Genomic DNA, 92,121 nt, shown 5'->3' on the forward strand with positions numbered 1-92,121 from the left:
GCTCAGAGATGTGTATAAGAGACAGACCCAGTCGTGGTAGAACCCGCGGTCGTCTTCCTCCAAGATCGTCACGCCGACCTCGGCGCCGTGGCCCGCGCACACCGCAGCCTGATGCGGTTTCTCCGCGAGCCGCCCGGCCGCGTACAACCCGTCGACGCCGGTCCGTCCGCGCTCGTCGGTGTCGACGTACGACTTCCCGCGGTCGAGGATCCCGACCCCGTCGATATCCGCGAGATACCCGACCTCGTTCTTCGTCGCGGCGACGACGTACCGGGCCCGAAGCGGGTCGCTGTTGTCACCGGGCGCGTCGGCGTCGTCGCGGTCGCCCCGGTCGTCCCGGTCGCCGTCGACCGCGACGACGAACCGGGCGGCGTCGGACGGGTCGGAGCCGTCCGCGTCATCGGAATCGACCGCCGAGACCCGCGTCACGCGGCCGTCGAACCGGTCTGCGCCCGCGGTCTCGGCCTGCTCGGCGAGGAGGTCGAGCAGTCGCCGGGCGTCCACGCCGAGCGGGAACCCGGGGAAGTTCTCCAGGTGCGCGTTCCGCCGGAGGATCGATTCGCCCGGGTCGACGACGAGCGTGTCGAGCCCCTGCCGGGCCGTGAACACGGCCGCCGAGAGGCCGGCGACGCCCCCGCCGACGACGACCACGTCGCGGGGATCGCCCGAGTCGCGGTCGCGGTCCGCGGGCGCCTCGTCACCGCTCATCGGTCGTCCCTCCGTTCGATCCGTCCGGGCCGCGAGTCGTCGCTGTCGATCGCCATACGCGTCGGCGCGCGCGAGTCGTCGTAGTCGCTTCGGTCCGGAGCGGTCCGGATTCCGGCCGCTCCCGCGACGCCGCGGGCGGGGCGAAGCGCGGTCATCGCCTCACTCGAACCGGGCGCTCCGCCGCGATGAACGGCTCGTCGCGGTCGGCCGCCGCGAACGCGAGGTCGCCGCCGTCGCCGCGCGACCACTCGCCCGTAACGCAACCGATTCGATATAGCCGACTACGGTTTACGCCTCGCCAAACGCTCGGATCGTTTTAAAAGAGCCGTCGACGATCGCGTCCGCGATCCCGCCGATGTCACCCTCGCGCGGCACCTCGTGGGGGTACTTCCGGCCGAAGTACCGCAGGAGGTTCTCCACGTCGCGTTCGAGGAACTCGCGGGCGTTCTCGTGGTCGACGGGGACCGCCTGCGGCCAGTCGAAGATCGTGACGCCGCTCTCCGCGACCGCGACGTTGTGTTCGGACATGTCCGCGTGGATCCACCCGAGGTCGTAGGCGGTCGCCAGCTCGCGGAGGACGAGGTCGAGAACGCCCACGGCCTGCTCGGGATCGAGTTTCGCGCGCGCGAGCTCGACGCCGTCGAACTTGTCCATCACGATGGCGTGGCGGTTGTGGTCGACCGGCCGCGGCACCGACACGTCGGGGTACAGCGCCTCCATCGCCTCGTACTCGCGCTCGGCCGCCTTCCGCGCGGTGTACAGCCACGAGACGTGGTCGCGGTCGGCGGTGTACTCGCGCCCGCGGTTCACCTCGCGGAAGTTGGTGTACCCCTCGCGGTGGTACTTCAACGCGAGCGGCTTGAACGACTGCGCCTCGTACACGTCTCCCTCCTTCCCGAACCCCAGGGGCGAGCCCACCCCGTCGATGGTCTCGCGCTCGGCGAAGGTGCGGAGCGCCAGGGCGTCGTACCCCTCGAAGGTGAGCTGGTACCCCTCGTACTGGATCGTCTTCCGTTCGATCAGCTCGCGGTCGAGGCACCGGTCGATCCGGTAGTCGACCTCCTCGCGCGTCAGGTCGGCGTAGTCGGGGATCTTGTCCCGGCGGACCCACTCGGAGAAGCGCATCCCCTGCTCGACGCCCGAGAGGAGATAGAAGTCCTCGGGGTCGAGCTCGGCCATGTCGCCGGCGACGTTTCGAACCATACGCGCCCCTACTCCGGCGATTCCTAAAAGGGACGCGCGTTCGGTAGGCGGCGGGATAAAGCGGATACCGCGATAGTAAATCGGTAGAAGGGCGGGACGGACGGTCGCGCGACGCCGAGCGCAACCGCTTTCGGACGGGACGCCCACGTGGGACGCATGCACGCGGACGGAGCGCACGGTGGAGCCGGTGGCCGATCGCGGGGCGCGGGTGGTGGACGGTGACCGCGCCGTCGGGCGACTGGCGGCTGATCCGGGAGGAGTCGCGGCCGGGACCGATGCAGATGGCCCTCGACGAGGTCGCGGCGGAGACGGCGGCCGCCGGCGGCCCGGCCACCGTCCGGACGTATCGGTGGGACCCGAGCTGTCTCACGCTCGGCTACCGACAGGACCCGGAGACGGTCGACTGGGCGTTCTGCGAGCGCGAGGGGATCGACGTGACTCGGCGCCAGACCGGCGGCGGCGGGATCTACCACGACGCGCGCGGCGACATCGCGTACTCGATCGCGGTCCCGGCCGCCGACGTGCCGGGGGAGCTGCTCGACTGCTACCACCTGCTCTGTGAGCCCGTCCTCGACGCGTTCGATCGGCTCGGGATCGACGCGGGCTACGTCGAGGAGTCGGTGCCGGAGATCTACCATCCGGCCTGTTACCTGCGGGAGCTGCATCCGGCACACGACGTGGTCGCCGGGAGTTCCGATGACAGCGACGAACGCCGGCGGAAGATCGCCGGCAACGCCCAGTACCGGAAGCGAGACGCCGTGATCCAGCACGGTTCGCTCACCTTCTCGGTCGAGGCGGAGCGCCACCTCGGGACGTTCGCGGACCCGCCGGTAACGCCCGCCGAGTTCCGCGACCGGGTCGTCGGGATGGACGAGCTGGCCGACGTCGATCGGGGGGACGCGGTCGCGGCGGTGGAGGCCGCGCTCGTTGCGTGGGTGGCGGGGGAAGACGACGGCCGCGAGGGCGTCGACAACGACAGCGAGGGCGTCGCCCTCGACCGCGACGGTTCGTGGACCGACGCGGAGCTGCGGCGCGCCGAGGAGCTCGTCGAGACGAAGTACCGGGACGAGGAGTGGGTCCGGACGCGTCCCGGGAACAAGAGGGCCGGAGCCGGAAGCGGGTAACGTCGCGGAACGGGGGTGAGTCCGCGCGAGACGGTGGCCGGCCGGTTCCGAAGGGGCTTTTTCCGACGCTCGCCTGGGAACGGTATGAGTCTCAAGGTCGGCGCGCACGTCTCCATCTCCAGTTCGAGAGCGTCCAGCGATCCGGAAACGCCGCCGTACGGAAACATCGCGAACGCGGTGTTCAGACAGACGCAGTTCGGCGGCAACTGCGGACAGATATTCACCCACTCGCCGCAGGTGTGGCAGGATCCGGACATCGGCGACGAGGAGGCAGAGCAGTTCCGGGAGGAGAGCGAGCGCGAGCTGGAGGGTCCGTGGGTGATCCACACCTCCTACCTCGTCAACCTCTGTACGCCCAAGGAGGGGCTCCGCGAGAAGTCGCTCGACTCGATGCAGAAGGAGGTCGACGCGGCCGACAAGCTCGGGATTCCGTACGTCAACGTCCACCTCGGCGCGCACACGGGGGCGGGCGTCGAGGGCGGGCTCGACAACGCCGCGTCGGTGATCGACGACCTCGACGTGCCCGAGGGCGTCACGATCCTGATCGAGAGCGACGCGGGCGCGGGCACGAAGCTCGGCGGCGAGTTCGAGCACCTCGCGGGAGTCATCGACCGGACCGAGACCGACATCGACGTCTGCGTCGACACCGCCCACGCGTTCGCGGCGGGCTACGACCTGTCGACGCCCGAGGCGGTCGACGAGACGGTCGCGGAGTTCGACGATGTGGTCGGGTTAGAACACCTCAGGTACGTCCACCTCAACGACTCGAAACACGCCTGCGGAACCAACAAAGACGAGCACGCCCACATCGGCGAGGGGCTCATCGGCGAGGACGGGATGAGGCGGTTCCTCAACCACCCGGATCTGGCGGACGTACCGCTGGCACTAGAGACCCCGACCGAGGACGGCAAGAGCTTCGCGTGGAACATCGATAGGGTCCGCGAGCTCCGGGCCGAGTGAGCCTCGGGGGACAGGGTCTCGGTCGAACTGGGTCTCGGTCGAACTAAGTCTCGGTCGAACTAAGTCTCGGCCGAACTGGGTCTCGGTCGAACTGGGTCTCGGTCGAACTGGGTGTCGACCGAAGCGAGCCCTCACGGGGGCGGAGCGGCGGGAATCAGTTGGATCTATTAAAAGCGTCCGACGCGGCTTTATATACCCGGAGCCGCGATCCACGGGCATGACCACCGCGAAGGCGCTGCTCCTCGGGGGACGGCGTCGGTTGGCCCTCACGATGGTCGGCGGGTTCGCCGGCGTCGTGGCGCTGGCGCTGGCGGTCGCGATCGTCGCCGACCTCGCCGACATCCGGACCGCGGCGGCGCTGACGGACCGGCTCGTCCCGCTGCTGGTGTTTTACGCGCCGGCGCCGATCGCGGCCGCCGGCGGGTACGCGCGCTGCGGCGGGCCGGCGTGTCTGACGGTGGGCGTCGTGCCCGCGCTCGTGTTCGCCACGCTCGTGGTCGTGGGCACCGTGTTCGGCGTCCCCGGCGTGGGCGGGGGCGACGCGCCGCTCGGCGGGGTGACGATGTCGTTCGCGCTCGTCGGCCTGAGCGGGGCGTTCGTCGGTTACTGCGCCGGCGTCACCGCGGCGCTCCTCGCGGACCTCGCGGGGATCGGCGGGGGCAGTGACGGCGACGGCGTCGACGACTGAGTTCCGTACGTTTATTTTACCCTGCGTCGAACCCGGGGGCGTGCGACGCTTCTCCGCGGAGTACCTCGAACACACCCGCCGCGGGATGTGGACCGACGACCGGGGTGCCCTCGCGGACCTCGACCTGCCGAGCCGCCGCCGCGTCCTCGACGCCGGCTGCGGCACCGGCGAGCTGACCCGCGTCCTCGACGCTGAGACGGGTCCCGACGCGACCGTGGTCGGCGTCGACGCGGACCCGGAGCTCCTGCGGGTCGCCCGCGAGGAGACCGGGCTCCCGTACGTCGTCGGCGACGCGACGCGACTCCCGATCCCGGACGACGCCGTCGACCTCGCGGTCTGTCAGGCCCTCCTCATCAACCTCCCCGACCCGGCCGCCGCGGTCCGGGAGCTCGCTCGGGTCTCCTCGGGGCTGGTCGCCGCGATCGAGCCCGATAACGCCGACGTGACGGTGACCTCCACCGTCGGCGTCGAGGAGCGGTTGGAGCGGGAAGCGCGAGAGGCGTACCTTCGGGGGGTCGACACCGACGTGGCGCTCGGCGACCGGGTCCGCGAGGCGTTCGCGGCGGCGGGGCTCACCGACGTTCGGACGCGTCGGTACGTCCACGAGAAGCGGGTCGCGCCGCCGTACGCGGAGCCGGCGCTGACGGCCGCGGCGCGGAAGGCCTCGGGCGCGGGACTGGACGACCACCGCGAGGAGCTGATCGCGGCGACCTCCGAGACCGCGTACGACGACCTCCGGCGGCGCTGGCGCGAGATGGGCCGAGCGGTGGTCAACGCGATCGGGGAGGGCGAGTACGAGCGCGCCGAACGCGTCCCGTTCGACGTGACCGTGGGGCGGGTCGACTGAACGCGAGGAGAGAACGGTTCTGATGACACCGGTCGCCGTCCGGCGGCCGACTCAGTCCGCGATCGCTTCCGACTCCGCGGTCATCGCCGACGGGTCCTTCACCCACAGGTCGCCGAACAGGTCGTCCTGCTGGAGCCGGACCGAGCCGCGGTGGGCCATGAACAGCAGCGCGAGGTACGTCATGAAGGGGCGACCGCCCGCCGTCTCGATCTCCGCGAACAGCACCTCGGTGCGCCCGCGGTCGAAGTGGGTCCGGAGGACGTTGTCGATCTCCACGATCACCTCCTCGATGTCCTCGTCGTGAGTGCGGTCGGTCGCCTCGCCCGCGGTCGGCTCGCCGTCGCGTCGGAACTCGTCGCCCGTGTGGTAGTCGAGCGTCTGGGTGCCGCGGGCGTGGCCGTGCGGCGACTCCGAGGTGTCGTACTCGCGTGAGTCCTTCCACCACGAGCCGCGCTCGGCCTCGCGGAGCTCCCGGACCAGCTCGTCGAGCGTCTCCGGGGAGCCCCGGGTGTTCTTCCGTTCGAGCCGGCGGTCCATCTCCGCCTCCAGCTCGTCGATCGGGTCGAAGTCGCCGTCGGCGGGGTCGGGCGCGCCGCCCTCCATCGCGACCTCCCACGGCTCGGGCTCCGGCTCCTCGTCCTCCCCGTCGTCGTCGGCCAGCATCCCGTCGCTCTTCATCCGGAGCAGGACGCTGGCGTAGAAGAGCGCGCGGCCGGTCGTCCGGAGGTCCGTCTCGTCGAGCTTCTCCAAGAACGCGTCGGTCACCTGCACGATGTCGATGTCCCACGGCTCGATCTCGCCCTCCTCGGCGAGCTGAACGAGGAGCTCGACGGGCTCGACCTCGTCGTCCTCGCGATCGGCGGCGGCGCCCTCGTCGCCGTCTCCGTCGCCCGCGCTGTCTCCGTCGCCCTCGCCGGCGTCCGTCGCGCCACCGACTCCGGGAGCGTCGCCGCCGTCGCGCTCGCTCGTCAGGTCGAGGTCCGGGACGCCGCCAGTCGACTCCGGCGGTTCAGTCATCCGCGGTCACCTCCTCGTCGCCGTCGTCGCCGAACTGCATCCCGGTGACCGCCGAGAGGTTGTCGCCCTGCATCGTGACGCCGATGGCGCGGTCGGAGCGCTCCAGCAGCGCCGAGCGGTGACCGACGACGACGAACTGGGCGTCCTCGGCCAGCTCCTCGATCATCTCGCCGACGCGCTCGGCGTTGACCGCGTCGAGGAACGCGTCGATCTCGTCGAGCGCGTAGAACGGCGCGGGGTTGTGCCGCTGGATCGCGAAGATGAAGGAGAGCGCGGTCAGCGACTTCTCGCCGCCGCTCATCGCGTCGAGCCGCTGGACCGGCTTGTCGGCGGGCTGGGCCTTCATCGTCAGCCCCTCCTCGAACGGGTCCTCGGGGTTCTCCAAGAGGAGCTCGCCGCTGCCGGCGGAGAGGCGCGCGAAGATGTCCTCGAACTGGTCGTTGATCGACTCGAACGTCTCCATGAACGTCCGCTTCTTCTCGGCCTCGTACCCCTCGATGCGCTCCTCGATCGCGTCGCGCTCCTCGACGAGCACGTCGCGGCGCTCCTGGAGCGTGTCCAGCGCCTCCTCGACCTCGTCGTACTCGTCGATCGCGAGCATGTTGACGGGTTCGAGCGCCTGCATCTCCGCCTCCAGCTCCTCGATCCGCGACTCCACCTCGTCGAGGTCCGGGATCTCGTCGGCGTCGTACTCGCCGACCTGCGACTCCAGCTCGTCGATCTCCCACGCGAGCCGGTCGCGGCGGTCGGTGAGGTCCTCCAGGTCCGACTCCGCCTCCGCGACGAGCGAGCGCTGCTCGTCGCGCTCACGGGTCGCCTCGGCGATCTCCTCGCGGAGGTCCTCGCGGTCGGCCTTCAGCTCCGTCAGCTCCTCCTCGAGCTCCGCGATCGCCTCGCGTTTCGCCTCCAGCGTCTCCTCTCTCTCGTCGATTTCGGCCTCGTGTTCCGCGATCGCCTCCTCGGCCTCGGCCTTCCGGTTCTGCGCCGTCTCGACGGTGTCGTGGAGGTCGTCGACCGCGTCCTCGGCGTACCCCTTCTCCAGTTCGAGCTCGTTGCGCCGCCCGTCGAGCGAACTCATCCGGTCTTCCAGGTCAGAGATCTCGCCGCGGATCTCGTCGGCGCGCTCGGAGAGCTCCGGGATCTTCGAGTCGGCCAGCTCCGTCTCGATCTCGTCGATTTCGGCGTCGAGGTCGTCGATCTCGGCGTTCAGCTCGTCGATCTCGGCGTCGAGCTCCCTCATCTCCGCGTCGACCGACTCGCGTTCCGCCTCCAGCTCGTCGAGCTCGGTCTCTAACTCGTCGATACGGCTCTCGGCGTCCGCCAGCTCGCCTTCGGCGCGCTCGACGTCGGCTTCCAGCGACCGGACGCGATCGGCCGCGTCGGCCTTCCGGTCGCGCGCGTCGTCGATGTCGTCTTCGAGCGCGTCGACCTCGTCCTGGAGCGCCTGCCGTTCGTCCTCCAGCTCCGAGATCTCGGTCGCGAGCCGTTCGAGCTTGCCGCCGCCGGACTTCGTGAACGCGTAGCGGGAGCCGCCGCCCGACCCGCCGGTCATCGCGCCGGACTTCTCGACGAGGTCCCCGTCGAGGGTGACCATCCGGTAGTCGCCCATCAGGTCGCGAGCGGTCGCCATGTCCTCGACGACCAGCGTCGACCCGAGCACGTACGAGAAGATCGACTCGTACTCGCCGTCGTAGTCGACGAGGTTGCGCGCGAAGTCGACGACGCCCGGCACCGAGGGTTTCCGCGGGAGGCTCCGGTCGTCCATCTTGGTGATGGGGAGGAACGTCGCCCGGCCCGCGTTGCGCCGCTTGAGGTAGTCGATGCACGTCGAGCCCACGCCGTCGTCGTCGACGACGACGTTCGCGAGCCGACCGCCGGCCGCCGTCTCGCAGGCCTCCGCGTACTCGGCCTCGACCGACCCGAGCTCGCCGACCGCGCCGTGGACCCCGTCGATCCCGCCGTTCTTCACCTCGGTCACCGCGCGCGGCCACGAGGCGTCGCCGCGCTGGTCGGCCGCGGCCTCCAGCTTCGCGTACTCGTTCTGCTTCTCGCGGAGGTCCTCCTCGACCGTCTCCAGTTTCTCGCTCGTCTCAGCCTTCTCCGCGAACAGGTCCGCGACCGCGTCCTCGATCGTCTCCTCGTTCTTCTCGGCCTTGTCGAGCTCGCTGTGTAGCTCGGAGATCCGCGCTTTGTGCTCGGGAAGCGACTCGCGGGCCTCCTCCAGGTCGGTCCGCGCCTCGCTCACCGCGTTCGAACGCCGGCGGGCCTCGTCGAGCAGGCGGTCCTTCTCGCGCTGGAGCTCGTTCTTCTCCTCGCGCAGCGACTCGATCGCCTCCTTCTTCTCCGAGAGCTCCGCCTTCAGCTCGTCGAACTCGGTGTCGGCGCCCTCGATCTCGGCCTCCACGTCGGCGAGTTCGGAGCGCTTCGTGGCGATCTCCGACTTGACCGAGGCCTTCTCGACTTTCACCTCGCGGATCTCGGAGTCGAGCTCCTCGATCGTCTCCTCCTTGCGGTCGATCTGGACGAACGCGTCGCGCCGCTCGGTCTCGGCCTCCGCGGCGCGCTCCTCGGCGGCCTCGATCCTGTCCTCCAGCCGCGAGATTTCGCCTTTCACCTCCTCGATCTCCGACCGGATCTCAATCTGCTCGTCCTCGCCTTTCGTCTCGATCTCGTGGTTGAGGTCGGCCAGGTCCTCCTCTAACCGCGTGAGCTTCCCCTGTCTGGCGTCGAGTTCGGCGCGAAGCTCCTCGAGTTCGGCCTCGGCGTCGTCGATGTCGTCCTCGACGCCCGCGAGCGTCTCCCGTTTCTCCTCCAGCTCGGAGGCCTTGAGGAAGCCGCGGTACTCCTCGAGCTCGTCGCGGAACTGCTGGTACTGGAGGGCGGTCTCGCGCTCGTCGGCCAGCTGATCGAGCCGGTCTTGCTTCTCGCCGATCCGGAGGTCGGCCTCCTCGATCCGGTCTTCGACAGTCTCCAGCTCCTCGTAGGCGGCCTCCTTCTTCTCGTCGAACTCGGCGACGCCCGCGATCTCGTCGATGATCCCCCGGCGCTGGTAGGGAGTCATGTTGATGATCTCGGTCACGTCGCCCTGCATCACGACGTTGTACCCCTCCGGCGTGACGCCGGCGGCCGCGAGCAGGTCCTGCACGTCCGAGAGGTTCACCGACCGGCCGTTGAGGTAGTAGTACGAGTAGTAGTTGTCCTCGGTCTCCTTGACGCGCCGCTTGATCGTGATCTCCGAGACGTCGCCGACGTTCTCCGTGCCGGCTGCGGAGACGACCTGCGAGCGGTCGAGCGTGCCGTCCTCGTTGGAGAGCACCACCGTCACCGACGCCTCGCTCGGGCCGTCGGACGACTCGCCGCCGTCGTGGCCGGGGTTGTAGATCAGGTCCGTGAGCTTCTTCGCTCTGATCCCGCGGGTGCGGGCCAGTCCGAGCGCGAAGAGGACCCCGTCGATGATGTTGGACTTCCCGGAGCCGTTCGGTCCGGTGACGACCGTGAAATCGTCGTAAAAGGGGATCCTCGTCGTCCGTCCGAAGCTCTTGAACCCGTCTAAAACCACTTCTGTGATGTGCATGTGTCGCGGGAGGGTGGGCGGCGGCGGTTACGCGACGATGATGTCGCTGTCGGACTCCTCGTCGCTCTCCCCCTCCGCGTCTGCCTCCGCCGCGGCGGCCTCGGCGTCGGGCGTCGTCGCCTCCTGCTCGGGGACGATCACGTCGCCCTCGGACGCGTCGTCGTCGGCTGCCTCGGTCTCCCCGGCCGCGGGACCGTCGTCGGTCCGCTCGACGACCTCGACGTGGTCGTCGGAGTGGGTCCGGCGCTCGCCGCCGGTCGCCTCGGGCTCCTCGGCCGCCTCGTCTCGCGTCGGCTCGGCCGGCTCGGCCGGCTCGGCGGCGTCGGCCGCGACGGATACCTCCTGGGCGTCCTCCACCTGTCGGACGCGCTCTTTCATCTCGACGAGCTCCTCGGTGAGCCCGTTGACCGCCGCCTGTAGCTCCGCGACCTGTCGTTCGAGATCCTCGACGCGGTTACTCATTATACACACGTATGCCCACGCGGGCCGTATAAATCTGCGTCAGACATGTGTGTCCGTACCACATGGTTTCCGAGCGGCGCCGAAGCGACTCGTTTCAGTGGAGTGAAACGTGTCTGTCGATCGTCGGACACGAGGAGAAGATACTTGTAGTGAGGGTTGATACCGGTTCGGTATGAGCAAGATCACCTTCCGGGCCGACGACGACCTCGTCGAGCGGCTGGAAGCGTGTGACGCCTCCAAAAGCGAGGTGATGCGTGAGGCCCTCCGGACCCACCTCGACGGCGCCGTCGACGACGACCCGGACGCGTCGGACGCGACGGTCGACGCCGCGCTGGCCGACCGGATCGACGACCTCATCGCCGATCGGCTCGACGCCGCGTTGGACGAGCGGCTCGGCGACCGAGCCGCGGCGCCTCCGGCGACGCCCCCCGCGGCGTATACGCCCGGAAACGCCGGTGAGATAAACGTAAACGTCACGCTCGACGCTCCGGGCGCCGACGAGGACGACACGAGCGTAACGCGTGAGACGGCGACGGACGCCGACACGGAGACGCGTAAGACGCCCGCGGATCAGGAGGTGCAAACGCGCGAAAATGCCTGTGGCGGATGCGGCGAAAACGTCCCGTCTGACCACGTATACTGCCCGAACTGCGGCGAGAAACAGTCCCACCGGGCGTTCTGCGAGTGCGGCGACGAGCTCCGGACCGACTGGGCGTTCTGCCCCGGCTGCGGGCGCCGAACCCCCGCGGCCGACGTTCTCAAGGACCGCTGATACCCCCATACACCCGCGTATACGCCGAATAACGGGCGTTTTCACGATCTGTCTTACACCCTCCGGTAGTTTTATAATGGTAGCCTCGGTGACTTCAACTGCGTAAGACGGTCGTCTTACAGTGGCCGTCCGAGTCGGGGTGACCCCTCGTCGTCGGGCGGTTTCGCGCTGTAAGACACACGCGTCGCGTGTTCGCCGTCTTACCGGGGGAATACCAATGGAGCGTGTGACACTACGAATCCCGAAACAGCAGATAGACGAGGTCGAACAGATGGTCGAGACGGGCGAGTTCCCGAACCGGAGCGAGGCGATCCGGTCGGCCGTCCGCGACATGTTGAACGAACAGGACGGCGAGCGCGACGAGCGCGGCCGCAACCGCAACTGGGCGAAGGTGTAAACTGATGCAAGATCTCGTTCAGGACGCTCTCGACAACGCGGAAGCGGAGAAGCGCGACATGGACGTCGACATGGACGACGACGAGTTCGGGGACCCCCGGATCGTCATCGTCGGTGCCGGCGGCGCCGGCAACAACACCGTCAACCGGCTGTACAACATCGGCGTCGACGGCGCCGACACCGTCGCGATCAACACGGACAAACAGCACCTCAAGATGATCGAGGCCGACACCAAGATCCTCGTGGGCAAGTCGCTCACGCAGGGGCTCGGCGCCGGCGGCGACCCCAAGATGGGCGAGCGCGCCACCGAGATGGCTCAGGGCACGATCAAAGAGGTGCTCGGCGACGCAGACCTCGTCTTCGTCACCGCCGGGATGGGCGGCGGCACCGGGACCGGCGCGGCGCCGGTCGTCTCGAAGATCGCCAAGGACCAGGGCGCCATCGTGGTCGGAATGGTCTCGACCCCGTTCAACGTCGAGCGCGCCCGCACGGTGAAAGCCGAGGAGGGGTTAGAGGACCTCCGCAACGAGGCCGACTCGATCATCGTCCTCGACAACAACCGCCTGCTCGACTACGTCCCGAACCTGCCGATCGGGAAGGCGTTCTCCGTGATGGACCAGATCATCGCGGAGACGGTGAAGGGGATCTCGGAGACGATCACCCAGCCGAGCCTCATCAACCTCGACTACGCGGACATGTCGACGATCATGAACCAGGGCGGGGTCGCGGTCATGCTCGTCGGCGAGACCCAGGACAAGAACAAGACCCAAGAGGTGGTCAACGACGCGATGAACCACCCGCTCTTGGACGTCGACTACCGCGGCGCCTCGGGCGGACTCGTCCACATCACGGGCGGCCCGGACCTCACGCTGAAGGAGGCCGAGGGGATCGCGAACAACATCACCGAGCGGCTGGAGGCGAGCGCCAACGTGATCTGGGGCGCCCGCATCCAGGACGAGTACAAGGGGAAGGTCCGCGTCATGGCGATCATGACGGGCGTCCAGAGCGCGCAGGTGCTCGGCCCCTCGACGCAGAAGCAGGCCGACAAGTCCCGCGCCGCGGTCGACGGCAAGGACCTCGGCGACTCGCGCTCGCGGGCGGCGGAGACGAACGGCACCGCCGGCGCGGCGGTCTCGGGCGGCACCGACCAGGGCGCGTGGGAGTCCGACGGCGGCAGCGAGCCGACCGAGAAGAACAACGGGCTCGACGTCATCCGCTAGGCGCCCCGCAGCGACCGACCGCCGACGCGGCGTTCCGGTTCCGATTCCGTTTTCGATTCCGTTTTCGATTCCGATTCCGATTCCGGTTCGATCGTTCCTACCGCTCTTCCCGTCCCTCCGCCGGGTTCGACCCGCCCTCCGAACGGCGCGAGGACTTAACATCGCACGGGCCGTGGAACGCTACGTGTCACGTCACCAGCCGAGCCGAGGCCCGCGGCGTCGCTCGGGCGTCGCCCGCGACCGGACCGGGTCCGTGATCCGATGACCGACGCCGCCCTCTACTTCACCGGACCCGAGACCGTCGAAGTGCGGGAGGCGGCGGTCGGCCCGCCGGCCGCCGACGAGCTGCTCGTCGACACCCGCGCGTCGGCGATAAGCGGCGGGACGGAGCTGCTCGTGTACCGCGACCAGACCCCGAGCGACCTCCCGGCCGACGAGACGCTCGACGCGCTCGACGGCGACCTCTCGTACCCGCTCCGGTACGGCTACGCCGCGAGCGGCGTCGTCCGCGAGGTCGGCGGCGAGGTCGACCCGGAGTGGGTCGGTCGGTCGGTGTTCTCGTTCGTCCCGCACCAGACGAGCTTCCGCGCGACGCCCGACTCGGTGGTCGCGCTCCCGCCGGAGACGACCTCGGCCGCCGGGTCGCTGCTCCCGTCGGTCGAGACCGCGACGAACCTCGTCCTCGACGCCGCCCCCCGACTCGGAGAGCGGGTCGTGGTGTTCGGCGCCGGAGTGATCGGGCTCTGCGTCACCCGGCTGCTGGCCGCGTTCCCGCTGGAGTCGCTCGTCGTGGTCGACCCGATCGAGCGCCGGCGGGCGCTGGCGGCCGAGCTCGGCGCCGACCGAACGACGACGCCGACCGAGATCGGAGGCGCCGATACCGCCGGTTCGGACCCCGCCGTCGACGACGCCGATCTCGCGGTCGAGCTGTCCGGGCAGCCGAGCGCGCTCGACGACGCGATCGGGGTCGTCGGCTACGACGCCCGGATCCTCGTCGGGTCGTGGTACGGGACCAAGCGCGATCCGATCGATCTCGGCGGGCGGTTCCACCGGGACCGCATCGACATCGTCTCCAGTCAGGTGTCGACGATCAGCCCCGAGCTGCGCGGCCGCTGGGACCGCGACCGACGCATGGACGCGGCGCTCGACCGGCTCGACTGGATCCCCGCGGACGAGTTGATCACTCACCGGATCCCGTTCGAGCGCGCGCCGGAGGCGTACGAGCTGCTCGACTCGGCCCCCGACGCGGCGGTGCAGGTGATCTTGGAGTACTCGTAGGTGTCGACCGCGCTCACCGACGACCGGGGAGTCGCCCGCTGACGGCGAGGTAGTCCCGCGCGAACACCGCCAGCGACGGGGCGAGGACGACGGGCGCGAGGGACCACACGAGGTCCGTCGGCACCGCCGGAACGAGCGCGACCGTCACGAAGACCATCTGGACGCCGGCGAGGTACTTGCCGAGGTCGCTGTCGGGGAGGTCGCCGACGGGGAGCCCGCGGAGTTCCCGCAGCCACACGGCCCCGCGGAAGACGTAGCGCGCGGCGGAGATCGAGAGGTACCAGACCGGCAGCAACCCCCACGCCACCGCCACCAGCGGCGCGGCGACGAAGCCGAACGTGTCGAACGCCATGTCGAGCCGGCGGCCGATCTCCGTCTCCCGACCGACCGTCCGGGCGACGGTCCCATCGAGGTTGTCGAGGGCGACGCCGACGCCGTAACACAGCGCTGGCACCCACGCGAGCGTCGTCTCCGGCGGGACGACGACGAACCCAGCGACGACGGCGTACAGCGCTCCTCGGACGAACGTGACCGCGTTCGCCAGCCCGAGCAGTCGGCGCCAGAACCCGCCGGTCAGCCGCCCCGGATCGAGCCCGTAGCCGACGTACCAGAGCTGTCCGGCCCAGCAGAGCCCGGCGACGACGGCGGGAGAGAGCCCCCATCGGCCCATCGCGTCCGCGGGGAACAGCCGCAACAGGAGGGCGGCGAGCGCGAGCGCGGCGACGAGCGGGAGCCCGACACCGAGCCCGACCCGAACGGACCGTCGCCGGCGGGCCTCGGCCATCTACTCGTCACCCCTCGCCTCGGCGATCGCGGCGGCGCGCTCGCGCCGCGGTCGGCGGTCGCGGGTCGACACGGCTATCGGCGCAGGAGGACGACCAGAACGGCGATCAGCGCGACCTGCGCGACCTTGTCGACGGCGCCGAGCGTCCCGACGTCGGCCGGGAACGACTTCGCTCCGCCCGCGAAGTTGACGACGTACCAGAGGACGATCTGGACGAGGGTGAAGGCGATCCCGACGGCGTACACCGCTCGCCGGCGGTAGTCGATCACGAGGAGGCCGACGCCGCCGACGAAGCCGAGTCCCGCGAGGATGAAACTTATTCCCATGGGGGACGGGAACATCCTGACGCCGAGGAGGAGGTGGACGGCGGCGGAGACCAGGGCCGCGACGATACCCACCCAGTGGAGGCCGTTCAACGAGCCGAGATCGACCGTCGGCTGTCGCGCTTCGGTTGTTGCCATATCCCATACACGGACTTCTGTCACATAGGAATACCGCCCCGACCGGCGGGGTCCGGTCAGTGACGGTCGCCCTATCGCTCGAAGTCCGGATCCCGGAGGGCGTCGATGCGCGCGAGCTCGGCGGCGGTCAGCCGCTCGCCCCCGGCGGCCAGGTTCGAGACGACGTGCGACTCGCTCGTGCTGGACGGGATCGGGACGATCCCCCGAGAGGCGTTCCACGCGATCACGACTTCGGCGGGCGAGATCCCCCGTTCCGTCCCGATCGCGTTCAGGACGGGCTCGTCGAGGAGGCCGGGCGCCGACAGCGGCGAGTGGGCGACGACGCGGATCCCGCGCTCGTGACAGCGCTCGACGAGGTCGGTCCGGGGCCGGTAGGGATGGCGTTCGACCTGGACGATCGCCGGGTCGACCGACCCCGTCGCCAGCACCGTCTCCAGCTGCGCCCGCGAGACGTTACAGACCCCCAGCGTCCGGGCCCATCCCCGCTCGCTGACCGCCTCCAGGTTCCGCCACGCCGTCGCGAGCGACACGTCGGCGGTCGCGAGTTCGCCGTCCTCGCGCTCGGGAAAGGTGAGCGCCTCCTGCCGCTCGACCGGCTTCTCGGCGAGCCGGGTCAGCTCCCCTCGGTGTTCGAGCGCGGAGGGCCAGTGGAGCGCGTAGCAGTCGAACGCGTCGATCCCCAGCTCCTCGCGGCTGCTCTCGCAGGCCGCGAGCAGGTGCTCGTGACGGTGGTTTGTGCGCCACGCCTTGCCGAGGAGGAACACGCGCTCGCGGTCCGGCGCGCCCGGCGCGGCGAGCAGCTCCCCGATCCGGTGCTCGTTGCCGTAGAGCTCGGCCGAGTCGAGGAGGCGGTAGCCGGCGTCGAGCGCGGTCGCGATCGAGTCGGCGCGCTCGACGTACTCTCCGTCGCGGTAGCGCGAGCAGCCGAAGCCGACCGCGGGGAGGCGGACCGCGGACGCGCGCCGATCGCTCGTTCCCGGCCTGACGACCGGCGCCGGCGGGGGGTCGGCTGTCGCCCCGCAGTCGTCCACGGCGACCGACCCCTCGCCCTCGGCGGCCGTCTCGATCGCGTTGCAGACGGCGACGACGTGCGCGCCCCGGCGCCCCCCGGCCCGCGAGGGAGAGCCCGCCTCGACCGTCGCGGCGAGGCGCTCGACGGCGTCGACGTACGCGTACGGCTCCTCGGGAGAGGTCGGCGGCGCGGTCACGTACTCCCGTCCGACGCGACCGAACCGGACGCCGTCGCGGGCGGTCCCCATCGCGCCGGTCCCCTTGAGGTACAGCGAGCCGTCGTCGCCGTGGAGCTCCAGCCCGTAGAACTCCCGGCTCCGGTGGGGCGCGTAGAAGCTCGCGGTCAGCCTGACCGTCGGCCCCGCGGTAAACGCCAGCGTCGCCTCGACGTGGCTCGGCGTCGACGGCCGCCGCGCCTCCCGCTCGGGCCAGACGTCGAGGGCGTCGGCGACGCGGACGCGCTCGACCGGACCGAACCACGAGACCAGCAGCGCGAGCGGGTACACCGCCCCGTCGTACAGGGGGCCGATCTCGAGGAAGGAGTCGGGCCGGTCGTGCCAGTCGGTCACGCGCCCGACGTGGGCGTGGGCGTACCCCAGCCCCACCGGGCCGAGCCGGCCGTCGGCGAGGAGACGGCCCGCGCGGCGCTGCGAGGGCGCCCGCGGCGTGCCGGGCGCGCAGCCGAGCGCGAGGTCGCGCTCACGGGCGAGCGCCACCAGCTCCGTCGCCTCGTCGGCGTCGAGCGCGAGCGGCTTCTGCGAGTAGACGTGGCGGTCGGCCTCCAGCGCGGTCCGCGTCACCGGCGCGTGGGCGGCGTGGCTCGTTAGGTTCACCACGAGCGGCGCGTCGACCGCCGAGAGCGCCGTCTCGAGGTCGGTGAAGGACGGGCAGTCGTGGGCCGGGGCGAGGGTCGCGGCGCGGTCGCCGTCGAGGTCGACGACGCCGGCGAGCGACAGCGAACTCCCCGGCAGGCCGGCGGCGTACTCCGGCGCGATCGCTCCGGCCCCGACGAACAGACAGTTCACGGTCGTACCGAGGCGGCGAGACGTATAGGTGTCCCGGCGGGACCGGTGTTACGCCGCGACGGTCCGTTCCGCCGGAGCGGTTTAGTCGCCGCGCGCCAACTGACGGTCGTGACGGAACCGGGAATGAGCCGCCTCGGGACCGCCTACCTGCGCGGGCTGCAGGCGGTCGGTCGGCGGCTCGACTACGGGACGAACGCCTTCGAGCGCGAGTGGGACGTGCTCGTCGTCCTCGACGCCTGCCGTGCCGACCTGCTGCGCGCGGTCGCGCCCGAGTTCGACTTCCTCGGCGAGGTCGAGACGGTCCGGTCGGTCGGAAGCTCCTCCTCCGAGTGGCTGGTGAACACCTTCCTCAACCACCCCGAGACGCCGCGGACGGTCATGGTCACCGGGAACACGTGGACCGACCGGTACCTCGACGCCGACGCGTTCGCCGCGCTCGACGAGGTGTGGAAGTACGCGTGGGACGACGCGATCGGCACCGTGCCGGCGGCGGCGGTCACCGAGCGCGCGGTCGGCCTCGCTCGCGGGCGCGATCCGGACCGACTGGTCGTCCACTACATGCAGCCGCACCACCCGTTCGTCCCGGACCCCCTCGACGGCGACGACGGGATGGCCCGGACCGGGAGCCACAGCAACGAGGGGAACCCGTGGGTGCTGCTCCGGCGCGGGGAGGTCTCCGTCGAGCGCGTCTGGCGGGCCTACGAGGCGAACCTCCGACACGTGCTCGGCGAGGTGGCGACGCTCGTCGACAACGTCGACGGCCGCGTCGCGGTCACCGCCGATCACGGCAACCTCTTCGGCGAGTGGGGGTTGTACGGCCACCCCATGCACACCCCCGTTCCCGCCCTCCTCGCCGTCCCGTGGGCGGAGGCGACGGGCGTCGACCGCGAGACCCTCGACCCCGACCTCGAGCCGCCCGAGTCGCTGCCGGTGAGTCGGGTACACGGGGAGACGAGCGAACGCGAGCGGCTCGAGGCGCTCGGCTACCTGTGAGCGCCCCGCCGACGGGACGCCGGGTCGGGCGGCGGCGACTCCCCGCCCCGCCTACCGCCACCCTCCGGATTTAGGTGCGTCGCGCCCCTGGGATCGGTCCATGTACGCGACGACGGTCCTGACGGACTTCGTGGCACAACACTACCTCACGGTCCCCGACCCCGGGCCCGAAGGCGTGCCGCACTCCCACCACTTCGAGGTGGAGCTGACCTTCCGCGGCCCGGAGCTGAACCAGTACGACTACCTCGTCGACATCGACGACGCCGAGGCGGCGCTCGCCGACCTCGCCGACCGCTACCGCGACGAGCTGCTCAACGACCTCCCCGAGTTCGAGGGTCGCAATCCGAGCGTCGAGCGTTTCGCCCGCGTGATATTCGAGCGCGTCACCGACGCGGTGACCGACGACACCGTGGCCGAGCTGGCCGTGACGGTCTGGGAGGACGACGCGGCCGCCGCGACCTACGACGCGCCGGTATGAGGGTCGGGCTCGCGCTGTACGGGAGCCTGGACGAGCAGTCCGGAGGGTTCCGCTACGACCGGAAGCTGGTCGAGGGGCTCCGCCGGGCCGGCGACGCCGTGGAGGTCGTCGAGCTCCCGTGGCGGGCGTACCCGCGCGGGCTGCTCGACAGCGCGCTCCCGGGATTTCGGGACCGCCTCCGCGTCGACGTCGACGTGATGCTCCAGGACGAGCTGGCGCACCCGTCCCTCGTCGGGCACAACCGCGACCTGCCGTACCCGGTCGTGGGGATCGTTCACCACCTCCGCGCGAGCGAGCCCCGGCGGCTCGCCCCGCTGTACCGAGCCGTCGAGCGCCGGTACCTCGAGACGCTCGACGGCGTCGTCTGCAACAGCGCGGCGACCCGTGACGCCGTCACCGCTCTCGGCGTCGATCCCGACGCGACCGCCGTCGCGCCGCCCGCGGGCGACCGGTTCGACCCCGCGATCGACGACGACGCGATCGCGGCGCGGGCCGGCGAGCGTCCCCTCCGGGTCGCCTTCGTGGGGAACCTCGCCCCCCGAAAGGGGCTCGACACGCTCGTCGAGGGACTGGCCCGGGCCGACGCCCGCGTCGAGCTCACGGTGGTCGGTCGAACGGTCGACGAGGGGCACGTCGCCGACGTCCGGCGACTGGTTCGAGAGCGCGGGCTCGGCGACCGCGTGCGCTTTTCCGGCCGGCTGTCGGACAACGAGCTGGCCGACGTCCTCCGCGAGGGCCACGTCCTCGCGGTCCCCTCCCGCTACGAGGGGTTCGGGATCGTCTACCTGGAGGGGATGAGCTTCGGCCTGCCGGCGATCGCCTCCCGGGCGGGCGGCGCGGTCGAGACGGTCGCGGACGGGGAGACGGGCGTCCTCGTCGACCCGGACGACCCCGACGCCGTCGCCCGCGCGCTCGACGGGTTCGCGGCCGACCCCGACCGGCTCGCCGAGATGGGTCGCGCGGCCAGACGACGGTACGAGCGCCACCCGAGCTGGGCGGAGTCGACGGTCCGGGTCAGGCGACTGCTCACCGATGTCGTCGACGCCGACGCCGCCTCCGAGCCGGAGGTGGCGACGTGACGGGCGACGGCGGCGGCCCTCCGGAGGCCGGCGGCGACGCCCTCGCCGCCGACACCGCCGCGTTCCGGCGCTACCTCCGAGCGAAGCGGTCCGTCGACGATCGGGCGCTCGACCGGCGACTCCTCGGAACCCTCCGCGAGCGGCTCGCCGACGGCGCCGCGGCGGGCGAGGGCCCACTCCGCGTGTTGGAGGGCGGGGCGGGCATCGGTACGATGGTCGCCCGCCTGATCGACTGGGAGGTGCTCCCGCCGGGCGAGACGCGGTACGTCGCCGTCGACCGCGACGCCGGGGCGCTCGCCGGGATCGGTCCGTTCCTCCGCGAGTGGGCGGCGGAACGGGGCGCGTCGGTCTCCGTCGACGAGGCCGACAATGGCGACGACGGCGACGCGCTCGTCGTCGAGACCGACGCGCGGGCGGTCACGGTCGAGCCGGTCGCCGCGGACGCGGTCGCGTTCGCCGAGGCGCACGCGAACGAGTTCGACGCCCTGATCGGGATGGCGCTGCTCGACGTGCTCGACCTCGACGGGCTCGGACCCCTGCTCGGCGCGCTCGCGCCCGGCGGGACGTACTACTTCCCGATCACGTTCGACGGGGGGACGCGGTTCCGCCCGGTTCACCCGGCCGACCGTGCGGTCGAGCGCCGCTACCACGCGCACATGGACGCTAAACCCGGCGGGAGCAGCCGCGCCGGCGGCGACGCCCTCGAGCGACTCCGGGCGATCGAGGGCGCGTCGCTCCTCGGCGTCGCCGGCTCGGACTGGGTGGTCCGGCCGGCCGAGGGCCCGGAGCAGCGGGTTCCCTCCGGATCTCCGTACCCCGGCGACGAGGCGTTCTTCCTCCGGCACATCCTCGACACCGTGGAGGCGGCGGTCGGCGAGGTGATCGACGGGAGCGTGGGGGGATCGTCGGCGGGGTCGCCGTCGGCGGGGTCACCGTCGGAGGACGACGAAGGCCCGGCCGTCGAACTCGACGACTGGCTCGCCCGCCGACGGCGACAGGTCGACGCCGGCGAGCTCGTCTACCTCACCCACCAGCTCGATCTGCTCGGGCGGGTCGATCCGGAGACGTAATTCGCGCCGACCGGCCGGCCCACACCACCCGACTCAGACCGCCTCGATCGACTCGAGCAGCCGGCACTTCCGGCAGACGTCGCGGCTCGTCTTCGAGCCGCAGCGCTCGCACTCGCCGAGGTCGGGCGAGTCGGCGGCGGCGTCGCCGCCCTCGCGGTACGTCTCTGCGGCGAGCGCGGAGAGCTCCTCGTACCCGGCCATGATCGAGTGGCGGGCGCCGGGGTGGTTCTCCTCTAACTCGTGGATCGTCGACTGGATCTCGCCGCGGTACGCCTCGGAGGAGTGGGGGCACTCGGCCATGTGCGTCGGGAGGTCGCGGACGTGACAGTAGAGGGCGATCTCCTTCTCGGGCACGTCCCGGAGCGGCTTCGCGCGCGGGACGAACGCGTCGGTCCCCTCGCGCTCGTCGAAGGGGCCGAGCGAGGCGTCGAAGTGTTTCGCCACCTGTCGCACGTCGCCCTCGAGGAAGTTCATCATCGCCGTCTGGGCCTCGTCGTCGAGGTTGTGGCCGGTGAGCAGCTTGTCGGCGTCGAACTCGGCGGCGTACTTCTCGAGGAGGTCCCGCCGGAACACGCCGCAGTACGCGCAGGCGGCCATGTTCTCCGGGTCGCTCTCGACCACGTCGTCCATCCGCACGTCGAACTCCTCCTCGTAGGAGACGACCTCGTGGCGGAGCGAGAGGTCCTCCGCGAGCTCGACGCAGGCGTCGAGGCTCTCGTCGCGGTACCCCTCGATCCCCTCGTGGATCGTCAGTGCGAGCATCTCGACGCGGGGGTCCTTTCCGAACACGTCGTCGAGGATCTGCGTCAGCGCGACGCTGTCTTTCCCGCCCGACAGCCCGATCACCCAGCGGTCGGGGTCGTTCGGCGTCGCGTCCGGATCGAGGAGGGAGTCCTCGCGGACGCGACGTTTCACGCGCTTCTCGACCGACTGGCGGAGGTGGTCGCCACAGAGGTGCGCCCCGGAGTAGGCGGCGTGGTGGATCGCGTCGTCGCCGCACCTGTCACACTCCATCGGTGTCGGGTTGCGGTCGCGCGCGGATACCCGTTTCGGGCCGAGACGACGTGAGAGCGGTAGCGAGGCGGGGCGTATTCTCCGTGACAACCGCCACACCTCCGGCCGTTCGTTTATAAACGGTTGTCTGTAGACCGGTGCCGAATGCGTGATCGGTGGCTCTGTGGTGAACACCTCCAAAGCCCCAGGCGCTCACTTATAAACGGTCGGCAGCGAATCGACGGCGAACACCTCCAAAGCCCCAGGCGGGAGGCGGGCGCACGCTCGTTTCGCGCTTCAGTCGCTCACTTCGTTCGCTCCCTCCAGTGCTTACGTCGCCTGCGCCCGCCTCCCACCTGCCCCTTTGAGTCCCACCCCGCACCGCCCCGCACCTCACGCCTCCCCAGCCTCGTCACCGGACTGCGTCCGGTTGCAAGCGAGAGCTCCGCTCTCGCCCTGTCGGTCGCCCTCCGCGTTGCTCCGGACGACCGACTCCCTCGCGCGTGCGACTCGCGCCCTACGGGCGCTCGTCGGCGCGCGCCGACCGCGGTCGGTATAAATAATCGTCCGACGTCGACAACTCCGGACGCGTTGTCGCCGGTTCCGACACGGGTTTGCCCGCGGCGCCGTCTCCTGTTGGTGTGACCGACTCTCCGACCGGCGTCGACCGCGATCCCGACCCGCGTCCCCTCCGCGAGGACCCGCCGGCAGAGAGCCTCCGCACCCGGCTGTGGCGGCACGGGTTCAACCTCCTGCCCGCCTACCGCGGCACCGGCGCTCGAGTGGACCACATCGGCGCGGACTGGCGCTACGTCCGGGTCCGGGTCCCGTTCAACTGGCGGACGCGCAACGCGATCGGCACGATCTTCGGCGGGAGCCTCTACGGCGCGATCGACCCGGTGTATCTGACGATGCTCCGCCGAGTCCTCGGCGACGGGTTCACCGTCTGGGACAAGTCGGCCGCGATCGAGTTCCTCGAGCCCGGCCGCGACACGCTGTACGCGGAGTTCGCGCTCACCGACGCAGCGATCGAGACGCTCCGCGAGGAGCTGGACCCGGGCGAGTCGACCGACCGCGAGTACCTCGTCTCGCTGGTCGACGGCGACGGGACGGTCCACGCGGCCTGCGAGAAGACGCTGTACGTCCGTCGAGACGAGTGACAGAGATCGCTCAGTCGCCCGCGCGCGCTTCCGACGCGACCTCCTCGAACTCCGAGACGGAGATGACGAGCCGGTCGTCGCTCGTCGTCGTCACCATCTTCGACTCCGCGAAGGTGGACCCGTCGGCGCGGAGCCCGGTGCTCGTCCCGGTCCACCGCTCGCCCCCCATCACCGCCGGGATGATGTGCGTGCGGATGTGCTCGACCTCCTCGGTCGGGTGGAGCCGCTGCCAGCGCTCCCCGACGAGCTCGTCCGGTTCGTAGCCGTACAGCTCGCCGTACTCCTCGCCCACGAACTCGAACGTCCCGTCGGGCGCCACGGTGCAGAGTCCGTCGAGCGCCACGTCGCGGGACGGGTCGATCCCCGACTCTCGGTCCGCGTCCGACTCGAAGCGCCCGCCGTCGCCCTCGACCGCGTGCTCGACCCGGCGCAGCAGCGCGGTGTACCCGTCGACGCCGCCGCGCTTCGTGACGTAGTCGCTGACGCCCGCGCGGACCATCTCGGCCGCGATGGCGTCGGGCTCGGTCGCGGAAAAGAGGAGGAACGGGAGGTTTGGGTCGTGCTCCCTGGCCGCGGAGAGCAGCTCGACGCCCGTCCGGCCGGGCATGTCGTAGTCGCTGACCACGCAGTCGAACGGCTCGCGTTCGATCCGGTCGAGCGCGGCCTCGGGATCCGTCTCCGTGGCGGTCTCGCAGTCGATCTCGTCGTCGCGTTCGAGGTACGCCGCGACCAGCTCGGCGAGGCCCGGCTCGTCGTCGACGCAGAGCACTCGAAGCGGTGCGTCCGTCATACCCGCCGCTCGGCGCCGTCCGGATATACCGTTTCCCTCCCGATGCTCAGAACTGATACCGACCGGTCACGCGGTCACGCCGTCGCGCCCGCGACGAGGGACTCCTCGACGGTCTCGACGAACCGCTCCGGGTGTTCGACGTGCGGCAGCAGCTTGGCGCGGTCGAAGACGACGAGGCGGGCGCCGGAGGCGTCGGCGAGCTCGCGGCCGTCGGCCAGCGGGCTCACCTCGGCCTCGCGGCCCCAGACGATCGTCGGCGCCGCGTCCATCGACGCGAACGCGGCCGCGAGGTCGAGGTCGCTGTTGAGGTACCCCGAGACGAACGACGCGGGCGCGAACCGGGCGTTCTCGACGTGGGCCGTCCGCCACTCGTAGTCGGTCCACTCGTCGCTCGGGGCCGCCGGGTCGTCGTAGCCGTGGTCGGCGTTGAAGTACCGGATCGACGGTTTCGAGGCGATGACGTTGAACAGCGCGTCGCCGACGAGCGGCGCCCGGATCAGCTCTCGCAGCCACGACTTCGGCGGGCTCGGCCCGGCGACGGTCGTCGGACAGACGCCGACGAACCCGCGGACTTCGATGCCGTCCGCCGCCGAGTCGGCGGTGTCGACCGCCGCGGCCGCGTACGCCGCCGAGAGCGACGAGGCGACGACGGCGGGCCGATCGAAGTCGGCGAGGAAGTCGCGAACGAAGTCCTCGTACAGCGCCGCGGAGTAGCGCAGCGGCGGGCGGTCGGACCGGCCGAACCCCGGAAGGTCGGGGGCGACGACGTGGTGTTCGGCGGCCAGGTCGTCGAACACCTCGCGCCACTCGCCCGCGGAGCCGGCGGCGTTGACGCCGTGGAGGCACACGAGATCCGGGTCGTCGGGGTCGCCGGCCTCGGTGTACGCCACGTTCATGCCGCGCCAGCGGAACGTGCCGTCGTCGCCGTCGAGCGGCGATTCCAACTCCCCTTCGTACCGGAGGCCGGTGTTGAGCGCGGCGAGCGCGCCGACGCCGAGGAGGGCACTCCCGGCGACCTTGGTGAGCTTCATGGAAACCTGTTGGTCCGCTGGCGACTTATATCACGTGGGAGCGCGAGCGGTCCGAGCGACCGTATCGCGTCACAGTTCGCCGTCGTCGACGCAGTCCGCGATGGGCTCGACGATCTCCGCGGCGAGGCTGTACGGGTCCGTCTCCCGCCGCCGGACCGAGTCGGCGAGCGCGTCGATCCCGCCCCGGCGCTCGATCTCCGCGGTCGCGAGCGCCCCCACGTCCGAGCGGACCAGCGTGCGGATCTCCTCGGCGTACCGTCGACGCTTCGTCGACTCGATCGCGCCCGACTCCCGGAGGTGGGTCGCGTGGGCGTCGAACGTCTCGATCAGCTCCGCGACCCCTTCACCGGTGTTCGCGACGGTTCGGAGCACGTCGGGGGTCCACACGGTCTCGTCACCCTCCCCGTCCCCGTCTGTCCCGTCGTCCGGGTGGTCCGGGACCTCGAACCCGTGATGTCCTCCGTCGAGTCCCTTCGTCGGGCTCTCGCGCCGGTGGACCATCTCCTCCAGCTCGGCGAGGGTGCGCTCCGCGCCGTCCATGTCGGCCTTGTTGACGACGAACACGTCGCCGATCTCCAGGATCCCGGCTTTCAGCGTCTGCACGTCGTCGCCCGAGCCTGGCTGGACGAGCACCGCGACGGTGTCCGCGGTGCGGACCACGTCGACCTCGTTCTGCCCGGCGCCGACCGTCTCGATGATGACCGCGTCTTTCCCGAAGGCGTCGAGCGCCTTCACGGCGTCCGCGGTCGCCATCGACAGGCCGCCGAGCTGGCCGCGCGCGCTCATCGACCGGAAGAACACGTCCATGTCGCCGACGTTCGACGCCATCCGGATCCGGTCGCCGAGCACCGCGCCGCCGGTGTACGGCGAGGAGGGGTCGACCGCGACCACGCCGACGGTGTCGCCGCGGTCGCGGTAGGCCGCGGCGAGCTTGTCGACGAGCGTCGACTTCCCGGCGCCGGGCGCCCCGGTGATCCCGATCACGTCCGCGCCGCCGGTGTGCTCGTGGAGCGCGGCGACGATCCCGCGGTAGCCGGCGGCGCGGTTCTCGATCCGCGTGATGACGCGCGCGAGCGCCCGGTGGCTCCCGGCGAGGAGGTCCTCCACGAGCGCGGCGTCGCCGTCGCTGAGCGCGGTTGCGTCCGACCGGCCCATCTACGCTCGCTCCGGGAGGTTGTTCCGGATGAACTCGATCGTCTCCTCCATCGGGGTCCCGGGACCGAACACCTCGGCGACGCCGAGTTCCTTGAGCTCCGCCTCGTCGTCGTCGGGGATGATCCCGCCGACCAACACGAGGGTGTCCTCGAACGCGTCGTACTCCTTGAGCCCCTCGATCACCTTCGGGACGAGCGTGTTGTGCGCCCCGGAGAGGATAGAGATGCCGAGCACGTCCACGTCCTCCTGGACCGCCGCCTGCACGATCTCCTCGGGCGCGCGATGGAGCCCGGAGTAGACCACTTCGAAGCCGGCGTCCCGGAACGCCCGCGCGATCACGTGTGCTCCCCGATCGTGGCCGTCGAGTCCGACCTTCGCGACCAGACAGCGGACGGCCCGCGTCTCCTGTTCGGCGCTCATACCCGGCCCTCCGTCGCGTGACCGTTTGATTCTAACGGAAGTTCAGGAGAGTTCGGCCGAGAGCGTCCGGGCGCCCCTCCGGGACCGACGCGTTGAACGCGGCGGCCGTGGTATCGAACGGCATGAACACCGACGCCTCACGAGACGCCCCCGACGACCGCCTCCCCGCCGGGACGCGGATCGGTCGCGCCGCGCTCCGGATCGTGGACCTCGACGAGACGACCGCGTTCTACCGCGACGTGGTCGGCCTCGGGGTCCTCGACCGCGACGGCGACCGAGCGGTCCTCGGCGTCGACGGGACGCCCCTGCTCGTCTTAGAGCGCGACCCCGACCGCCCGGACCGGGGCCGGACCGACGCCGGGCTCTTCCACACCGCGTTCCGGGTCCCGTCCCGCGCCGCGCTCGGCGAGGCGCTGGTTCGCGTGCGGGACCGGTGGCGGCTCGACGGCCCCTCAGACCACCTCGTCAGCGAGGCGCTGTACCTCGACGACCCGGAGGGGAACGGCGTCGAGATCTACCGCGACCGCCCCCGCGAGGAGTGGCCGGTCGCCGACGACGGGACGGTCCGGATGGCGACCGAGCCGCTCGACGTGCAGGGCGTCGCCGCGGCCGCGGGAGGGGCGAGCGCCGGCCTCGTCGACGACGCCCCGTCCGGCACCGACGTGGGTCACGTGCACCTCGAAGTCACGTCGCTGTCGGCGTTCGAGGCGGTGTACGTCGACGGGATCGGCTTCGAGGTCGGCATGACCGGGCCGAACGTCCGGTTCGTCGCGGCGGGCGGCTACCACCACCACCTCGGCGCGAACACCTGGCGGGGCCGGACGACGCCGGCCGCGGGTCGAGGGATCGCGTGGTTCGAGGTCGTGGTCCCGGACGCGGCCGCCGTGGAAGCGGTGCGAGACCGGCTCGACGCGGTCGCGGCCGACACCGATGTCGATGTCGGCGTCGAGGTGCGGGAGGACGGTATCGCGATCACCGACGACGACGGTATCGAAGTGCACGTTCGGCCGGAATTCGCGTAGGGGTTGCAACGCCGGGAGTGCGAGCGGTTCGGACGTGGGTGTCGAAGCGCGTGGCAGCGGTGCAGTACGGAACACCGCGAGCGGACGCAGCGGGCTGATAAACGGTCACCGCCGCAGACGTTCCGCGATAGAAATATGACCGCAACAAGTAATTATAAATTTTAATATCATTATCAGACGGTATGTCAGACGCCGTCGAACACGGAGCGCCTACAGACGAAACGGTGTCCGAAAGTCCAGGGCTCCTTTCGCAGCTGAAAGTCACACTTCAGCGAGACGCGACGAAAGACCGGATCCGATTTATCGTTTTAGTGTATATTACCGTCGCGACGGCCGCGTCGGTCCAGTACGCCGGGCTCCTTCTGATCGTCAACTCACAGCTTCCCGCGGGGGGAGCGGCGATTCTCACTCAGTACGTCTTGCTACCCGTCTTCGCCTCGGGGATTCTGGCGGTCGGCCTCGGGTTACACGTGGGAAAACGTTCCGAGAACGAGATGGGTGCCGTCGCCGCGTCGGGGATCGGGACGTATCTCGGCTACATCGGCTTCGTTCTGGCGACGGTCGTCGCGACGCGGGTCGTCGGCAGCGACTTCATCAGCTCGGCCCTCGGACTGACGACCGAAGGCCTCCTCTCCGAACTCGTCTTCGTTGGACTCGGCATCGGGTTCGTCGGTGCGGGAACGGGGTACCTGGGGTTCCGGTCCAAACGGGCGACCGACCGGACAGACGTCGACGGAGAGACGGAAGCTAGGGCCGTCGCCGGCCCGGACGAGCCGACGGCCGACGTAGCGACGGATGGTGGCGAGAACGACCCCGGCTCCCGTCTCTTCGGCGGGCTGTTTGAGGCCTTCACGGGGCCGTCACCCGCGCGGACCACGTGGATGACCGTCTACGCCTTCGCGCTCGTCGGCGTCGGGTACGGGATATCGACGGTGGCGTTAACTGTCGGAGCGACCGGGTTCGTCCCGATTCTTATTTCGCTGAGTGCGAGTTACGCCATCGTCTTTTCAGCGCCACTGCTCGCGGCGTACTTCGGATCGCAGGTCGGACGGTCGACCTCGACGACCCGAGCCGTTTCGATCGGCTTCGTCGGCGGCGGGCTCGGATTCGTCGCGATGGTTCTCGCGATGGTCGTCATCGGCTCGTTCGGGCCCGACGCCGGGTTGTTGAACAACCTCTCCAGCTCGGTCGAACTCCTCCAGGGGAACGTCGGCGCCGCGAGCAGCGTCTTCGCTCAGGGGATCGAAACCGTGTTCGGGGCCGTTCCCCGTGGATACGAAATCTCTCGGATCCTCCTGCTCGGAGGGGTCGGTAGCGCGCTCGCGGGAGCAGTCGCGGCGTTCGCCGCGCAGGACGATCGGGGGTGGGTCTGAATGGCCGACGACGCCCCCTCCACCGACACGCCACGTCCCGAGCGGGACGACGACGAGAGCCCACGGAGCGGTCCGGACGCCCGCGATGGCGCCGACGACGCGAGCGACGGCGCGGCCGTCCCGAGCGAGACGGCCGGCCGGTTCGCGTCCAACGACCGCGTCGACGACGGCGTCGAAGCGCTCGAAGAGCCGGACGTTCGCCGGGCGGTTATCGGGAACGCGGGCACGTTCGCGGGGGCGGGAATCGGGCTCGGCTGTATCGTCCTCGTTTCCCTCTTTCGGCTCGTCGGCGCCGAATTCACCGATCCCGAATCGATCGTGGGTAGCGTGTTCGCGGTCTCGGAGGTGTATCTCGTGCTCACTGCGGTCGCCGCCGTCGGCGTCACGAATTACGTCCTGCTTGCAGGTCTCATCGGTATCGACTCGGGCGGACGGTTCGACACCGATGCCCACGCGATGACCGCAGCTGGCGTCGGCTCCGCGATCGGCGCCTGCATCCTGCTCGTCGCGTTGGCGATCGCGACGGCCATCGGGTTCCTCGCGCTGAGTTCGGTCACACCGCCGCTCGAAGAGCTCAGCAGAATGGCGGACCTCGCCCGCAGCACCGGCGGGCTCTCCGGCGTGGGAGCCGCCGGTCCCGGGGGCGCCGAGGCCTCCGGAGAGACCGGGCTCTCGGCGCTAGAAGTCCTCGGTGCGCTGCTTTCGCTCGTAGTCACTGGTGCCGTGATCGCGGCACTCGCCGGCGTCACCGGCAGCGTCACCGCGTACGTCACGAGGCGGTACGGACTGGCCTGACCGCCGTCCGTCGCCGCCGATATTCTCGCCCGCTCGCCGCCGTCCTCGCCGACCGGTCATCCGACGATCGTCCGGAGCGTCGACTCCGTTAGGAGCGCGGTGATTCCCAGCGCCTCGGTCGTCATCCAGCCGAGGAAGAGGACGTACATCGCGAGGAGGACGTATCCCTCCTCGGTGGTGAGCTCGAAGTCCGTCGCGGCCAACACCACGACGACGAGAGTGGTGTAAAACAGGAACAACATGAGCGGCACGGACGTGAGGAATCCGATCGAGACGCCGCCGGCGAGGATGACGCCGATCGGCAGCGCCGCGACGAGGTTGAACGTGTTCGTCCCGAAGACGTTCGCGACCGCCGCCCGCTTGTCGCCGGCCTTGCCCATCTTCACGCCGACGAGCAGGTCTGGGAACGAGCTCAGCACCGACAGCACCGTCACGGAGACGAGGAACGACGGCGCGTCGAGCGCGTCCGAGATCTGTACCGTCATGGTCACCATCGACTCGACGCCGACGAGCACGACGGCCAGTCCGGCCGCGAACAGTCCGACCTGTTTGGGAACGTTCGTCGACTCGGTCCGCTTCAGGTCCGACGCGCCGCTCTTGCCGCCGGCGAGCAAGATGACGTACACGCCGTACAGCACCAACAGGCCGACGCCCATCTGCGGGGTGATCCGCGCGAGCTCCCGCCCGTCGGTCCCGAGGACGCCGAGCGCGATCACGCCGAAGAGGCCGAGGACGGCAACCACGTAGAAGATGGCGTCGCGGTAGACGATCCCCCGCGTCGTCTCCGTGTCGCCGCTCGTGATGGCGACGGCGGCCGGGATAACCAAGATGTTGAACACCGCCGTCCCGATGAGCGCCCCGGCGCCGACGCCGAAGTCGCCGAGCACGAGCACCGAGATGACGATGATCGCGAGCTCGGGGAACGACGTCGCGGCTGCGACGATGAGCCCGCCCTGGACCGCCTGCGAGACGCCGAAGTGGTCGCTGATCTTCGAGGTCGTCGACTCGATGACGTTCGCGCCCTTCCAGGTCAGCAGGAACCCGATCGCGCCCAACACGATCCAGACGACGAGCGACTGGTCTCCGATGAGTTCCTGCAGTACAGTCACGCGTATACCGAGGCTTCGGAGCGGATTATGATTTTTGGAGGCGTCGTCGACGAGCGAGAGGGCGAGACCGTCGCGACGGACGCCGACGGTATCGGAGTTCGCGTCCGGACCGAGTGGAGAAGAGCGGCGGTCGGAGTTCCGCTCGCGGGGTCGTCACCGTTCGGGAGCCGCGCCGTTACGGATAATCGAGGAGAAAGCCCCGTGCTTCAGCGCGGGGAGGATGTCAAGCCGGGACCGGCTCGGGGTCGCTCTCGACCCGTAGGTCAGCCAGCGCCTCGACGTCCGCCCGTCGCGTCGCCTCGTCGTCGTCGAACCCGTACCGTTCGAGGGAGGCGGCCCTCCCCGTCCGCAGCGCCTCGCCGCTCGTCTGGAGCGCGGCCCGGACTCCGTCGGTCGCCCGCTCGTTGATGACGGTCGCTCGGTCTCTGTCGGGGTCGATCCCGATGCGGAGCTCGGCGAGCGGTCCCAGGTCGTCGTCCCGCTCCGCGGCGTCCACGACGCCGTGGAACCAGCGGGCGGCGAGGCGTTCGCTCGGCAGAATGATATGTCCGGTATCGCGATCGAAGCTCGTGTTATGGCGCCGAATGCGGCGCTCTAGCGTTTCGTTCATGTGTACCTGAGTAGGGCCTCTGTTCCGTTAAATGTGTGCTTCCAGGGGCTGTATCCGCCGATATTAATCATGTACGTTCAGCGCGACGGGAGCCCCTACTCGCCGTCGTGCTCGCCGAACCGCTCGTCGAAGAGGGCGACCACGCGGCGCTCGATCTCGTCGCGGATCGGACGGACCTCCTCGATCGGGCGCTCGCCCGGGTCGTCGAGGTCCCAGTCGTCGGTGTCGACGCCGTCCAACTCCAACGTCGAACAGCCCATCGTCGCGACGAAATCGGACGCGGCGAGCGTCTCGTCGGCGATCTCGCGAGGGGTCCGCCCGCCCACGTCGAGCCCGACCTCCGCGAGCGCCTCGACGACCACGCCGTGAACGCTGTCCGCGGGCATCGTGCCGCCCGTCACGATCTCGACGCGGTCGCCGAGCCCGCGCCGGTCCCGCTCGCGCTCCGCGAAGGCGGTCGCCATCTGGCTCCGCCCGGCGTTGCGGACGCACATGAACGTGAGCGTGGTCGTCTCGTCGGCCGTCTCCGATTCGCCGGCCGTCTCCGGTTCGTCGGCTGTCTCCGGCTCGTCCGTCGTGTCGGTGGGTGTCGTCATCGTGGATCTGTGGGTGTCGTCTCGCCGCCGCCCGCCTTCAGTAGATCAGCTCGTCGTCGTTCTCGACCATGTAGAGGGTGCGCGCCGCCACGTTGACCGCGTGGTCGGCGACGCGTTCGAGGTCGCGCACCGCGAGCAGCGCGCGAGACACCTCGTCGAGCGAGGCCTCAAGCGCCTCCGCGTCGGCCTCGGCGTCGGTCGCGCCCCGGCCCTCGGTGGCCTCCTCGTTGCGGGCGCGGTCCGCCTCCAGCAGCTCGCGGACGACCGCCTCGCTCGCCTGCCGGCACCGCTCGTCGAAGTCGTCGTCGCGGGCCGCGATCTCGCGGCACGCCTCCGCGTCGCCCGCCTCGTAGGCCGCGACCGCGTCGGCGACCATCTGCCCGGCGTCCTCGCCCAGCTCGCGGAACTCGACGGCGGGGTGGACCCCCCCGTCGGGACCGCCGTAGCCGGCGAGGTTGGTCGCCAGGTCGGCGACGCGTTCGAGGTCGGTGATCACCTTGAACGAGGCGGTCACTAACCGGAGGTCGCCCGCGACGGGCTGTTGGAGCGCGAGCAGCTCCGTACAGTCGTCCTCCAGACCGAGGTACGTCTCGTTCACCTCGTGGTCGCCCTCGATCACCTCCCGCGCGAGCTCGTCGTCGCCGGTCGCCGCCGCCTCGATCGCCGCGTCGTACCGCTCGCCCACCAGCTCGCCCATCGCGACGACGTCGTCCCGGAGCTGGTCGAGCTTCTCCTGGTAGTTCTCTCGGGGCATCTATCCGAACTTCCCCGTGATGTAGTCCTCGACGCGCTGCTCCTCCGGGTCCTCGAAGATCTTGGTCGTGTCGTCGTACTCGACGAGCCGACCGCCGGTGAGGAACACGGCGGTCCGGTCGGAGATGCGCGCCGCCTGCTGCATGTTGTGCGTGACGATGATGACGGTGTACTCCTCCGCGAGGTCGTCGATGAGGTCCTCGATCTTCGAGGCCGCGACGGGGTCGAGCGCCGAGGTCGGCTCGTCCATCAGGACCACCTCCGGGTCCGGCGCGATGGCGCGGGCGATACAGAGCCGCTGTTGCTGCCCGCCGGAGAGGTCGAGCCCCGAGGAGTCGAGCTGGTCTTTCACCTCGTCCCACAGCGCCGCGGACTTCAGCGCCTTCTCGACGCGCGCGTCGACGTCGCCGTCGTACCCCTGGATCTTCAGGCCGTACGCGACGTTGTCGCGGATCGACTTCGGGAACGGGTTCGGCGCCTGGAACACCATCCCGATCTTCCGCCGCAGGGCGACCGGGTCGACGTCGTCGTCGTACACGTTCTTGCCGCCGAACTCCACGTCGCCCTCGACGCGACAGACGTCGATCATATCGTTCATCCGATTGATCGTCCGGAGGAACGTCGACTTTCCGCAGCCCGAGGGGCCGATGAGCGCCGTGACGTCATGCTCGTATATATCCATCGAGACGCCGTCTAACGCCTGCTCGTCGCCGTAATAGACGTTGAGATCGCGGGTGGTGATCGCGGTCTCGGTCGACCGTGTTCGTACATCATCGTCGTCGTCCGGGACGGAGTGCGACGGCGAAACGTCGACGAGCTTTTCCGTTCCACCGTCCGCTTTCGCCGCGTCTGCTGTCGATTCTTGGTCGTCTTCCATCGGGACGCCGCCGTCGGTTTCGACTCGTTTCATGGTTCGATCGGTCGGGGTTTCGGTCGGGTTCATACTTACTGGGTTCGCTGCGTGCGGTTTCGAAGCACGATCGCCGCGGCGTTCATCGTCAGGAGGACCACCAGAAGCGTCACCACGCCCGCCGCGAGCACGCCGTAGCGGAACTCGGTGGTGATCTGCGTCGACCATGAGAGTATCTGCCTCGGCATCGCGCCGGTCCGACTCAGGAACGAATCGGGCGAGACGCGGACGCTCGCCGAGACGCCGATCATCAGCAGCGGGGCGGTCTCGCCGATGGCTCGGCCGAGTGCGAGAATCGTCCCGGTGAATATCCCGGCGAGCGACTCGGGAAGGACGACGTTGCGGACCGTCTGCCACTTGGTCGCACCCATCGCGTACGAGGCCTGGCGGCGGGAGTCGGGAACCGCTCGGATCGCTTCCTGTGTAGAGATGATGACGATCGGGAGGATGAGCAGACCGACGGTGAAACCGGCGACGACCGCCGTCCCGCGCCCCATCCCGATGAGGTTGATGAAGATCGCCAGCCCGAGGACACCGTACACGATCGAGGGGACGCCGGCGAGGTTGGAGATGTTGACCTGTATCAGTTCTATCACTGTACCGAGCCTCCCCTGCGATCGGGCGTACTCTTCGAGATAGACGGCCGCTCCGATCCCGACAGGGAACGCGGAGAGGACGATCACGATCATGATGAGCACCGAGCCGACGAGCGCCGGATAGATCCCCGCGTCAGCGGGGGTGGTGCTGGTGGAACTCGTCAGGAACTGCATGTCGAGCCACGTGTCGGGACCGGCAAACCCGAGCGTCTGGGCCGCAGTCAGGCCGACGAAGATGCCAGCGGCGACGACGATGGGGAACGCGAGCCCCGAGACGCCCTCGTCGTTTCGGACGACGTGTTCGACGTAGAGGACGAGCGCCCCGACGATCGGCGAGGCGAAAACGAGCCAGCTCGTCGGGTGGACGCCGAACACCGGCCCGACGACTACGCCAGCGAGCCCGCCGGCGACGGTGATTCCCGCGGCGATAGCACCGTCGCGGTCGGCGTCGCGAACGGCGCGGACGCGCCACCCGACGACCGCCGCGATCGGCAGTGTGAACGCGATCACCAACGAGAACAGCGCGTTCGGCAACACCGGCGACAGGCTCAGGAGGTCCCGGAGGCTCGGAAGCACCGTCGGAACGCCGACGACCGCGAGCAGCGGCACGACCACCGTCACCACGAGCCGTTCGACCGCGGCGTCGTGTCTCACCCGTGAGTGGGCCGTAACGAGACCGCCTGCGACAAGAATCGAGGCGGCCAACACGAACCACTCTTGCGGAGAGACGATGTGACGGAACAGCAGCCAGAGGCCGCCGGAAACGAGCGCCACGAAGATCGGAAGCCCGAGCGCCGTGTAGGCGACCTCTCCGGCGGATCGATCGCGTCGGTAGTAGTATCCAGCCAGCAGCACGACGGGGAGGACGACGGTCACTCCCATCGTCGCGAGCCAACTGGGATCGGCCGATAGCGGCCTGAGCGCGTCGTTCGCGACATACAGCAAGAAGACGAGCATCAAAAACAGCGTGAGCACTGTCGCTCCAAGACAGGTCCACTTGAAGACGCGTCCGCGGAGTCGACCGACCTCCTCCGTAGAGCCGAACCACGTAGTGGACGTCTGCGTTTCGCTGGCCATCAGTGGGTCACCTCCGCTCGGTGGGGGACGTGCTGATCGGTCATTGGTACTCCTCTCGGTACCGTGCGGCGATGCGGTTGCTTGCGAGGTTCATCAGGAACGTGATTACGAACAGCGAGAGACCGATCGCGAACATGCTGTAGTATTCGGGCGAGCCACCGGTCGCGTCGCTCGTAACGGCGTTGACCATCGAGGCGGTCATCGTCCGACCCGATCCGGCCAGACTGCCGAACGGATCGAACGGGTCGAAGAGACTCGTCCGGAGACCGCCGGCCATGACGACGATCATCGTCTCGCCGATCGCTCGCGACAGTGCGAGGATGTACGACGAGAAGATCCCCGAGACCGCCGCCGGAATGACGATTCCCGTCGAGACCTCGTACTTCGTCGCGCCGAGTCCGTAGCCCGCCTGCCGGAGCGAGTCCGGCACCGCGCTCATCGCATCCTCGGAGAGCGACGAGACCATCGGCACGATGAGGATACCGACCATGATCGAGGCGCTAAAGAGGTTGAACGTCCCGAGCGGGAGGCCGATGTCTCGCAGCCACGGCGTCAGATAGACCAATGCGAGATAGCCGTAGACGACCGTCGGAATCCCCGCGAGTATTTCGAGGGACGGTTTGATCACTGAGCGAACCTTCGGGCTCGCGTACTCAGAAAGGTAGACGGCGGCGGCCGTCCCGATCGGGATCGCGACCAGCGCGGAGACGACGGTGACGACCAGCGTCGAACTCACGAGCGGCCAGACGCCGTAATGGCCGTTCCTCGGCTCCCATTCGAGTCCGGTCAGAAAGTCAACGACAGTCGTTTCCTCGAATCCGAAGAACGTGATCGTGTCGTACGCGAGCGTGAACAGAATGCTCGCGGTCACGAATATGGTCAGCGCTGCGCAGGCGAACAGCAACACACCGACCATCTTCTCTTTGACGTCGCGGTCGGCTGCCGCGCGCGTCAACGCTGGTTCGCCGTTCATTGGTGTCTCATAGATAATTTCTGGTAGCCTTAATTCATTCGTGATCCGATAGCGGGGCCAACAGCGGTTCAGCTCCGGTTACGCGTACTCTTCGAGCGTCGAGAGATTCTCCTCGACCTGCTCCTCGTTGGACGGCACGTAGCCGACGTCGTCGGCGATCCAGTCCGCGTTGGAGTTCTCGAGGTAGTACTCGACGAACGAGTAGACCTGATCCTTCTCGCTGAGCGAGTCGGCGCTGGGGTAGATGAACAGCGGCCGAGCCATCGGGTAGTCGCCTGCAGAGGCGGCCTCGAGGCTCGGAGCGGAGGGCTCGTCGTCCGAGGTCTCGGCGATGTTGAGCGCCTTGAGGTCGTCCTCGTTCTCCTGGTAGTAGGCGAATCCGAAGTAACCGATCGAGTGTTCGTTGTTCGAGATCCCCTGAACGATCGTGTTGTCGTCCTCGGTCGGCTCGTAGTCGCTCCGGTGGTTGCCGGCTTCGCCGACGACGTTCTCGGTGAACCAGTCGAACGTCCCCGAGGTGTCGTCGGGGCCGTAGAGGTCGAACTCCTCGTCGGGCCAGTCTTCGTTGACGTCGGCCCACGTCTCGGCGGGGTCGTCGCCGTTCCAGATCTGCGCCAGCTCGTCGAAGGTCATGCTGTCGACCCAGTCGTTGTCGGGGCTGACCGCCACCGTCAGTGCGTCGCCCGCGATCCGGAACTCGACCGGTTCGACGTCGTTGCCGTCACAGCTCTCGATTTCTTCTTCCTTGATCGGACGGGACGCACCGTTGATGTCCGAATCGCCGGGACAGAAGTTGTTCGCGAAGCCACCACCGCTGCCGGTCGAGTCGACGGTCACGCTGACGTCCTCGTTCTCGTCCATGAACCGTTCCTGCATCTCTATGGAGACCGGGTAGACCGTACTCGACCCGGTGACGATGACCTCTCCGGAGAGGCCGTCGCCGCCGTCGCCGCCGTCGTCGCCGCCGAGACCGCCGTCGTCTCCGTCATTGCCGTCATCGCCGTCGCCGCCGTCGTTCGACGTGCATCCCGCGAGCGCGAGCGCCCCCATGCCGCCGAGCGCCGCGAGCGATTTCCGCCGCGTGATTCCCGCTGTGTCCGCGTCGTGGCTTGATGCCATCACCTGAATGAGAGCGTTTTCGATATAAGTAGTATGCTATGAGGGGTACGACCGACGCAGTATCGCTCCCCGGTGATATATACTCTATATAGATCGCTCGGCGACCGTCTCCTGCGGTTTGGCCACCGACGTGCGATTCGACCGTATTTTTAAGACCCTCCGTGCGAAGACCCGGACTATGACCCCACCGACGACCGGGGATTCGGTCCCGCTCTCGCTGTCGCACGAGGAGGCGTGGGTCGCCCACGCGGCGCTCCTCGACGCGGGCGAGGCCGCCGCCGCCGCCGGCGACGACGCGCCGCCGCAGTGTCGACCGCTCCGTCGAATCGAGCGCGACCGCCCGCTCGCGCCCCGCGAGGTCGTCCTCCTCCGCGACGCGCTGGTCGATTACCTCGGCGACGCGCCCGTGCGCGACCGGGCGCCGGGCCGGACCCTGCTGCGACGGGTCGACGACGCGGTCGAGTCGCGGTCGGCGTCGACACGCTGAGGCGCGCGCCGCGGGGCGGTTACGACCCCGTCGCCGCTGAGCCCGCTTCCACCGACCCCGCTTCCACCGACCCCGCTTCCACCGCCTCGATCAGCAGTTCCGCCACGTCGACGATCTCCACGTCGTCCTCGAAGTCCCCCGTCTTCCGCCCGTCCTCGAACATCGTCGTGCACATCGGACAGGCGACGACGAACTTCTCGATCGCCGCGCCCGCGTCGGTGTCCTCGACCGCCTCGCGGAGCCGCTCCTCGCTCGGTTTGACCGCCTCGTCGTGTTCGGTCCAGAGCCCGCCGCCGCCGCCGCCACAGCAGAACGAGTCCTCGCGCGAGCGCGGCATCTCGTGGAGGTCGGCGCCGGTCGCTCTGATTAGCTCGCGGGGCGCCTCGTACTCGTCGTTGTACCGGCCGAGGTGACAGGGGTCGTGGTAGGTGACGGTGTAGTCGAGCTCGTCGCCGGAGAGGCCGAGCCGCCCCTCGTCGACCAACCCCTCGACCACCTGCGTCCAGTGGAACACGCCGATCTCCTCGTCGGCGTTCCACGGCTCCTCGCGGTCGAACGGCATCATCGGGTCGTCCGCGAACTCCGCGAAGTCGACCTCGGGGTACTCGTTTTTGATGGTGTTGTACGAGTGCGGGTCCGTACAGACGATCGAGTCGAACTCGCAGTCCGCGAACGTCTCGACGTGGTGGCCGGCCAGCTCGAGGTAGAGGAACTCCTCGCCGATCCGACGGATGTCGTTGCCGTCGGTCTTCTCGTCGTCGAACAGGATTCCGAACGACACGTCCGCCTCGTCGAACAACCGGGCGAGCGCGCGGGCGACCTTCCTGTTCCGGTCGTCGAAGCTCGGGTAGTCGCCGACGTACCAGAGGAACTCCACCTCGCGCTCGCGGGCGTCCGGGACCTCCACGTCCCCGTCTAACTCGTCCGCCCAGTCGCCGCGGTTCGCTTGGGACTCGCCGAAGGTGTTCCCCTTCTGCATCACGTCCTGGAACACGCCCTGGAGGTTGGAGTCGACCGCCCCCTCGTCGACGAGCTGGCGGTTCATCTTCGTGAAGGCGGTGAGGTGTTCGATGTCGACGGGGCAGGCGTCCATGCAGGCCATACACGACATGCACGACTCCATCGACTCGCTGGCGATGACGCCGCCCTCGTCGGCGACGATTGGGACGGTGCCGCCGTCGCTGGCGGCGGAGCCGGTCACGCCGCCGTCGGTCGCCACCGCGCCGCTACCGCCCGACCCCGCCACCGGGTCGTCGCTCACGGACTCGCGGTACGCTTTCAGATCGAGGATCACGTCCCGCGGGTCGAGGTTGCGGCCGACCGTGTCCGCGGGGCAGGCGTCGGTGCACCGCCCGCACTTCGTGCAGGCGTCGCCGTCCATGAGCTCCTTCCAGGTGAAGTCGTCGAGCGACTCGGCGTTGGTGTGGTCGAGGTCGGCGGGGACGTTCGGGAGCCGCGCGCCCGCTTTCTCGTCGCGGGCGACGACGTTCGCGAACGAGGAGATCATGTGGAACGGCTTGGCGTACGGGATCCACGCGATGAAGGCGAACGCGAGCAGCGAGTGGCTCCACCAGACGACGCCGTAGATCGCCTCGGCGCCGCCGGGCGTCAGCCCGACCCACCGGAAGCCGGCAGCCATCGCCATGCCGACGAAGCTCACCGTCTCGTCGACGCGCGCGGGCTGGCCGACGATGCCGAGCGCCTGCACGACGAAGCCGCCGACGCCGAGCGCGAAGAGGGTCCAGACGAACGCGTCGTCCTCGAGCGAGGTGTGTTTCCCCCACAGCCGCCCCTCTCGGTTCCGGTAGCGACGGTACATGGCCATGCCGACGCCGACGACGAACAGCAGGCCGAACGCGTCAACCGTGAACTGGTAGGCCAGGTAGAAGTCGCCCACCCAGAACGACTCGCCCGCGAGCGGGCGGTACACGTCGATGTCGAACCCGAGGATGGTCGTCGCGACGAGGAGGGTGAGGAACCCCCACAGCACGAAGGTGTGCATCACGCCGGCGTACAGGTCGCGGTCGAACTGGTTCTCGTTCGAGAGCACCGTCTTCGTCGCCGCGACCGTCCGGGCGGGGAGGTCCGACAGCCGGTCACGGGGGTCCTCGCTCCCGCGGGCGTACGCCGTGAACCGGGCGTACACGCCGTACAGGAACACGAGGATCGCGACCGCGGCGAGCCAGTAGAACGCGGCCTTCCCGACGGGACCGATCGTCCAGAACGTCTCCCGGGTGGCCGCCTGCAGGGGAGTCATGATCGATCAGGCGGATACGGCGGGGTTAAAACTTGCCACAACGCGGGGCGCGTCGCCCGGGGTTTCCGAGAGGGGGGCGCCACGACCGCCGCACGACGGCTACGCGTTGGGCGCCGCGACCGCCGCTCGCCGACTACGCGAGAGTCGCCACGGCCGCCAGCGCCAACCCCCCGCCGACCGCGAGCGCCGGGTAGTCCGCGGGGCCGAGCGCGAGCCGCGGGAGCGTCGGGTTCCACGCGAAACACCGGGCGTTCAGCGCGGTCCCCAGCCGGTCGGCCCGCCCGAACGCCCGGTTGATCCCCGCGACGGCGACGAGCCGCACCCGTTCGCGGACCGGGAGCGCTCCGCCGCCGCGCGCCCGGACCGCCTCGCGCGCCGTCAGCAGGTCCCGCTTCAGGAGCGGGAGGAACCGGAACACGAGCGCGACGCCGGTCCCGAGGAACTGTCCCGGCTTGCCCGGAACCGCCCGCTGGATCGCCGCCCGCGACTCGCGGACCGGCGTCGACCGCACGTAGCCGGCGGCGACGACGAGGATCAGGAGGACCCGGTAGCTCGCGAGGCCCGTGGTCGCGGCGCGCTCGACCCGGAACCACGGCGGCCCGAGCGTCGCGCCGGCGACGAGCGGCGCGACGAGAAGCACCGGGAACGCGGCCCGGTAGGTCCACAGGTCGCGCGGGCCGCCGCCGGCGAGACGCAGGCAGGCGACGGCGAGGAGCGTGAGCGCGGCGAGCCCGCGGGGCGTCGTGTACGCGTACGCGGCCGCCGCGAACCCCGCCTGCACGAGGAGCTTCGACCGGGGGTCGAGCCGGTGGGCGAGCGAGTCGCCGGGGACGTACGAGAGGGTCACGGGCCGGAACCCGTGTTCGCGGACAGGCGGTCGAACCCCCCGGGCACCCGAACGCCGAGCCCCGGCAGCGTCTCGGTCGCCGCCCGGGGCGCGTCGTCGACGACGATCGCCCCCGTCGACAGCCCCACCACCCGGTCCGCGAGCCCGAGCACGTCCCGGAGGTCGTGGGTGACGACGATCACGCTGGTCCCGGTCGCGCGGAGGTCGCGCAGGCGGTCGAGCACCGACCTCCGTGCCGGTTCGTCGAGCCCGGTGAACGGCTCGTCCAGGACGAGATGGTCGGGCTCCATGGCGAGCGCGCCCGCGATCGCGACGCGCCCGCGCTCGCCGCCGGAGAGATTCGCGATCCGGTCGTCTCCGCGCCCGTCCATGTTCACCGCCGCGAGCGCGTCGTCGACCCGCCGGTCGATCTCCTCGTGCGCGAGCCCGAGGTTCTCCGGCCCGAACGCCACGTCGGCGCCGACGGTGGCGGCGACCAGCTGGTCGCGCGGGTCCTGGAACACCATCCCGACCGCGGTCCGGGCCGCGACGAGGTCGTCGCTCACGGGAGCGCCGTTGACCGCGACCGTCCCGGCGTCGGGCTCGACGAGCCCGTTGAACGTCCTGACGAGGGTCGTCTTCCCGGAGCCGTTGGCGCCGGCGACGATCAGGAACTCGCCGTCGGGGACCGACAGGGTCACGTCGTCGACCGCGACGACGCCGCCCGCCTCCCCGGTGGCCCCGCCGTCGAACCGGCACGTGACGCCGTCGACGTCGATCACGGCGCCACCGCGGAGTCGGTCACGGACCGTCTCACGCGGCCGCGACCGCGTCGGAGCGAACGATTCCGACCGCGGCGGCGATCTTCAGCGCCTCCGCGGGAACGAACGCCGCGGCGCCGACGGTCACCGCCTCGACGGGACCCAGCGAGAGCACCAAAGCGAGCCCGGCGACGCCGAGCGCGTAGATGATCGCGGTGCCGAGGACCATCGAGCCCACGAGCGTCGGGAGCCCGACGGTATCGAGGTCGCGGAGCGTCGCGCCGCGGTGGACGACCGCGCCGACCGCGGCTGCGGCCAGCGGGTACGACCAGAGGTAGCCCGCCGACTGACCGACGAGCTGGCCGACGCCCGCGGAGCCGCCCTCGAACACCGGGGCGCCGACCGCGCCGGCCGCGAGGTAGAGGACGAGGGACGCGCCCCCCCACACCGGGCCGAGGTAGACCCCGGCGAGGAACACGCCGAGCACCTGGAGCGTCACCCGGACGGGCGAGACGGGATTCGGGAACGTCACGTACGCGAACGCGCCGACGAGCGCGGCGAAAAGCGCCGCGCGGGCGAGGTTCGTCGCGGCCTCGTCGCCGACGAGATCCACCGACTCCGTGCTGGTTGCCATGTCTCCGACACCCTCGTAAACCGACTTGAAGGTACTGGTTGACGATGTGGGAGCGGAGCGTCGACGGCAACAGGCGAGACCGCCGGAGGCGGCTCGGACCGGACGCGAGGCTTATTTATCGCCGGCGCGTATGCCCCCGCCCATGGACGAGAAGACCTCCGAGCTCCGCGACATCTTCGTCGAGACCACCGGGTCGGAGACGGTCACCGAGCGGCAGGCGGAGTCCCGCGGGACGCTCACCGACCGCGACGAGGCGGCGGTCGACGAGCGGGTCCGCGAGCTCGTCGCCGCGATGCGAGAGCGGTACGACTTCTCGACCGACCTCGGCGACGAAACCTACGCGCGGATCGCCCGCGGTCGCTTCGAGGAGGAGGACGACGAGGCGATCGCGACCGCGCTCGTCGAGGAGCGGGAGGGGGACGAGGAGCGGGAGGGGGACGAAGCGGAGACCGAGTCGGAAGTCGCACCCGTCCTCGAGCCCTCGACCGTCCGCGACGCGCGGCTCGACCTCCACCTCGTCCGCGAGGCCGACCGCGAGGTCGACGACGACGCGTTCGAGTACGGCGATCTGAAGCAGCTGACGGCCGAGGGGCGCTCGATCGTCGAGTGCGCGGACGCCCTCGACGCCGACCCCGACACCGTCGCGAAATACGCCCGGATCGCCCGCGTGGACCTGACCTCCACCCGCGCGAACGACCGGTTCCGCGACGAGTTCCGCGACCTCCTCACCGACGCCGAGATCGAGGGCTCGCACGCCGAGACCGCCCGCGACGACGGGCTCGAAGCGGCGACCGAAGACATGGAGACGGACACGAACTTATAAAACGTATGCGGGGCGCGCGCCTCCGAGTGGCCGAGAGGCCACGAGGAGCACGCGCGAGGGAGTCGCGAGCAGAGAGGGACCTCCGGTCCCTCATGCAGCCGGCGCGCAGCGCCGGCGACGAAGGGAGCGACGGGGCTGGGGAGGCGTGAGGCTGTGCGGTGCGGTCGGGTGGGACTCAAAGGGGCAGTCGCTGAGGCGCAGGGGACGCAAGGACCACAGGGAGTGAGCGAAGCGAGCGACCGAGGACCGCAGCGAGCGTGCGCCTCAGCGACTGGGGCTTTGGAGGTGTTCACCGCCGGTCCACCGTCAACCGCTTATAAGCGAGCGACTGGGACTTCGGAGAAGTCGTCCCTCGATCCACCGTCAGCAACGGCTCGTTATAAACAACCGCCCTCGATCAACGCTTCAGAACGGCCCTTTCCCGCCGCCCATCATGTCGCCGAGGCCGCCGCCCTCGCCGCCGCCCATCTTCTTCATCATGCGTTGCATGTCGCCCTCGCCCATCCCCTGGAACTGGCTGATCGTCTGTTCCATCATCGAGTGCTGCTCTAAGAGCTGCCGGACGGTCTCCTCGTCGGTGCCGGAGCCGCGCGCGATCCGTTCCGTGCGCGACTGGCCGACGACGCGGGGGTTCGTCAGCTCCTCCTCGGTCATCGAGTCCATGATGCGCTCGAACCGGCGCATCCGGTCTTGGGTCACGTCCATCGCGTCGTCCGGGAGCTGGTCCATCATCCCGCCGCCGAGCCCGGGGATCATGTCCATCACCTGATCGAGGGGCCCCATCCGGTTCATCGCGTCCATCTGCTTTTTCATGTCCTTCAGGGTGAACTCGCCCTGCAGCATGTCCTCGGGGTCCCAGTCCTCGTCCTCCTCCTGGGTCTCCTGCATCGCGCGCTCGACGCGCTCGGAGAGCTGCTTGAGGTCGCCCATCCCGAGCAGCCGGGAGATGAACCCGGAGGGCTCGAACCGCTCGATGTCCTGGACCGTCTCGCCGGTCCCGAGGAAGGCGATGGAGGAGTCCGTCTCGTTGACCGCCGTCAGCGCGCCCCCGCCCTTCGCGGTCCCGTCGAGCTTGGTGATCATCACGCCCTCGATGCCGATGGACGCCTCGAACTGGCGGGCCTGCTCCTTGGCGCCCTGCCCGATAGCGGCGTCGAGCACGAGCAGCGAGCGGTCGGGGTCGACGACGCTCTCGATCTCCTCGATCTCCGCGATGAGGTCGTCCTCGAGGGCGTGGCGCCCCGCCGTGTCCACGATGTGCACGTCGGCGTCTTCGGTCGCCTCGAGCCCCTCGCGGGCGATCGCGACCGGGTCGTCGTTGTCGGGGTCGCCGTAGAAGTCGACCTCGGCGCGCTCGCACATCTGCTTGGCCTGGTCGTACGCGCCGGGCCGGAAGGTGTCCGTCTGGATGACGGCGGGGCGGAGCCCCTTCTTCGAGAACCACCAGGCCATCTTGGCGGCGGAGGTGGTCTTCCCCGACCCCTGGAGGCCGGCGAGCAGGATCGTCTGGTTCTCTAAGGGGAGCTCGGTCGAGTCGCCCACGAGCTCGACCATCTCCTCGTAGACGATCCTGAGGACGTGGTCCTTCGCCGTGGTGCCGCCCGGCGGCTCCTCTTCGAGGGCGCGGGACTTGATCGAGTCCGACAGCTCCATGACGAGGGAGACGTCGACGTCGGCGGAGAGGAGCGAGCGCTGGATCTCCTTGACGATCTCCTCGACGTCGCTCTCGGAGAGTCGGGACTTCCCCTGGAGCTTGTCGAGGCTGCTCCGGAGGGACGTACCGAGGTCGTCGAGTACCATTTGCCGGAGATAGGCGGGCGACGAGGTAAAGCTTTGTTCGTCGGCGTCGGCGACGGAGTCCGTCAGCGCGGGGTGCCCGGGAAGGCGATCGTTCAGTTCGGAGAAACCGCCAGCGACGGGAAGTACGTCGAGTAGAACCCCTCGTCGAACGTGACCAAGCCGTCGCAGTCGACGACGGCGTGCGCACCGATGAGAAAGTCGGCAGCGATGTGTTGTCGCGGCGAGATCGACTCGCCGCACGCCTCGCAGTCAACGGACCGTGTCTCGCCACACGCGGGACACTGGATTCCGTCCGGTCGACGATCCACGTATTCTCGGAACCGATCGCCCGCTGTAAACCGCGCCTCGCGCGACGGATCGACCACTTTGACGCTGAAATCCTCGAGAAATCGATCGAGATCGGCGGCCGAGTCGAAGCGGCCGTCGGCTGCGAGTTCGACATATACGACCGGAGTGACGACCACCGCCCCCTCTCGGTACGCGTGTCTGAGAGCCGCCTCGCTGGCGTCGGCGTACTCGTCGTCGTAGAGCAGCGCGAGAAACGCGTTCGTGTCGACGGCCGTGGTCACGAGTCGCCACCCGCTTCCTCGTCGTCGAGCGACTCGTCGACTGGGAGTGATTCATCGGTCTCGCGGGGATACTCGCCGCGGAGTCGACGCATCCGATCCGGCATCGTTTCGTCGCTATCCGCGCTTCCACGGTGCTTCTCGAACGGATCTTCGCCGTCCTCGGTGGTCGGGGCCCGTTTCTGGAGCCGATAGTCGGAACCGACTCGCTCGAAGTCGACTTCATCACCGGGCTCGATTCCGAGAGCCTCGCGAATCTCTTTCGGAATCGTGACCTGTCCCTTCGTGGTAACTCGGGGCATGCTCTACTAACACAGTCGGTGTAATGATAAATAAGTATTACTTAGCCAGACACTGGGCGATACGAGGAGGGATCCGCCGACAGGTTCACCGCCCAACCAGCCGCGCGCCAGCGGCGTCGACCCGACAGACCTCGGGGTCGTAGCCCGCGTCGGAGAGGCCGGTACCGAGCGCGAAGACGGTGCGGCCGAGCATCGCCATGGCGGCGCCGTAGTCGTCGGATCCATCGGGTGAATCGCCTTCCGACTCCTCGACCGCCGCGATCGCCTCGGACACCTCGGGAACGAGGAGGTCCGCCTCGCGGGCGAACCCGCGGGCCGCGTCCATCATCGTCGGGAGCCGCGGGTCCGCGCGGAGCCGGTCGAGCGCCTGCTCGCCGGCCGCGGAGAGGGCGGCGGTGTCGCCGCCCAACACCTCCTCGGTCGACAGCTCGCCGAACGTGGCGTACTCGACGCGCGCGTCCGCGGGAATCCCGTCGAGGGCGCCCATCCCCGGTGCGCCGGGCTCCAACCGGATCGGGACGCCGCCGCGCGCCTGCGCGACCACGTCGCCGAGGCCGGTCCCGCGGCCGACCTCCGCCTCGTGAGCGATCCGGATCAGCTCGTTCTCCGACCGGCCGCGGTCGAAGGCGTCGTTCGCGGCGAGCGCCGCGCCGAGCGCGGCCGCCCCGGAGACGCCGAAGCCGGCGCCGATCGGGAGGTCCGTCTCGACCGCGACGTCGGCGTCCGGAGTGCCGAGGTCCGCGAGCACGTCCTCGACGGCGCCGATCGTCCCCGGCTCGCCGTCGACGGTGTGGGACCCGGCTGACCCGTCCCTTACGCTCGCTTCGTCCACTTCGCCTACTTCGTCCACTTCGCCTACTTCGTCCACTTCGCCTACTTCGTCCACTTCGCCTACTTCGTCCACTTCGCCTNACTTCGCCTACTTCGTCCACTTCGCCTACTTCGTCCACTTCGCCTACTTCGTCCACTTCGCCTACTTCGTCCACTTCGCCTACTTCGTCTACTTCGTCCACTTCGACCGCCGCCGACACCCGAACCGTCACCCCGTCGGTGAGCGTCACCCCGGCGCCGCGCGAGCCGGCGGCCGCGGGGCGCTCTGCCGGGTGCGCGCTGAAGAAGGCGGTGACGTGACCGGGAACGAACGCGGTCGCCCGCTGCCTGCTCATGGCGAGTCGGAAGGGGGGCCGTCGATTAACGGTTGTTATCCGCGACCGCGGACGCCGCCCGCGTCCCGGAAACGGCACGACTCGACGCCGACCGTCGACCGCCGGCGACACCGACACCGCAGGCATAAGTACCGGCCGGTCGAACCGGCGAGACATGCGAGATCAGTTCCGCCCCCTGCTCGCCGCGCTGCTGGCGATGGCGCTGCCGGGCCTCGGCCACCTCACCCTGCGCCGGTGGGGGCGGGCGCTGCTGTGGCACCTGACGATCGTCGGCGGCGGCGTGGCGCTGTTCGCCCTCTACGACGTGCCGGTCGGCTCGACGATTTCGCCGGCGGAGGCCCTCAAGACGGCCGCCGCGCTCCCGACCGACGTGACCCTCCCGATCGCCGTCCTGTACGCCATCTCCGCGGTCGACGCGTACCTCGTCGGGCGGGCCGACGTCGCCGAGCGACGGCGCGCCGACGCGACCGCCGAGGCGATCCGCCGCCGAGCCGCGAGCGACGACGGAGAGGCGGAGAGAGTCGGCGAGCGCGCCGGTGACCTCTCCGGCGCGAACTCCCCGCCGTCGGCCGCGGCCGCCGCCGGAAGCGCCGCCGAGAGCGACGCAAGACCGGCCGAAGTCGAGTGCCCGCACTGCGGTAAGGAGACCGACGCCGAACTCGACTTCTGTCACTGGTGTACCGAGCCGCTCCCGTGGGCCGAGGCGGAATGACCCCGGAGAACAACCGCTTCTCACCGGGGATCCAGTAGTTTCTCAGACCTGATAACTGCGTGGCAACTATCATATAGCCGGCCGGCGACGCTCTCGATACGGACGCGAACGACGGACGGAACATGAGTCTGAATCCACGGCGATACGACGTACGGGAGCTGCGCCGGATCGCGGACGCACCGCGAGACGGCGCCGACGAAGCGCCTCGGGAGCGGTCGCTTCGTCAGCCGAACCGGAACCGAGCGGAGCAGGCCGCCCGCTCGGCCGCGTTCACCGAGCTGCTCCAGCGTCAGCGGGGGCTGCGGCTGTCCGGCGACGGAGACCGATCCGACGCCGGCGATCGACCGTACCTGACGGCGATCCCTGCCTCACCGGAGGCGGAACGCGAGATCGGCGAGTGGCTCGGCTACCTCGTCGACGTGGGCGGCCACGTGCGGAGCCGGGACGCGCTGTCGTACTACGCCGAGCTCGGCTGGGTCGACGACGGCGCGATCGAGGCCCTCCGGCGCCGGCTGGAGGGGTTCGATGCCCCGCGGTACGACCGGCCCTTCACCCCCGCGGACCATCGGATCAGCCTCGTCTCCATCGTCCGGATCGCTTCGTGTGCGAGTACATCATGAGCGACGACGACGAATCCACGGACATCAACGGTACAGACGGCCCCGAAGCGGTCGGCGTGAAACTCGGCAGCACCCGAACGGTGCTCGACGTCCCCGACGGGCGGGGCGGCCGCGAGCGACACTCGACGCTGACGTGTCTGGCGACCTACGAGGACGCCATCACGGGCGACGAGAAGGTGTTGTTCGGCCACGAGGCCGCGATCGAGTACCCCGACACGGTGCGCTTCATGCTTCGATCGGGGCTCCCGGAGGACGACGAGAGCGTCGCCGACGCCGAGCGCTTCTTCGAGGCGCTCGTGGACGCCCACGACGTGCCCGAGGACAGCGCGGTCGTCTACGCCGTCCCCACCATCGACAACGAGGCGGGCGTGAACAACCTCAAGTCGGTGATCGAGGGCTCCTCGATCGGGCAGGTCGAGACGCGGAGCTACCCCGAGTCGCTGTGCGGGGCGATCCCGGCCTACGGCGACGATCTCGACGCCATCGACGAGGTGTTCGTCTCCATCAACATGGGGTCGACGACGCTGGAGGCGTGCGCCTACCGGCGCGGCGAGCAGCTCTCGCCGTTCTCGACCGGCTCGGTGACGGGCAACGAGGTCGACCGACGGATCGTCGCCGCCGTCGAGGAGGAGAGCCAGGGCCGCGTCCACATCGACCGGACGACCGCCCGGGAGTACAAGGAGGAGCACGCCGACGTGTACGACTTCGAGCCGTTCACGGACGTGATCCAGCAGCCCGGCGGCGGGAGCCACGAGTTCACCGTCGACCGCGGCGTCCGCGAGCCGGTCGACCGGTACATCGACGAGGCCGTCGACGTCGTCGCCAACGAGTTCCTCCCGGAGCTCGCGAACGACCACATGAAGCCGTACCAGCTCGCGCTGGGCCGCCCCGTCGCGGCGACCGGCGGCATGGCCTGCATCCCTGGGCTCACCGAGGAGTTCGAGAAGCGGCTCTCCGCCGAGCTCGACCGCGACGTCGAAGTCGTCTCCCCCGACGACCCCGCGACAGCCGCCGCGGAGGGCGCCGGTCGGATCGCCGAGCGCCTGATCTGAGCGGACGACCCGTTTTTTCGCGGCTAGTTACGTGTCGAACAGCCGCTGCGCGTCCTCGGCCTGCCGGCGGTAGATCCCTCTGCCCTTCAGCCGCGGGACCTCGTGTCGGTGCAGCGTCTCCGCCTCGCAGTCGTACACGAGGGGGAACACGTTTGTCCGACGGCGGGCGACCGTGTACGACCGCGCCGCGTCGACGACCGACCGATCGGGGTCCGGCACCGCGAAGACGACGTAGCCGAGCGGCGTCGTCGATCCCCGCCGGTCGTCGACGCGCTCGACGAGCACGTCTCGGAACTCGTCGGCGATCGCGGTGATATCGTCGGGGTCGGGATCGGACTCCTCGACGAGCGTCGCGAGCGCGACGCACTCGCCCACCGAGGGGTCGTCGTCGCGGGTCTCCCACACCGGATCGAAGCCGTTCGCGCGCGCGTCGACCGCCTCGAAGCCGTGCTTCCGCCGGTTCGCGACGACCGCGTCGCGATACTGAGTCGGATCCATAGCGATCCCACGAACTGCATGGTAAAAAATGACATACATGGCGGCAGGGGGACGGTCGGGCGAACGCGACTGGGGAGAGAGGCCGGATTCGCCAGTTTCGAACTCGCCGCGTACACCGGCAGCTCGCGGTGTCGCTCGCGGCAGGATAGTCCCGGGCGGATTCGAACCGCCGTCAATGGCTCCAAAGGCCATTATGATTGGCCACTACACCACGGGACTGCACTCGACGGTTGCCCGCCCGCACTCAAGTAGGTTACTTTTCCCGACCCCTCGGCGGCCGCCGACCGCGGCGCATTCGGCGGATCGACGAAGCGAGGTGGGACATCACCGATCGTCTCCGCACGGCAACCGCCCTCGTCACGGGCAGTTACCTCGGCGTGGGGGCCGAACGGTCGACCACGCCGCGGTCGCCGGTCCGGAGTTGCTGTGGTCGAGACAGTGAGGGGAAGGGGGAGAGCGCGTCAGTTCGCCTCGTCGTCGGCCGCGCCGGGCGCCGCTTCTCCCTCGTACCCCCCGTCCTCTCCGTCACCCTCGTTCCCCCCGCCACCCTCGCCATCTTTGTCACCCTCGTCGCCCTCGATCGCGAGCGTCGGCGGCGCGTAGGTGTACACGAACTCGTCGGTCACGGCGTGGTACGCGTCGGTCGCGGGGTCCTCGACGACGCCGGTGTCGTTGTCGATCGCGAAGTCGACCAGGTCCCGGAGCGTCGACGCCTCGGCCTCGGGACGCTCGTGGACCGACTCGGGGAGCCGGATCGACGTGATCCACTCCGCGAACTCGGAGCGGTCGTCGCGGTACGAGAGGTACTCGCGCTCGGCCGGCGTGAGCGCGAGGTCGACCGCGCGGCGGGCGTACGCCAGCCCGCCGGCCCCGGCGAGCCCGACGAGGAGCAGCAGCGGTCCGCCCGCGGAGCGGAGCGGTCCGTAGCTCCGCTCGACGGTGACCCGCTCGGTCTGTTCGTCGAGAGTGTCCGACTGGAGCCCCGGCTCCGAGACGGTGTACGTGTCGCCGCCGTGGTCGAGCGTCATCTCGATCGGCCGCGTGGACGAGGTCTCCTCGCCGTTGATCGTGCCCTCAACGGTCACGTCCGTCTCGACGAACGTCTCCGTCTCGCCGGGCGAGGCGCCGAGCTCCGACTCGATCTCGCTCGCCGTCGCGTCGACTTCGGAGCTGTTGAGCGCGAACGACGCGACCGCCGTCTCGCCGGGCTCGACCCCCGAAACCGTCTCGGTCGTCAGCGTCTCCCGCTCGTCCCAGTAGACGGTCCCGCCCTCGCTGGCGACGTTCCGAATGACGAGCACTGACTCGAAGGAGACGTCGACGTCGCTCGCCGCGTCGGCGGCGTAGCTCGTCTCCACGGCGACATCGAGCACGGGCGCGACCCGCGTGAAGTAGGTGTTCCGGCCGTCGAGCACCGTTCCGGTGTCGAACACCGAGTTCGGCTCCGTCACCTCGGCGGAGTGGACGTACTCCGACTCGACGGTCAGCGACGAGACGGTCCGGGTCTCGGTCTCCGTGCCCGGATCGACGTGGGTCGTGTAAACGAGCCCGCCCCCGACCGCGGCGGCGACGAGACAGACCGCGAGGATCACAGTGAACTGTGCGTTCAGTACCGCCCGGAGGCGGAGCCGGCTTTCGGTGGGGGGTGTCTCGCTCATTCGGTCACCTGTAGATCTCGCGGAGGACGCGGCGATACAGCGGGGGCTTGGCGCGCGATTCCCGGGAGCGGATCCGCGCGGGCTCGCCCCGGAGCAACAGCAGTCCGAGTCCGACGATGCCGCCGCCGAGAAGCCCGTTGATCGCGACCAGCGGGGCCCACGGGTGGACCCCGTACAGGTCGTCGATCACGCCGGGCGGCAACACGGCGAGGTACCGGTGTTCGACGACGAACAGCCGGTAGTAGCCTGTCTCGTCCGGCGCCGTGAGCGTCACCGTCGTCGACGCCTCGCCCCGGCTGCCGACGGCGACGCGCCGGGGGTCGACGTCGACCCCCGGACTCTGCGGGGTGACGTACGCGTACACCGGGACGAGCCCGGCGTTGGGGACGACGTACTCCAGCTCCTGACTCGTGCCCCGCTCGATGACGGTCGGGTTGTCGGACTCGAACTCGGCGCTCACGACGCCGTACTCCTGGCTCCCGCCCGGAACGACCATCGCCGCGGTCGCCGTCGCCATCAACACCAACGCGAGCACGGCGACGATCGCGAACACCGAGGTGCCGTCGTCGCGGGAGCGGTCGCGCTCCCGCGTTTCGCGGCTCCCCGTGTCGAGGTACCAGTCGACCACGTACGCGACCGCTGAGAGCCCGAAGAGGAGGTACGCGAGCCCCTGTGTGCCCTGCAGCGACCGAACCCCGAACGTGACCGCCAGCCACGTCTGGGCGGCGTCGAGCGCCGACTGGATCCCCATCGCGGCGGTGCCGAGGTGCGGGATGACGACCACGCTCCCCCCGACCGTGAGCGCCTTCGCGACGATGTCGGCGTCCTGGACGACGGGCTCCCCGCCGTCCTGATCGGTGAACGGGTTGTTGTCCCCGCGCGTGACGTATCCGCGTTCCGTCTCCTCGACGACGCGGTGGGTCGTCAGTCCGCCGCCCTCGATCTCCTGGGCGTCGAAGGTCACCACGTCGCCGACGCCGATTCCGCCCGCGAGCGGCGCGGGGATCGCGACGAACCCGTCTCCCGGGCTGAGCACCGGCTGCATACTGCCGGTCTCGACGTAGCTCAGAAGCACCGGCTGTCCGAGGTACTGCCCCACGACGAGCGAGGCGACGACGAGCACGGCCGCGACCTGCAACGTTACTGAGAGGGTGCGTTTGAGGGACATGGGTCGTGTCTCGGGTGTCGGCCACACGGTTCGTCGCCGATCGGTCGTCTGTCGTGGGTCGGTCGTCCGGCGTCGATCGGTCGTCCGCCGTCGATCGATCGTCCGCCGTCGATCAGTCGTGATACGAGAATGTCATCGAGACACTATAAGTTCGTGGTTCGGAGCAGCGCGGCGCCGAGGCGTACCGAGGCGGCTCGGTAGTCACTCCTCGAATACCCCGGCGGCCAGCAGGGCGAACGGCCCGATAAACGCGAGACAGAAGCCGAGCAGGTGGACGTACAGGTTCACCACGCTGCCCGTCCCCGTCGGATCGCCGGGAAACCCGACGATCGGATAGCCGACGACCAGAGCGACGCCGATCGCGAACAGGTCTCCCTCCCCCGGATTCGAGACCGCGGCTCGAGCTCCGCTTCGGATCGCCCGCCGGATCCGGATCCCGGTGCTCGACGCGTACAGCAGGCCGAGGACGAGCCCGGCGACCGCGGTCGCGATCCCGGCGATCCCGGGTCCGTCGAGGGCGCCCGGCGAGACCGGGAGCGCCAGGAGCGCCATCCACCCCACGAGCGGGAAGAAGACCGCGGGGAGCGAGCGGATCGACGCCCCCGGGAAGAACCGCTCGCGGGCGTACACTCCGAGCAGAAGCGGCAGCAGGCCGAAAAGCGCCATGTTGACCCCGGAGAATCCGAACCCGATCGCGTTCCGCGGGACGGCGAGGTTCAGCGCCGACAGCGCGACGGGGAAGGCGGCGAGGAACGTCGTGAACGCGATCATGAAAAATCGCCGGTATCCCGCCAACACCGCGAGCGCGTACCCGACGCCGGCGAGGAGGCCGTACCCGACGACGTTGCCGACGAGGTGGCCCGCTTCGAGGTGGACGTAGTGGGCGGTGAAGGCGGTCAGTACCGTCGGCTCGGCGTACGCGAACGCCAGCGACCGGCGCGTCGGCTCGGGGAGCGCGAAGACGGCGCCGAGGACCACCGGCACCGCCGCGAGCGCGAGCAGGTCGACGAGCCGGACGCCCGCGACGAGCTCGCCACGGACCCCGACACCGTCGGCGTCCCGTCCCGCCGCGACCTCGCTCCGCGTGTTCGAGGAGGCCGTCACGCTCCGAGAGTCGCGGACCAGCGGTTAAGACCTGTCGACGGCAACCGCTCACGATCGGGGCGCCCGTCGCACGAGCGCGATCGTGGCGAGGACGAGCGCGACGAGCGCGAGCACGCCGCCCAGCTCGACGAAGTCGATCCCGCTCGGCTCTTCGGTGGGACCGGGATCCCCGCTCCCGCCGGCGTCTTCGCTCGAACCGGTCCCCGCGTCTGCGTTGTCCGCGGAGCCCTCGTCGCTCGCCGGATCGCCGACGAGCAGGGTACCGGCGTCCGTTCCGTCGACGGCGAGGTCGTACTCGCCCGCGGTCTCGAACGCGCTCGCGAACGCGACGGTCGCCGTCTCGTTCGGTGCGAGCGCGACGGTCTCGTTCGCGACCGGGTCGCCGTCCGCGGTCAGCGCCACCGTTCGCTCGCCAGCCGCGCCGCCGCCGTTCCGCAGGGTCGCCCGGACGGTCGCCTCGTCGCCGGGGTCGATCGCCGCGGGGTCGAGGGCCGTCTCGGTCACGTCGAAGCGGGGGACGCGCTCCGCGACCGCGAACGTGGAGAACTCCGTCGTGGTCGCGCGGAAGTGCACGCGGTCCTCAGGGAGGCCCAAGATTCTGACCACGTCGTCGTCGACGACCTCGACGGGCTTCTCCTCCCAGTCGCCCGCGTCCGTCTGCCGGTAGAGCGTCACGTTTTCCGGGTCGGTGTCGGTCGAGTTGAGGTGGTCCGAGTCCGCGCTGAACCGGATCGTCATCGCGTCGACATCGGCGGGCTCGAAGTCGTAATCGAGCGCGAGGTACGCCATCGAGCGCGGCGTCGTCGGCGCCGTCAGCGCGCTCCCGTTCCCGACGGGACCGGGACTCCCGACCGCGTTCACCTCGACGCGCTCGTTGCGGACGCCCTCCACGTCGAGCCGGTCGAGGGTGACGTTCCCGCCGTCGAGGTGCATGCCGTCCGCCTCGAACCTGACCGTGTCCCCGCGGTCGACGTCGCTCGCGTCGAACTCGCGCCGGTCGGCGCTCGGCGCGGTGACCGTTATGCTCGGGCCGCCGTCGTTGGTCTGTCGGGTCGACGCGTCCATCATCGACGCGTCGTCCGGTCCCACGCTCGTCGCGTTGATCGAGAACTCGTCGGCGCCCAACTGCGTCCCGGCGGCCGCGCCGCGTGCGTCGATCTCGAGGCCGACCGCAACCGTCTGGTTCGGCCCGAGAGTGGCGTTGTTCGCCTTGCCCTCGATCGATCCGCCGTCGGTGACGAAGGTGACGTTCTCCCCCCCGTGTTCGATCCAGACCCGGGCGTACTCGTCGCCCGTGTACGTAATCGTGAAGACGCCGTCCGCGGACGCGAGCGCGTCGGGGTTGACGCCCTCGAAATCGGCCGGGAGATTGGGGTTCGACGCCGACACGTCGACGACGATCTCGTCGTCGTCGTTCAGGTAGGCGTAGTCCCCGTTCGGGCCGTCGGCCGGCTGGACCGCGATATCGTCGTCCGCGAAGGTGTCGGCCGGGCCGTCGAGGACCGCCGCACCGGTGGTGAGTATCAGCGACCCCGCCGCGACGAGGATCAGGGCGAGAAACAGGGTGCGGCGAGCGGTAGGCATGTCGGTGTTACTGAGAAGCAACACCCCGTGGGCCTTAATCATACACTGCCTGAAGTCGGTGAAGGGTGTCGTTGATAGCCGCATGTGTCGGATAATATATCGTTACGAGCCCGCCACACGACGATCACTCCCGGCGTGTTGCCCGACCGTTCTGACTCGGAATTGTTGCAACAGAGATAGCCACATATATGACAGAAATCAATAATTACGGGCGAAAGACGTTCCGTGTTGATTCGTCGAGAATGAGCTTTTCAGGCGTTTTAACCCATTTATACGGCCATATAATGTATTCGAAGTAGACAGTGTTTGAACTCCGAGAAAGTTTGGTAGAGTATCATAACCGCGGGATTTATGTTGGCGTACTCATATGTGTCAGACGGAAATGGCGTCGGTACAGGAGATCGATAGGGGGGGTGCCGAACCGGCGACAGACATCTCTGAGGACGAGCTCTTCGACGTATTGGCGAATCAGCGTCGGCGGTTCGCGGTCCACCTGCTGAAACGCGAGGAGGACAGCTCGATCGCGATCGGGGAGATGGCCGAACAGATCGCGGCGTGGGAAAACGGGATCGAGATGACGGAGATCACGGGCAACGAGCGCAAGCGCGTCTACACCGCGCTCCAGCAGTCGCACCTGCCGAAGATGGACGACGCGGGCGTCGTCGAGTTCAACAAGGACCGGGGCCTCGTCGAGCCGACGCCCGCGCTGACCGACGTGGACGTGTACATGGACGTGGTCGAGGGAAGGGAGATCCCCTGGAGCGACTACTACCTCGGGCTCTCCGCCGTCGCCGTCGCGCTCGTCAGCGCAGTGGGACTCGGCGCGTGGCCGTTCGTCCTGTTGCCCGAGTTCGCGTGGACGGTCGCGATCGTCGTGGCGTTCGCGTTCTCCGCGATCGCGCACAAGTACTACACCGCGGAGATGAAGGTCGGGGAACCCGACGAACCGCCGGAACTGACCTGAGACCGGCGTTTCAGGGAGTCGTTTCGGGTCTTCTGGAAGCGCATAACCTTAGGGTCGGAACGCGTCTGACGGCGTGAACGAAGCGTGAGATCCAACCGCAGATGAAACGACGAAACCTCATCCTGTTGCTCGGCGGCGCGAGTTCCGGCGCGATGAGCGTCGGTACCGGCGCGTTCAGCAGTATGGAGGCGGAGCGTGGGGTGGAGGTGAACGTCGTCAACGACGAACGGGCGTTTGTGGGCTACCGGTCGAACGATCGGACCCTGCCAGACGACGCGAACGTCGACGACGGGACGGTCGATCTGGTCACCGTGACGAACCAGTTCGCTCAGAAGATCGAGATTATCGACGCCACTATCGACGACGGGAGCGAGTACTTCGGAGAGCCGAACGTACCCGAGGGTGCGTTCGAGGCCGGCGAAGCAAAGACGGTCACTGCGGACCCGAACCTATCCGCCGAGGACGAAGTGGATGTCGCCGTCACGGTCAGCGTCGAGGGCAAAGGTGTCTCCGCGAAGGTGTTCGGTGACTCCGACACGCGTCGGTTCCAGGTCACACAGGACGACGGAACCGCCAGCCTCGTTCGGTTTAACGGCAGGGGGACGATCAACGTCGGGAATCGGAGCCAGAACGGGGACACCGTCGATATCGACGTGTATCGCATCCCGAACGGGAGTTCTGCGGAGGATCCCTCTGTAGAGGAAGAGTCAGCCGAGGTCGAAGCAGGGAAAAACGAAGGATTTGATGGGTGGGTCGTCGCAGTCGGAGTAGACGGCGATATTTATCAGCACCCGAGCTGGAACGCGGACGCGTGCGAGTTCAGTAGTTCCAAGGGTGGCGACGGCGTTATCGTAGACGATCCGCCGAGCTGTTGAGTAATCGGCCGAGATCCGTCAGCCGCGCTAAACTCGGTAGCATCAGGTTTGGGCGGAGTTCGGGAGGTGACAGATCTTTGTCGGTCGGAACGGGAGACGAACCGGTAGATCGCTGTCGAAGGGACCACCAGAAGCGAACAGACTGTGCTTGAACCGAAGCAGGATCGCCCTGTAGAACCTTCAGAACCTCCCGGAACGTCTTCTGCCGACTCATAACGATATGGGATACGTCCCATGGGGGTAACAGAGGTAGACCAACCATGGAACGACGCAAATTCGTCATCGGTCTGGGATCGCTCGCTGCCGGAGGGGCAGCTGCAATGGGTACAGGCGCGTTCGAAACGGCGGAAACCGACCGCACAATAAACGTAAGCGTAGTTGGTGACGAGAGCGCATTCCTGAAGCTCAAGCAGGAGAGCCCCTACGCCGAAAGCGATGGCGATTTGATATTGAACTTCAATGGGGACGCTGGCGTCACGGGCTCCGGTATCAACACAAACTCGGACTACTCCTTCACCGGAGTCTTCAGCATCACTAACCACGGGTCTCAGCCTGTCGGTGTCTGGGTGGAGGACAACGATAACCACGACGTCAAGTACGGGAACCCCGACATCACGAAGTGGTACGCCGCCGAGTCGGAGGATAACTCCGACTTCAGTACCTCGATGCAAGGGCGTGGTAACGCGTACACAATTGGCGTCGGAGATACGGTTTTCGTTAATGTTGAAATCTTGCTCAACAATAACCACTACTACGAGAACCTCCCCAACAGCCTCACAATCAGCGCCGACGCATCAGAGGCTGAGGCGGAGGAGTAATCGAGTATCGGCTCCGACTTCATCGAGTCGGAGTAGAGTACAGAGCGAAGGTTACAACGGTCACAAACATTCTTCCGGACGGAGATGGGCCACAAGTCGTCCCGGAAGCCGTCTACCGCGAGGTCGTGACGACCGATATCGAACGAGGGTACGACGATGCGCGTCGGATCGGGCGTGCCGTAGAGGACGGCCTGGTCGACGTCGTCGCGGTCGACACCGACAATTCCCCGGTCGCGACGCGACTCGCGCGACATCCGGGTTGAGCGACGCCGACGTGCCGGTGCTCGCCTGTGCAGACGCCCGTGACGGTGTCGCCGTGATAGATGAGTTCGCCGGACGCTCCGCCGCCGAAGTGGAGGACGTCGAGACGCGCGGGACCGCGTACCTCGTCCTCGCCGCAGTGAGGGACGGCGCGCTGTCGGCTGCGGAGGGACGAGACGCCATCGACGCGATGATCGATCACGGCTGGTACGTGGCGCCGGACGCGTACACGAAGATCGTCGGAAAGTTGGAGTCGCTCGGGGAGTGATCGCGGGCTACTCCGGGTCGGACCGCTCCGGATCGTCCGTCTCGGAGTCCGTCTCCTCCCCGAGTTCCGCCCGTGCGAACTCCCGGATTCGCTCTCTGTCCTCGGCGCTCACGTCAACCGCCTTCGCGCTCTCGATCTGCCCGTTCACGACCGCGTTCTGCTGGGGTCCCCACACTTCAGGCGGGTGTTCTTTGATATACTCGGCCCACCGGATCACCTGCTCGTAGCGGGGCGGTCGCTCGGGGTCGTCGTCGGTACCGGCCGAGCCCGTTTTAGGCGTTCGTGAGTCACTCATAACGCTCCTCGACGTCGAGTCGTTCGACCCACGTTTCGAGCCGGGTGCGTGAAAACGTTTCTCCGAACGGACCGTCGCTCGAGTCCGACCGCGTGCTGTTCAGATGCGCTTATATGTCCGCCGTACTGACCATCGAACATGGACGACCACTCACACGAGCCCGACCCGGACGAGCGCGTGACCGCCCCCATGCAGACGTTCGGCAGCCGCGAGGTCGGTATCGGCGCGGCCGTCACCCTCGTCGGCCTGCTCGTCGCGTACGTCATCCCGTTCCTCTTCACGTTCTGAGCGGCGCCGTCGCTCGCAGTTTAACAGTCACCGAGAACCGCCGACAGCGACGCGCCTACCGCGGGTACCAGGCCAGCGGGTGGTCGGCGGTGAGTTCGAGGCTCACCGCCTCGTCGAGGTCGAACTCCTCGACGTGGTTGTGGAGGCAGTGGACGACCTCCCCGGAGCCGAGCTCGACGCGGTAGATGAACGAGGGACCGACGTACTGCCGCGAGACGATGGTCCCGTCGGCCAGCTCGGCGCTCGCGGGGGTCGCTCGCAGGTCGTCGGGGCGCACGAGCACGTCGACGGGCGCGCCGTCGTAGACGGTGTCGTACCCCTCCAGCGTGACGGCGTCGAACCGGCCGATCCCGGTCTCGACCTTCCCGTCGCGGAGGTGGCCTTCGAGGAACGACGCCCGGCCGAGGAAGGAGGCGACGAACTTCGACTCGGGCCGCTCGAACACCGACTCGGGGCGGCCGACCTGCTCGATCTGGCCGTCGTTCATCACGGCAACGCGGTCGGAGATCGAGAGCGCCTCCTCTTGGTCGTGCGTGACGGAGACGGCGGTGACGCCCGCGGCCTTCAGGATCTGCCGGACCTCCTCGCGCATCTCGACGCGGAGCCGCACGTCGAGGTTCGAGAACGGCTCGTCGAGGAGGAGCACGTCGGGCTCCGGCGCGAGCGACCGCGCGAGCGCGACGCGCTGCTTCTGCCCGCCCGAGAGCTGGTCCGGCGTCTTCTCGCCGTGCTCGGGCAGGTCGACGAGGTCCAGCATCTCGTCGACGCGGTCCGCGTCCGCGTCGGCGCCGTCCTCGAGCCCGAACGCGATGTTTTCCCGAACGGTGAGGTGGGGGAACAGCGCGAAGTTCTGGAAGACGATCCCGACGTCGCGCTGCTCGGGCGGGACGAACGCGCCGTCGCCGGCAACGGTCTCGCCGCCGAGCGCGATCCGGCCCTCGGTCGGCTCCTCCAGCCCGGCGATGGTCCGGAGCGTCGTCGTCTTCCCGCAGCCGGACGGGCCGAGGAAGGTGAGCAGCTCTCCCGGCTTGACGTCGAGGGAGACGCCGTCGACGGCGGTCTCCGGGCCGAACTCCTTCGTCACGCCCGACAGCGACAACACGGGCTCCGGCGACGCGTCGGCGGCCGACTCGGTCGCGTCTGCGCGCGATCCGTTCGCTTTCGCGGGCGACTCGCTCGCGTCTGTGGCCGACTGCGTCCGTTTGACTGATTGCGTGTGAGCCATCGGTGTGTCCGGCGCCGGGCCGACCGGCGTCCCGTAACTGAGACTACGTATTTTAGGAAAACCTAAAAACGTATCGCTCGCTCGCTCTCAGCGGGAAGGCGAGGGGCGACGGGCGTCCCGGGCGGCGCGATCGGCCGATCCGGCCGCGAGACCGAGTCAGGCGAGTTCTCGCTCGATGACGCCGCGGAGGTCCCGGATCGCGTCGGCGTCGAGCGCGACCGCGTCGTCGCCGACCGACAGCGAGAGCGCCCCGTCGGCCGTCACCTCGCCGAGCCGGAGCACGGGGAGGTCGCCCGCGATCTCGGCGACCGCCTCGGGGTCGGTCGTCTGGACGACGAGCCTGCCGGGCGTCTCCTCGAAGGCCGCGACGCGGTCGGGGAGGGTCACGTCGGCGCCCGCCTCGTCGGTCACCAGCTCCGCGAGCGCGACGGCGAGCCCGCCGTCGCTCACGTCGTGCGTCGCGAGCGTCGACTCGTGCCGGGCGACCGCCGCGAGCGACGCGACGAGGTCGGCGAGACCGCCGGGCCCCTCCTCCGCGTCCGGAAGCGCCGGGAACCGGTCGGTCCCGCCGGTCTGCGCGAGGTACTCGGAGCCGCCGAGGGCGCCGCCGTCGGCGTCGCCGGCGCCGACGAGGAGGAGCTCGGAGTCGCTCGCGCGGTCCACGTCGAGGGCGGCGGGCGGCGCGTCGTACCCCTTTCGGGTGCCGATCAGCGCGAGCGTCGGCGTCGGCGGGATCGGTCCCTCGACGCTGTCGTTGTACAGCGAGACGTTGCCGCCGACCACGGGGGTGTCGAGGTCGGCGCAGGCGTCGGCGAGCCCGTCGACGATCCCCTTGAACCCGCCGTACACGTCGGGCTTCTCCGGGTTGCCGCCGTTGAGGCAGTCGACCGCCGCGAGCGGGACCGCGCCCTTCGCGGCGAGGTTGGTCGCGTTCTCGAGGGCGACGGCGCGGGCGCCCTCGTAGGGAGCGGTCTCGGTCCAGTTCGGGTTCGCGCCGGAGGAGAGCGCGAGGCCGACGCCCTCGGGGTCGCCTCCGTCGGCGTCCTCGCCCTCGGGATCGCTCTCTTCCGTTTCCGTCTCTCGGATCGCCATGATCGCGGCGTCGTCGCCGGGTTTCATCGCGGTGCGGACGCCGACCTCGTGGTCGTACTGGCGGTACACCCAGCGCTTGCTCGCGGTCGAGGGGGCGGCGATAACGGATTCGACCGCCTCTTCGAGCGACGGTTCGGGTTCCGGGAGGTCGCGGTCCGGCTGGGTCGGGGCCTCGCTCGGGAGGTCGTTCATCGGGGCGCCGTCGGCGAGGTACTCGGCGTCCACGTCGACGACGACCTCGGACTCCTCGTCGTCGCCCGCGAACTCGCAGACGTAGTTCCCGTCGGTCACGTCGCCGATGACGGAACAGCCGAGGTCGAACCGGTCGGCGAGCGCCGCGACGCGGTCCACGTCTTCCGGCGCGACCTCGTAGCACATCCGCTCCTGGCTCTCGGCCAGCAGGATCTCCATCGCGTTCATGCTCGGCTCGCGCTGGTGGACGCTGTCGAGGTCGAGTCGGGCGCCGAGCCCGCCCTTCGCGACCAGCTCGGAGGAGGCGCCGCCGAGGCCGGCCGCGCCGAGGTCGCGGGCCGACAGGACCAGGTCCTCGTCGACGAGCGCCTCGTTGCACTCGATCAACCGCTTCTCGGCGTAGGGGTCGCCCACCTGCACCGCGGGGCGGTCCTCGGTCTCGGCGTCCTCCGCGAGGTCCTCGCTCGCGAACGAGGCGCCGCCCAGCCCGTCGCGGCCGGTGCCGTTGCCGACGAGGACCAGCTTGTTGCCCGGCTCCTGTGCGGTCGCGGTCACGAGCCGCTCCTCGTTGGTGAGGCCGACGCAGGCGACGTTGACGAGGGGGTTCCCCTCGTAGCCGCCGTGGAAGGCGACGCTGCCGCCGACCGTGGGGACCCCGATGCAGTTGCCGTAGTGGGAGATACCCTCGACGACGCCCTCGAAGAGGTAGCGGGAGCGCTCGCGGTCGAAGCCGCCGAAGTACAGCGAGTCGAGGAGGGCGATCGGGTACGCGCCCATCGACATCGTGTCGCGGACGATGCCGCCGACCCCCGTCGCCGCCCCGTCGAACGGGTCGACGAAGGAGGGGTGGTTGTGGCTCTCGACGCCGAAGGTGACGTACTGGTCGCCGTAGTCGTCGGCGTCGCGGTCGGCGGCCGGAACGTCGGCGGCCTCGGGGTCGGGCAGCGCGAGGACCGCCGCGTCGTCGCCGGGGCCGACGACGACCTGGTCGCCCTCGCTCTCGAACGCCGACAGCAGGGGCCGCGAGGAGCGGTACGCGCAGTGCTCGCTCCAGAGGTTCTCGAACAGCGCGGCCTCGGCCGCCGTCGGCTCCCGGCCGAGCTCCGCGACGACGAGCTCGTGGTCCGAATCGGGCAGACTCATTCACTTACGTGGTTATCGAGCCCGTTCTAATGCTTTTCTATGTGCACGTTCGTGGTTATACAATGCGACTTCGACGACGGATCGACTCGCAATGCGACTTCGACGACGGATCGACTCGCAGTGCTTGTGCGGTGGCGCGCGCCGCCGAGCGCCCGGAGGGCGCGAGGTGCACGCGCGAGGGAGTCGGTCGCCCGGAGCAACGCGGAGGGCGACCGACGAGGCTGGGGAGGTGTGAGGTGCGGGGCGGTTGCGGTCGGGTGGGTCTCAAAGGGGCAGTCGCGCTCGGCGAACCCCAGCGACGCAAGGACCGCAAGGAGGGAGCGCTCGCGACCGACTGAGGACCGCAGCGAGCTGTGGGAGCCGAGCGCGACTGGGGCTTTGGCGGTGGTCACCGTCGATCTGCCAGCAGCTATTTATAAGTGAGCGACTGGGGCTTTGGAGGCGTTCGCCGCCGATTTACCAGCAACCATTTATAAGCGATCGGTCGGATACGTAGGGGAACTCACGACACAGCCAGCAACCACTTATAAAGCCACGAGCGACACGCCGTAGATCGCCAGCGATCCGGCCGCGCCGACGGCCAGCGATTTCGTGTTCAGTCGGACCGCGCGCCGCCGATCGGCTTCGAGCGCCTCCGCGTTCTGCACCTGCTGGGTCCCCGTGCCGACGTCGAAGACGCCGATCCCCGCGAAGCCGACGCAGAACCGCTCGCGGTACTGGAAGTAGCCCATCGCGGCGCCGTACAGCGGGAACAGCGAGGCGATCAGCGTCCAGCGCGGCCACCCCATCGCGAGGATCGCGGCGACGGTGACCGCCGCGAGCAGCAGCGACCCGACCCCGAGGAGGAGCCGCCGTCGCTGTTGGGCCGGTCCGATGTTGCACACGCCCGGTTGGTACTCCATACCGATCCCACGGGGTCCGCGTTCGAAAAGGGTCCGGATCGGCGCGGGCGCTCCGCGTGGTCGCCCCACCGATTTCCGCGGTGGCAACCCTCAAAAGGGCTCCCGACGACCGTTCCCTGTGAAACGGATCCAGCTCGGCAACACCGTCTTCGAGGGCGCAAACGACGTGTACCTGCTCGACGGCGAGACGACCGCGCTCGTCGACACCGGCGTCGCGCTCCCGGACGTGCGCGGGGAGTTGGAGGCCGGCCTCGCCGAATACGGGCTCGCGTTCGCCGACGTGGACGCGATCGCGCTCACCCACTGGCACCCCGACCACGCGGGGCTGGCCGGGGAGATCCAGGCCGACGGCGACGCCGACGTGTACGTCCACGAGGCGGACGCGTCGCTCGTCGACGGCAGCGAGGCGCCGCTGTTCCTCGATCGGGACCTCCAGCGCGAGACGTTCGATCGGTGGGGGATGCCCGAGCCCGACCGGGAGCGGCTGACCGCCTTCTTCGACGCCGTGAGCGCCGACCTCAGCGGCCGCCCCGCCGACGTGACGACGTTCGGCGACGGCGACTTCCTCGAGGTCGGCGGCGTCGCCCTCGACGCGATGCACCTCCCGGGCCACACGGCCGGCCTCACGGGGTTCGCCTTCGACCCGCGCGAGGTCCCCGACCACGAGCCGGTCGCGGCCGACCGCCGCCGCGACGAGCCCGACCGGTCCGTCGAGCCCGGCGAGCCCGGGGAGGAGCTGTTCGCGGGCGACGCGCTCCTCCCGCGGTACACCCCGAACGTCGGCGGCGCCGACGTGCGCGTCGACGCGCCGCTGGCCGCCTACGCCGACAGCCTCGCGCGGATCGTCGAACGCGACTTCGACGCGGCCCACCCCGGCCACCGCGAGCGGATCGACGAGCCGAGCCGGCGGGCCGCGACGATCCTCGACCACCACCGACACCGCACCCGGCGGGTGCTCGAGGTGCTCGCCGACGGCGGGCCGGCGACCGCGTGGGAGGTGTCGGCCGCGCTGTTCGGCGACCTCTCGGAGATCCACGTCCTCCACGGCCCCGGCGAGGCGTTCGCGCACCTCGATCACCTCGCGGACGCTGGCGTCGTCGAGCCCGACGGGACCGCCTATCGGCTGGTCGATCCGGAGCCGGACGTCGACGAGCTGTTCCCGACCACCCCCCTCGACGACGCGGTCGACGGCTCCGAGGGGTAGTTCGGGCCATTCGCGAACGCCGCTCTCCGTTCCCCGCCGAAAGCTATTCCTCCGGGACGGCGTATCCACGGACGTGAAGCGGGACACCCTCCTCGCCGTCGCCCTCGCCCTCCTCGCCGTCGTCGCGCTCGGCGTCGCGGCCGCGACGCTCGACTCGGCCGTCAGCCTCGGCGGCGGCGGGTTCGGTGGCGCCGAGGGCGACGCGCCGAGCGCCGGCGACGGGTCGGGGGACCCCGGTCCCTCCCCGACGCCCGGCGGCGAGGCGTCCCTCGCGACGCAGCCGCTGTGCTACGAGTTCCTCGGCGAGCCCCCGGCCCTGTTGGTCCTCTCGGGGGTCCTCCTCGCGATCGCGGCGATCGCCTACTGGGACACGCGCTCGCCGATCGCCGCCCTCGCGGCCGCCGGCGCGGTCGGCCTCCCGATCGGGCTGGTCTGGTGGGGTCTGGCCACCTGCGGGTCGTCGTCGACCGAAAGCGAGTTCGATTTCGGCTTCGCCGGCCCGGACGAGGGGATCCTCCCCGAGGGCGCCGCGGGCGGCGCTGGCGCCGGCGGGGGCGAGGGCGCGGCCTCGGCGCCGGAGTTCCTGTTCGCGCTCGTCGTCGTCGTCGCCCTCGTCGCGAGCGTCGGGGTGCTCCTCCTCGCGGGCGGCGACGACGAGGCGACGCCCGGATCCGAAGCGGCCGCCGAGGACGACCCCGATGAGTCGGCGCGCGACCTCGCCGCCGTCGGGCGCACCGCCGGGCGAGCCGCCGACCGGATCGAGTCGTCGGACGCCGACAACGAGGTGTACCGGGCGTGGCGCGACATGACGGCGGCGCTCGACGTGGACCGACCCGCCTCCTCGACGCCGGCGGAGTTCGCGAACGCGGCGGTCGACGCCGGCGTCGAGGAGGCCCCGGTCGCGACGCTCACCGAGGTCTTCGAGCGGGTCCGGTACGGCGGCGAGGACGCGACCGACGACCGCGAGCGGCGAGCGGTCGAGGCGCTGCGTCGGATCGAGGAGCGACACGGGGGTGACGGGTAGTGCGCCCCCTCGCGCTCGTCGGCGTCGCGGCGGTCGCGGTCGGGTTCGTCGCCGTCGCGAATCGCGGAATCGCGGCCGCGATCGATCCCTCCACCGTCGTCGTCACCCTCGTCGGCGCGCTCGCCGTCGCGCAGGGAGTCCGATACGCGAACGAGCGACGCGGTCGCGACCGACGGATCGCCGATCCCGGCGAACCGGAGCGACGGGCGCCCGCGACCGTGCCCGGGTCCGACCTCGACGAGCGGATCGCCCGGACGACCGCCGCCTCCCTCGGGGGGTACGCCTCGCGCCGCGAACTCCGGGAGCGGATCCGGACCGCCGCGGTGGCGGCGGTCGCCCGGGACCGGAACTGCTCGACCGGAGCGGCCGACCGGGCCGTGGCGGTGGGGACGTGGACCGACGACCCGACCGCGGCCGCGTTCCTCTCGAGCGACGCGTCCTACCCGGTCCGGACTCGTCTCCGAGCCGCGCTCCGCGGTCGGTCGCGGTACGGGTACGGGCTCCGCGCCGCGATCGACGCGATCGGGCGGCTCGATCCGGACGATCATGGCGGTTCCGACGGTCCCGTTGGTTCCGACGATTCCGACGGCCCCGGCGGCCCCGACACTCCGGGCGCTCCGGCGGAGGCGGCGCGATGAGCGTCGAAACCGCCGACGGCGACGACTCCGGCGACGACGCACCGGGCGCCGCCGCCGAGAGCCGCGAGGACGGCCGCACCGAGCGCACGCCCCTCAGACGCTCGGAGACGGCGCGGTGGGACGGGATCGCCGGGGTCGCCCTCGCGCTCGTCGGAATCGGCGTCGTCGCCCGCCGGCCCGGGCTCGTGTTGACCGGGGCCGTCGGGGTCGGCTACGTCGTCTACGCGCGGATCGGCGAGGCGCGCGAGGCGACGGTCGAGATCGACCGAACCGTGAGCGACGACGCCCCGTCACCGGGCGACGAGGTGACCGTCACGGTCCGCGCGCGCAACGTCGGCGGCGCCGCCCTGCCGGACCTCCGGCTCGTCGACGGGGTGCCGCCCGGGCTGGAGGTCGTCGACGGGCCGGCGCGGATCGCGACCGCGCTCCGACCGGGCGCGACGGCCGCCTTCGAGTACACCGTCCGGGCGAGCCGCGGGGAACACGAGTGGGAGCCGACGCGAGCGATCACCCGGGACGCGGCCGGCTCTCGGGAGCGCACGACCGCGCTCGCGACCCCCACACGGATCGTCTGCACGCCGGAGCTCTCGGCGGGCGGCGACCTCCCCCTGCGCGGGCTGACGACGATCTACCACGGCCGGGTTCCGACCGACGTCGGCGGCGCCGGCGTCGAGTTCCACGCCACCCGCGAGTACCGCCGCGGCGACCCCCTCAAGCGGATCGACTGGAACCGGCGGGCGCGAACGGGGGAGCTGGCGACGCTCGAGCTCCGCGAGGAGCGCGCCGCGACCGTCGTCCTCCTGATCGACGCCCGAGAGTCGGCGTACGCCGCGGCCGAGCCCGACGCCGACACCGCCGTGGAGGCGAGCGTCGAGGCCGCCGGACAGGCGTTCACCGCGCTGCTCGACGGCGGGGACCGGGTCGGGATCGCGGCGCTCGGCCCGCGCGACTGCTGGCTCTCGCCGGGGGCGGGCACGGCGCACGCGGCCCGCGGGCGCGAGACGCTGGCGACCGACCCCGCGCTGGCGCCGACGCCGAGCGAGGGCCGGTTCTACCGGTCGCTGTGGCTCCGGCGGTTCCGCCGGCGGCTCCCGGCCGACGCGCAGGTGCTCTTTTTCACCCCGCTGCTCGACGACTCCGCGGCCTCGCTCGCGCGCCGGATCGACGCCCACGGCCACCTCGTCACCGTCTGCTCGCCGGACGTGACCGCCGCCGACACACCCGGGACACGGCTGGTCGCGTTCGAGCGCCGCGAGCGGCTCCGAGAGCTGCGCGGATCGGGGATCCGCGTCGTCGAATGGGGCGACCGGTCGTTCCCCGTCGCGGTCGCGCGGGCCACCGGGAGGTGGTCGCGGTGAGCCGGCGCGAGGCGGCCGGCGGCGGCGCCGAATCGCGGGATTCGGAACCGCCCGACGCGCCCGTGGACCGCGAGCGCGACGCCCGCCCGCCGACGGCCGCGGTCGTCGCGAGCCTCGTCGCCGGCGCGGGCGCGGCGCTGTCCGCGTTCCTCGCCGCCCCTCTCGGCGGGGCGCTCGTGGGGCTCGCGACGGTCGCCCTCCTCGCCGGGTCGCTCCGGCGGTCCCCCCGGATCCTCTCGTGGGCCGCGGGGATCGGCGTCGTCGGGATCGCGGTCGCCGGGTACCGCCGCGGAGCGGTCGAGCCCCTGCTCGCGGCCGGCGTCGCGCTCGCGCTCGCGTGGGACCTCGCGGACCACGGGGTCTCCCTCGGCGAGCAGGCGGGTCGGGAGGCGCGGACTCGCCGCAACGTCGCGGTCCACGCCGGGACGACCCTGCTCGCGGGCGGGCTCTCGGTCGCCGTCGTCTACGGGGCGTACCTCGCGGCCGCGGGGAACCAGCCGGTGGCCGCGCTCGCGCTGCTGCTGTTCGGGGCGGTGGCGCTGGCGTCGGCGGTGCGGTGAGTCGGGTCGCGGTGCGTACCGGCGCCGCGGTGCGCGTCGGCTCTCGTCCCCGGGGACCGCCCCGCCGCCGATCGCGGGTCCTTTTGTACTCCCTCGCCGACGCTCCGGTATGCACACCGCAGCGACTGCGGCGACCGCGGCGACCGCGGCGATCACGGTGACCGCGGCGATCACGGTGACCGCGGCGACCGCGACGGCCGCGCAGACGAGGTGGTCGGCGTGACGGACCTGGTGACGTTCGGCGAGACGATGCTCCGGCTCTCGCCGCCGCGCGGCGAGCGGCTGGAGACCACCGAGACCCTCGGCGTGCAGGCGGGGGGCGCGGAGAGCAACGTCGCGGTCGGCGCCGCGCGGCTCGGCGCCGACGCCGTCTGGCTCTCGAAGCTCCCGGAGTCGCCGCTCGGGCGCCGGATCGTCGGCGAGCTCCGGAGCCACGGCGTCCGGACCGGGGTGTCGTGGGCCGACCCCGAGACGAGCCGACTGGGAACGTACTACCTCGAACACGGCGGGGAGCCGCGCGGGACGAACGTGATCTACGACCGCGCGGACGCCGCGATCACGACGGTCACGCCCGCGGAGCTCCCCACCGGCGCGCTGGAGTCGGCGGAGTACTTCCACACGACGGGGATCACGCCCGCGCTCTCGGACCGGGCCGCGGAGACGACGACGGCCCTGCTCCGCGCCGCGGGCGAGGCCGGAGCGACGCGCTCGTTCGACCTCAACTACCGGGCGAAGCTCTGGGAGCCCGAAACCGCGCGCGCCGCCTACGAGGACCTCTTCGAGCACGTCGACACCCTGTTCGTCCCCCGGCGGGACGCCCGGGAGGTGCTGGGCCGCGAGGGCGACGCGGTCGAGATCGCTCACGGGCTCGCCTCGGCGTTCGGCTTCGAGACGGTGGTCGTCACCCGCGGCACGGAGGGCGCGGTCGCGCTCCGGAACGGCGCGATCCACGAGCAGGGCGTGTTCGAGGCCGACACGGTCGACGCGATCGGCACCGGCGACGCGTTCGTCGCCGGCTACCTCGCGAAGCGGATCGACGGAGGCGGCGTGGCCGACTCGCTGGAGTGGGCCGCCGCGGCCGCCGCCCTGAAACGCACCGTTGACGGCGACCTCGCGGTGATCACGCCCGGCGACGTCGAGACGGTCGTCGACGGCGCCGGCGGGATAAATCGATAAATACCCCTTATAAACAGCTCTGCGGTGGCGCGCGCCTCCGAGTGGCCGCCCTCGGCGGCCACGAGGAGCCCGTGCGAGGTCGCCGGCGCGTCGCGCCGGCTGCCAGAGGGACCGAAGGTCCCTCGCTGGAGTCAGCCGGCCGGAGCGAAGCGAAGGCCGGCTGACGAGGTTGGGAAGGTGTGAGGCTGCGGTTGCGGTGCGGGGTGGGACTCAAAGGGGCAGTCGCGAGGACGAAGCACGACGATGTAAGCACTGCAGGGAGCGAGCATTGCGAGCGACCGAAGCGCGCAGCGAGTCGCGCGAGTCGTCGCGACTGGGGCTTTAGAGGTCCTCGCCGTTGATCTGCGATTAGATACTTATAAGCGAGCGGCTAGGGCTTCGAGGTTGTTCCTCGCTGCGCTCTTTAGGACGACAATCACCTACGAAACGTCGTCGTCGAACACCCACGCTTCGATGACCCGCTCGACGTCGTCCTGCCGCCAGAGGATCTGCACGATCCCCGCCGAGCCGAGGTTCACCCGTATGGCTTCCCCGTTGATCGCGTCGGTCGGTCCGATACCGTCGTCTAGCTCCGCCCACGCGACGGTGTCCGTTTCACCCGATTCGTAGTCGACGCTGACGTTGGTGATGTACACGTCTCCTGCGGGGAGTTGGCGCTCCCCACCGGTGTGTTCGATGTCCAATCGACTCGGGGCGTCGTCCGCTCCGTGGTACACGAACGCGAAACAGGCGATCTCGTCGCACGTCGTCGTCGTCAGTCGGTAATACCCGGCCGCTCCGAACCCGACCGCTGTCACACCGCCGAGGAGGACGGCTCGTCGCCGCAGGGACATAGCCGACCCACGTAGACCCGATACGTAGGCCTTTGGCCGCTAGCGTCCCGGTCCGAACGCCCATCTATAAATCCCCTATAACCGCTCGCCGTCGTAGTACCGCTCCTCCACGCGCCGATCGAACAGCCGCGAGAGCAGCGCGGTCAGCGGTCCCTCGACGCCGTCGCCGTCGACGCGAAGCCCGTCCACCGTCGCGACCGGCCGGATCTCCCACGTCGAGTTAGTCAAAAACACCTCGTCGGCCTCGCGCACCGCGTCCGGCGCGTAGGTGCCCTCCTCAACCGGTATTCCCTCTTCCTCCGCGATCTCGATCACGGTCCGCCGCGTCACGCCGGGGAGGATCGGCCCGTCGAGCGAGGGCGTCTTGAGGGCGGTGCCGTCGGCGAAAAAGAGGTTCGAGGTCGCCCCCTCGGCGACGTTCCCGTCCGGATCGAGCATCAGCGCCTCGTCCGCGCCGGTCACGCGCAGCTCCAGCCGCGCTAAGATTCCGTTGAGGTAGTTGTGCGTCTTCGCGTCGGCCGGGAGCGCCCGCGAGGCGGGCTTGCGCGTCTTCGTCGTCTGGAGCGCGGCGGGGCCGTCGCCGACCGGCTCCGAGTCGACGCCGCCGCGGGGGAGCGGCTTCGCGATCACGACGACGGTTGGGTCGACCTCGGGTCGGGGATCGAGCGTCCCGGGTTGGACCCCGCGCGTGATGGACAGCTTCACGTACGCGTCTGCGAGGTCGTTCGCGGCGAGCGTCTCGTCGATCCGGGCTCTCAGGTCCGACTCAGCGAGCCCGTGGTCGAGCCCGAGGGTCTCACAGGTGGCCGCGAGCCGCGCCGCGTGGTCGTCCCACCGGAATACCTCGCCGCCGTACGCGCGCAGGGTCTCGAAGGCGGCGTCGCCGTAGGCGAACCCGCGGTCCTCGACGGAGACCGTCGCCGCCGAGGCGGGGACGACCTCGCCGTCGACGTGGTAGCGGAGTTCTTCAGCCGCGTCGTCCGCCCCGCTCGGCTCCTCACTCATCCTCGCACACCTCCACGAAGTTCTCCACCATGGCCTTCCCGCGCGGCGTCAGGATGCTCTCGGGGTGGAACTGCACGCCGACGTGCGGCTTCTCGCGGTGGCGCACGCCCATCACGACCTCGCGCTCCTCGTCCGTGCGCGCCGTCTCGACCAGCTCGTCGGGGAGGTCCTCCCGCTCGACGCACAGCGAGTGGTACCGGCCGACTCGGAGCCGGTCGGGGAGCCCCGAGAACACGCCCGCGCCGTCGTGGGCGATCGTCGAGGGCTTCCCGTGGACGACCTCGGGCGCGTGGCCGACCCGGCTCCCGCGGCTCGCGCACAGCGCCTGGTGGCCGAGACAGACGCCGAACACCGGCCGTTCGAGCTCGAAGACGTCGATCGAGACCCCGGCCTCCGCGGGGGTTCCCGGTCCGGGAGAGACGACGACGCCGTCGGGATCGAGCGCGCGGATCCCCTCGACGTCGACCGCGTCGTTGCGCCGCACCGCGACCGCGCCGGCGACCTCGCCGACGTACTGGACGAGGTTGTACGCGAACGAGTCGTAGTTGTCGACGACGAGGATCCGCGCGTCCGACTCGCCGGCGCCGGGTCGCCAGCCGGCCCCCGCCGACCGATCGGCGTCGTCAGTCATCGGCGTTCCCCTCCCCGACCGCCATCCCGCCGGCCGCGAGCGCCTCGTCGACCGCGGTCACGAGCGCCCGGGCCTTCGCGAGCGTCTCCTCGTACTCCGCGTCCGGCTCGGAGTCGTGCACGATCCCCGCGCCGACGCGCAAGTGGTACTCGGCCGCCCGCCGGACCAGCGTGCGGATGACGATGTTGAGCGTCGCCCGCCCGTCGAAGCCGGCCGCGAGCATCGAGCCGGTGTAGGGGCCCCGACGCGTCTCCTCCAGTTCGTCGATGATCTCCATCGTCCGCGGCTTGGGCGCGCCCGTGATCGTCCCGCCGGGGAAACACGCCGCGATCGCGTCGGCGAGCCCCACGTCCGGCCGCGCCTCCCCCTCGATCAGGCTCACGAGGTGCATCACCTCGCTGTACCGGTCCACGCGGCGGTACTCCGCCACGTCGACCGTGCCGAACCGGGAGACCTTCCCGAGGTCGTTGCGCTCCAGGTCCACGAGCATGGCGTGTTCCGCGCGCTCCTTCGCGTCGCCGGTCAGCTCCGCCTCCATGTCGGCGTCCGCCTCGGGCGTCTCGCCCCGCGGCCGGGTGCCGGCGATGGGCTCCGTGACGAGGCGGGCGCCGCGGTCGCCGTGGTCTCCGCGGTCGGACGCGTCGCGCTCGGCGCCCGGCCCGGCCGCGTCCCCGACCGGAACCCGCTCTAAGAGTAGCTCCGGGCTCGCGCTCACGAGGTCGACGCCGGAGGGGTCACTCGCCGAGCCCGCCCCGCTCCCATCGTCCTCACCTCTGCCGTTCCCCCGCGAGAGCTCGATCAGCCCGGAGTACGGCGCCGGGTTCACTCTCCGGAGGGCGTCGTACGCCTCGACGGGGTGGACCGCGGCCGGGGCGCGCAGCCGCTGGGAGACGTTCGCCTGAAAGGTGTCGCCGTCGCGCACGTACTCTTTCACCCGACTGACCGCCTCGGCGTACCCCTCACGCCCCACGTCGCTCTCGAAGGTCGCCGTCGACGCGTCCGGATCGGGGGCCGGCCCGACCGCGGGGTCGCCCGACTCGATCCGGTCGATCAGGTCGTCAGCGCGCGACGCGCCATCGTCGAACAGGGCGTCGAGCGCGTCGCGGTCGGCGTCCGGGTCGTCGACTCCCTCCGGAACGCGCGGGCAGGCGGTCACGCGGAGGGTGACGGCCTCGGCGGCGTCGGAAACGGGACACTCCCACGCTGCCACGCGGTCGAAGACGCCGACCTGGAGCCGCGGGAGCCCCCGGTCGTCGACCGCGCCGGGACCCGCCGGCGCCGGCTCCGGGAACGACTCCAGCTCGCGGGCGGCGTCGTACGAGAGCCACCCGAACGCGCCGCACGGATAGGGAACGTCGCAGTCGCCGCGCGCGAGCGCCTCGCCGTCGATGACCCCCTCCAGCGCCGCGAGCGTGGGGCTCGGGCGTCGGTAGTCGCCGGTGGAGGCCTCGCTCCCGCCCTCCGACGCGACCGCCGCGTCGCCGGAGACGGTGAGCCGCTCGACCGGGTCGACGCCGAAGTACCCCCAGCCGGACTGGCCGCCGGTGGTCTCGTAGCAGAACCCGCCGGAGCCGTCGCGGGCGCGCCGGTAGGCCGCGAAGGGGTCGTCGACGGCGACCCGACGCTCGACCGGGACGCGGGCTCCCGCGGGCGCCGCCGCGGCGACCTCGCGGAACCGGTCCCGGTCGGTGTGTGCCGATCGCTGCATGTGACTCGGTTCGGCGGGGGCGACGAAACAGTTGCGGTCGGCGGTCTCGGAACCGGTCGCGGGCGGTCGCCTCAGAACTCCTTGGCGCGGTCGATCCACGTCGCGGCCCGCTTCTCGCCGACGCTCGTCCCCTCGGCGACGGCCTCGGCGTCGGCGGCCGCGAGGTCCGCGACGGTGTCGATTCCGATTTCGGCGAGCCGCTCCGCGTACGCCGGCCCGATACCCGTGAGCTCCTCGACATCCGTGCCCGTCTCGTCGTCGTCGACGGCGACCTCCTCATCGGCGATCCCCGCGGCCTCCGCCGGCTCGGCCGCCTCGGACGGGTCCTCGGTGGCCCCCTCCTCGTCGACCAGCGAGTCGGTCGAGGCGGCCGCCTCCGTGCCGGTGGCGACGGGTTCGTCGTCCGGCTCGTCGCCGTCGGACTCGTCCGTCGACTCCGACTCGTCGGCAGCCGATTCCTCGTCCGCGGCCGCGTCGTCGGGCTCGTCCGTCGACTCTGGCTCCGGTTCGGGTTCCGGCTCCGGTTCGGGTTCCGGCTCCGGCTCAGACTCCGATTCCGGCTCCGGATCGCGCTCGACGGTCACTTCCGGGTCCGTTTCCTCGCGTTCGGCGGGACCGCTCCCGAACCCGAGCTTCTCTTTGAGCTTCTGCAGTAGGGCCATCGACGGCAGATACGAACGTCGGATATTTAAAAGCCGTCGCCGCCGGGACGTATCGCGGGTCTCCGTCGCCGGTCGCGTCGCTCGACAGTCGTTTCAGCTCCCTCCGCCAACCATCTCCACCCCTCCGCCGACCGCCCACTTATATCTCCACCCCTCCGCCGACCGCCCACTTCTCTGCCGACCGTCCCCCGTCGACCGCGTCCCGCCGATTTATAAGGATCGCCGGCGCGTACGGGAGGTATGAACGCTCTCAACCCGGTCATGTGGTCGGTCCACGTCGGCTTCGCGGTGCTGTGGACCGGCGGCGTGTTGTTCGTCGCGCTGGCGGTGCTCCCGCCCGCGCTCCGCGGCGAGATCGACGGCGGCGCCCTCGGATCGATCGTCGGCCGGCTCCGGTGGATCACCCGGATCGCCGCGCTCGCGTTCATCGCCACCGGCGGCCACATGGCGGGCACCCTCTACACGTTCGAGTCGCTCACCGGCAGCGCCCGCGGACACCTCGTCTTGACGATGATCGCCCTGTGGTTCCTTATTACCGGCCTCGTCGAGGTCGGCAGCGGGAAGCTGACCGACGGGCTCGACGCCGGGAAGCTCCGCGAGCCCGCCCGCGACGCGAAGCCGTTCTTCTACGGCGCCGCCGGGCTCTCCGTTGCGCTCATCGTCGCGGCGGGTCTGCTCGCGAGCCCGACGCTTTTGTAACTCGGTCGCGGCCCGTGACCTCGCCCGACTACTGTGCTGTAAGGGTAGCCTGTTCGGCAAACCGAACAGACTACTCCTCACACCACCACTACACATAAGCGCGTGTATGTTTAACCACACGCCACACAATGTCATCCAATATCCCGACTCCAGATCATGTCTGGGAACTCGACTCCACCATGACTGCCGAAGAGTACGTTGACCTTCTCGACCAGGAGATGACGCTCAAACGCGTTGATGGCGCAGACTTTCTGATCCGGAGCGTCGCCGGTCACGGTTCTCGCTACGATATCGTTGAACTCGTACAAGAAACCAAAGGCCTGCTCGGGCAGAAACGAGAGGTATTTGTACACTTCAAATACCACCACAGTGATAAAACCGCGATCGCAGAAGACGTTCTCAACCCGTACAAGATCGCCGACGTCCACAGTGAAGGTTCTAGTTCACCGAACAACGTCCCGAACTAATTTCCGCAACACGACTTACTTTTCTCCCAAACTGACTCAGTACGGCTGTGTAGGTAATACGTCCGACCGCTGGTCAGAAGTATTACTCTACTCCAGTTCCGCCCGCAGCGCCGCGTTCATCGCCTCCACCGGCGCGTCCGTGCCGGTCCATATCTCGAACGCCTCGACGCCTTGGAACAGCAGCATCCACGCCCCGTCGATCGTCGCCGCGCCCGCGGCGGCCGCCTCCCGCAGGAGCCGCGTCTCGATCGGCGCGTACACCGCGTCGAGCACGGCGAGGTCGCCGTGGAGGTGGTCGGCGGGCACCGGCGTCGCCTCGGGCTCGTCCATGCCGACGCTGGTCGCGTTGACCAGCACGTCGGCGGCGGCGACACGGTCGCCGAGGTCGTCGAGCCCGCCGCCGGTCGCGCCGGGGACCGCCTCGGCCAACTCGACCGCTCGCTCCGCGGTGCGGTTCGCGACGCGGACCGTCGCACCCGCGTCGGCCAGCGCGAACGCGGCCGCCCGCCCCGCGCCGCCCGCCCCGACGACGACCGCGTCCCGGCCCTCGAGTTCGACATCGTGATGAGAAAACGCCCGTTTCACGCCCGCCGCGTCGGTGTTGTGGCCGCGCGGGCGGTCGGCGTCGCCGTCGCGGACCGGGCCGAAATCGACGGTGTTGACCGCGCCGATCCGCTCGGCGAGGGGGGCGGGGTCGACCGCCGCCAGCACGTCTTGCTTGAACGGGACCGTGACGTTGAGCCCGGCGACCCCGAGCGCGCCGGCCCCCTCGATCGCCGCGGCGGCGTCGTCGGGGGCCGGCTCGAACGTCACATAGCGCGCGTCGATCCCGAGCGACCCGTAGCCGGCCTCGTGCATCGGCGGCGACAGCGAGTGACCGACAGGGTTCCCGATGAGTCCGTACACGTCCATGCCCGCTCACGCGACCGCGACCGACAAAAGGGGCGCGGTCGACGCGGGGAGACCGCGGGAATCAGGCGCGGTCGACGCGGGGAGACCGCGGGAATCAGGCGCGGTCGACGCGGGGAGACCNGCGGGGAGACCGCGGGAATCAGGCGCGGTCGACGCGGGGAGACCGCGGGAATCAGGCGCGGTCGACGCGGGGAGACCGCGGGAATCGGGCGCCCTTCACTTCCCGTCCGTCTCCCGGTCCGCGTCGATCACGTCTTCCAGCGTCTCCGTGCCCACGTCGCTCGCGAGCTTGACTCCCGCGAGCGAGACCACGATGCCGCCGACGATGAACGCGGCGAGTTGCTGGACCGGGGTGACGGCGATCCCCCCCATCTCGAACGGGTCGTGGATCGCCTCTTGCGCGAGGAAGTAGCCGGCGAACCCGCGGACGACGAGGGCGACCGCGACGATGACGAACGGGAGGTTGAGGTACGGCGTCCGGATCCCCTCGTCGCGGATCAGCTCGTCGAGCAGCCGCCCGACCGCCGCGGTCACGCCCGCGATCGCGAACCACGGGACCGCGGCGTACGTGAACTCGACCGCCTCGACCAGCGCCGGGGCGTCGCCCAGCTCCGACGCGGAGAGCACGCCGAAGAACCCCCCGACCAGCGCGAGCCCCCCGGCGACGACGTACGTCACGACCGACACCTGGCCGGCGTACAGCGCCTCGCGGACCCGTTCGGGCATCCCCGCGACGAACCGGTCGATCGCGAGGCCTTTATAAAGGAGCGCGGCCCCCAGCAGCCCGGCGACCCCGGCGATCGCCTCGCCGGCGGAGAACCAGTAGAACAACGCGGGCACGAGGAGGAGCGCGATCCCGAACGGGACGAGGATCGTCGACCGGAGCTGCTCGTCGGCGAGGAACTGCTTGAGCAGGTAGTAGGTCGACTCGATGTCGCGGGCCTGCCGAACGACGACGCGGTCGACCGAGTCGACGGGCATCCGCGACTCGACGATCGGGAGCACCTGCTCGTCCTCGGCGGAGTCGACGACGGCGATCGCGGCGCGGGGGTCGTACCGGTCCACGAGGTCGTCGAGCTGCGCGGCGATCGAGCGGTCGGCGCCGACGGCGGTGTCGCTCTCGGCCGAGACGACCGCGACGACCGCCTCCTCGCGCTCGTCTCGGAGGTCGCGGGCGACCCGCAGCGATTCGAGCAGGCAGTTGACGCTGGCGTCCTCCGGGTCGCTCAGCCCGGCGTCGGTGACGAGCGAGCGGACCGCCTCCCAGCCGGCGACCGGCATCGGGACGTTGGTGGCCCGCCCGATCGCCCCGGAGCGGTCGATGCAGATGACCAGCGTCGTCACGTTCCGACTGTCGATCCGCCCGGATAAAAAGCTCCCCGTCGCCGGGGGATCGGCGTGAGGCCTACTCCCAGTATCACACTTTCGCCCGGTTCCGCGCCCCGCTTACCGCAGTTCGGCATCGACCTTACCGCAGTTCGACCTCGACGTCGCCGCCCTCGCTCGTGAAGGCGCTCGCGACGCCGCTCCCGGCCGCGAACGCGACGCGCTCCGCGCCGATGCCGAGCCGCTCCGCGATCCCTCGTTCGGGCGTGAACTCGCGGACCTCGGGCTCCGCGTCGATCAGCGCTTCGAGCCGGTCCTCCACGTCGTCCTCGGTGCCGAGCTCGTCGACGAGCCCGATCTCCGCGGCGTCGCTGCCGAGGTAGACGCGCGCCTCGGTCTCTCGGATCGCCTCCGGGTCCATGTCCCGGCCCTCGCTCACGGTCTCGACGAACTGCTCGTAGTAGCCGTCGATGATCCCCTGCAGGTACTCGCGCTCGTCCTCCTCGATCTCCCGCAGCGGGACGCCCGCGTCCTTGTACTCGCCGGCGGTGAACTGCTCGTAGGAGATGCCGAGCTTGTCGGCGAGCCCGGCCGCGTTCGGGCGGGAGCCGACGACGCCGATCGAGCCGACGAGGCTCGCGTCGCGCGCCCACAGCTCGTCGCAGCCGCTCGCGATCCAGTAGCCGCCGGACGCGCAGGTGTCGGTGGCGTACGCGAGCGTGGGGCCGTCGAAGTCGGCCGCCGCGCGCCGGATGTCGTCGCTCGGGAGCACCTCGCCGCCCGGGGTGTTGAGCTCGACGACGAGCGCCTCCACGTCCTCGTCCTCGTCGGCCGCCTCGATCTGCTCGACCACGTCGTCAGCGGTCGCCCCGCCCGGCCCCGAGAGCGGGGACGGGCGGCCGGCGTCGCGGGTGATCGGTCCCGAGACCGTCACCTTCGCCGCGTTGTACTCCTCGGTCTCGCCGAACCGACCGCGAGTGAGCCGGGCGAGGAGCCGCTTGCCCGCCACCGTCGCCGTCGCTCCGATCACGGCTGCCGCGAGGAGGCCCTTTCCGGTCGAACGCGCATCGCTTGCCATGCCCCCGATTAGACGTGCGGCCGTTTATATATGCTGTCGGCCGTCGCCGGCGGCCAGTGACCCCCGCTCGCCGCCAGACGCGGCGTCGCGGGTCCGACTCCGGTCCGGAGCGCTGAGACCGAACTCCACCGTCTGACACGCTCCAAAGACCGAGTTTTTGTACCCCTGTACTGATGAACGCGACAGGGATGGCAGGGAACGAGGACGAAGAGGCGTTCGTTCAGTACGGTATCGACGACAGACCCCCGTTCGGAAAATCGCTCCTTCTGGGCGCTCAACACTACCTCACGATGGTGGGCGCGAACATCGCCGTGCCGCTTCTCCTCGCCGGCGCGATGGGGATGCCCGAGGAAGTCATTCCGCGCTTCGTCGGCACGTTCTTCGTCGTCTCGGGAATCGCGACGCTCGCGCAGACGACGTTCGGCAACCGCTACCCGATCGTGCAGGGCGCGCCGTTCTCGATGCTCGCGCCCGCGCTCGCGGTCATCGGCGTCGTGACGGCGAACCCGCCGGAGGGTATCGTCGCCTGGCGGGCGGCGCTGCTCCAACTCCAAGGCGCGATCATCGTCGCCGCGCTCGCCGAGGTCGCGATCGGCTATCTCGGACTCGTCGGCCGGTTGCGGAAACACCTCTCTCCGGTCGTCATCGTGCCGGTCATCGTCCTCATCGGCCTGTCGCTGTTCAACGCGCCCGAGATCACCACGACCGATCAGAACTGGTGGCTCGTCGGCCTGACGCTGGCCACCATCGTCCTGTTTTCGCAGTACCTCGGAGGGCGGTCTCAGATATTCCAGCTGTTCCCGGTCCTCCTCGGGATGGTGGTCGCGTGGATACTCGCCGCGGCCCTGTCGGTCTTCGGCGTCTTCGGGGCGGACGCGCCCGGGTACGTCGATCTGGCGAGCGTCGCCGCGGCCGACCCGGTTCACCTCATTTATCCGCTTCAGTGGGGCGTCCCGAGCGTAACGCCCGCGTTCGTCATCGGGATGCTCGCCGGTGTCGCCGCCTCGATCGTCGAGTCGATCGGCGATTACCACGCCGTCGCCCGCCTCTCCGGCATGGGCGCTCCCAGCAGCGAACGGATGACTCACGGCATCGGGATGGAGGGACTCATGAACGTCTTCTCCGGGGTGATGGGTACCGGCGGATCGACCTCGTACTCCGAGAACATCGGCGCCATCGGTCTGACCGGTGTGGCCTCGCGGTACGTCGTCCAGATCGGTGCCGCGCTCATGATCGTCGTCGGGTTCGTCGGCTACTTCGGACAGCTCGTCGCCACCATTCCGAGCCCGATCATCGGCGGTCTCTACATCGCCATGTTCGCTCAGATCGTCGGCGTCGGCCTCTCGAACCTCAAGTACGTCGACCTCGACTCGTCGCGCAACATCTTCATTATCGGCATCGCGCTCTTCACCGGGCTGGCCGTCCCGGAGTACCTGCGGAGCGTCGGGGGCGCGACCGCCTTGCAACAGGGACTGGCCGACAGCTTCCTGCTCGGTCCCCTCCTCGGCGTCGACGTCGTCGCGAACACGATCTACGTCATCGGGTCGACGGGCATGGCCGTCGGGGGACTCGTCGCGTTTTTCCTCGACAACTCGATAGCGGGGACGGCCGCGGAACGCGGGCTCACCGCGTGGGAGGAGGCGACCGAAGCGGACGCGGAGTTCACGTCCGCGTACGACCGCTTCGTCTCCGAGGAGGAACCGCCCCGCACGGACCGACCGTGACCGCGCGCTAAGCGGTACTCGGCGCGTCGCAAAAGAGCCGCAGAAACGTCGATTCGACCGAACTTACAGCAGACCGGTCTTCTGGAGCTTCATCAGGTCCTCGGTGTCGAGCGTCTCGCCCTCCTTGAACTTCTGGTAGATCTCCTCGGCCTCCTCCTTCTCCTCCTCGCGCTTCTCGGCGCGCTCGTCCTTGCGCTCCTTCTCCTCCTCCTTGTCGAGCTCGCGCAGGCGCTTCTGGACGCGGACGAAGTCCTCGTGGTGCTGGTCGGCGGCCTCCTGGGCCTCGACGAACAGCTCGTGCATCTCGTCGGCCTCGTCGCGGATGTCGTCGGCCTCGCGGTAGGCCTCGATCATCTGGTTGTGGTGCTCCTGGGCCTTGTCGGCGAGCTCCGTCACCTTCTGGTGGTGCTGGGACGCCTCGGAGCGGACCTCCTCGGCCTCCTCGACGAGCTCGTCGAGCTCGCTGGTGTCGTCGACCTTCTCCTTCTTCTCGGCGAGCTTCTCGCGCTTCTCGTCGATCTTCTCGATGAGCTCGCGCTCGTCCTCGGCGTCGAGGACCTCCGTCTGCTGACGGAACTCCAGGTCCTCGATCTCCTCTTTGAGCTCCTCGATGGACTTGCCGGAGCCGAGCTCCATGTCCTGTTTGAGCTCCTCGACCTCGTCGAACAGCTCGTTGGCGTCGGCGTTGAGCTCGTTGCGCTTGTCCTTGTGCTCCTGGACCTGCTCGTTGAGCTCGTCGCGCTTCTCGCGGTGTTCCTGGGCCTCGTCGACCTTCTCGCGCGTCTTCGCGTTGAGGTCGTCGCGCTTGGAGGCGCGCTCGGAGGCCATCTGGTTCAGCTCGTTGCGTCGGTCTCGCAGCTGCCCGGCGCGTTTGATGAGCTGACCCTTCGACCCGTTCTCAAGGTCGTCCTCAGAAAGGTCCACGTTGTCCGCCTCGTCCATCGCCTCGATCTCGTACTCTTCGATGACTTCTTCTTTCGTTACCATTTTTTATCTCTCCATCACCGCTCCGGGGATGGCGCTCGCTCGCCGTCGTGCGTTAAGCCGTACACAAGAGCTCCCGTTCATTTCAGCGTGCGATCCCACCAGCGCCGGAGGCGTTCTGGTACCAGATCCTACCGCGGGGCGACATATAAATACTTCGGTGAATCGGGTGTAAGACGGTAGCACGGACCGTGTACCCGCCGATCCGTGATTACCGATCACACACGGACCGGGACGTATCAGTCCGCTCCGACCTCGTACGAGAGCACGACCCCGTCGTCGAGCCGCTCGGTCCCGACCAGATCGAGCCGCGGGAACGACTCCGTGAACCCCTCGCCGTCGGCGAGCGTCGGCGCGTCCCGTCCCCCGATCACCAACGACCCCACGTACACGTGGAGCTCGTCGACGAGTCCGGCCGCGAAACACGAGTGGATGACCTCGCCGCCGCCCTCGACCATCAGCCGGTCGACGCCGCGGTCGGCCAGCGCCTCAAATCCGGCGGCGAGGTCGACGTGGTCGCCGTCGGGCTCGTCGGCCCTCCTCTCGCCGCTCCCGCTCTCGACCACGACGACCTCGCCGCCGGCGGCCTCGAGGGCCTCGCGGCGCTCGGCCGGCGTCGCCGGAGAGACGAGCAGGTAGGTCGTCGCCGCGTCGTCGAGGATCCGGGCGTCGGTCGGCGTCCGTCCGGTCGAGTCGACGACGACGCGGGCGGGGTTGCCGGGGCGGCCGTTCCGGAGGCGCTCGACGCGGCGGTCCTCCTCGTCAAGGATGAGGCGCGGGTCGTCCGCGAGGACGGTCCCGACCCCGACCAACACCGCGTCCGCGGCCGCTCTGACGCGGTCGACGCGGTCGAAGTCCTCGGGCCCCGAGATCCGGAGCTGCTCCCGGCGCCGCGTCGCGAGCTTCCCGTCGACGCTCTGCGCCGCGTTGACGACGACGTGCATACGCGAGGGTCGCCCGCTCGGGGAATGGTCGTTTCGGTTGTCCCTCCCCTACTCGGTCGCCCAGAGCCCCGCCGCCACGACCGCCGCGAGCGCGACCGCCCCGGCGAGCAGCCCGAACGCGGGCCGGAACCCGGACGCGTCGGCGACGGCGCCGACGGTCGCGGGGGCGAGCGCGCCGGCGCCCATCAACAGGGTCCGGACCACGCCGAGCCCGCCGCCGGCCAGCCGGTCGGGGAGCGCCTCGATCAGGTAGGCGGCGCGGACGGGACGGAACCCGTGCGACCCGAGGCCGAACGCGACAACGAAGGCGCCGAGGACCGCCGGTCCGGACCCCGTTTCCCCCGTCCCGGCGACGACGCCGACGAGGGCCGCGGCGGCGAGCGCGAGCGTCGCGACCATCACCGGGAAGCGGCCGAGGCGGTCGGAGAGGTCGCCGGAGACGAGCTGGACGAAGGTGACCGCGAACAGCGCGGAGTACAGCAGGTTCGCGGTCGCGCTCGACAGCCCCGCGGCCCGCGAGAGGTAGAGCGGGAGGAAGGCGACGGCCCCGTTGTACGCGAACGAGGCGGCGACCGTCGCGAACACGAACGCCGCGAGCCGGCGGTCCTCGAACAGCGCGAGGTAGTCGCGCGCGCTCGGGTCCGGGCCCTCCCGCTCCGGGCCGCGGTCGGCGTCGGCCGGGAGCCGGCCCGGAACCCGGAGGGAGAAGGCCGCCGCCAGCGCGAGCGCGACGACGCCCGTCGCGACGAACAGTCCGCGCCAGTCCGCGCCCGGGAGCCGCGAGAGGAGCGCGGCGAGGGCGGGCGGCGCGGCGACGAACAGGGTGACCGCCGCGGGTGCGGCCACCCCGCCGAGCGCGCCGAAGGTGTCGTGGGCGCCGAGCGCGCGTCCGGTCCGGACCGGGTACACCCGCGACAGCAGCCGCACCGCGACCGTCTTGTGCGCGCCCGTCCCCGCGCCGATCACGAGCATCACCGCCGCCAGCACCGCGAAGGGGGTATCGAAGATCAGCGAGAGGGCGCCGACGCCGGCCACGGCCGCGCCCGCCGCGATCACCCGGACCGCCCCGATCCGATCAGCGATCGCGCCGCTCGGGAACTGCAGGAGGGCGTAGACGGCCATGAAGCCCGAGAACGCCGCGCCGACGGCGGCGTTGCTCACGCCGTAACTCGCCTGCAGGGGCTCGAACAGCGGCGGGAACGCGTACCGCACGAACTTCCCGAGGAACCAGATCAGGGCCGTGAGCACGAGCACGTCGTACTCCCTGACCCGGCCGAGGTTCATCGCCCGTGGATACCCCGGTGACGCTTAAAAACGGACGGAACCGCTCGGTCGCTGCCGGTAGTGCGTCGACCCGCTGACGGCAGCGACGACTTATAAATAGGAAATGCGGTTGGCGCGTGCCGCCGAGCGCCCGGAGGGCGCGAGGTGCGCGCGCGAGGTCGCCGGCGCTCCGCGCCGGCTGCCAGAGGGACCGAAGGTCCCTCGCTGGACGCGGCGAGCGACGCGGGCGACCGAAGGGAGCCCCGAGCGAGCCGCGAGGCTGGGGAGGCGTGAGGCGCGGTTGCGGTCCCGCGAGCGGAGCGAGCGGGAGCACGGAAGTCGCAGCCCGCGCAGCGAACGGAGTGAGCGAGCAGGACCAGGGCGAGACCGAAGGTCTCGCTTGCTCACGCGGTGAAACCGCGTGACCGTCTTCCGGCGGTGCTGTGGGTGGGACTCAAAGGGGCAGCCGCGAGGACGGCGCAGGCGTTCACGAGAGCAAAGCTCTCGTGAGCCAATCAGAACGCAAAGCGTTCTGATGACGACGCCAAGCACCGCAAGGAGCGAGTGAAACGAGCGACTGAGGAGCACAGCGAGCGTACGGCGTCCTCGCGGCTGGGGCTTTGGCGGTGTTCTCCGTCGATCGCCAGTCATTCACTTATAAATCGCTCACGTACGAGGGTCGACATCGTTTTCTCGCCGACCGCCGATCCACCGACCGTGTCCGACCCAACCGCGCACCACGTCGGGATCACCGTCTCCGATCTGGACCGCGCCGTCGACTTCTACACCGAGACGTTCGATCTCGACCCCCTGACCGAGTTCGCGGTCGGCGGCGACGCCTTCGCCGAGGCGGTCGCCGTCGAGGGCGCGTCGGCGGAGTTCGCGCACCTCGACGCGGACGGTATCCGCATCGAACTCGTCGCGTACGACCCCGCCGCCGAGTCGGACGGGACTCCCCAACTGAACCGCCCCGGCGCGACTCACCTCGGCCTCTCCGTCGACGACGTGGAGGGCTTCTACGCCGACCTCAACGACGACGTGGAGACGCTGAGCCCGCCGCAGACGACCGAGACCGGGACGACGGTCCTGTTCGTCAGGGACCCGGAGGGGAACCTGATCGAAGTGCTCGACGCCTGATCCGAGGACGTTCTCACGCCCCGGCTACTGCCGGTTCGCCTCGCGCATCACGAGCAGCGACAGCGGGAGGCTCGCGGCCACGAGCCCGTACACGCCGCCGAGGATCGGCTCGACGCCGAACTCGGGCGCGAGCAGGTAGCCGGAGACGAATCCGAGCGGGTCGAGCACGAGCGCGGCGACGACGATCTGTCTCTGGAAGGGCTGGCTCTCGAACCAGCGGGGGAGGAGGGACATGTAGCGGGGGGTTCTTCGTCGAGGCGTTTGAAAAATGCTATCGCGGTTCGCGCCCCCGAGTCACCGCTGTCTCACTCCACGTTCCCCTCACTTCACCTTCGTGCCCGGCCCGGCGTCCTCGTAGGTCGTGAGGAGGTCGGCCTCCTCGCCGGCCGCGAGCACCATCCCGTTCGACTCGACGCCGAACAGCTCCGCCTTCTCCATGTTCGCGAGGACGACGACCTTCGTGCCGGGCAGGTCGTCGACGTCGTGAAGCTGTTTGAGCCCCGCGACGATCGTCCGGGTCTCCGCGCCGAGGTCGACGCGGAGCCGCAGGAGGTCGTCGGCGCCCTCGATGCCCTCCGCCTCTTCGATCCGGCCGATCCGGATGTCCAGTTCCTGGAAGTCGTCGAAGCTGATCCGGTCGTCGCTGAGGGGTTCGATGTCGGTCATGTCGGTGTCGTCGGTGTCGTCGCCGCCCTCTTCGTCGTCCGCCTCGCCGTCATCCCTCTCGCCGCCCTCCGCCTCGGCGACGCGCGCCTCCAGCTTCTCGTTCAGCGCCTCGACGCGCTCGTCCTCGATCTGCGCGAACAGCTCGGTCGGCTCCTCGAGGTCGCCGGCGGGCCCCTCGCGGGCCGCCTCGACGGTGACCTCGTGGACCGAGCCGTCCTCGCCGAGCTGGTCCCAGAGGTGCTCCGACTTCTCGGGGGCGATCGGCTCGAACAGGACCGCGATCGCCTTCGCGATCGCGACGCAGTCGTGGATGACCTGCGCGGCCTCCTCGGGCTCGTCGTCCACGAGCTTCCACGGCTCGCTCCGCTGGATGTACTCGTTGCCGAACCGGGCGAGGTCGGTGACGGCGTCGCCGACCGCGCGCACGGAGTAGTCGTTGACGGCGGCCTCGAAGTCGGCGATCGCCGCCTCGATCCGCTCGTCGACCTCGTCGCTCGTCCCGTCCGCGATCGGCGCGTCGTCGTAGTTGCGGTGGGCGAACAGCAGGGAGCGGTAGAGGAAGTTGCCGACGGTCCCCACCAGCTCGGTGTTGACGCGGTCGCGGAACTTCTCCCAGGAGAAGTCCACGTCCTGCTGGAACCCGCCGTTGGTCGCGAGGTAGTAGCGCAGCGGATCGGGGTGGAACCCCTCCTCTAAGTACTCGTCGGCCCAGACGGCGCGGTCGCGGCTCGTCGAAAAACCCTTCCCGCCGAGGGTGACGAAGCCGGACGCCATCACCGCGCGCGGCTCGGCGTGGTCCGTCGCCTCCAGCATCGCCGGCCAGAAGATCGTGTGGTGCTGGATGATGTCGCGGCCGATCACGTGAACGATCTCGCCGCCCTCCGGATGGGCGTCGCTCGCGCCCTCCGTCCACGCGGCCTCCCAGTCGAAGGCGTCCGCGCCGACGCGCTCGGAGTACTGCTTCGTCGACGAGATGTACTCGATCGGGGCGTCGACCCAGACGTATAAGACGAGGTCCTGGTCCCCGTCGTCGCCGGGATAATCGATCCCCCAGTCCATGTCGCGGGTGATACACCAGTCCTGGAGCCCCTGCTCGATCCACTCGCGGGGCTGGTTCCGGGCGTTCGAGGTCCCCTCGAGCCGGTCGAGGAAGCCGGAGAGGTACTCCGAGAACGCGGAGACCTCGAAGAACTTGTGGGTGCGCTCGCGGTACTCGGCGGGGTTGCCGGTGATCGTCGACACCGGGTCCTCGATCTCGCCGGGTTCGAGGTGGCGCTGGCACCCCTCGTCGCACTCGTCGCCGCGGGCGTGTGCGCCGCAGTACGGGCAGGTGCCCTCGACGTACCGGTCCGGGAGGAACTGGTCGTCGACGGGGTCGTACGCGACCATGATCTCCTTCTCGTAGAGGTGGCCGCCCTCGTCGAGGTCGCGGACGAGCTGCTGGGTCACTTCCGTGTTCGTCTCGTCGTGGGTGTGGCCGTAGTTGTCGAACTCGACGTTGAACTTCGGGAACGTCGCGGCGTACCGCTCGTGCCAGTCGAGCGCGAACCGCTCGGGGGAGACCCCCTCCTGCTCGGCGTTGACCGCGACGGGCGTGCCGTGCATGTCCGAGCCGGAGACGAACGCGGTCTCCTGCCCGAGTCGTTCGAGCGCGCGCCGGTACACGTCGCCGCCGACGTAGGTGCGCAGGTGGCCGATGTGGAGGTCGCCGTTGGCGTACGGCAGTCCACAGGTCACCACCGCCGGGTCGTCGGTGGGGAAGTCGTCGTGGCTCATGTGGTGCGTGTATCGAGTTGACGTGGATACGGGCCTAAAGCCCGCTGGTTCGGGGCCGTCGGAGGCGCCGTTATCACTCGCTGCGATCTCGGACGGCCGTTTTAAATACGGAACTCCCCTCCGTTCGGTCGAACAGGAATGGACTGGCAGACGACCCCGTACGTGCTCCTGCTGTTCCTCACGTCGCTGACCGCGCTCGCGTGGGGGCTATACGGAGTCCGATCCGTCAGGGACGGCGACCGGAACCCGACGGTCCTCGCGTTCGTCGCGCTGTGCGTCACCGGTTCGATCTGGGCCGGGGGCTACGCCGTCCAACTGGCGGCGCCGACGCTCGGGTCGAAGCTCGCCGCGTACAAGCTGTTACACGTCGGCGCGGCGTTCGTGGGGCCGGCGTGGCTCGCGTTCGCGCTGAGCTATGCCGGCCGCGCCGACCTCCTCACCCGCTCGACCGTCGCGGCGATGGTCGCGGTCCCGGCGGCGCTGCTCGCCGCCCTCCCGACGAACCCGTACTCGCTCGCGCTGACCGACGCCTCGCTCGTCACGCGGGGGTCGGTGACGCTGCTCGTCGCCGAGAGCGGTCCGCTGTACCAGCTCCACCTCGCGTACTCGTACCTGATCATCGGCGGCGGCGTGGCGATCATCCTCCGCGAGTCGCTCCGCTCGGCCCCCGAGGTCCGGCAGCAGGCCGGACTGATGGTCGCCGGAGGGGTCGTCCCGCTCGCGTTGAACGTGGCGCACGTCCTCGCGATCGGCCCGCTCGGCGAGCTGCAGGCGGTCAACCTGACGCCGGTGTCCCTCGGCCTCTCGACGCTGCTGTTCGGAGTGGCGGTGTTCCGCTACCGGCTCCTGGACCTGACCCCGATCGCGGCGCGGATCGTGCTGACCCAGATCGGGGACGGGGTGGTGGTCGTCGACCGCGCGGGGTCGATCGTCGACGTGAACCCCGCGGCCGAGGCCCTCGTCGGCGAGCGCGACCGCGTCGTCGGAACCGACCTCGCGACGCACGTCTCCGACTACGACCGGCTCCCTCTCGACGAGTCGCCGCTCACGACGGTGGCGACGGACGACGGCGAGGCGTTCCTCCAGCTCGACCGGTCGCCGATCGACCGGGGCGGGACCCGCTACGGCTGGGTCGTCCTCCTGCGGGACGTAACGGAGCTCGAGACGCAGCGGCGGGAGCTCGAACGGCGGAACGAGCGGCTGGACGCGTTCGCGTCGGTCGTCTCACACGACCTCCGGAACCCGCTCTCCGTCATCGACGGCTACGCCGACCTCGCCAGAGAGACCGGCGACCCGGCGCACCTCGACGTGATACAGGACACGGCCGGCCGGATGAACGACTTCCTCGAGGACCTCCTCCGGCTGTCCCAGCAGGGCGACACGGTGACGGAGCCGCGGGAGCTGTCCCTCGCCGCCCTCGTCGCCGAGGTGCGCGAGGCGGCGGGAGACGAGGGTGCCGAGGTCGCCGTCGCGGCGGACGTGACGGTGACCGCGGACCGCGAACGGCTCCGACAGGCCCTCGACAACCTGTTCCGGAACGCCCGCGACCACGCGGACGGACCGGTGACCGTGACCGTCGGGCCGCTCCCCGAGGGATTCTACGTCGAGGACGACGGACCGGGCATCCCCGAGGCGGACCGCGACGCCGTCTTCGACGTGGGGTTCACCACCCGCTCGGACGGGACCGGCCTCGGGCTCGCCATCGTCCGGGACATCGTCGAGGCGCACGGCTGGTCGATCGCCGCGACCGAGGGACCGACGGGCGGCGCTCGGTTCGAAGTGACGGGCGCCGACGTTCGAGCGGTCGCCGAGTAGCGCTCAGATCAGCCCGCGGACGACCCGCGCCGCGTCCGCCGCGGTCGGCGCGAGCACGTAGGCGATCGGCTCGACGCCGACCGCGCCCGTCTGGTAGAGGACGAGGGCGTCGGCGTCGTCCAGACCGTCGGCGCCGCCGACCGCGTCGGCGACCGCCTCGCGGGTCGGGCGCTCGGGGTCGAACTCCACGGTCGGATACGACTCCGCGAGCGCCGCGACGGTCTCGGGCGCGTACCGCACGTTCACCGCGCCGCGAGCGGTCGCGCCCGCCTCGCGCGCGGCGAGCAGCACCGTCGCGACGTGCTCGCTCACGCCGAACTCGGGCTCGCCGGGGACCATCGCTTGTCCCTTCACGTCGACGAGGCGACCCGGCACGGCCGCCACGTCGTCGATCGTCCGCGCGTCGTCGAGGCACTCGGCGACGTTGGCGCCGACGTTCGGGATGAGCCGCGCGAAGCCGGAGGCGTTCGTCAGGGTCCGGAGCCCGCGCCGGACCGAGGAGAGCACGCGCTCGCGCTCGCGGAGCCCGCTGTCCGGGTCGTGCACCGAGAACTCCACGTCGGCGTCGGCGAGCGCGGGCATCGCCTCCTCGTGGAGGTCGGCGAGGAGGTCGCCCTCCTCGAGCCGCCGGATCAGCACCTCGATCTCGACGAGCGCCGCGACCGGCGTCGTGTCGCCCGCCGCGAGCCCCTCGCCCACGCGCTCGACGAGCTCGCGAACGCGCTCGTCGGCGACCACCCGGTCGTGGCGGGCCACGTCGCCGTGGGCGTACTTCGAGACCGCGGACTGGGAGATGCCGAGCGCGTCGGCGACCTCGCGCTGGGTGAACCCGCGCTCGCGGAGGTCCTCGGCCAGCATCGAGCGCACCGTCGGGAGGAACTCGTCGACGACGACCTCCTCGATGAATTTCATGCGTCGTCCCCCGTGGGGTCGGCGTCGCCGCCCGCGCCGCCTTCGTCGCCGTCCGTCTCGCCCCCGTCGCGGTGGAACTCCGGGTCGGAGCCGATCCGGGAGGCCTGCGGGCCGTCCTGGTCCTGGTACTTCGAGCCGCGCTCGACGCCGTACGGGCGGTCGGCGGGCGATTTGAGCTCGGTGAAGATGAGCTGTGAGACCCGCATCCCGGGCGTGAGCGCGACGGGCGCGGTGCCGAGGTTCGACAGCTCCAGCGTGATCTGCCCCTTGTACCCGGGGTCGACGATCCCCGCGGTGGCGTGGATGACGATCGCGAGGCGGCCGAGCGACGACCGCCCCTGCACGGTCGCGAGCAGGTCCGGCGGGATCTCCACGCGCTCCGTCGTGGTCCCGAGCACGAAGTCGCCCGGGTGGAGGATGAACTCCTCGCCCGTCGGGACGCGCGTCTCCGTGACGTAGTCGCCGACCTCGTCGGCCTCGGTCGGGTGGATACAGGGGATGTTCGTGCGCTGGAACTCCAGGAAGCGCTCGCCGAGCCGGAGGTCGACGCTCGCGGGCTGGACCTGCTGGTCGACGTCGTCGAGGGGCTCGACCACCAGGTCCCCCTCCGCGAGGCGGTCGAGGATGTCCGCGTCCGACAGGATCATGTCGGGAGAGGGTCGCCCACCGGGTTAAAAACTCTCGAATCCGCGAACGCCGCCGAAGCGGGGAGCGCCGCCGATCCTCACACCGCCGCGATCAGGAGTCCGAGCAGCGCGAAGACCCCCGCGACGGTCCCGGCGACTCCCCGGTCGAGGTCGTGGTAGGCCTCCAGCCCGCCGACGACCACGACCCACTGGACCGCGATCACGACCGCCGAGGCGGCCAGCAGCGGCCCCTCCATCGCCGACATGGCCGCGACGATCTCGTTCGCGATCGCGTCGATCGTTGTCCCCTCGACCGTCGCCGTCGCGAGCGCGTACCAGATCGCGGCGAGCCCGACGGCCAGCCGGACCAGCTCCGCCGCGAGCGCCCACGCCGCGACCGCGAACGAGTCGCCGACTGAGCCGGCGCCGCCCGCGACGCGCGCCCCGCCGTGGAGCGCGAGCGCGAAGACCACCCACCAGATCGGCACCCCGATCAGCGCGTAGCCGACGTAGTCGCCCGACGCGCTCCGCAGCTCCTCGCCCACGTCCACGTCGATCCGCTCGGGCTGGTCGCACTGCTCGGCGACGAGCGAGTCCTCGTCGTCGCCGAACGTCTCGCAGGTCGACTCCGGCGGGTGATCGGGGTTGTCGACCGTCACCTCGCGGTCGATCGTCGCGTCGAAGGCGGCGCCGAGACCGACGATCCCGAGGGTCGTCGCGAGGGTGACGAGAACGACGACGCCGACCGCGAGGCCCCCACCGCCCGGCTTGAGCCGGCGGAAGCCGGCGCGCGAGCGATCGAGGAGGCCGCCGACGAGTCCGGAGAGGGCGGCGAACGGGGAGGGCATACGCGGGTGATCCGTGAGATCCGACAAGTGTCTTGTCCATCGATCGGTTCGAGGCCGGGTGACTGCGGCTCTTTATAAGTCGATCTGCGGTGGCGCGTGCCTGTGAGCGGCCGCCCTCGGCGGCCGCGAGGAGCACGCGCGAGGGAGTCGGTGGTCCGGAGCGAAGCGGAGG

The 92,121-nt window shown here is 70.1% G+C and carries 90 protein-coding genes, 1 tRNA gene and 3 pseudogenes; 37 read left to right on the forward strand and 57 right to left on the reverse strand.

From position 1 onward, the window contains the following. From C469_RS06035 to C469_RS06040, 3 genes are all read right to left on the reverse strand, one after another. The coding region (locus tag C469_RS06035) for an FAD-dependent oxidoreductase (protein WP_008004769.1) at positions 1 to 708 on the reverse strand (708 nt) is incomplete at its 3' end. Next, a complete protein-coding gene (locus C469_RS17010) occupies positions 705 to 863 on the reverse strand; it encodes a hypothetical protein (protein ID WP_160163059.1) in 159 nt (52 codons plus the stop codon). The genes C469_RS06035 and C469_RS17010, both read right to left, overlap by 4 nt. 133 nt (positions 864 to 996) lie before the next feature. After that, positions 997 to 1,911: a serine/threonine-protein kinase RIO2 gene (locus C469_RS06040; protein ID WP_008004771.1), complete on the reverse strand. Its 915-nt coding sequence runs from the start codon at positions 1,909 to 1,911 to the stop codon at positions 997 to 999. Positions 1,912 to 2,129: 218 nt separating this feature from the next. On the opposite strand from C469_RS06040, the gene C469_RS06045 reads away from it, so the two are divergent. The 4 genes from C469_RS06045 to C469_RS06060 all read left to right on the forward strand — a co-directional run bounded on the left by C469_RS06045 (position 2,130) and on the right by C469_RS06060 (position 5,530). Next, positions 2,130 to 3,035, forward strand: a complete 906-nt coding sequence (locus C469_RS06045) for a lipoate--protein ligase family protein (RefSeq protein ID WP_008004773.1) — start codon at positions 2,130 to 2,132, stop codon at positions 3,033 to 3,035. Positions 3,036 to 3,119: 84 nt separating this feature from the next. Further along, entirely contained in the window at positions 3,120 to 3,995 is an 876-nt protein-coding gene (locus C469_RS06050) for a deoxyribonuclease IV (RefSeq protein WP_008004776.1), read from the forward strand. A gap of 217 nt (positions 3,996 to 4,212) precedes the next feature. Beyond that, positions 4,213 to 4,683, forward strand: a complete 471-nt coding sequence (locus C469_RS06055; RefSeq protein WP_008004777.1) for a hypothetical protein — start codon at positions 4,213 to 4,215, stop codon at positions 4,681 to 4,683. A 40-nt stretch (positions 4,684 to 4,723) separates the two neighbouring features. After that, entirely contained in the window at positions 4,724 to 5,530 is an 807-nt protein-coding gene (locus C469_RS06060) for a class I SAM-dependent methyltransferase (protein WP_008004778.1), read from the forward strand. 51 nt (positions 5,531 to 5,581) lie between these two features. Here C469_RS06060 and C469_RS06065 read toward each other — a convergent pair whose 3' ends face one another. From C469_RS06065 to C469_RS06075, 3 genes and pseudogenes are all read right to left on the reverse strand, one after another. Next, on the reverse strand, positions 5,582 to 6,502 hold the full coding sequence (locus tag C469_RS06065) for a segregation/condensation protein A (protein WP_394296114.1): 921 nt from the start codon (positions 6,500 to 6,502) through the stop codon (positions 5,582 to 5,584). 40 nt (positions 6,503 to 6,542) lie between these two features. Further along, positions 6,543 to 10,121: pseudogene (gene smc, locus C469_RS06070) on the reverse strand (chromosome segregation protein SMC); the annotation flags it as partial. Between the two features lie 27 nt (positions 10,122 to 10,148). After that, positions 10,149 to 10,583 (reverse strand): DUF7518 family protein, encoded by a 435-nt coding sequence (locus C469_RS06075; protein ID WP_008004781.1) that lies wholly within the window; start codon positions 10,581 to 10,583, stop codon positions 10,149 to 10,151. A gap of 172 nt (positions 10,584 to 10,755) precedes the next feature. On the opposite strand from C469_RS06075, the gene C469_RS06080 reads away from it, so the two are divergent. The 4 genes from C469_RS06080 (at position 10,756) to C469_RS06095 (ending at position 14,249) form a co-directional block, all read left to right on the forward strand. Then, on the forward strand, positions 10,756 to 11,355 hold the full coding sequence (locus tag C469_RS06080; RefSeq protein WP_008004782.1) for a double zinc ribbon domain-containing protein: 600 nt from the start codon (positions 10,756 to 10,758) through the stop codon (positions 11,353 to 11,355). A 217-nt stretch (positions 11,356 to 11,572) separates the two neighbouring features. Continuing rightward, on the forward strand, positions 11,573 to 11,752 hold the full coding sequence (locus C469_RS06085) for a ribbon-helix-helix domain-containing protein (protein ID WP_004595187.1): 180 nt from the start codon (positions 11,573 to 11,575) through the stop codon (positions 11,750 to 11,752). Positions 11,753 to 11,756: 4 nt separating this feature from the next. Further along, positions 11,757 to 12,971, forward strand: a complete 1,215-nt coding sequence (ftsZ, locus tag C469_RS06090) for a cell division protein FtsZ (RefSeq protein ID WP_008004784.1) — start codon at positions 11,757 to 11,759, stop codon at positions 12,969 to 12,971. Between the two features lie 261 nt (positions 12,972 to 13,232). Continuing rightward, a complete protein-coding gene (locus C469_RS06095) occupies positions 13,233 to 14,249 on the forward strand; it encodes a zinc-dependent alcohol dehydrogenase (protein ID WP_008004786.1) in 1,017 nt (338 codons plus the stop codon). Between the two features lie 13 nt (positions 14,250 to 14,262). Here the strand turns inward: C469_RS06095 and C469_RS06100 are convergent, their stop codons facing one another. From C469_RS06100 to C469_RS06110, 3 genes are all read right to left on the reverse strand, one after another. After that, on the reverse strand, positions 14,263 to 15,033 hold the full coding sequence (locus C469_RS06100) for a CDP-alcohol phosphatidyltransferase family protein (protein ID WP_008004788.1): 771 nt from the start codon (positions 15,031 to 15,033) through the stop codon (positions 14,263 to 14,265). 74 nt (positions 15,034 to 15,107) lie between these two features. Next, positions 15,108 to 15,494, reverse strand: a complete 387-nt coding sequence (locus C469_RS06105) for a DUF7475 family protein (RefSeq protein ID WP_008004789.1) — start codon at positions 15,492 to 15,494, stop codon at positions 15,108 to 15,110. Positions 15,495 to 15,565: 71 nt separating this feature from the next. Continuing rightward, positions 15,566 to 17,530, reverse strand: coding sequence for an aldo/keto reductase (locus C469_RS06110; protein WP_008004791.1), 1,965 nt, complete (start codon positions 17,528 to 17,530; stop codon positions 15,566 to 15,568). A gap of 123 nt (positions 17,531 to 17,653) precedes the next feature. Here C469_RS06110 and C469_RS06115 point away from each other — a divergent pair, with 123 nt between their 5' ends. The 4 genes from C469_RS06115 to C469_RS06130 all read left to right on the forward strand — a co-directional run bounded on the left by C469_RS06115 (position 17,654) and on the right by C469_RS06130 (position 21,150). Continuing rightward, positions 17,654 to 18,523, forward strand: a complete 870-nt coding sequence (locus C469_RS06115; RefSeq protein WP_049911096.1) for a hypothetical protein — start codon at positions 17,654 to 17,656, stop codon at positions 18,521 to 18,523. 100 nt (positions 18,524 to 18,623) lie between these two features. Further along, positions 18,624 to 19,001: a 6-pyruvoyl trahydropterin synthase family protein gene (locus tag C469_RS06120; protein WP_008004799.1), complete on the forward strand. Its 378-nt coding sequence runs from the start codon at positions 18,624 to 18,626 to the stop codon at positions 18,999 to 19,001. Then, entirely contained in the window at positions 18,998 to 20,080 is a 1,083-nt protein-coding gene (locus tag C469_RS06125; RefSeq protein WP_008004801.1) for a glycosyltransferase family 4 protein, read from the forward strand. The genes C469_RS06120 and C469_RS06125 overlap by 4 nt, the downstream gene beginning before the upstream one ends. Next, entirely contained in the window at positions 20,077 to 21,150 is a 1,074-nt protein-coding gene (locus tag C469_RS06130) for a hypothetical protein (RefSeq protein WP_008004803.1), read from the forward strand. The genes C469_RS06125 and C469_RS06130 overlap by 4 nt, the downstream gene beginning before the upstream one ends. Before the next feature lie 33 nt (positions 21,151 to 21,183). Here C469_RS06130 and ncsA read toward each other — a convergent pair whose 3' ends face one another. Further along, complete coding sequence (ncsA, locus tag C469_RS06135; RefSeq protein WP_008004804.1) at positions 21,184 to 22,164, reverse strand: tRNA 2-thiolation protein NcsA; 981 nt, start codon at positions 22,162 to 22,164, stop codon at positions 21,184 to 21,186. Between the two features lie 620 nt (positions 22,165 to 22,784). On the opposite strand from ncsA, the gene C469_RS06140 reads away from it, so the two are divergent. Continuing rightward, positions 22,785 to 23,303, forward strand: a complete 519-nt coding sequence (locus C469_RS06140) for a DUF4442 domain-containing protein (protein ID WP_008004805.1) — start codon at positions 22,785 to 22,787, stop codon at positions 23,301 to 23,303. A 10-nt stretch (positions 23,304 to 23,313) separates the two neighbouring features. Here the strand turns inward: C469_RS06140 and C469_RS06145 are convergent, their stop codons facing one another. The 4 genes from C469_RS06145 to C469_RS06160 form a co-directional block, all read right to left on the reverse strand. Beyond that, positions 23,314 to 24,093 carry a response regulator gene (locus C469_RS06145; RefSeq protein WP_008004806.1) on the reverse strand — a complete coding sequence of 260 codons (780 nt, stop codon included), beginning with the start codon at positions 24,091 to 24,093 and terminating at the stop codon, positions 23,314 to 23,316. A 74-nt stretch (positions 24,094 to 24,167) separates the two neighbouring features. Next, on the reverse strand, positions 24,168 to 25,124 hold the full coding sequence (locus C469_RS06150) for an alpha/beta fold hydrolase (protein ID WP_008004807.1): 957 nt from the start codon (positions 25,122 to 25,124) through the stop codon (positions 24,168 to 24,170). A 69-nt stretch (positions 25,125 to 25,193) separates the two neighbouring features. Then, on the reverse strand, positions 25,194 to 26,279 hold the full coding sequence (gene meaB / locus C469_RS06155; RefSeq protein ID WP_008004808.1) for a methylmalonyl Co-A mutase-associated GTPase MeaB: 1,086 nt from the start codon (positions 26,277 to 26,279) through the stop codon (positions 25,194 to 25,196). Then, positions 26,280 to 26,699: a cobalamin B12-binding domain-containing protein gene (locus C469_RS06160; RefSeq protein WP_008004809.1), complete on the reverse strand. Its 420-nt coding sequence runs from the start codon at positions 26,697 to 26,699 to the stop codon at positions 26,280 to 26,282. A 122-nt stretch (positions 26,700 to 26,821) separates the two neighbouring features. On the opposite strand from C469_RS06160, the gene C469_RS06165 reads away from it, so the two are divergent. The 3 genes from C469_RS06165 to C469_RS06175 all read left to right on the forward strand — a co-directional run bounded on the left by C469_RS06165 (position 26,822) and on the right by C469_RS06175 (position 29,889). After that, positions 26,822 to 27,721 carry a VOC family protein gene (locus C469_RS06165; protein ID WP_008004810.1) on the forward strand — a complete coding sequence of 300 codons (900 nt, stop codon included), beginning with the start codon at positions 26,822 to 26,824 and terminating at the stop codon, positions 27,719 to 27,721. Positions 27,722 to 28,032: 311 nt separating this feature from the next. After that, positions 28,033 to 29,094 (forward strand): hypothetical protein, encoded by a 1,062-nt coding sequence (locus C469_RS06170; RefSeq protein WP_008004814.1) that lies wholly within the window; start codon positions 28,033 to 28,035, stop codon positions 29,092 to 29,094. After that, entirely contained in the window at positions 29,095 to 29,889 is a 795-nt protein-coding gene (locus C469_RS06175; RefSeq protein ID WP_008004817.1) for a hypothetical protein, read from the forward strand. 56 nt (positions 29,890 to 29,945) lie between these two features. Here C469_RS06175 and C469_RS06180 read toward each other — a convergent pair whose 3' ends face one another. From C469_RS06180 to C469_RS06215, 8 genes are all read right to left on the reverse strand, one after another. After that, a complete protein-coding gene (locus tag C469_RS06180; RefSeq protein ID WP_008004819.1) occupies positions 29,946 to 30,998 on the reverse strand; it encodes a sodium:calcium antiporter in 1,053 nt (350 codons plus the stop codon). A 223-nt stretch (positions 30,999 to 31,221) separates the two neighbouring features. Further along, positions 31,222 to 31,608 carry a hypothetical protein gene (locus tag C469_RS06185; protein WP_008004821.1) on the reverse strand — a complete coding sequence of 129 codons (387 nt, stop codon included), beginning with the start codon at positions 31,606 to 31,608 and terminating at the stop codon, positions 31,222 to 31,224. Positions 31,609 to 31,703: 95 nt separating this feature from the next. Continuing rightward, a complete protein-coding gene (locus C469_RS06190) occupies positions 31,704 to 32,204 on the reverse strand; it encodes an arsenate-mycothiol transferase ArsC (protein WP_008004823.1) in 501 nt (166 codons plus the stop codon). Between the two features lie 37 nt (positions 32,205 to 32,241). After that, on the reverse strand, positions 32,242 to 32,958 hold the full coding sequence (gene phoU, locus C469_RS06195) for a phosphate signaling complex protein PhoU (RefSeq protein ID WP_008004825.1): 717 nt from the start codon (positions 32,956 to 32,958) through the stop codon (positions 32,242 to 32,244). Further along, positions 32,959 to 33,867 (reverse strand): phosphate ABC transporter ATP-binding protein PstB, encoded by a 909-nt coding sequence (pstB, locus tag C469_RS06200; protein ID WP_241429987.1) that lies wholly within the window; start codon positions 33,865 to 33,867, stop codon positions 32,959 to 32,961. It lies immediately after the preceding gene. A 35-nt stretch (positions 33,868 to 33,902) separates the two neighbouring features. Next, the gene (gene pstA, locus C469_RS06205) at positions 33,903 to 35,540 is read right to left on the reverse strand and encodes a phosphate ABC transporter permease PstA (protein ID WP_049911085.1); all 1,638 of its coding nucleotides are present in this window, start codon (positions 35,538 to 35,540) and stop codon (positions 33,903 to 33,905) included. A gap of 40 nt (positions 35,541 to 35,580) precedes the next feature. Then, entirely contained in the window at positions 35,581 to 36,513 is a 933-nt protein-coding gene (pstC, locus tag C469_RS06210; RefSeq protein WP_008004831.1) for a phosphate ABC transporter permease subunit PstC, read from the reverse strand. A 78-nt stretch (positions 36,514 to 36,591) separates the two neighbouring features. Further along, positions 36,592 to 37,632: a PstS family phosphate ABC transporter substrate-binding protein gene (locus C469_RS06215; protein WP_008004834.1), complete on the reverse strand. Its 1,041-nt coding sequence runs from the start codon at positions 37,630 to 37,632 to the stop codon at positions 36,592 to 36,594. Between the two features lie 178 nt (positions 37,633 to 37,810). Here C469_RS06215 and C469_RS06220 point away from each other — a divergent pair, with 178 nt between their 5' ends. Beyond that, positions 37,811 to 38,119 (forward strand): DUF7853 family protein, encoded by a 309-nt coding sequence (locus C469_RS06220; RefSeq protein WP_008004836.1) that lies wholly within the window; start codon positions 37,811 to 37,813, stop codon positions 38,117 to 38,119. Positions 38,120 to 38,138: 19 nt separating this feature from the next. Here the strand turns inward: C469_RS06220 and C469_RS06225 are convergent, their stop codons facing one another. The 4 genes from C469_RS06225 to C469_RS06240 form a co-directional block, all read right to left on the reverse strand. Beyond that, positions 38,139 to 40,376 carry a heterodisulfide reductase-related iron-sulfur binding cluster gene (locus tag C469_RS06225; protein ID WP_008004837.1) on the reverse strand — a complete coding sequence of 746 codons (2,238 nt, stop codon included), beginning with the start codon at positions 40,374 to 40,376 and terminating at the stop codon, positions 38,139 to 38,141. A 133-nt stretch (positions 40,377 to 40,509) separates the two neighbouring features. After that, the gene (locus C469_RS06230; RefSeq protein ID WP_008004838.1) at positions 40,510 to 41,223 is read right to left on the reverse strand and encodes an energy-coupling factor transporter transmembrane component T family protein; all 714 of its coding nucleotides are present in this window, start codon (positions 41,221 to 41,223) and stop codon (positions 40,510 to 40,512) included. Beyond that, positions 41,220 to 41,984, reverse strand: a complete 765-nt coding sequence (locus C469_RS06235; protein WP_008004839.1) for an energy-coupling factor ABC transporter ATP-binding protein — start codon at positions 41,982 to 41,984, stop codon at positions 41,220 to 41,222. The genes C469_RS06230 and C469_RS06235 overlap by 4 nt, the downstream gene beginning before the upstream one ends. A gap of 31 nt (positions 41,985 to 42,015) precedes the next feature. Continuing rightward, positions 42,016 to 42,597 carry a biotin transporter BioY gene (locus C469_RS06240; RefSeq protein WP_008004840.1) on the reverse strand — a complete coding sequence of 194 codons (582 nt, stop codon included), beginning with the start codon at positions 42,595 to 42,597 and terminating at the stop codon, positions 42,016 to 42,018. A 142-nt stretch (positions 42,598 to 42,739) separates the two neighbouring features. Between C469_RS06240 and C469_RS06245 the strand changes: the two genes are divergently transcribed. Further along, positions 42,740 to 43,420, forward strand: coding sequence for a hypothetical protein (locus C469_RS06245; RefSeq protein ID WP_008004841.1), 681 nt, complete (start codon positions 42,740 to 42,742; stop codon positions 43,418 to 43,420). A 405-nt stretch (positions 43,421 to 43,825) separates the two neighbouring features. Here the strand turns inward: C469_RS06245 and C469_RS06250 are convergent, their stop codons facing one another. The 5 genes and pseudogenes from C469_RS06250 to C469_RS17470 form a co-directional block, all read right to left on the reverse strand. Beyond that, complete coding sequence (locus C469_RS06250) at positions 43,826 to 45,220, reverse strand: signal recognition particle protein Srp54 (RefSeq protein ID WP_008004842.1); 1,395 nt, start codon at positions 45,218 to 45,220, stop codon at positions 43,826 to 43,828. A gap of 92 nt (positions 45,221 to 45,312) precedes the next feature. After that, positions 45,313 to 45,789 carry a PIN domain-containing protein gene (locus tag C469_RS06255; protein ID WP_008004843.1) on the reverse strand — a complete coding sequence of 159 codons (477 nt, stop codon included), beginning with the start codon at positions 45,787 to 45,789 and terminating at the stop codon, positions 45,313 to 45,315. Beyond that, entirely contained in the window at positions 45,786 to 46,088 is a 303-nt protein-coding gene (locus C469_RS06260; protein ID WP_008004844.1) for an AbrB/MazE/SpoVT family DNA-binding domain-containing protein, read from the reverse strand. Before C469_RS06260 ends, C469_RS06255 begins: the two co-directional genes overlap by 4 nt. A gap of 85 nt (positions 46,089 to 46,173) precedes the next feature. Beyond that, positions 46,174 to 46,938, reverse strand: a complete 765-nt coding sequence (locus tag C469_RS06265; protein ID WP_241429988.1) for a pantoate kinase — start codon at positions 46,936 to 46,938, stop codon at positions 46,174 to 46,176. A 172-nt stretch (positions 46,939 to 47,110) separates the two neighbouring features. Beyond that, positions 47,111 to 47,254, reverse strand: a pseudogene (locus C469_RS17470) (pantoate kinase); the annotation flags it as partial. Between the two features lie 154 nt (positions 47,255 to 47,408). Here C469_RS17470 and C469_RS06270 point away from each other — a divergent pair. The 3 genes from C469_RS06270 to C469_RS06280 all read left to right on the forward strand — a co-directional run bounded on the left by C469_RS06270 (position 47,409) and on the right by C469_RS06280 (position 49,638). Beyond that, positions 47,409 to 47,966 carry a zinc ribbon domain-containing protein gene (locus C469_RS06270; RefSeq protein WP_008004847.1) on the forward strand — a complete coding sequence of 186 codons (558 nt, stop codon included), beginning with the start codon at positions 47,409 to 47,411 and terminating at the stop codon, positions 47,964 to 47,966. Between the two features lie 122 nt (positions 47,967 to 48,088). Next, positions 48,089 to 48,586: a FlaD/FlaE family flagellar protein gene (locus C469_RS06275; protein WP_008004849.1), complete on the forward strand. Its 498-nt coding sequence runs from the start codon at positions 48,089 to 48,091 to the stop codon at positions 48,584 to 48,586. Beyond that, entirely contained in the window at positions 48,583 to 49,638 is a 1,056-nt protein-coding gene (locus C469_RS06280; RefSeq protein ID WP_008004851.1) for a hypothetical protein, read from the forward strand. Before C469_RS06275 ends, C469_RS06280 begins: the two co-directional genes overlap by 4 nt. A 27-nt stretch (positions 49,639 to 49,665) precedes the next feature. Here C469_RS06280 and C469_RS06285 read toward each other — a convergent pair whose 3' ends face one another. The 6 genes from C469_RS06285 to C469_RS06310 all read right to left on the reverse strand — a co-directional run bounded on the left by C469_RS06285 (position 49,666) and on the right by C469_RS06310 (position 55,650). Further along, on the reverse strand, positions 49,666 to 50,136 hold the full coding sequence (locus C469_RS06285) for a hypothetical protein (RefSeq protein ID WP_008004853.1): 471 nt from the start codon (positions 50,134 to 50,136) through the stop codon (positions 49,666 to 49,668). A gap of 146 nt (positions 50,137 to 50,282) precedes the next feature. Beyond that, positions 50,283 to 50,355: transfer RNA gene (locus C469_RS06290), tRNA-Gln, on the reverse strand. A 242-nt stretch (positions 50,356 to 50,597) separates the two neighbouring features. Beyond that, the gene (locus C469_RS06295; RefSeq protein WP_147587257.1) at positions 50,598 to 51,794 is read right to left on the reverse strand and encodes a DUF5305 domain-containing protein; all 1,197 of its coding nucleotides are present in this window, start codon (positions 51,792 to 51,794) and stop codon (positions 50,598 to 50,600) included. A gap of 4 nt (positions 51,795 to 51,798) precedes the next feature. Continuing rightward, positions 51,799 to 52,962, reverse strand: a complete 1,164-nt coding sequence (locus tag C469_RS06300) for a signal peptidase I (protein ID WP_049911087.1) — start codon at positions 52,960 to 52,962, stop codon at positions 51,799 to 51,801. A gap of 201 nt (positions 52,963 to 53,163) precedes the next feature. Then, entirely contained in the window at positions 53,164 to 54,066 is a 903-nt protein-coding gene (locus C469_RS06305) for a hypothetical protein (RefSeq protein ID WP_008004860.1), read from the reverse strand. Positions 54,067 to 54,114: 48 nt separating this feature from the next. Further along, complete coding sequence (locus C469_RS06310; protein WP_008004861.1) at positions 54,115 to 55,650, reverse strand: CARDB domain-containing protein; 1,536 nt, start codon at positions 55,648 to 55,650, stop codon at positions 54,115 to 54,117. Positions 55,651 to 56,032: 382 nt separating this feature from the next. Between C469_RS06310 and C469_RS06315 the strand changes: the two genes are divergently transcribed. From C469_RS06315 to C469_RS17735, 4 genes and pseudogenes are all read left to right on the forward strand, one after another. Continuing rightward, a complete protein-coding gene (locus tag C469_RS06315; protein WP_008004864.1) occupies positions 56,033 to 56,614 on the forward strand; it encodes a DUF7344 domain-containing protein in 582 nt (193 codons plus the stop codon). A 152-nt stretch (positions 56,615 to 56,766) separates the two neighbouring features. Continuing rightward, positions 56,767 to 57,489, forward strand: a complete 723-nt coding sequence (locus C469_RS06320) for a hypothetical protein (protein ID WP_147587258.1) — start codon at positions 56,767 to 56,769, stop codon at positions 57,487 to 57,489. 260 nt (positions 57,490 to 57,749) lie between these two features. Further along, positions 57,750 to 58,307 (forward strand): DUF1102 domain-containing protein, encoded by a 558-nt coding sequence (locus C469_RS06325; RefSeq protein ID WP_147587259.1) that lies wholly within the window; start codon positions 57,750 to 57,752, stop codon positions 58,305 to 58,307. Positions 58,308 to 58,375: 68 nt separating this feature from the next. Then, a pseudogene (locus C469_RS17735) lies at positions 58,376 to 58,836 on the forward strand (DUF3368 domain-containing protein). Positions 58,837 to 58,843: 7 nt separating this feature from the next. Here C469_RS17735 and C469_RS06335 read toward each other — a convergent pair. Further along, positions 58,844 to 59,131 carry a hypothetical protein gene (locus C469_RS06335; protein WP_008004872.1) on the reverse strand — a complete coding sequence of 96 codons (288 nt, stop codon included), beginning with the start codon at positions 59,129 to 59,131 and terminating at the stop codon, positions 58,844 to 58,846. Positions 59,132 to 59,269: 138 nt separating this feature from the next. Here C469_RS06335 and C469_RS17145 point away from each other — a divergent pair, with 138 nt between their 5' ends. After that, positions 59,270 to 59,419 carry a DUF7550 family protein gene (locus C469_RS17145; RefSeq protein WP_008004874.1) on the forward strand — a complete coding sequence of 50 codons (150 nt, stop codon included), beginning with the start codon at positions 59,270 to 59,272 and terminating at the stop codon, positions 59,417 to 59,419. Positions 59,420 to 59,474: 55 nt separating this feature from the next. On the opposite strand, the gene C469_RS06340 is transcribed toward C469_RS17145, so the two are convergent. The 3 genes from C469_RS06340 to C469_RS06350 all read right to left on the reverse strand — a co-directional run bounded on the left by C469_RS06340 (position 59,475) and on the right by C469_RS06350 (position 63,973). Then, positions 59,475 to 60,644, reverse strand: coding sequence for an ABC transporter ATP-binding protein (locus C469_RS06340; RefSeq protein ID WP_008004876.1), 1,170 nt, complete (start codon positions 60,642 to 60,644; stop codon positions 59,475 to 59,477). Positions 60,645 to 60,800: 156 nt separating this feature from the next. Next, positions 60,801 to 63,071, reverse strand: coding sequence for a phosphoribosylformylglycinamidine synthase subunit PurL (gene purL, locus C469_RS06345; protein WP_008004877.1), 2,271 nt, complete (start codon positions 63,069 to 63,071; stop codon positions 60,801 to 60,803). A 524-nt stretch (positions 63,072 to 63,595) separates the two neighbouring features. Then, positions 63,596 to 63,973, reverse strand: coding sequence for a hypothetical protein (locus C469_RS06350; RefSeq protein WP_008004879.1), 378 nt, complete (start codon positions 63,971 to 63,973; stop codon positions 63,596 to 63,598). A gap of 118 nt (positions 63,974 to 64,091) precedes the next feature. On the opposite strand from C469_RS06350, the gene C469_RS06355 reads away from it, so the two are divergent. From C469_RS06355 to kdgK1, 6 genes are all read left to right on the forward strand, one after another. Further along, positions 64,092 to 65,177 (forward strand): MBL fold metallo-hydrolase, encoded by a 1,086-nt coding sequence (locus tag C469_RS06355; RefSeq protein ID WP_008004881.1) that lies wholly within the window; start codon positions 64,092 to 64,094, stop codon positions 65,175 to 65,177. 73 nt (positions 65,178 to 65,250) lie between these two features. Beyond that, on the forward strand, positions 65,251 to 66,201 hold the full coding sequence (locus C469_RS06360) for a DUF4129 domain-containing protein (RefSeq protein ID WP_008004882.1): 951 nt from the start codon (positions 65,251 to 65,253) through the stop codon (positions 66,199 to 66,201). Then, positions 66,201 to 66,839, forward strand: coding sequence for a DUF7269 family protein (locus C469_RS06365; protein ID WP_008004884.1), 639 nt, complete (start codon positions 66,201 to 66,203; stop codon positions 66,837 to 66,839). Before C469_RS06360 ends, C469_RS06365 begins: the two co-directional genes overlap by 1 nt. Next, positions 66,836 to 68,197 (forward strand): DUF58 domain-containing protein, encoded by a 1,362-nt coding sequence (locus tag C469_RS06370; protein WP_008004885.1) that lies wholly within the window; start codon positions 66,836 to 66,838, stop codon positions 68,195 to 68,197. The genes C469_RS06365 and C469_RS06370 overlap by 4 nt, the downstream gene beginning before the upstream one ends. Continuing rightward, the gene (locus C469_RS06375; protein WP_008004887.1) at positions 68,137 to 68,757 is read left to right on the forward strand and encodes a DUF7519 family protein; all 621 of its coding nucleotides are present in this window, start codon (positions 68,137 to 68,139) and stop codon (positions 68,755 to 68,757) included. Before C469_RS06370 ends, C469_RS06375 begins: the two co-directional genes overlap by 61 nt. A 210-nt stretch (positions 68,758 to 68,967) precedes the next feature. Further along, the gene (gene kdgK1, locus C469_RS06380; RefSeq protein ID WP_008004889.1) at positions 68,968 to 69,933 is read left to right on the forward strand and encodes a bifunctional 2-dehydro-3-deoxygluconokinase/2-dehydro-3-deoxygalactonokinase; all 966 of its coding nucleotides are present in this window, start codon (positions 68,968 to 68,970) and stop codon (positions 69,931 to 69,933) included. A 419-nt stretch (positions 69,934 to 70,352) separates the two neighbouring features. On the opposite strand, the gene C469_RS06385 is transcribed toward kdgK1, so the two are convergent. The 5 genes from C469_RS06385 to C469_RS06405 all read right to left on the reverse strand — a co-directional run bounded on the left by C469_RS06385 (position 70,353) and on the right by C469_RS06405 (position 74,772). Next, positions 70,353 to 70,766, reverse strand: coding sequence for a hypothetical protein (locus C469_RS06385; protein ID WP_008004891.1), 414 nt, complete (start codon positions 70,764 to 70,766; stop codon positions 70,353 to 70,355). Positions 70,767 to 70,841: 75 nt separating this feature from the next. Next, a complete protein-coding gene (locus C469_RS06390; RefSeq protein WP_008004893.1) occupies positions 70,842 to 71,771 on the reverse strand; it encodes an aminotransferase class IV in 930 nt (309 codons plus the stop codon). Next, a complete protein-coding gene (locus C469_RS06395) occupies positions 71,764 to 72,402 on the reverse strand; it encodes an anthranilate synthase component II (RefSeq protein WP_008004895.1) in 639 nt (212 codons plus the stop codon). Before C469_RS06395 ends, C469_RS06390 begins: the two co-directional genes overlap by 8 nt. Next, positions 72,395 to 74,110 carry an anthranilate synthase component I family protein gene (locus C469_RS06400; RefSeq protein ID WP_008004897.1) on the reverse strand — a complete coding sequence of 572 codons (1,716 nt, stop codon included), beginning with the start codon at positions 74,108 to 74,110 and terminating at the stop codon, positions 72,395 to 72,397. Before C469_RS06400 ends, C469_RS06395 begins: the two co-directional genes overlap by 8 nt. 71 nt (positions 74,111 to 74,181) lie before the next feature. Next, positions 74,182 to 74,772 (reverse strand): helix-hairpin-helix domain-containing protein, encoded by a 591-nt coding sequence (locus tag C469_RS06405; protein ID WP_008004898.1) that lies wholly within the window; start codon positions 74,770 to 74,772, stop codon positions 74,182 to 74,184. Positions 74,773 to 75,012: 240 nt separating this feature from the next. Here C469_RS06405 and C469_RS06410 point away from each other — a divergent pair, with 240 nt between their 5' ends. Continuing rightward, on the forward strand, positions 75,013 to 75,471 hold the full coding sequence (locus C469_RS06410; protein WP_008004900.1) for a hypothetical protein: 459 nt from the start codon (positions 75,013 to 75,015) through the stop codon (positions 75,469 to 75,471). Positions 75,472 to 75,599: 128 nt separating this feature from the next. Continuing rightward, positions 75,600 to 75,938 (forward strand): hypothetical protein, encoded by a 339-nt coding sequence (locus C469_RS16735; protein WP_147587260.1) that lies wholly within the window; start codon positions 75,600 to 75,602, stop codon positions 75,936 to 75,938. A gap of 87 nt (positions 75,939 to 76,025) precedes the next feature. Here C469_RS16735 and C469_RS06420 read toward each other — a convergent pair whose 3' ends face one another. From C469_RS06420 to sppA, 3 genes are all read right to left on the reverse strand, one after another. Next, complete coding sequence (locus tag C469_RS06420) at positions 76,026 to 76,850, reverse strand: shikimate dehydrogenase (protein WP_008004904.1); 825 nt, start codon at positions 76,848 to 76,850, stop codon at positions 76,026 to 76,028. Positions 76,851 to 77,066: 216 nt separating this feature from the next. Then, positions 77,067 to 78,194, reverse strand: a complete 1,128-nt coding sequence (locus C469_RS06425) for a DUF373 family protein (protein WP_008004906.1) — start codon at positions 78,192 to 78,194, stop codon at positions 77,067 to 77,069. 124 nt (positions 78,195 to 78,318) lie between these two features. Further along, entirely contained in the window at positions 78,319 to 79,254 is a 936-nt protein-coding gene (gene sppA, locus C469_RS06430; RefSeq protein ID WP_008004908.1) for a signal peptide peptidase SppA, read from the reverse strand. A gap of 188 nt (positions 79,255 to 79,442) precedes the next feature. Between sppA and C469_RS06435 the strand changes: the two genes are divergently transcribed. Continuing rightward, positions 79,443 to 80,978 carry a uracil-xanthine permease family protein gene (locus tag C469_RS06435; RefSeq protein ID WP_049911093.1) on the forward strand — a complete coding sequence of 512 codons (1,536 nt, stop codon included), beginning with the start codon at positions 79,443 to 79,445 and terminating at the stop codon, positions 80,976 to 80,978. A gap of 63 nt (positions 80,979 to 81,041) precedes the next feature. Here C469_RS06435 and C469_RS06440 read toward each other — a convergent pair whose 3' ends face one another. The 3 genes from C469_RS06440 to C469_RS06450 form a co-directional block, all read right to left on the reverse strand. After that, on the reverse strand, positions 81,042 to 81,965 hold the full coding sequence (locus C469_RS06440; protein ID WP_008004912.1) for a coiled-coil protein: 924 nt from the start codon (positions 81,963 to 81,965) through the stop codon (positions 81,042 to 81,044). A 236-nt stretch (positions 81,966 to 82,201) separates the two neighbouring features. After that, positions 82,202 to 82,906 carry a 2,5-diamino-6-(ribosylamino)-4(3H)-pyrimidinone 5'-phosphate reductase gene (locus C469_RS06445; protein WP_008004914.1) on the reverse strand — a complete coding sequence of 235 codons (705 nt, stop codon included), beginning with the start codon at positions 82,904 to 82,906 and terminating at the stop codon, positions 82,202 to 82,204. Between the two features lie 48 nt (positions 82,907 to 82,954). Continuing rightward, positions 82,955 to 84,190 carry an MFS transporter gene (locus tag C469_RS06450; protein ID WP_008004916.1) on the reverse strand — a complete coding sequence of 412 codons (1,236 nt, stop codon included), beginning with the start codon at positions 84,188 to 84,190 and terminating at the stop codon, positions 82,955 to 82,957. 696 nt (positions 84,191 to 84,886) lie between these two features. Here C469_RS06450 and C469_RS06455 point away from each other — a divergent pair. After that, the gene (locus C469_RS06455; protein ID WP_008004917.1) at positions 84,887 to 85,306 is read left to right on the forward strand and encodes a VOC family protein; all 420 of its coding nucleotides are present in this window, start codon (positions 84,887 to 84,889) and stop codon (positions 85,304 to 85,306) included. A gap of 24 nt (positions 85,307 to 85,330) precedes the next feature. Here C469_RS06455 and C469_RS06460 read toward each other — a convergent pair whose 3' ends face one another. Then, complete coding sequence (locus tag C469_RS06460) at positions 85,331 to 85,540, reverse strand: hypothetical protein (RefSeq protein WP_008004918.1); 210 nt, start codon at positions 85,538 to 85,540, stop codon at positions 85,331 to 85,333. An 87-nt stretch (positions 85,541 to 85,627) separates the two neighbouring features. After that, a complete protein-coding gene (metG, locus tag C469_RS06465) occupies positions 85,628 to 87,748 on the reverse strand; it encodes a methionine--tRNA ligase (RefSeq protein WP_008004920.1) in 2,121 nt (706 codons plus the stop codon). A gap of 138 nt (positions 87,749 to 87,886) precedes the next feature. Between metG and C469_RS06470 the strand changes: the two genes are divergently transcribed. Beyond that, positions 87,887 to 89,563 (forward strand): histidine kinase N-terminal 7TM domain-containing protein, encoded by a 1,677-nt coding sequence (locus tag C469_RS06470; RefSeq protein WP_008004921.1) that lies wholly within the window; start codon positions 87,887 to 87,889, stop codon positions 89,561 to 89,563. A 3-nt stretch (positions 89,564 to 89,566) separates the two neighbouring features. Here the strand turns inward: C469_RS06470 and C469_RS06475 are convergent, their stop codons facing one another. The 3 genes from C469_RS06475 to C469_RS06485 all read right to left on the reverse strand — a co-directional run bounded on the left by C469_RS06475 (position 89,567) and on the right by C469_RS06485 (position 91,949). Next, positions 89,567 to 90,475: a thiamine-phosphate synthase family protein gene (locus tag C469_RS06475; protein ID WP_008004923.1), complete on the reverse strand. Its 909-nt coding sequence runs from the start codon at positions 90,473 to 90,475 to the stop codon at positions 89,567 to 89,569. Further along, positions 90,472 to 91,122, reverse strand: a complete 651-nt coding sequence (dcd, locus tag C469_RS06480) for a dCTP deaminase (protein WP_008004924.1) — start codon at positions 91,120 to 91,122, stop codon at positions 90,472 to 90,474. The genes C469_RS06475 and dcd overlap by 4 nt, the downstream gene beginning before the upstream one ends. Before the next feature lie 77 nt (positions 91,123 to 91,199). After that, complete coding sequence (locus C469_RS06485) at positions 91,200 to 91,949, reverse strand: YIP1 family protein (protein WP_008004925.1); 750 nt, start codon at positions 91,947 to 91,949, stop codon at positions 91,200 to 91,202. Between the last annotated feature and the right edge of the window lie 172 nt (positions 91,950 to 92,121).

It is taken from the genome of Halorubrum lipolyticum DSM 21995 (genome assembly GCF_000337375.1).
Lineage (GTDB): Archaea > Halobacteriota > Halobacteria > Halobacteriales > Haloferacaceae > Halorubrum > Halorubrum lipolyticum.

Coding starts and splice junctions, on each gene's coding strand:
- metG (WP_008004920.1), bottom strand. CDS start 87,748: ATGAGCCACGACGACTTCCCCACCGACGACCCGGCGGTGGTGACCTGT.
- C469_RS06215 (WP_008004834.1), bottom strand. CDS start 37,632: ATGGCATCAAGCCACGACGCGGACACAGCGGGAATCACGCGGCGGAAA.
- C469_RS06245 (WP_008004841.1), top strand. CDS start 42,740: ATGGACGAGAAGACCTCCGAGCTCCGCGACATCTTCGTCGAGACCACC.
- C469_RS16735 (WP_147587260.1), top strand. CDS start 75,600: ATGTCATCCAATATCCCGACTCCAGATCATGTCTGGGAACTCGACTCC.
- purL (WP_008004877.1), bottom strand. CDS start 63,071: ATGAGTCTGCCCGATTCGGACCACGAGCTCGTCGTCGCGGAGCTCGGC.
- C469_RS06085 (WP_004595187.1), top strand. CDS start 11,573: ATGGAGCGTGTGACACTACGAATCCCGAAACAGCAGATAGACGAGGTC.
- C469_RS06410 (WP_008004900.1), top strand. CDS start 75,013: ATGAACGCTCTCAACCCGGTCATGTGGTCGGTCCACGTCGGCTTCGCG.
- sppA (WP_008004908.1), bottom strand. CDS start 79,254: ATGGCAAGCGATGCGCGTTCGACCGGAAAGGGCCTCCTCGCGGCAGCC.
- pstB (WP_241429987.1), bottom strand. CDS start 33,867: ATGAAACGAGTCGAAACCGACGGCGGCGTCCCGATGGAAGACGACCAA.
- C469_RS06055 (WP_008004777.1), top strand. CDS start 4,213: ATGACCACCGCGAAGGCGCTGCTCCTCGGGGGACGGCGTCGGTTGGCC.
- C469_RS06295 (WP_147587257.1), bottom strand. CDS start 51,794: ATGAGCGAGACACCCCCCACCGAAAGCCGGCTCCGCCTCCGGGCGGTA.
- ftsZ (WP_008004784.1), top strand. CDS start 11,757: ATGCAAGATCTCGTTCAGGACGCTCTCGACAACGCGGAAGCGGAGAAG.
- C469_RS06105 (WP_008004789.1), bottom strand. CDS start 15,494: ATGGCAACAACCGAAGCGCGACAGCCGACGGTCGATCTCGGCTCGTTG.
- C469_RS06475 (WP_008004923.1), bottom strand. CDS start 90,475: ATGAAATTCATCGAGGAGGTCGTCGTCGACGAGTTCCTCCCGACGGTG.
- C469_RS06165 (WP_008004810.1), top strand. CDS start 26,822: ATGAACACCGACGCCTCACGAGACGCCCCCGACGACCGCCTCCCCGCC.
- C469_RS06050 (WP_008004776.1), top strand. CDS start 3,120: ATGAGTCTCAAGGTCGGCGCGCACGTCTCCATCTCCAGTTCGAGAGCG.
- C469_RS06075 (WP_008004781.1), bottom strand. CDS start 10,583: ATGAGTAACCGCGTCGAGGATCTCGAACGACAGGTCGCGGAGCTACAG.
- C469_RS06100 (WP_008004788.1), bottom strand. CDS start 15,033: ATGGCCGAGGCCCGCCGGCGACGGTCCGTTCGGGTCGGGCTCGGTGTC.
- C469_RS06150 (WP_008004807.1), bottom strand. CDS start 25,124: ATGAAGCTCACCAAGGTCGCCGGGAGTGCCCTCCTCGGCGTCGGCGCG.
- C469_RS06190 (WP_008004823.1), bottom strand. CDS start 32,204: ATGACGACACCCACCGACACGACGGACGAGCCGGAGACAGCCGACGAA.
- C469_RS06145 (WP_008004806.1), bottom strand. CDS start 24,093: ATGACGGACGCACCGCTTCGAGTGCTCTGCGTCGACGACGAGCCGGGC.
- C469_RS06445 (WP_008004914.1), bottom strand. CDS start 82,906: ATGCACGTCGTCGTCAACGCGGCGCAGAGCGTCGACGGGAAGCTCGCG.
- C469_RS06240 (WP_008004840.1), bottom strand. CDS start 42,597: ATGGCAACCAGCACGGAGTCGGTGGATCTCGTCGGCGACGAGGCCGCG.
- C469_RS06485 (WP_008004925.1), bottom strand. CDS start 91,949: ATGCCCTCCCCGTTCGCCGCCCTCTCCGGACTCGTCGGCGGCCTCCTC.
- C469_RS06325 (WP_147587259.1), top strand. CDS start 57,750: ATGGAACGACGCAAATTCGTCATCGGTCTGGGATCGCTCGCTGCCGGA.
- C469_RS06260 (WP_008004844.1), bottom strand. CDS start 46,088: ATGCCCCGAGTTACCACGAAGGGACAGGTCACGATTCCGAAAGAGATT.
- C469_RS06175 (WP_008004817.1), top strand. CDS start 29,095: ATGGCCGACGACGCCCCCTCCACCGACACGCCACGTCCCGAGCGGGAC.
- C469_RS06460 (WP_008004918.1), bottom strand. CDS start 85,540: ATGTCCCTCCTCCCCCGCTGGTTCGAGAGCCAGCCCTTCCAGAGACAG.
- C469_RS06450 (WP_008004916.1), bottom strand. CDS start 84,190: ATGAACCTCGGCCGGGTCAGGGAGTACGACGTGCTCGTGCTCACGGCC.
- C469_RS06125 (WP_008004801.1), top strand. CDS start 18,998: ATGAGGGTCGGGCTCGCGCTGTACGGGAGCCTGGACGAGCAGTCCGGA.
- C469_RS06300 (WP_049911087.1), bottom strand. CDS start 52,962: ATGTCCCTCAAACGCACCCTCTCAGTAACGTTGCAGGTCGCGGCCGTG.
- C469_RS06435 (WP_049911093.1), top strand. CDS start 79,443: ATGGCAGGGAACGAGGACGAAGAGGCGTTCGTTCAGTACGGTATCGAC.
- C469_RS06275 (WP_008004849.1), top strand. CDS start 48,089: ATGAGTCTGAATCCACGGCGATACGACGTACGGGAGCTGCGCCGGATC.
- C469_RS06115 (WP_049911096.1), top strand. CDS start 17,654: ATGAGCCGCCTCGGGACCGCCTACCTGCGCGGGCTGCAGGCGGTCGGT.
- C469_RS06420 (WP_008004904.1), bottom strand. CDS start 76,850: ATGGACGTGTACGGACTCATCGGGAACCCTGTCGGTCACTCGCTGTCG.
- C469_RS06440 (WP_008004912.1), bottom strand. CDS start 81,965: ATGGTAACGAAAGAAGAAGTCATCGAAGAGTACGAGATCGAGGCGATG.
- C469_RS06225 (WP_008004837.1), bottom strand. CDS start 40,376: ATGACTCCCCTGCAGGCGGCCACCCGGGAGACGTTCTGGACGATCGGT.
- C469_RS06350 (WP_008004879.1), bottom strand. CDS start 63,973: ATGGAGTACCAACCGGGCGTGTGCAACATCGGACCGGCCCAACAGCGA.
- C469_RS06250 (WP_008004842.1), bottom strand. CDS start 45,220: ATGGTACTCGACGACCTCGGTACGTCCCTCCGGAGCAGCCTCGACAAG.
- dcd (WP_008004924.1), bottom strand. CDS start 91,122: ATGATCCTGTCGGACGCGGACATCCTCGACCGCCTCGCGGAGGGGGAC.
- C469_RS06185 (WP_008004821.1), bottom strand. CDS start 31,608: ATGAACGAAACGCTAGAGCGCCGCATTCGGCGCCATAACACGAGCTTC.
- C469_RS06040 (WP_008004771.1), bottom strand. CDS start 1,911: ATGGTTCGAAACGTCGCCGGCGACATGGCCGAGCTCGACCCCGAGGAC.
- C469_RS06395 (WP_008004895.1), bottom strand. CDS start 72,402: ATGACTGACGACGCCGATCGGTCGGCGGGGGCCGGCTGGCGACCCGGC.
- C469_RS06160 (WP_008004809.1), bottom strand. CDS start 26,699: ATGAGCGCCGAACAGGAGACGCGGGCCGTCCGCTGTCTGGTCGCGAAG.
- C469_RS06120 (WP_008004799.1), top strand. CDS start 18,624: ATGTACGCGACGACGGTCCTGACGGACTTCGTGGCACAACACTACCTC.
- C469_RS06375 (WP_008004887.1), top strand. CDS start 68,137: ATGGGGCGACCGGTCGTTCCCCGTCGCGGTCGCGCGGGCCACCGGGAG.
- C469_RS06320 (WP_147587258.1), top strand. CDS start 56,767: ATGAGCGTCGGTACCGGCGCGTTCAGCAGTATGGAGGCGGAGCGTGGG.
- C469_RS06470 (WP_008004921.1), top strand. CDS start 87,887: ATGGACTGGCAGACGACCCCGTACGTGCTCCTGCTGTTCCTCACGTCG.
- meaB (WP_008004808.1), bottom strand. CDS start 26,279: ATGGGCCGGTCGGACGCAACCGCGCTCAGCGACGGCGACGCCGCGCTC.
- pstA (WP_049911085.1), bottom strand. CDS start 35,540: ATGGCCAGCGAAACGCAGACGTCCACTACGTGGTTCGGCTCTACGGAG.
- C469_RS06285 (WP_008004853.1), bottom strand. CDS start 50,136: ATGGATCCGACTCAGTATCGCGACGCGGTCGTCGCGAACCGGCGGAAG.
- phoU (WP_008004825.1), bottom strand. CDS start 32,958: ATGCCCCGAGAGAACTACCAGGAGAAGCTCGACCAGCTCCGGGACGAC.
- C469_RS06390 (WP_008004893.1), bottom strand. CDS start 71,771: ATGAGTGAGGAGCCGAGCGGGGCGGACGACGCGGCTGAAGAACTCCGC.
- C469_RS17010 (WP_160163059.1), bottom strand. CDS start 863: ATGACCGCGCTTCGCCCCGCCCGCGGCGTCGCGGGAGCGGCCGGAATC.
- pstC (WP_008004831.1), bottom strand. CDS start 36,513: ATGAACGGCGAACCAGCGTTGACGCGCGCGGCAGCCGACCGCGACGTC.
- C469_RS06310 (WP_008004861.1), bottom strand. CDS start 55,650: ATGCCTACCGCTCGCCGCACCCTGTTTCTCGCCCTGATCCTCGTCGCG.
- C469_RS06335 (WP_008004872.1), bottom strand. CDS start 59,131: ATGAGTGACTCACGAACGCCTAAAACGGGCTCGGCCGGTACCGACGAC.
- C469_RS06405 (WP_008004898.1), bottom strand. CDS start 74,772: ATGGCCCTACTGCAGAAGCTCAAAGAGAAGCTCGGGTTCGGGAGCGGT.
- C469_RS06385 (WP_008004891.1), bottom strand. CDS start 70,766: ATGTCCCTGCGGCGACGAGCCGTCCTCCTCGGCGGTGTGACAGCGGTC.
- C469_RS06400 (WP_008004897.1), bottom strand. CDS start 74,110: ATGCAGCGATCGGCACACACCGACCGGGACCGGTTCCGCGAGGTCGCC.
- ncsA (WP_008004804.1), bottom strand. CDS start 22,164: ATGGAGTGTGACAGGTGCGGCGACGACGCGATCCACCACGCCGCCTAC.
- C469_RS06315 (WP_008004864.1), top strand. CDS start 56,033: ATGGCGTCGGTACAGGAGATCGATAGGGGGGGTGCCGAACCGGCGACA.
- C469_RS06080 (WP_008004782.1), top strand. CDS start 10,756: ATGAGCAAGATCACCTTCCGGGCCGACGACGACCTCGTCGAGCGGCTG.
- C469_RS06280 (WP_008004851.1), top strand. CDS start 48,583: ATGAGCGACGACGACGAATCCACGGACATCAACGGTACAGACGGCCCC.
- C469_RS06095 (WP_008004786.1), top strand. CDS start 13,233: ATGACCGACGCCGCCCTCTACTTCACCGGACCCGAGACCGTCGAAGTG.
- C469_RS06270 (WP_008004847.1), top strand. CDS start 47,409: ATGCGAGATCAGTTCCGCCCCCTGCTCGCCGCGCTGCTGGCGATGGCG.
- C469_RS17145 (WP_008004874.1), top strand. CDS start 59,270: ATGGACGACCACTCACACGAGCCCGACCCGGACGAGCGCGTGACCGCC.
- C469_RS06220 (WP_008004836.1), top strand. CDS start 37,811: ATGACCCCACCGACGACCGGGGATTCGGTCCCGCTCTCGCTGTCGCAC.
- C469_RS06370 (WP_008004885.1), top strand. CDS start 66,836: ATGAGCGTCGAAACCGCCGACGGCGACGACTCCGGCGACGACGCACCG.
- C469_RS06340 (WP_008004876.1), bottom strand. CDS start 60,644: ATGGCTCACACGCAATCAGTCAAACGGACGCAGTCGGCCACAGACGCG.